The organism is Streptomyces sp. NPDC046712, from assembly GCF_040645695.1.
GTDB lineage: Bacteria > Actinomycetota > Actinomycetes > Streptomycetales > Streptomycetaceae > Streptomyces.
This window is the reverse complement of sequence record NZ_JBEYYW010000010.1, coordinates 108,350-223,281: the sequence shown is the minus strand read 5'-3', so window position 1 is coordinate 223,281 and position 114,932 is coordinate 108,350. Positions and strand designations below refer to the sequence as shown.

General features: G+C 72.4%; 96 protein-coding genes and 1 pseudogene (2 of these 97 running past the window's edge). 48 read left to right on the top strand and 49 right to left on the bottom strand.

The features are described 5' to 3' along the window. The 7 genes from ABZ939_RS16275 to ABZ939_RS16245 all read left to right on the top strand — a co-directional run. Positions 1-1,075: the 3' portion of an NADH-ubiquinone oxidoreductase-F iron-sulfur binding region domain-containing protein gene (locus ABZ939_RS16275; protein WP_361854501.1), read on the top strand. Its footprint begins 398 nt before the window's first position; only the last 1,075 of its 1,473 coding nucleotides appear in the window; its start codon lies off the left edge, out of view; the stop codon is at positions 1,073-1,075. Then, positions 1,072-1,263: a ferredoxin gene (locus ABZ939_RS16270; RefSeq protein WP_361854498.1), complete on the top strand. Its 192-nt coding sequence runs from the start codon at positions 1,072-1,074 to the stop codon at positions 1,261-1,263. The genes ABZ939_RS16275 and ABZ939_RS16270 overlap by 4 nt, the downstream gene beginning before the upstream one ends. A gap of 1 nt (position 1,264) precedes the next feature. Then, positions 1,265-3,385: an acetate--CoA ligase family protein gene (locus tag ABZ939_RS16265; protein ID WP_361854495.1), complete on the top strand. Its 2,121-nt coding sequence runs from the start codon at positions 1,265-1,267 to the stop codon at positions 3,383-3,385. Between the two features lie 33 nt (positions 3,386-3,418). Then, complete coding sequence (locus tag ABZ939_RS16260; RefSeq protein ID WP_361854492.1) at positions 3,419-4,594, top strand: acyl-CoA dehydrogenase family protein; 1,176 nt, start codon at positions 3,419-3,421, stop codon at positions 4,592-4,594. A 130-nt stretch (positions 4,595-4,724) separates the two neighbouring features. Continuing rightward, a complete protein-coding gene (locus ABZ939_RS16255; RefSeq protein WP_361854489.1) occupies positions 4,725-5,915 on the top strand; it encodes an acyl-CoA dehydrogenase family protein in 1,191 nt (396 codons plus the stop codon). Beyond that, positions 5,912-6,772 carry a 3-hydroxybutyryl-CoA dehydrogenase gene (locus ABZ939_RS16250; RefSeq protein WP_361854486.1) on the top strand — a complete coding sequence of 287 codons (861 nt, stop codon included), beginning with the start codon at positions 5,912-5,914 and terminating at the stop codon, positions 6,770-6,772. Before ABZ939_RS16255 ends, ABZ939_RS16250 begins: the two co-directional genes overlap by 4 nt. Before the next feature lie 118 nt (positions 6,773-6,890). Beyond that, the gene (locus ABZ939_RS16245) at positions 6,891-7,502 is read left to right on the top strand and encodes a TetR/AcrR family transcriptional regulator (protein WP_361854483.1); all 612 of its coding nucleotides are present in this window, start codon (positions 6,891-6,893) and stop codon (positions 7,500-7,502) included. 144 nt (positions 7,503-7,646) lie between these two features. On the opposite strand, the gene ABZ939_RS16240 is transcribed toward ABZ939_RS16245, so the two are convergent. Continuing rightward, on the bottom strand, positions 7,647-10,559 hold the full coding sequence (locus tag ABZ939_RS16240) for a BTAD domain-containing putative transcriptional regulator (RefSeq protein ID WP_361854480.1): 2,913 nt from the start codon (positions 10,557-10,559) through the stop codon (positions 7,647-7,649). 156 nt (positions 10,560-10,715) lie between these two features. On the opposite strand from ABZ939_RS16240, the gene ABZ939_RS16235 reads away from it, so the two are divergent. Then, positions 10,716-11,966, top strand: a complete 1,251-nt coding sequence (locus ABZ939_RS16235) for a serine hydrolase domain-containing protein (protein ID WP_361854477.1) — start codon at positions 10,716-10,718, stop codon at positions 11,964-11,966. Between the two features lie 17 nt (positions 11,967-11,983). On the opposite strand, the gene ABZ939_RS16230 is transcribed toward ABZ939_RS16235, so the two are convergent. Then, complete coding sequence (locus tag ABZ939_RS16230; RefSeq protein WP_361854474.1) at positions 11,984-13,216, bottom strand: glycosyltransferase; 1,233 nt, start codon at positions 13,214-13,216, stop codon at positions 11,984-11,986. 140 nt (positions 13,217-13,356) lie between these two features. On the opposite strand from ABZ939_RS16230, the gene ABZ939_RS16225 reads away from it, so the two are divergent. Both ABZ939_RS16225 and ABZ939_RS16220 read left to right on the top strand, forming a co-directional pair. After that, positions 13,357-14,454 carry a hypothetical protein gene (locus ABZ939_RS16225; RefSeq protein WP_361854472.1) on the top strand — a complete coding sequence of 366 codons (1,098 nt, stop codon included), beginning with the start codon at positions 13,357-13,359 and terminating at the stop codon, positions 14,452-14,454. Between the two features lie 85 nt (positions 14,455-14,539). Then, a complete protein-coding gene (locus ABZ939_RS16220) occupies positions 14,540-15,196 on the top strand; it encodes a protein-L-isoaspartate(D-aspartate) O-methyltransferase (RefSeq protein ID WP_361854469.1) in 657 nt (218 codons plus the stop codon). A 5-nt stretch (positions 15,197-15,201) separates the two neighbouring features. Here ABZ939_RS16220 and ABZ939_RS16215 read toward each other — a convergent pair whose 3' ends face one another. After that, positions 15,202-15,654: a YbhB/YbcL family Raf kinase inhibitor-like protein gene (locus ABZ939_RS16215; protein WP_361854466.1), complete on the bottom strand. Its 453-nt coding sequence runs from the start codon at positions 15,652-15,654 to the stop codon at positions 15,202-15,204. Positions 15,655-15,763: 109 nt separating this feature from the next. Between ABZ939_RS16215 and ABZ939_RS16210 the strand changes: the two genes are divergently transcribed. After that, complete coding sequence (locus ABZ939_RS16210) at positions 15,764-16,303, top strand: nucleoside-triphosphatase (RefSeq protein ID WP_361854463.1); 540 nt, start codon at positions 15,764-15,766, stop codon at positions 16,301-16,303. Between the two features lie 125 nt (positions 16,304-16,428). On the opposite strand, the gene ABZ939_RS16205 is transcribed toward ABZ939_RS16210, so the two are convergent. From ABZ939_RS16205 to ABZ939_RS16170, 8 genes are all read right to left on the bottom strand, one after another. Beyond that, entirely contained in the window at positions 16,429-16,746 is a 318-nt protein-coding gene (locus ABZ939_RS16205) for a hypothetical protein (protein ID WP_361854460.1), read from the bottom strand. Positions 16,747-17,128: 382 nt separating this feature from the next. Then, positions 17,129-18,145: an SDR family oxidoreductase gene (locus tag ABZ939_RS16200; RefSeq protein ID WP_361854607.1), complete on the bottom strand. Its 1,017-nt coding sequence runs from the start codon at positions 18,143-18,145 to the stop codon at positions 17,129-17,131. Positions 18,146-18,590: 445 nt separating this feature from the next. Next, positions 18,591-19,193 (bottom strand): DUF998 domain-containing protein, encoded by a 603-nt coding sequence (locus ABZ939_RS16195; RefSeq protein ID WP_361854457.1) that lies wholly within the window; start codon positions 19,191-19,193, stop codon positions 18,591-18,593. 126 nt (positions 19,194-19,319) lie between these two features. Further along, complete coding sequence (locus tag ABZ939_RS16190) at positions 19,320-20,744, bottom strand: NAD(P)/FAD-dependent oxidoreductase (protein WP_361854454.1); 1,425 nt, start codon at positions 20,742-20,744, stop codon at positions 19,320-19,322. Between the two features lie 87 nt (positions 20,745-20,831). Next, positions 20,832-21,647, bottom strand: coding sequence for a family 1 encapsulin nanocompartment shell protein (locus ABZ939_RS16185; RefSeq protein WP_361854451.1), 816 nt, complete (start codon positions 21,645-21,647; stop codon positions 20,832-20,834). Next, positions 21,644-22,636 carry a Dyp-type peroxidase gene (locus tag ABZ939_RS16180; RefSeq protein WP_361854448.1) on the bottom strand — a complete coding sequence of 331 codons (993 nt, stop codon included), beginning with the start codon at positions 22,634-22,636 and terminating at the stop codon, positions 21,644-21,646. The genes ABZ939_RS16185 and ABZ939_RS16180 overlap by 4 nt, the downstream gene beginning before the upstream one ends. Positions 22,637-22,803: 167 nt before the next feature. Then, a complete protein-coding gene (locus ABZ939_RS16175) occupies positions 22,804-25,239 on the bottom strand; it encodes a polysaccharide lyase 8 family protein (protein ID WP_361854445.1) in 2,436 nt (811 codons plus the stop codon). Between the two features lie 149 nt (positions 25,240-25,388). Continuing rightward, positions 25,389-26,315, bottom strand: coding sequence for an LLM class F420-dependent oxidoreductase (locus ABZ939_RS16170; RefSeq protein ID WP_361854442.1), 927 nt, complete (start codon positions 26,313-26,315; stop codon positions 25,389-25,391). A 350-nt stretch (positions 26,316-26,665) separates the two neighbouring features. Between ABZ939_RS16170 and ABZ939_RS16165 the strand changes: the two genes are divergently transcribed. Beyond that, positions 26,666-27,880: a S8 family peptidase gene (locus ABZ939_RS16165; protein WP_361854439.1), complete on the top strand. Its 1,215-nt coding sequence runs from the start codon at positions 26,666-26,668 to the stop codon at positions 27,878-27,880. Positions 27,881-28,003: 123 nt separating this feature from the next. Here ABZ939_RS16165 and ABZ939_RS16160 read toward each other — a convergent pair whose 3' ends face one another. The 3 genes from ABZ939_RS16160 to ABZ939_RS16150 form a co-directional block, all read right to left on the bottom strand. Then, positions 28,004-28,711 carry a pyridoxamine 5'-phosphate oxidase family protein gene (locus ABZ939_RS16160; protein WP_361854604.1) on the bottom strand — a complete coding sequence of 236 codons (708 nt, stop codon included), beginning with the start codon at positions 28,709-28,711 and terminating at the stop codon, positions 28,004-28,006. Between the two features lie 95 nt (positions 28,712-28,806). After that, on the bottom strand, positions 28,807-30,267 hold the full coding sequence (locus tag ABZ939_RS16155) for a globin domain-containing protein (protein WP_361854436.1): 1,461 nt from the start codon (positions 30,265-30,267) through the stop codon (positions 28,807-28,809). 378 nt (positions 30,268-30,645) lie between these two features. After that, a complete protein-coding gene (locus tag ABZ939_RS16150) occupies positions 30,646-32,697 on the bottom strand; it encodes a prolyl oligopeptidase family serine peptidase (RefSeq protein ID WP_361854433.1) in 2,052 nt (683 codons plus the stop codon). A gap of 128 nt (positions 32,698-32,825) precedes the next feature. On the opposite strand from ABZ939_RS16150, the gene ABZ939_RS16145 reads away from it, so the two are divergent. From ABZ939_RS16145 to ABZ939_RS16115, 7 genes are all read left to right on the top strand, one after another. Beyond that, entirely contained in the window at positions 32,826-34,235 is a 1,410-nt protein-coding gene (locus ABZ939_RS16145; RefSeq protein ID WP_361854430.1) for a hypothetical protein, read from the top strand. An 88-nt stretch (positions 34,236-34,323) separates the two neighbouring features. Continuing rightward, positions 34,324-35,547 (top strand): MoxR family ATPase, encoded by a 1,224-nt coding sequence (locus ABZ939_RS16140; protein WP_361854428.1) that lies wholly within the window; start codon positions 34,324-34,326, stop codon positions 35,545-35,547. Continuing rightward, entirely contained in the window at positions 35,544-36,797 is a 1,254-nt protein-coding gene (locus ABZ939_RS16135) for a VWA-like domain-containing protein (RefSeq protein ID WP_361854425.1), read from the top strand. Before ABZ939_RS16140 ends, ABZ939_RS16135 begins: the two co-directional genes overlap by 4 nt. Before the next feature lie 407 nt (positions 36,798-37,204). Beyond that, the gene (locus ABZ939_RS16130; protein WP_361854422.1) at positions 37,205-37,456 is read left to right on the top strand and encodes a hypothetical protein; all 252 of its coding nucleotides are present in this window, start codon (positions 37,205-37,207) and stop codon (positions 37,454-37,456) included. A 94-nt stretch (positions 37,457-37,550) separates the two neighbouring features. Then, complete coding sequence (locus tag ABZ939_RS16125; protein WP_361854420.1) at positions 37,551-38,357, top strand: HlyD family efflux transporter periplasmic adaptor subunit; 807 nt, start codon at positions 37,551-37,553, stop codon at positions 38,355-38,357. 146 nt (positions 38,358-38,503) lie between these two features. Beyond that, positions 38,504-40,621, top strand: a complete 2,118-nt coding sequence (locus ABZ939_RS16120; protein ID WP_361854601.1) for an NHLP family bacteriocin export ABC transporter peptidase/permease/ATPase subunit — start codon at positions 38,504-38,506, stop codon at positions 40,619-40,621. A 151-nt stretch (positions 40,622-40,772) separates the two neighbouring features. Further along, complete coding sequence (locus tag ABZ939_RS16115; RefSeq protein WP_361854598.1) at positions 40,773-43,604, top strand: NHLP bacteriocin export ABC transporter permease/ATPase subunit; 2,832 nt, start codon at positions 40,773-40,775, stop codon at positions 43,602-43,604. 1 nt (position 43,605) lies between these two features. Here the strand turns inward: ABZ939_RS16115 and ABZ939_RS16110 are convergent, their stop codons facing one another. Next, the gene (locus tag ABZ939_RS16110; RefSeq protein WP_361854417.1) at positions 43,606-44,724 is read right to left on the bottom strand and encodes a hypothetical protein; all 1,119 of its coding nucleotides are present in this window, start codon (positions 44,722-44,724) and stop codon (positions 43,606-43,608) included. 220 nt (positions 44,725-44,944) lie between these two features. Between ABZ939_RS16110 and ABZ939_RS16105 the strand changes: the two are divergent. Both ABZ939_RS16105 and ABZ939_RS16100 read left to right on the top strand, forming a co-directional pair. Further along, a pseudogene (locus tag ABZ939_RS16105) lies at positions 44,945-45,346 on the top strand (molybdopterin cofactor-binding domain-containing protein); the annotation flags it as partial. Positions 45,347-45,493: 147 nt separating this feature from the next. Continuing rightward, positions 45,494-46,003 (top strand): molybdopterin-dependent oxidoreductase, encoded by a 510-nt coding sequence (locus ABZ939_RS16100; protein ID WP_361854414.1) that lies wholly within the window; start codon positions 45,494-45,496, stop codon positions 46,001-46,003. On the opposite strand, the gene ABZ939_RS16095 is transcribed toward ABZ939_RS16100, so the two are convergent. Further along, a complete protein-coding gene (locus tag ABZ939_RS16095) occupies positions 45,958-47,154 on the bottom strand; it encodes an MFS transporter (protein WP_361854411.1) in 1,197 nt (398 codons plus the stop codon). The genes ABZ939_RS16100 and ABZ939_RS16095 overlap by 46 nt on opposite strands. Continuing rightward, positions 47,151-48,005: a DMT family transporter gene (locus ABZ939_RS16090; RefSeq protein ID WP_361854408.1), complete on the bottom strand. Its 855-nt coding sequence runs from the start codon at positions 48,003-48,005 to the stop codon at positions 47,151-47,153. The genes ABZ939_RS16095 and ABZ939_RS16090 overlap by 4 nt, the downstream gene beginning before the upstream one ends. Before the next feature lie 163 nt (positions 48,006-48,168). Here ABZ939_RS16090 and ABZ939_RS16085 point away from each other — a divergent pair, with 163 nt between their 5' ends. Together ABZ939_RS16085 and ABZ939_RS16080 are read left to right on the top strand one after the other, a co-directional pair. Continuing rightward, positions 48,169-49,233, top strand: coding sequence for an AI-2E family transporter (locus tag ABZ939_RS16085; RefSeq protein ID WP_361854405.1), 1,065 nt, complete (start codon positions 48,169-48,171; stop codon positions 49,231-49,233). 93 nt (positions 49,234-49,326) lie between these two features. Next, positions 49,327-51,159, top strand: coding sequence for a serine/threonine-protein kinase (locus tag ABZ939_RS16080; protein WP_361854402.1), 1,833 nt, complete (start codon positions 49,327-49,329; stop codon positions 51,157-51,159). Positions 51,160-51,163: 4 nt separating this feature from the next. Here ABZ939_RS16080 and ABZ939_RS16075 read toward each other — a convergent pair whose 3' ends face one another. Beyond that, positions 51,164-51,967 carry an N-formylglutamate amidohydrolase gene (locus ABZ939_RS16075; RefSeq protein ID WP_361854399.1) on the bottom strand — a complete coding sequence of 268 codons (804 nt, stop codon included), beginning with the start codon at positions 51,965-51,967 and terminating at the stop codon, positions 51,164-51,166. 339 nt (positions 51,968-52,306) lie between these two features. Here ABZ939_RS16075 and ABZ939_RS16070 point away from each other — a divergent pair, with 339 nt between their 5' ends. The 4 genes from ABZ939_RS16070 to ABZ939_RS16055 all read left to right on the top strand — a co-directional run bounded on the left by ABZ939_RS16070 (position 52,307) and on the right by ABZ939_RS16055 (position 59,051). Beyond that, positions 52,307-53,173 (top strand): alpha/beta hydrolase, encoded by an 867-nt coding sequence (locus ABZ939_RS16070; protein WP_361854396.1) that lies wholly within the window; start codon positions 52,307-52,309, stop codon positions 53,171-53,173. Positions 53,174-53,330: 157 nt separating this feature from the next. Further along, positions 53,331-56,237, top strand: coding sequence for a LuxR C-terminal-related transcriptional regulator (locus ABZ939_RS16065; protein ID WP_361854393.1), 2,907 nt, complete (start codon positions 53,331-53,333; stop codon positions 56,235-56,237). A 193-nt stretch (positions 56,238-56,430) separates the two neighbouring features. Next, complete coding sequence (locus ABZ939_RS16060) at positions 56,431-57,345, top strand: diiron oxygenase (RefSeq protein WP_361854390.1); 915 nt, start codon at positions 56,431-56,433, stop codon at positions 57,343-57,345. A 53-nt stretch (positions 57,346-57,398) separates the two neighbouring features. Next, the gene (locus ABZ939_RS16055; protein WP_361854387.1) at positions 57,399-59,051 is read left to right on the top strand and encodes an FAD-dependent oxidoreductase; all 1,653 of its coding nucleotides are present in this window, start codon (positions 57,399-57,401) and stop codon (positions 59,049-59,051) included. Between the two features lie 67 nt (positions 59,052-59,118). On the opposite strand, the gene ABZ939_RS16050 is transcribed toward ABZ939_RS16055, so the two are convergent. The 3 genes from ABZ939_RS16050 to ABZ939_RS16040 all read right to left on the bottom strand — a co-directional run bounded on the left by ABZ939_RS16050 (position 59,119) and on the right by ABZ939_RS16040 (position 61,053). Then, positions 59,119-59,748, bottom strand: coding sequence for a DUF4232 domain-containing protein (locus tag ABZ939_RS16050; protein ID WP_361854384.1), 630 nt, complete (start codon positions 59,746-59,748; stop codon positions 59,119-59,121). Between the two features lie 29 nt (positions 59,749-59,777). Further along, positions 59,778-60,398, bottom strand: coding sequence for an L-threonylcarbamoyladenylate synthase (locus tag ABZ939_RS16045; protein ID WP_361854381.1), 621 nt, complete (start codon positions 60,396-60,398; stop codon positions 59,778-59,780). A 76-nt stretch (positions 60,399-60,474) separates the two neighbouring features. Continuing rightward, on the bottom strand, positions 60,475-61,053 hold the full coding sequence (locus ABZ939_RS16040) for a Type-2Aa cytolytic delta-endotoxin (protein ID WP_361854378.1): 579 nt from the start codon (positions 61,051-61,053) through the stop codon (positions 60,475-60,477). Between the two features lie 120 nt (positions 61,054-61,173). Here ABZ939_RS16040 and ABZ939_RS16035 point away from each other — a divergent pair, with 120 nt between their 5' ends. After that, positions 61,174-62,409 (top strand): Tm-1-like ATP-binding domain-containing protein, encoded by a 1,236-nt coding sequence (locus tag ABZ939_RS16035; protein ID WP_361854376.1) that lies wholly within the window; start codon positions 61,174-61,176, stop codon positions 62,407-62,409. A 192-nt stretch (positions 62,410-62,601) separates the two neighbouring features. Here the strand turns inward: ABZ939_RS16035 and ABZ939_RS16030 are convergent, their stop codons facing one another. Further along, on the bottom strand, positions 62,602-65,271 hold the full coding sequence (locus ABZ939_RS16030; RefSeq protein WP_361854595.1) for an FAD/NAD(P)-binding protein: 2,670 nt from the start codon (positions 65,269-65,271) through the stop codon (positions 62,602-62,604). A 202-nt stretch (positions 65,272-65,473) separates the two neighbouring features. On the opposite strand from ABZ939_RS16030, the gene ABZ939_RS16025 reads away from it, so the two are divergent. Further along, complete coding sequence (locus tag ABZ939_RS16025) at positions 65,474-65,935, top strand: Rrf2 family transcriptional regulator (protein ID WP_361854374.1); 462 nt, start codon at positions 65,474-65,476, stop codon at positions 65,933-65,935. A gap of 26 nt (positions 65,936-65,961) precedes the next feature. On the opposite strand, the gene ABZ939_RS16020 is transcribed toward ABZ939_RS16025, so the two are convergent. Continuing rightward, on the bottom strand, positions 65,962-66,258 hold the full coding sequence (locus ABZ939_RS16020; RefSeq protein WP_361854371.1) for an antibiotic biosynthesis monooxygenase: 297 nt from the start codon (positions 66,256-66,258) through the stop codon (positions 65,962-65,964). An 83-nt stretch (positions 66,259-66,341) separates the two neighbouring features. Further along, complete coding sequence (locus tag ABZ939_RS16015; protein ID WP_361854368.1) at positions 66,342-67,367, bottom strand: M28 family peptidase; 1,026 nt, start codon at positions 67,365-67,367, stop codon at positions 66,342-66,344. Between the two features lie 177 nt (positions 67,368-67,544). Between ABZ939_RS16015 and ABZ939_RS16010 the strand changes: the two genes are divergently transcribed. Beyond that, a complete protein-coding gene (locus tag ABZ939_RS16010; RefSeq protein WP_361854365.1) occupies positions 67,545-68,090 on the top strand; it encodes an EF-hand domain-containing protein in 546 nt (181 codons plus the stop codon). A gap of 49 nt (positions 68,091-68,139) precedes the next feature. After that, positions 68,140-68,370: a hypothetical protein gene (locus ABZ939_RS16005; protein ID WP_361854362.1), complete on the top strand. Its 231-nt coding sequence runs from the start codon at positions 68,140-68,142 to the stop codon at positions 68,368-68,370. Here ABZ939_RS16005 and ABZ939_RS16000 read toward each other — a convergent pair. After that, positions 68,295-69,518, bottom strand: coding sequence for an FAD-dependent oxidoreductase (locus ABZ939_RS16000; RefSeq protein WP_361854359.1), 1,224 nt, complete (start codon positions 69,516-69,518; stop codon positions 68,295-68,297). The two genes, ABZ939_RS16005 and ABZ939_RS16000, sit on opposite strands and share 76 nt — an antisense overlap. Then, on the bottom strand, positions 69,515-69,835 hold the full coding sequence (locus tag ABZ939_RS15995; protein ID WP_361854356.1) for a bifunctional 3-phenylpropionate/cinnamic acid dioxygenase ferredoxin subunit: 321 nt from the start codon (positions 69,833-69,835) through the stop codon (positions 69,515-69,517). The genes ABZ939_RS16000 and ABZ939_RS15995 overlap by 4 nt, the downstream gene beginning before the upstream one ends. A gap of 169 nt (positions 69,836-70,004) precedes the next feature. Between ABZ939_RS15995 and ABZ939_RS15990 the strand changes: the two genes are divergently transcribed. From ABZ939_RS15990 to ABZ939_RS15955, 8 genes are all read left to right on the top strand, one after another. Next, positions 70,005-70,823: an IclR family transcriptional regulator gene (locus ABZ939_RS15990; protein WP_361854353.1), complete on the top strand. Its 819-nt coding sequence runs from the start codon at positions 70,005-70,007 to the stop codon at positions 70,821-70,823. Positions 70,824-71,023: 200 nt separating this feature from the next. Next, positions 71,024-72,106: an S-(hydroxymethyl)mycothiol dehydrogenase gene (locus ABZ939_RS15985; RefSeq protein WP_361854350.1), complete on the top strand. Its 1,083-nt coding sequence runs from the start codon at positions 71,024-71,026 to the stop codon at positions 72,104-72,106. After that, complete coding sequence (locus ABZ939_RS15980; protein WP_361854347.1) at positions 72,103-74,547, top strand: FAD-dependent oxidoreductase; 2,445 nt, start codon at positions 72,103-72,105, stop codon at positions 74,545-74,547. The genes ABZ939_RS15985 and ABZ939_RS15980 overlap by 4 nt, the downstream gene beginning before the upstream one ends. Positions 74,548-74,560: 13 nt before the next feature. Continuing rightward, positions 74,561-75,715 (top strand): N-methyl-L-tryptophan oxidase, encoded by a 1,155-nt coding sequence (gene solA, locus ABZ939_RS15975; RefSeq protein WP_361854344.1) that lies wholly within the window; start codon positions 74,561-74,563, stop codon positions 75,713-75,715. 10 nt (positions 75,716-75,725) lie between these two features. Further along, positions 75,726-76,865: an aromatic ring-hydroxylating dioxygenase subunit alpha gene (locus ABZ939_RS15970; RefSeq protein WP_361854341.1), complete on the top strand. Its 1,140-nt coding sequence runs from the start codon at positions 75,726-75,728 to the stop codon at positions 76,863-76,865. A gap of 94 nt (positions 76,866-76,959) precedes the next feature. Beyond that, on the top strand, positions 76,960-78,432 hold the full coding sequence (locus ABZ939_RS15965) for an aldehyde dehydrogenase family protein (protein ID WP_361854338.1): 1,473 nt from the start codon (positions 76,960-76,962) through the stop codon (positions 78,430-78,432). Between the two features lie 29 nt (positions 78,433-78,461). Next, positions 78,462-80,015: an amino acid permease gene (locus ABZ939_RS15960; RefSeq protein WP_361854336.1), complete on the top strand. Its 1,554-nt coding sequence runs from the start codon at positions 78,462-78,464 to the stop codon at positions 80,013-80,015. Further along, positions 80,012-81,574 carry a GMC family oxidoreductase N-terminal domain-containing protein gene (locus tag ABZ939_RS15955; RefSeq protein WP_361854333.1) on the top strand — a complete coding sequence of 521 codons (1,563 nt, stop codon included), beginning with the start codon at positions 80,012-80,014 and terminating at the stop codon, positions 81,572-81,574. The genes ABZ939_RS15960 and ABZ939_RS15955 overlap by 4 nt, the downstream gene beginning before the upstream one ends. Before the next feature lie 52 nt (positions 81,575-81,626). Here ABZ939_RS15955 and ABZ939_RS15950 read toward each other — a convergent pair whose 3' ends face one another. Continuing rightward, a complete protein-coding gene (locus ABZ939_RS15950; protein ID WP_361854330.1) occupies positions 81,627-83,426 on the bottom strand; it encodes a S8 family serine peptidase in 1,800 nt (599 codons plus the stop codon). A 360-nt stretch (positions 83,427-83,786) separates the two neighbouring features. Here ABZ939_RS15950 and ABZ939_RS15945 point away from each other — a divergent pair, with 360 nt between their 5' ends. Continuing rightward, positions 83,787-85,079, top strand: a complete 1,293-nt coding sequence (locus tag ABZ939_RS15945) for a HAMP domain-containing sensor histidine kinase (protein ID WP_361854327.1) — start codon at positions 83,787-83,789, stop codon at positions 85,077-85,079. Here the strand turns inward: ABZ939_RS15945 and ABZ939_RS15940 are convergent. Further along, on the bottom strand, positions 85,073-85,351 hold the full coding sequence (locus tag ABZ939_RS15940; RefSeq protein WP_361854324.1) for a hypothetical protein: 279 nt from the start codon (positions 85,349-85,351) through the stop codon (positions 85,073-85,075). The genes ABZ939_RS15945 and ABZ939_RS15940 overlap by 7 nt on opposite strands. Before the next feature lie 208 nt (positions 85,352-85,559). On the opposite strand from ABZ939_RS15940, the gene ABZ939_RS15935 reads away from it, so the two are divergent. Beyond that, entirely contained in the window at positions 85,560-85,751 is a 192-nt protein-coding gene (locus ABZ939_RS15935) for a hypothetical protein (RefSeq protein ID WP_355109417.1), read from the top strand. Between the two features lie 48 nt (positions 85,752-85,799). Here ABZ939_RS15935 and ABZ939_RS15930 read toward each other — a convergent pair whose 3' ends face one another. Then, positions 85,800-87,002 (bottom strand): aromatic acid exporter family protein, encoded by a 1,203-nt coding sequence (locus ABZ939_RS15930; RefSeq protein WP_361854321.1) that lies wholly within the window; start codon positions 87,000-87,002, stop codon positions 85,800-85,802. A 199-nt stretch (positions 87,003-87,201) separates the two neighbouring features. Between ABZ939_RS15930 and ABZ939_RS15925 the strand changes: the two genes are divergently transcribed. After that, positions 87,202-87,930: a VOC family protein gene (locus tag ABZ939_RS15925; protein WP_361854318.1), complete on the top strand. Its 729-nt coding sequence runs from the start codon at positions 87,202-87,204 to the stop codon at positions 87,928-87,930. Between the two features lie 24 nt (positions 87,931-87,954). On the opposite strand, the gene ABZ939_RS15920 is transcribed toward ABZ939_RS15925, so the two are convergent. Then, positions 87,955-88,662 (bottom strand): hypothetical protein, encoded by a 708-nt coding sequence (locus tag ABZ939_RS15920; RefSeq protein WP_361854315.1) that lies wholly within the window; start codon positions 88,660-88,662, stop codon positions 87,955-87,957. 160 nt (positions 88,663-88,822) lie between these two features. Between ABZ939_RS15920 and ABZ939_RS15915 the strand changes: the two genes are divergently transcribed. Beyond that, positions 88,823-90,400 (top strand): GMC oxidoreductase, encoded by a 1,578-nt coding sequence (locus tag ABZ939_RS15915; RefSeq protein ID WP_361854313.1) that lies wholly within the window; start codon positions 88,823-88,825, stop codon positions 90,398-90,400. A 2-nt stretch (positions 90,401-90,402) separates the two neighbouring features. Here ABZ939_RS15915 and ABZ939_RS15910 read toward each other — a convergent pair whose 3' ends face one another. Next, positions 90,403-90,882, bottom strand: coding sequence for a carboxymuconolactone decarboxylase family protein (locus ABZ939_RS15910; RefSeq protein ID WP_361854310.1), 480 nt, complete (start codon positions 90,880-90,882; stop codon positions 90,403-90,405). Then, positions 90,879-91,958 carry a dihydrodipicolinate reductase gene (locus ABZ939_RS15905; RefSeq protein WP_361854307.1) on the bottom strand — a complete coding sequence of 360 codons (1,080 nt, stop codon included), beginning with the start codon at positions 91,956-91,958 and terminating at the stop codon, positions 90,879-90,881. Before ABZ939_RS15905 ends, ABZ939_RS15910 begins: the two co-directional genes overlap by 4 nt. A 114-nt stretch (positions 91,959-92,072) precedes the next feature. Here ABZ939_RS15905 and ABZ939_RS15900 point away from each other — a divergent pair, with 114 nt between their 5' ends. After that, entirely contained in the window at positions 92,073-92,432 is a 360-nt protein-coding gene (locus tag ABZ939_RS15900; protein ID WP_361854304.1) for a DUF779 domain-containing protein, read from the top strand. 116 nt (positions 92,433-92,548) lie between these two features. After that, a complete protein-coding gene (locus tag ABZ939_RS15895) occupies positions 92,549-93,349 on the top strand; it encodes a VOC family protein (protein WP_361854301.1) in 801 nt (266 codons plus the stop codon). 546 nt (positions 93,350-93,895) lie between these two features. Here ABZ939_RS15895 and ABZ939_RS15890 read toward each other — a convergent pair. From ABZ939_RS15890 to ABZ939_RS15810, 17 genes are all read right to left on the bottom strand, one after another. Further along, positions 93,896-94,261, bottom strand: coding sequence for a hypothetical protein (locus ABZ939_RS15890; protein WP_361854298.1), 366 nt, complete (start codon positions 94,259-94,261; stop codon positions 93,896-93,898). A gap of 485 nt (positions 94,262-94,746) precedes the next feature. Next, entirely contained in the window at positions 94,747-95,640 is an 894-nt protein-coding gene (locus ABZ939_RS15885; RefSeq protein ID WP_361854592.1) for an RNA polymerase sigma-70 factor, read from the bottom strand. 71 nt (positions 95,641-95,711) lie between these two features. Then, positions 95,712-96,887, bottom strand: coding sequence for an FAD-dependent oxidoreductase (locus ABZ939_RS15880; RefSeq protein ID WP_361854295.1), 1,176 nt, complete (start codon positions 96,885-96,887; stop codon positions 95,712-95,714). A 173-nt stretch (positions 96,888-97,060) separates the two neighbouring features. Further along, entirely contained in the window at positions 97,061-98,644 is a 1,584-nt protein-coding gene (locus ABZ939_RS15875) for a hypothetical protein (protein ID WP_361854292.1), read from the bottom strand. Positions 98,645-98,773: 129 nt separating this feature from the next. Further along, positions 98,774-98,968 (bottom strand): hypothetical protein, encoded by a 195-nt coding sequence (locus ABZ939_RS15870; RefSeq protein WP_352190023.1) that lies wholly within the window; start codon positions 98,966-98,968, stop codon positions 98,774-98,776. Between the two features lie 141 nt (positions 98,969-99,109). Further along, the gene (locus ABZ939_RS15865; RefSeq protein WP_361854289.1) at positions 99,110-100,492 is read right to left on the bottom strand and encodes an extracellular solute-binding protein; all 1,383 of its coding nucleotides are present in this window, start codon (positions 100,490-100,492) and stop codon (positions 99,110-99,112) included. Further along, on the bottom strand, positions 100,489-102,990 hold the full coding sequence (locus tag ABZ939_RS15860; RefSeq protein ID WP_361854286.1) for a substrate-binding domain-containing protein: 2,502 nt from the start codon (positions 102,988-102,990) through the stop codon (positions 100,489-100,491). The genes ABZ939_RS15865 and ABZ939_RS15860 overlap by 4 nt, the downstream gene beginning before the upstream one ends. 31 nt (positions 102,991-103,021) lie before the next feature. Beyond that, on the bottom strand, positions 103,022-103,363 hold the full coding sequence (locus ABZ939_RS15855) for a hypothetical protein (RefSeq protein WP_361854283.1): 342 nt from the start codon (positions 103,361-103,363) through the stop codon (positions 103,022-103,024). A gap of 79 nt (positions 103,364-103,442) precedes the next feature. Continuing rightward, positions 103,443-104,102 (bottom strand): ATP-binding cassette domain-containing protein, encoded by a 660-nt coding sequence (locus ABZ939_RS15850; RefSeq protein ID WP_361854280.1) that lies wholly within the window; start codon positions 104,100-104,102, stop codon positions 103,443-103,445. Between the two features lie 161 nt (positions 104,103-104,263). After that, the gene (locus ABZ939_RS15845; protein ID WP_361854589.1) at positions 104,264-105,166 is read right to left on the bottom strand and encodes an ABC transporter ATP-binding protein; all 903 of its coding nucleotides are present in this window, start codon (positions 105,164-105,166) and stop codon (positions 104,264-104,266) included. Between the two features lie 92 nt (positions 105,167-105,258). Then, on the bottom strand, positions 105,259-106,104 hold the full coding sequence (locus ABZ939_RS15840) for an ABC transporter permease (protein WP_361854277.1): 846 nt from the start codon (positions 106,102-106,104) through the stop codon (positions 105,259-105,261). Then, on the bottom strand, positions 106,097-107,062 hold the full coding sequence (locus ABZ939_RS15835) for an ABC transporter permease (protein WP_361854274.1): 966 nt from the start codon (positions 107,060-107,062) through the stop codon (positions 106,097-106,099). The genes ABZ939_RS15840 and ABZ939_RS15835 overlap by 8 nt, the downstream gene beginning before the upstream one ends. Positions 107,063-107,085: 23 nt before the next feature. Then, positions 107,086-108,693 (bottom strand): ABC transporter substrate-binding protein, encoded by a 1,608-nt coding sequence (locus tag ABZ939_RS15830; protein WP_361854271.1) that lies wholly within the window; start codon positions 108,691-108,693, stop codon positions 107,086-107,088. Positions 108,694-108,792: 99 nt separating this feature from the next. After that, positions 108,793-109,872, bottom strand: coding sequence for an acyl-CoA dehydrogenase family protein (locus ABZ939_RS15825; RefSeq protein ID WP_361854268.1), 1,080 nt, complete (start codon positions 109,870-109,872; stop codon positions 108,793-108,795). Further along, the gene (locus ABZ939_RS15820) at positions 109,869-111,059 is read right to left on the bottom strand and encodes an acyl-CoA dehydrogenase family protein (protein WP_361854265.1); all 1,191 of its coding nucleotides are present in this window, start codon (positions 111,057-111,059) and stop codon (positions 109,869-109,871) included. The genes ABZ939_RS15825 and ABZ939_RS15820 overlap by 4 nt, the downstream gene beginning before the upstream one ends. Next, complete coding sequence (locus ABZ939_RS15815) at positions 111,056-112,024, bottom strand: NADPH:quinone oxidoreductase family protein (RefSeq protein ID WP_361854262.1); 969 nt, start codon at positions 112,022-112,024, stop codon at positions 111,056-111,058. Before ABZ939_RS15815 ends, ABZ939_RS15820 begins: the two co-directional genes overlap by 4 nt. A 98-nt stretch (positions 112,025-112,122) precedes the next feature. Continuing rightward, entirely contained in the window at positions 112,123-112,707 is a 585-nt protein-coding gene (locus tag ABZ939_RS15810) for an XRE family transcriptional regulator (RefSeq protein ID WP_361854259.1), read from the bottom strand. A 65-nt stretch (positions 112,708-112,772) separates the two neighbouring features. Between ABZ939_RS15810 and ABZ939_RS15805 the strand changes: the two genes are divergently transcribed. From ABZ939_RS15805 to ABZ939_RS15795, 3 genes are all read left to right on the top strand, one after another. Then, on the top strand, positions 112,773-113,765 hold the full coding sequence (locus ABZ939_RS15805; protein WP_361854256.1) for an NAD(P)/FAD-dependent oxidoreductase: 993 nt from the start codon (positions 112,773-112,775) through the stop codon (positions 113,763-113,765). A gap of 41 nt (positions 113,766-113,806) precedes the next feature. Then, positions 113,807-114,706, top strand: coding sequence for an SDR family oxidoreductase (locus ABZ939_RS15800; protein WP_361854253.1), 900 nt, complete (start codon positions 113,807-113,809; stop codon positions 114,704-114,706). Positions 114,707-114,825: 119 nt separating this feature from the next. Beyond that, positions 114,826-114,932 carry the beginning of a VOC family protein gene (locus ABZ939_RS15795; RefSeq protein ID WP_361854250.1) on the top strand. The gene runs 673 nt beyond the window's last position, so only the first 107 of its 780 coding nucleotides appear in the window; its start codon is at positions 114,826-114,828; the stop codon falls past the right edge of the window.

The window sequence follows — 114,932 nt, the reverse complement described above, 5'->3', positions numbered from 1 at the left end:
CGTCGTGGCCAACGGCGAGGAGGGCGAGCCGGGTTCGGTCAAGGACCGCTGGCTGCTGCGGGCCCGCCCCCACCTGGTCCTCGACGGCCTCGCCCTGGCCGCCGAGGTCACCGGGGCCGTACGCGGCTACGTCTACCTCTCGGACCCGGAGGCCGCTGCCCGCGTCCGCCGGGCCCTCGCCGAACACGAACCGCCCCTGCCCGTCGAGGTGGTCGAGACCGACCACACCTATGTGGCAGGCGAGGAGAGCGCGGTGGTCCGCAGGATCGACGGCGGCCCCGCCCTCCCCGTCGCCAAGCCGCCACGCCCCTTCGAACGGGGGGTGGGCGGCGCGCCGACCCTGGTCGCCAACGTCGAGACCTTGGCCCGCATCGCCCTCACCGCGGCCCGTCCCGACCTGCGCCGGCGCATCGCCCGCACCACCCTCGTCACGCTCTCCGGCGGGCCCGGGGCACCGGTGCTCACCGAGGTCCCGTACGGCACCCCGCTGCGTGCCCTCGCGGCCGCCCACGGGACGCCGGACGCGGCCGGGGCCCTCATGGGCGGGCTGTTCGGCGGACTCGTCGACGCCTCCGCCCTGGACCTCCCCCTCGAACCGGACACGCTGACCGCCGCGGGCACCGCGCTCGGCTGTGGAGCCGTCCGCTTCCTCAGCGGCGGAACCTGCCCGGTCACCGTCGCCGCCGACGCCGTCGGCCACCTCGCGGCCGAGAGCTCCCGTCAGTGCGGCGTCTGTGTCTCGGGTACGACGGCCATCCACGGCGCACTGACCGCCCTCGCCACGGGCTGCGCAGGCCCCGACACCGTGGCGCACCTGGAGCGATGGTCGGCGGGCCTGCCCGGACGCGGCGCCTGCGGCCTGCTCGACGCCGCCGCGGGAAACGCCGGGAGCCTCCTGCGCGCCTTCCCCGCACTCACCCGTTCCCACCTCGCCACCCCGTGCCCCGCCTGCGCTCCCGGGAGCGACCCGCACCGCCTCGCCGTGCCCGTGCCCCGGATCGCGGACGCGCCCGCCACCCGTACCCCGCTGCCGGGTTCCATCCCGCTGCCCGCGCTGAAAGGAACGACCCCGTGAAACTCCTGCTGGACTCCACCCGCTGCCAGGGCTACGGGCTGTGCCAGGAACATGCCCCGGAGCTGATCGAACTCGACGAATGGGGGTACGCGAAGGTCCTCGTCCTCGACGTGCCGCCCGCCGCCGAGGAAGCCGCGCGCGCCTGTGCCGAGAGCTGCCCCAACTCCGCGCTCCGAGTGGAGCGCTGACATGCGACGTGATCTGACCGCGCTCTTCGACCCGGCCTCCGTCGCCGTCGTCGGCGCCAGCGACGACCCCGCCAAGTACGGCCACGCGGTGGCCTCCCAGGCCCTGCGGGCCCCCGGCCGACGCCCCGTGCACCTGGTGAACCGGCGCGGCGGCACCGTGCTCGGCCGGACCGCCGCCACGTCGCTCGCCGAGATCGGCGAGCCCGTCGAGCTGGTGGTGATCTCCGTGCCCGGCGCCGGCTTCGAGGCCGCCGTGGACGACGCCCTGGCGTGCGGCGCGAAGGCCGTCGTCGCGATCACCGCCGGCTTCGCGGAGGCCGGTGCCGCGGGACTGGCACGGCAGCGGGCGGTCGCCGAGCGCGTCCGGGCCGCCGGGGCCGTCCTCGTCGGGCCCAACTGCCTGGGCATCGCCGACAACACCACCGAGCTGTACCTCGCCTCGGACCGGTTCGCGCCCGGCGGTGTCGCCCTGCTGAGCCAGAGCGGCAACCTCGCCCTCGAACTCCAGCTCCGCGGGACTCCGCACGGCCTGGGCTTCTCCCGCTTCGTCTCGCTCGGCAACCAGGCCGACGTCACCCTCGTCGACCTCGTCGAGGACTGCGCCTGGCACGAGGGCACCTCGGCCATCGCCGTGTACGCCGAGGACTTCGGCGACGGCCGGGCGTTCGCGCGGGCCGCCGCCACCGCGGGCAAGCCCGTGGTCCTGCTGACCGCCGGCCGGGGCAGCGCCTCCGCCCGCAGCGCCCAGTCGCACACCGGGGCGCTCACCTCCTCCGCCGACGTCGTGGCCGCCGCCTGCCGCGACGCGGGCGTGGAACTGGTCCGTACGCCACGCGAGATGACGGTCGTCCTGGCCGCCCTGAGCGCCGGGCCGGGTCGGCGGACGCAGGAACCGCGGACGCACGAACCGCGGACGCACGAACCGCGGACGCAGGGACGGCGGACCGCGGTCTTCACCGATGGCGGCGGCCACGGTGCCGTCGCCGCCGACGCGGCCGAGGAGGCGGGGCTCGTCGTGCCGGAACTCGGCGCCCCGACCCAGGAGCGGCTGCGGACCGTGCTCTGGGAGCAGTCCGCGGTCGGCAACCCGGTCGACCTCGCCGGCATGGGCGAGCAGCGCCCCCTCTCGTACGCCGACGCGGTCGGTGGGCTCCTCGGCGCCGACGAGGTGGATGCCGTGCTGATGACGGGCTACTTCGGGGGCTATGCCGCCTCCGAAGGCGGCCTCGGCGGCGGCCCGGCCGGTGGCTCCGTGCTCGCGGAGGGCGAGACGCGGGCCGCGAAGGAGATCGTCGGGCATCTGGCCTCGGCGCCGAAGCCGCTGGTCGTGCAGTCGATGTATCCGCAGTCACCGAGCTGTCGGGTGCTGGCGGAGGCGGGCGTGCCGGTGTTCTCGGCCACCGAGGACGCCGCCCGCGCGCTGGTGGCGATGACCGGCCGGGGCGCCGCCGGGCCCACCGGTGTACCCCCGCTGCCGCCCGCCGCCGTCCCGCTGCGGGACCCGGGCTACCACGGAATACGGGCGCTGCTCGCGGCGGCCGGGGTGCCGTTCCCGCCCGCGCGCGAGGTCACCGACGAGGCCGGACTGCTCGCCGCGGCCGGGGAGTTCGACGGCCCCTACGTATTGAAGGCACTCCACCTCCTGCACAAGTCCGACGCGGGCGGCGTGGCGCTGCGCCTGGCCGACCGGGACGCCCTGCTCGCCGCGTACCGGGACATGCACGCCCGGCTCGGCGCGCCGGCCTACTCGGTCGAGGCGATGGCCGACCTCACGGACGGCATCGAGCTGATCGTGGGCGTGAACCACGACCCCCGGTTCGGGCCGGTGGCCATGGTCGGGCTCGGCGGAGTCCTCACCGAGACGCTGCGGGACGTCGCCTTCTCGCTGGCGCCCGTGCCGGCCGAGCGGGCCGAGGCCCTGCTGCGCGGCCTGCGAACCGCCCCGCTCCTCGCGGGCGTACGCGGCCGGCCGGCCGTCGACGTGACCGCCGCGGCCGCCGTGATCGAGCGCATCACCACCGTGGCCGCCGCGCATCCGGAGATCGCCGAGATCGAGGTCAATCCGCTGCTGGTCCGTCCGGACGGCGCCCTGGCCCTGGACGCCCGGGCCGTCCTGCACTGATCCGCCCCGCCCCCACCATCCGGAGGAGACACCATGGACTTCCGTTACACCCCCGAGCAGGCCGAACTGAAGGCCCGCGCCGCCGCCTACGCACAGCTCCTGATGAGGTACGAGGACCAGTCCGAGGAGGCGGGCGGCCCGCTGCCCGCCGACACCGTACGGGAACTGACCCGGGCCGCCGTCGACGCCGGCGTCTACGCCATCAACATGCCCGCCGAGTGGGGCGGTGCCGGTCTGTCCCTGCTGGACCAGGTCATCGTCGAGGAGGAGTTCGGCAAGGTCACCAACTGCCTCTGGGACATCCCCTGGCGGCCCGCGAACGTCCTCGCGTACGGCACCGAGGCCCAGCGCGAGAAGTACCTGATCCCCGTCATCCGGGGCGAGCGCTTCGACGCGTTCGCGGTGACCGAGCCCGGGGCCGGGTCGGACCCCGGCTCGGGTACGAGCACCGCGACCCGCACCGAGGGCGGCTGGCTGCTGAACGGCGAGAAGTGGTTCGTCACCTGCGGCGACATCGCCGACTTCCTGCTGGTGCAGGCCGATGCGGGCCCGGAGCGGGCCGCGACCCTGTTCTTCGTCGACAAGCAGGCGCCCGGGGTCGAGATGACGCGCGTCCCGCGGTTCATGCACTCCGCGGTGAACGGGCACCCCGAGTTCACCTTCGCCGACGTCTTCGTCCCCGACGAGGACGTGCTCGGCGGGGTCGGCAACGGCTACGAGCTGACCAAGGAGTGGTTCACCGACGAGCGGCTGATGATCGCCGCCCGGACGGTCGGCGCCGCCGAACGGGCTCTGGAACTCGCCCGTGGCTGGGCGGTCGAACGCCGTCAGTTCGGCTCCCCCATCGCCGACTTCCAGCTGATCCAGGGCATGCTCGCCGACTGCGCGGTCGACATCGCCGTGAACCGCGCGTACACCCACCAGGTCGCCTGGGAGGCGGACCAGCCGGGCACCGACCGCAAGACGCTGCACGCCAAGGCGTCGACGGCGAAGCTCGCGGCGAGTGAGGCCGCCGGGCGGGTGATCGACCGGTGCGTGCAGATCTTCGGCGGGCGCGGCTACGACCGCTCGTACCCCGTGGAGCGCATGTACCGCGAGCTGCGGGTCGACCGCATCTGGGAGGGAACCTCCGAGATCCAGCGCCTGATCATCGCCAACGAGCTCATCAAGCGCGGCACCCGGGCGCTCGCCCTGCCCACCACCGTCTGAAGCCCCTTCCCCACTCCCGTCTGAAGCCCCTTCCCCACTCCCGTCTGAAGCCCCTCCCCCCGTCTGAAGCCCCTCCCCCACCCCCCGTCTGAAGCCACCTTCCCCACCCCGATCCGGAGGAGTCACCCGCATGGACTTCCGTCTCACCGCCCGTCAGGAAGAGCTCAGGAGCGCGGCCCGCGAGCTGACCGGGTTCATCATGAAGTACGAGCTCGACTGCGAGGAGAACAACGGCCTGCCGCCGCAGGCCCACACCGAGATCCGCGACGCCGTGCTCGACAGCGGCCTGCAGGCCGTCAACATGCCGGTGGAGTGGGGCGGCGCCGGCCTCACCATCCTGGAGCAGGTCACCGTCCAGGCGGAGCTCGGGCGGCTCACCGGCGCGCTGTGGGACATGGTGTGGCGCCCGGCCAACGCCCTGTCGTTCTGCACCCCCGAGCAGCGCGAGCGGTACCTCGTCCCCGTGATCCACGGGCGGCGCCGCGACTGCTACGCGGTGAGCGAGCCGGAGGCCGGCTCGGACCCGCAGAGCCTGAGGACCACGGCGACCCGGACCAGCGGCGGCTGGGTGCTGAACGGCGAGAAGTGGTTCGTCACGGTCGGCGACCACGCCGACTTCATGATCGTGCTCGCGGCGGCCGGCGAGGAGCGGGCACCCACCCTGTTCCTCGTGGACAAGGACACACCGGGTGTGGAGATGACCCGGGTGCCCCGCTGGATGCACACCTTCGTCTACGAGCACCCCGAGTTCACCTTCACCGATGTGCACGTGGGCGACGACGCGGTCCTCGGCGAGGTCGGCAACGGCTACGACATCACGCGCTCCTGGTTCACCGAGGAGCGTCTGATGATCGCCGCCCGCACCATCGGCGCGGCCGAACGCACCCTCGAACTCGCCCGTGACTGGGCGGTCGAACGCCGCCAGTTCGGCTCCCCCATCGCCGACTTCCAGCTGATCCAGGGCATGCTCGCCGACAGCGCGGTCGACATCGCCGTCAACCGCGCCTACACCCACCAGGTCGCCTGGGAGGTCGACGAGGGTCTGGTCGACCGGAAGACCCTGCACGCCAAGGCGGCGATCGCCAAGCTCGCGGCGAGCGAGGCCTCCGGCCGTGTCGTCGACCGCTGCCTGCAGATCTTCGGCGGGCGCGGCTACGACCGCTCGTACCCCGTCGAGCGGCTCTACCGCGAGCTGCGGGTCGACCGCATCTGGGAAGGCACCTCCGAGATCCAGCGCCTGATCGTCGCGGGCGAACTCGTCAAGCGCGGTACGGGCGTCCTGCAGATGCCGGCCGCCGTCCGGGGCGCGGAGGACCGGTGAGCGACGTCGAGCGGGTCGGGGTGGTGGGCTGCGGCCTGATGGGCTCCGGCATCGCCGAGGTCTGCGCCCGCGCGGGCCGGGACGTCGTGGTGGTGGAGGCGAGCGGGGCGGCGGCGGAGGCCGGCCGGGAACGGATCACCCGCTCCCTGGCACGGGCCGCGGCCGCCGGGAAGCTCACCGCCGCCGAGCGGGAGGCCGGGGCCGGCCGGATCACGGTGACCACCGACATCGGACGGATGGCGGACCGGGACCTCGTCGTGGAGGCGGTGGCGGAGGACGAGCGGGCGAAACTTGAGGTCTTCGCCCGGCTCGACGCGGCCGTGGAGCGCCGGGACGCCGTCCTGGCGACGAACACCTCCTCCATCCCGGTCGTCCGGCTGGCGGCCGCCACCTCGCGGCCGGCCCAGGTGATCGGTCTCCACTTCTTCAACCCCGTCCCGGTGCTCCCCCTCGTCGAGCTGGTGCCGTCCCTGCTCACCGGCGACGAAACGGTCCGGCGCGCGCAGGAGTTCGCCTCCGGCGTCCTGGGCAAGCGGGTCGTCCGCGCCCAGGACCGGGCGGGGTTCGTGGTGAACGCGCTGCTGGTGCCGTACCTGCTGGCCGCGGTGCGGATGGCCGAGTCCGGCACCGCGTCGGCCGAGGACATCGACCGGGGCATGACCCTGGGCTGCGCCCATCCGCTCGGGCCGCTCGCCCTGGCCGACCTCATCGGTCTCGACACGGTCCGGGCCATCGCGCAGTCGATGTACGCGGAGTACCACGAGCCGTTGTACGCCCCGCCGCCGCTGCTCGCGCGGATGGTGGACGCGGGCCTGCTCGGCCGCAAGACGGGACGGGGGTTCCACACGTATCCCTGATCGCCGCCCCCGGACGGAGGGAGTCCGGGGGCGGAATACGCAAGGATGATGGACAGGTGGGCCCGGCAGCCAGGCCCACCCGCCCGCGCCGCGGGCGCCGAAACGGGGAGTAGCCAACGTGACCAAGGCCGAGCGCGCACTCGAGACGCGGGAGCGGATCCTGAAGGCCGCGTGCGAAGTGATCGCCGAGATCGGCTTCGAGAACATCAGCATGCGTAAGGTCGCCGAGCACGCGGGCGTCTCGAAGGCCTTGCTGCACTACCACTTCGACACCCGTGAAAAGCTCTTCGCCGAGGCGATGACGCACTCCTTCGCCCAGACCGGTGCGGACACCGAGGCCGATGCCGACTCGGTCCCGGCCGCCGTGCTGCTGGCCCGCATCCTGCGCAGCATGCTGCCGACGGACGAGGAACTCCGCCAGGACTGGAAGCTCTGGCAGGAGCTGTGGGTACGCGCGCAGCGCGACCGGGCGGCGCGTCACCTCGCCGTCGACCTGTACGACCAGCTGCACACCTGGGTCGCCGGCGCCGTCGAACGAGGCATCGCCTCGGGTGAGTTCAAGGAGTGCGACGTCACCGCGCTCAGCACCTTGGTGCTGGCGCTCTGCGACGGGCTCGGCATTCGCGTGATGCTGGACGACCCCAGGGTCGACCTGGCGACGGCCCGCTCGACGATCTGGGCGACCATCGCCCCCGCCCTCGGGATCGACCCGGAGTTCCCGGAGATCTGAGCAGGGGCGTCGGGTGCGTCGGCCCGCCCGGTCCGCGCAGACCGGCGCCGCCTGCGCCGGGGCTGGTGCCCGTACGCCTGCCGCAGTGAGCACGGCCGTCGCCGTCACGGCACCACAGCCGGGCGGCGATCGGGGCGACGGCCGTCAGCAGTCGGTGGCGACCGTGGGGGCCGCCGTCTTCGTCAGGGCGCGCAGGTCGGTGAGTATCTGGGCGTCCGTTCCTTCCAGGGCGGACAGCGCGCTGTTCCAGCGGACCAGAGCCGCCTGTTCGTCGCCCAGCGCCGTCAGCACGTGCCCGGACTCGTACGCGGCGAGGCCCAGTCCGTAGGAGTCGCCGCGCGCGGTGGCTTCCTGGAGCAGTGCGGTGCAGGCTTCCTCGGCCTGTGCGAGGCGGCCAAGCCCCCGCAGGGCCTGGGCCCGGCCCAGTCGCGTCTCCCGCTCCGCGTTCCAGTGCGCCCCGTTGGACGCCATGACGCGCAGCGCCTCCTCGAAGCTCCGCAGGGCCCGGGCGGGCTCGCCGAGGAACAGGTGGGCGCGGCCCGTGTTGCACAGGGCGACCTGCTCGATCACGGCGCTCCCGGCCTGCCGGGCGAGTTCCCTGCTGCGCAGATGGTACGAGAGGGCCGAGCGCAGGTCGGTGAGTTCGGCCACGTACCCCTGGTGCCCGAGGAGCATCGCTTCCTCGGCGGGTGTGAGGTGGTCGGGGCGCAGTGCGAGACACCGCGCCAGCGTCGCCCGGGCCTCGGCGCCCCGGCCGAGTTCCCGCAGCAGCGCGGCCCGGTTGCCGAGGTGACGCATCCGGGCCAGGTCGTCGGCGACGTGCTCACTGAGTTCCACGGCTTCGTCCAGAAGCAGCAGCGCCTGTCGGACGCGACCGGCCGAGTAGTGCGCGGAGGCGAGTTGGCCCAGCGCCCGTCCCTCGGCCGCGGTGTTGCCGCTGGACCTGGCGAGGGTGATGGCGTGGCGTGTCAGCCGTTCGAGGTCCCGCACCCGGCCACGGTCGTGCAGGTAGGGGAACAAGGCGTTGATCAGGTCCAGGGTGCGGGTCGGGCCCAGCCGTCCGTACGCGCCGGAGCCGGCCAGGAAGAGCAGGTTCGGCGCTTCCGTGTCACCCCAGGCGAGCGCCGCGGCCGCATCGGGGGGCTCAGGAAGCCAGGGGTCCGGCCGCAGGGCCGCGGCGCATCGGGCGAGCCGCTCCTGGTACCAGCGCAGCGACCGTTCGGCGGCTTCGGCACTCGCCGCCTGCTCCGCCGGCCGGCCGGCCAGTTCCCGGGCGAAGTCGCGGACCAGGTCGTGCGGGGCGTAGCGGCCCCAGCTCACCTCCTGGAGCAGCGCCACCTCCGCCAGGCGGTCCAGGACCTCCTCCGCGCGCCGCTCGGTGGAGTCCAGGGCGGTCGCCATCAGCGGTGCCCCGTACTCGGGCAGGTCCAGCGCACCGATGAGGACCAGGGCCGCGGCGGCGTCACCGTCACGTGGTTCGCCCGAGCCCAGGAGCGCCTCATGGGCCGCCATCAGGGAGCGGCGGACGCTGAGGTCTTCCAGTTCGAGGTGGTCCAGGCGTTCCTCCTGCCGGGCGAGGCGTTCCACCAGCTTCTCCACCGGAAGGGTCCGCCGGCTCCTGAGACGGGCCGCGGAGACCCGTAGCGCAAGGGGCAGGTGGCCGCACAGGTCGACGAGCCTGGCGACCGGTCCGGCGTCGGCCGCGGCCCAGGACCGGCCCGAGGCCCGCTCCAGCAGGAGCGCGCCCTCCTGCGGTGAGAGCGGTTCGAGGCGGATGTGCGTGGCGGCTTCCAGGGTGGCCAGCGGCTGTCTGCCGGTCAGCAGGACGGCGCAGCCGGCGCCGGCCGGCAGCAGGGGACGTACCTGGCTCACCGAGGCCGCGTCGTCCAGGACGAGCAGCGTGCGGGTGGGGGCGAGGATGGAGCGCAGCAGGGCGGAGGCGGCGGCCGTGTCGCACGGGATCCGCCGTGCGTCGACCCCGAGGCCGCGCAGGAGAACGGCGAGGGCGTCCGCGGGTTCGAGGGGGGCCACGCCGGGTGTGGCCCGGTGCAGGTTGAGGTAGAGCTGGCCGTCGGGGAACGCGTGCCGGAGCTGTTCCGCGACGTGCAGGGCGAGGCCCGTCTTGCCCACGCCCGGCATTCCGCTGATCACGGCGAGTGCGGTGCGGCTGCGCTCGGACTCCAGCTCCGCTCGGATCTCGGCGACGTGTTCGGCACGGCCGACGAACCCGGTGGGCGGTGCGGGCAGTTGCGCCGGGCGCGGGGGCGATCCCGCCGAGGGGGTCCGCGGGGTGGCGGAGGGCTTGCCGTGCGGTACGGCGGCGGCGGTGCGGAGCACCTCCTGGTGGGCGTCCTGGACGGCCGGACCGGGCTCCACCCCGAGTTCCTCGACCAGGGTCCTGCGCAGGGACCGGAAGAGTGCGAGCGCTTCGGCCTGGCGGTCCGTGCGGCCGAGGACGAGTATCAGCTGGCGGTGGAGCGTCTCCCGGAACGGATGTTCCTTGACCAGCACGCCCAGTTCGGCGGCGAGCCCGTCGAGGCGGTCGAGGTGCAGAAGGGCCTCGAAGCGGCATTCGAGCGCCTGCAGCCGCTGCTCCCGCAGGAAGGTCACGACGGGATGGTCGGCGAGCGCGGGCACGTCGGCGAAGGGAGCGCCGCGCCACAGCTCCAGGGCGGCACCGGCGTCCCGTTCGGCCGCCTCCCAGTCCTCCCGGTTGCGGGCCTCCTGCGCCCGGCGTACCCGGTCCTCGAACACGTCGCGGTCCAACTCGCCCTCACCGACCCGGATCTGGAGCCCGTGAGTCATGGTGCGCAGGCGTGTGCCGCCGGCGTCGCGGAGTCTGCGCCGCAGCCGGGCGACGTGGTTGTGCAGCGAGGAGGTGGCCGTCGGCGGCGGGTCCTCGCCCCACAGCGCCGCCATGACCGTGTCCAGCGGCACCGTGCGGTTCGGCTCCAGCAGCAGTACGGCGAGCAGCGCGCGGGGCTTCGATCCTCCGACGGCGACGGACACGCCGTCGTCGTCGACGGTCGTCAGTGACCCCAGTACCGCGAACCTCACTGACACTCCCCCGCGTCGGACGCCGGACCTCATCTTCGTTCAGTGGCGGGCCGGGATCAAAGCGCGTCACATCATCGCCGTTGGCGGCGTGTTGGCGTGCTGTTGGGGGCGGTCGCCACCATGCGTGTCCCGCAGGCCGAGAGAGGGTTGGTGCACATGTCGACACGCCTGATACGGACGACGCTGGTGGGCGTCACAGCGATCGCAGCGGCGAGCACGGCCATGCTGACGACGCCCGCGGCCGCGGCCGAGCCCACGGTGGCCGCCGCGGAGACGCGGGAGTCGGGGCACGCTGCCACCCGGGCCGCCATGGACGCGGCGGTCGCCGCGGGCGTCCCCGGCATCGTCGCGGAGGTACGCGACACCCGCGGGGTGTGGAAGAGCACCGCGGGCGTCGCCGACCTGGCCACGCAGCAGCCCCGAGGCAACGGCGACCGGTTCCGCGCGGGAAGCGTCACCAAGACGCTGGTGGCGACCGTCATGCTCCAGCTCCAGGCGGAAGGGAAGGTCGACCTCGATGCCACGGTCGACCACTATCTGCCCGGCATGGTGCGGGGGAACGGCCACGACGGCACGAAGATCACGGTCCGTCAGCTGATGAACCACACGAGCGGCATCTTCAACTTCACCGAGGACGCGGCGTTCTCCAAGAAGGTGCTGGGCATCGACTTCCTCGAGTCCCGTTACGACGACTGGACTCCGCAGCAGGTCATCGCGCTCGCCCTGCAGAACCCGCCCCAGTTCGAGCCCGGCACGTCCTGGAAGTACTCCAACACCAATTACCTCCTGGTGGGGCTGATCATCGAGAAGGTGACCGGCAGGCCCTACGCCGTGGAGCTCGAGCGGCGCATCATCAGGCCGCTCGCGATGCGCGCCACGTACTTCCCCGGCAGCGACCCGCACGTCGCCGCGCCCACCAGGCACTACTCCACCTTCACGGAGGACCCGGGGAAGATCTACGACGTGACCGAGCTCAACCCGTCCTGGGCCTGGGCGGCGGGCGAGATGGTGACCAACTCCTCCGACCTCAACCGCTTCTACACGGCCCTCTTCGGCGGCAGGCTGCTGCGCCCCGCCCAGCTCGGGCAGATGACGACCACGGTGGCGACCGAGGGCAACCTGCCGCGCCAGCGCTACGGCCTGGGCCTCATCGAGTACGAGACGAGCTGCGGGATCAAGGTCTGGGGCCACTCCGGCGGTATCCACGGCTCGTCGACGCAGGCCTTCGGCACCAAGGACGGCCGGCACATGATCGCCCTGAACTTCAACGGCGACTGGGTCGGGGGCGGCAAGAACGTCGTCTCGGCCGAGTTCTGCCCGCCCGGGACGGCGCCCGCGTCCGGGACCGTGCCGGCGTCGCCACCGCCGTCGGCGACCGCGGCCCCGCACCGACCGGGCGCCCGGTAGCCGGGATCGGTCGATCGTCAGGTCCGGCCGAGTCGGTCCAGAGCGGAGACGACCGGCGCGACTCCGTCTTCGCTCCGGATGCGCTCGGACAGCGCCTGCGCGCGCCGGCGGTGGAGTGGCTCGCCGGTCGCCTCCCGCAGAGCGGCGGTCAGGGTCGCCGACGTGAGGGTGCGGAGGGGGATCGATCGGGGAGCGACGCCGACCGCGACCAGCCGCGAGGCCCAGAACGAGGCGTCGAACTGAACCGGCACGGGCACGGCGGGGACCCCGGCACGCAGGCCCGCGGCGGTGGTGCCGGCACCGGCGTGGTGGACGATGGCGGCCATCTCGGGAAAGAGCAGGGAGTGGGGCACGTCGTCGATGGTGATGACGTCGTCGCCGTCGGCGTGCAGTCCGCCCCAGCCGCGCTGGATCACGCCACGGAGCCCGGCTGCGCGAAGGGCGCGCACCACGGCGCGGCTGAGACGCTCGGGTTCGGGCACGGTGGCGCTGCCGAGGCCGACGAAGACCGGCGGCGGTCCGGAGTCCAGGAAGTCCCGCAGCCGGGCCGGCAGCTCGGCCTGCGGCGGGTCGTGCGGCCACCAGTAGCCCGTGATGTCCAGTCCGGGACGCCAGTCGCGCGGTCGGGGCACGACCAGCGGGCTGAAGCCGTGGAGGACCGGCCACCCCCGTTCTCGTGCCCTGCGGGCGGTGTACGAGCCTGTCGGGGGCAGGCCGAGTCGGCTCCGCAGCTCACGAGCGGCGCCGGCGAAGATGTGGTCGATGGCGGCGTTGACCGCATGCCCGGCCAGCCGGTTCCCGGTCGCTCCCCACGAACGGGTTCCGGTCAGGGGCGGCGCGAACTCCCTTGTCGGGGCGAGAGGTTGGAGGAAGACGCCCATGCTGGGCAGCCCCAGGCCCTGTGCGATGGTGTGCCCCAGCGGCCCCAACGAGCTGGAGACCAGCACGACATCGCTCGTCTGCGCGGCCTGCAGCAGATCGTCGGACATCCGGCCGACCACCGCTCTGGCCATGCCGACGAGATGAGCCAGTTTCCCCACGTCGGTGACGCTGCGCTGCATGGTCCGGCCCCGCGCGGAGGCCAACTCCGCTCGCGGATCGACGGGGAGCGGGTGGAATCCGAGGCCGGCGGAGGCCGCGAGCGGGGCGAAGCACGCGTGGCTGACCAGCGTCACCTCGTGCCCCGCCCGCATCAGCCCGTACCCGAGCCCGGTGTACGGCGCCACGTCCCCACGTGACCCGGCTGTCATCACCGCTACCCTCATGGCCGCAGTATCCCGCCCGTCGGCGACCGACCGTGTCCGGCGCACCGTTTTTCGCTCGTCGGGGTCCCATCGCCCTCCAGGGCGGGCATCATCGAAGGTGGGGAGACCGCCGACGAGGAGTGGCGATGAGGCTGTCGTTCCTTGAGCCCCTCTACGCAGAGCCGGGCCCGTACGCCTCCGTGTATCTGGACACCTCCCGGGACGTCGAGCATCCCGAGCGGGCGATCGCGCTGCGCTGGGGGCGGCTGCGCGAGAGCCTGTCCCGTCAGGGCGCCGACCGGGAGCTGCTGACCGCGCTGGAGGAGGTGGTCGGCACCGACACGGAGGTTCCGGGGGTGCACGGGCAGGCCGTGTTCGCCGCCCACGGCACGCTCGTCCTGGACGGGGAGCTGCCCAGGCCGCCCGAGCACGACTCCGCGCGGTACAGCACCCTGCCGGACGCGATGCCCCTGGTCACCCAGCATGTGCCGGAGATCCCGTACATGGCCGTGGTCGTCCACTACGGCGGCCTGCCGACCGCCGAGACCCACGGCTGGGTGACGCTCGAGGCGGAGACCGGCACCTGGCCCACGTCCACCGTCACCCCGGGTGAGCGGCTGCACCGCAGGGTGGCGGTGGCGACCTGGCACCGCACCTGCCTCCGGCTCGGCCACCGGCTGGACGAACGCGCGCGGCGCGCCCATGCCGACGCCGTCGTCGTGGGCGGGGACGACTGGGCGTGCAACGTACTGGTCCGCCGTCTGCCGCACACGCTGCGCGACAAGGTCGTACGGGTGGGCGGCCCGACCCCCACGGACACGAGACGCGCCCTGTTGGAGTCGCAGCTCGACGCTGTCTTCCGCGGCCACATGGCCGCGCACGACCGGGAACTCGTGGACATCTTCATCGGTCGGCGTGCCCTGGGCGGGCCCGTGGCGGAGGGTCCGGCCGCCACCGTCGCCGCCCTCCAGCGCGGCCAGGTCGCGGCGCTGCTGCTGAACCGGCCGCCCGGGTCCGACCTGCGGCTCTGGGTCGGCTCGCAGCCCACCCAGCTCGCCCTGACCGAGGCGGAGCTGACGTCCTTCGGCGTGCGGGCCCCGCGTGAGGAACGCGCCGACGAGGCCCTCGTCCGGGCCCTCGTCGGCACCGGTGCCGAGCTGGTGGTCGTACCGGAGAGCGAACTGAGACTGGACGAGGGCGTGGGTGCCCTGCTGCGGTACGCCGACCCCGGGACCCCGTCCTAGCGACGGATGAGGCACATGGACAGGAACGGGCGCGGGGAACGGAACCGCGCCACGACCGGGACCGCCGCCACGGCCCAGTGGTCCGATGGCACGTGAAGGGACCCCCGAGGACCTGGTCCGCGCGGCCCGCGTCGTGGGCGTGACGGACGAGCGTCTCCTCGATGCCGTACGGAGCATCCCCCGGGCGGACTTCGTCCCGGAGCACGAGATGGCGTCCGCGTACTGGGACACGCCCGTTCCGCTCCCCCACGGGCAGGTGACCACCCAGCCCTCGCTGATCGCCATGATGATCTCCGCGCTCGGCCTGACCGGAGACGAACAGGTCCTGGAGGTGGGGACCGGGTACGGCTGGCAGACCGCGCTGCTGGCCCGCCTGGCCGCGTACGTCGTCAGTGTCGAGCTCCGTCCCGACCTGGTCGACGAGGCCCGCCTGCGGCTGGCCGGGCACGGCGTCGGCAACACCGAGGTCGTCGTCGGCGACGGGACTCTCGGGGTGCCGAGCCGTGCCCCGTACGACGCCGTCATCGTCTGCGCGGCGTTTCCGCAGGTGCCGGAGCCGCTGGTGGAGCAGCTCCGCACCGGCGGCCGGCTCGTCCAGCCGATCGGGCCGGGCGGGCGGGAGCGCGTCGAACTGTACGAGCGGCGGGCCGGCGGCCTGGTGCACCGCAGGACGGTCACCGCGGCCCGGTTCGTGCGGCTGTACGGCGCCCACGGTTACGACGACCCGCCCGGCCGGTGGTGACGCGCTCAGCGCTGGTAGGTCCCGACCAGGGTGCCGGAGGCCAGCTCCCTCCCCTTCAGGGCACGGTGCACGTCCTCGACGCCCGGGCGGTCGTGCAGGGGCAGCGGCTCGGACAGGGCGTACAGGCGGAAGAAGTAGCGGTGCTGCCCGTGCCCGGGGGGAGGCATCGGTCCTCCCCAGCCGGCGCGCCCGAAGTCGTTGGGCCAGGGCAGGCCGCCATGGGGCTTCTGGCCCTCCGCCACCTCGGTGGTCGCCGGATCGATGCCGGTGACCAGCCAGTGCAGGAAGGTCGTTCCCGGCGCGTCCGGGTCCTCGCACAGGAGCACCAGCTCCGTGGCCTCGTCGGGCACTCCGGACCAGGTCAGGGGCGGTGAGATGTTCTCTCCCTCCCCGCTGTACCGGCGGGGGATCACCGTTCCGTCGTCGAACGCGGTGCTGCTGAGTTCAATTCCGCTCATGCGCGCCGCCCTACCCGCATCGGAGGCACCGGCACCGGTCCGCGCCACGAAACCCCCGTTCGGCCGAGCCCGCCCGCCCCGCGCCGGAGGCCGGGGGGAAGATGGCGGTGTGCCGACAAGGATCCTGATCGAGGGCCGCCCCGGCGCGGGCAAGACGACCGCCCTCCGCCGGCTGGCCGCGCTGCTTCCCACCGGCGCGGCCACCGGCTTCACCACGGAGGAGATCCGGCGATCCGGCGCCCGAACCGGTTTCGCCCTGGAGACCCTGGCGGGCCTGCGTGAGGTGCTCGCCCATGTCGACCTGCCCGGCCCGCCGCGGGTGGGGAAGTACGGCGTCGACCTGGGCGTCATGGAACGACTGGCGCTGCCGTCGCTCGGGCCGGCGGCCAACGGGGAGGCGACGGGGCGGCTGGTGCTCATCGACGAGCTGGGGCGGATGGAACTGGCGTCCACGGCGTTCCGTGACGCGGTCGACGCGCTGTTCGTCGCGGAGGTCGATGTCGTCGCCACGGTCCACGCACACCGCGATCCGTTCACCGACGCCCTCAAGCAGCGCGCCGACATCGAGGTCGTCCACCTCACCCCGGCCAACCGGGACACGCTGCCCGAAGAGCTCGCGACCCGCCTGGACCGACCCCGGCCGGCCTGAACTGCAGGCGTGGTTCAGTGACGCCGTCCGGCCCGAGGGCGCAGCACACCGACGTGAGCGGATCGGGCGCACACCATCACTGAGAGGGTCTGTCCCGCCCGACGGCACAGCGGCTTGTCGCGGCCTCATTCGAAGTTGTCCCGCGCCAGGCGGAGTGCCAGCTCCTGGAGGATCAGTTCGGTGTGGGGCCCGGAGCCCGCTCGGTCGTACGCGTCGGCGACCGCCTCGAAGGCGAGGATGAAGCCGTTGACCAGCGCGCTCAGGGGTTCGGCGAGCTGGGAGAGCACCGCCAGGCTGACGTCTTCCGCGCTCGCCTCCGCCGGCACGGCGAAGTGCCCTGGGATCACCTCGCCGAGCAGGTCCGATGCGACGCTCTCGTCGACCCCGCCCCGCAGGGCCGTGAGCGCCGCGATGGCCTTGAGTTTGATCTCGTTCTCCGTCACGCCGAAAGCCTAGGAGGCGGCGGGGGCGCGACGGCGTCGACGCCGCGCTCCACACCCGGAGCCTGCCCCACTCGCCGCGCATGAGGCCCGGGGAGCGGGGCATGCGCACGTGTGCGGGGCACTGATCACGTACGAGAACGGAGAGACGCCATGACCGAGCCGACGCCCGGACCTGGTCCGGAGACCCCTGATCCCGTCCCTTCCGAACCTGACGCCGTGCCCCGCGACCCGGATCACGAGGCCCCGGATCCCCGACACCCCCACGATCCGGTCGAGAGCCCGCCGGACGCCCCATCCGACCGCCCGCTTCCGGAGCCGCCGGACTGACCCCGCCCACTCTGCGGAGGCCGCTACGAGGTACTGGCACCCGAGCCGGGGAGGGCTACCCTCGCCCCCTGGCCGTGCGGCCGCGCAGCACGCCGAACGCGAGTCCCGTGGCCCCCGCAGCCGCCCCCACCACGGTGCGATGCCGTGCCAGAGCGGCGTAGGGAGAATGCTCCGCCGCCTCGGTGTCGAAGACGCCGTGCGCCCCGTAGTCGCGACCGCCCGGGCCGTCCAGGGGCTCCCAGAGGTTGTACGGCGCCGCCGGGTTCGTGGGTTCGTCGGTCTGCTGGTCCCGGTATCCGGTCCGTGCGAGACGGTGGTCGACGAGCACGGAGGCGACCCGATGCGCGAGGACCGCGGCGGCGGTCGACGCCCCCACGCGGTACTCCCTGCGGCGGGGATGCCGTGCGGCGTGCACAACGGCCCGGGCGGCCACCTCGGGTTGGTAGACCGGGGCCACCGGCCGGGGCCGGTGCGGCAGGCGGGAAAGCGCCCATGAGTACTGGGGGGTGTTCACGGCGGGCAGCTGGACCACCGTGACGGCCACGTCGCTGCGTTGGTGCAGCAGTTCCAGCCGCACGGAGGCGCTGAATCCGTTGATCGCGTGCTTGGCCCCGCAGTAGGCGGCCTGGAGCGGCACCGACACCTCGCCGAGCGCCGAGCCGACCTGGACGATGGCCCCGGCATTGCGCGGCAGCATGTACCGCAGGGCGGCGCGTGTTCCGTTGACGCAGCCGAGGTACGTCACGTCCGTCACCCGGGCGTACTCGTCCGCGCTCACATGGGAGAACGGGGCGTACACCGAGGCGAACGCGTTGTTCACCCACACGTCGATGGGGCCGAGGGTGTGCTCCACCAGTTCGGCGGCCTCTTCCACACGGGCGGACCGCGCCATGTCGACCGGTACCGCGAGGGCCCGACCGCCCGCCCGCTCGACATCCTCGGCCGCGGCGTCGAGACCGACCCGGCCGCGAGCGAGCAGCGCCACGCTCGCGCCTTCACCGGCGAAGGCCCGGGCCACGGCGCGGCCCACCCCGGCACTCGCGCCGGTGACCACGACCGTGCGGCCCGCCATCGACGCGCTGTGCCGCCGCCTGCACCGGGCCAGCAGCAGCCCCTCCAGGAAGGAGACGACGTCGGATGGCTTCATCATGGCAACGCTCCCGCTCCGTCTGCTTCCCGCGGCCGGGCGCCTACCCCTCCGCCGCGCCGGCAACCGCGCCGAGGGCTGCATCGCGGCGTATCAGGCGGCAAGGGCCTTGATCAGCTCGTCCCTCGTCATGGTGGAGCGCCCCCGTACGTGCGCGGCGGCAGCCTTCTCGTGGAGCTCGGACTCGGTGAGGTCCCGAAGGCCGTGGTCCTTGCGGGTGCTGTGGTCCTTGCGGGTTCTGCGGGACGGGCCGTCTGACCAGCCCGAACGACAGGGTTCCCGACCACACCGGTCGTGCTATGACCACCACCGCCTCACGGAGCGGTCTCGCTCCCGAGCGCGTACCCCCGCCCCCGGGGGACAACCGTTCTCACTCCTCAGGTCGGCCGCCGTTGTCCGGATGGCGGAGGCAGGAGGCGACGACCACGAAGGGCCACGCGGACTGAACACATGTCACGAAGCGTTCGGCCACACCGGCGGGCCCGTGACGGTTGATCTCGATCAGGAACCAGACCGCGCCGAGGCCCATCAGAGCGGTCGCCGCCAACGACGGCAGGGGTCGGAGTCCCCATGGTGCGGATCCGTCGCGGTCGGCGGCCAGAACCGGCCACACAGCAAGGAGGGCGAAGCCGATCGCGGCGACGGAACCGTGGCGCAGGGAACCTCCACTGCTCGGCACCGGCAGGAACGCCACCACCAACGCCGCCACACCGCCGGCGGCCAGCGCCACGCGTCCGGCGAGCGCGGCCGGGCGCAGCCCCCAGGCGGTCAGCAGGTGGCAGGCGCCCAGCGCGAGCAGTGCTCCCGTCATCACCCAGAATCCCGCGGCTCCGTAGGCCGCCAGGACGCTGATCGTCTGATTGATGGGATCGTAGGCGGGCCCCTCCAGATATTGCGCGGTCGCCCAGCCCGCGGCGAGCAGGACCGGGGCGCACCCTGACGAGAGAAGTGCCCATCTGGGAACGGGTCGCATCAGGCCACGGTAGAGCGTGGGTCGGGCGCCTCCCGGCAGCGGCGGTTCTCCGGGGCGTCGCCCGCCCGGAAGCGGCGCCCGCCCGGAAGCGGCGATACCCCGATACGCCACGCCGCGCGCATCGCGTCATGCGGCTCGGATGCCGAGGTGGCGCAGGGCGGATGCCGCCGCTCCGGCGCCGCACATGCCGTGGGCCCCGGGGCCCGGCGGGGCGGCGGCCGAGCAAAGGAACACGCCGGGCAGGCCGGTGGAGTACGGGTCGAGCGCCGGCCGGGCGCCGAGGAGGAGTTGGGGGACGGTCTTGGCTCCCGTGAGGATGTCGCCGCCCGCGAAGTTGGCGTTGGCGCCCGCGAAGTCGGCCGGTCGGGTGACCCGTAGGCCCAGGACGCGTTCGCGCACGCCGGGGGCCCATCGTTCCAGCTGCCGCAGGATCGCTTCGGTGGCGTCGCCGTCGTAGCCGTACGGAACATGGGCGTACGTCCAGACGGGGTGGACATCGCCGGCGGACCGCGAGGGGTCCGCCAGGTACTGCTGGCCGACCAGCACGAAGGGACGCTCCGGCATCCGGCCGGCCGCCACGTCCTTCTCCGCCCGCACCACGTCCGCGAGCGGCCCGCCGAGGTGCACGGTGCCGGCGCGCCGTGCGGGCTCGTTCGTCCAGGGCACGCCGCCCTCGACGGCCAGGTCGACCTTGAAGGCGCCCGGGCCGCGGCGGAAGCGCCGGTAGGCGGTACGCACGCGGGGTGGCAGCCGGTCGCCGTAGACGGCGGCGATCTGGCCGGGGTCGAGATCGAGAAGGGTCACGTCTGCGGGCGGGATCTGCGCGGCGTCGGTGATGCGCACGCCGGTGTGGATCACGCCGCCGTGCTCGCGCAGCGCGCTCTCCAGACCGCGGACGATGGACTGCGAGCCGCCTTCGGCGACGGCCCATCCCGCGGCGTGGCCGGCGGCGAGGATGCCGAGTCCGATCGCCGAGCTGAACGGGTGGGACAGCGGACGGAAGGCGTGGGCCGCGACGCCGGCCCACAGGGCCCGTGCCCGGGGGGTGGTGAAGAGGCGGGCCAGGACGGCGGCGGGCAGGGGGGTCGGCAGGCCGAAGCGCGCGAGGAGCAGCGGGTGGGACGGGATCCGCAGCAGGGGTCCCATCACGTCCTCGGCGAGTGCGTCCCAGTGGCGCGCCGACGGTTCGACGAGCGCGCGGTAGCGCCTGCCGTCCGCGCCGAGGCCGCGGGCGGTCTCCTCGACGGAGCGCAGCAGCACTCCGGCGCTCCCGTCGTCGAGCGGGTGCACGCAGTCGATGTCCGGAAGCCGCCAGCGCAGCCCGTGGCGTTCGAGGTCGAGCGACCGCAGCGCGGGCGAGGTGACGGCCATGGGATGGACGGCCGAGCAGTGGTCGTGCAGCAGTCCGGGCAGGATGGCCTCGTGACTGCGGATGCCCCCGCCGACCTCGTCCGCGGCTTCGAGGAGGGTGACCCGCAGCCCCGCTATCGCGAGCAGCGCCGCGCCGGCGAGCCCGTTGGGCCCGCCGCCCACGACGACGGCGGACGTCACGACGCCGTGCCCGGGGGAGACAGGACCCGCAGCTCACGCCTCACTGGCAGCTCACGCCTCACTGGCAGCTCACGCCTCACGCCCGGCTCAGGTCTGCAGGACGACGACGGCCTCGTCCGTGTACGTCAGGAAGGTCAGGGTCTCCTGGAAGTACAGGTCGATGCCGTTCGCGTCGTGTGCGGTGTAGCCGATCGCCAGGTCCTGACCGAGGAGGAGCTCGAAGTCGCCCCCTCGCGTGGACAGGACGAACGCGCCGCTCAGCGCGGGTGCCCAGATCGGGTCGCCGCCGAGGATCCGGCCCAGGTGCGCCGCGATGGGGTAGCCGTGGTCGGAGGTCTCGCTGACCGCGGTGTACGCGTCGGCGCCGAGCAGAAGCGCGTACGGCCCGTCGACACCGGCCAGGCGCAGCGACGTCAGGGCCCTGCTGATCGCGTCGGGGTAGTCGCGCGGCTCAGCGGGCAGGCGCACCTCCGGGTTGGACGCCCGCGTCCGCAGCCCCTCGATGCCCGCCGCCGCGTACCCGTCGAAGACGGCCCGGTCCTCCGCGAAGGCCATGGCGCGTGCCGCGTCCTTCACGGGCTGCCAGTCGGAGTCCTGCGAGCCGCGTTCGACGTCGTCCACGGCGGCCCTGCTCACGGTGAACGGGACGCGGAGCTCGACCAGTGGCCGCGCCTCGCGCAGCCGCGCGGTGACACCGGGGGCGGGCGACTGGATCTCGGACAGGTGTCCGGTACCGGCGGCGGCGAGCCCCGGGCCCGCCGGGTCGGGTACGTCGACGACGCGGCGCCCCGCGACATGGCGCCGGAAGGTGCGGCGGGCCTCCTCCTCGATCTCGGCCCAGGCCGCGGGGGTGATCGGGGCGAGTTCCCGGTGCAGGTTGTCGGGGACGGCGGGGTTCGTCATGACGCTCGGGCTCCTTTCAGACTGCCGATGCCCAGCGAGTCGCCGTGGTGGTCCGCCGCGGAGGACGGGGCGGGGAGGTCGCCGAGGAGGTCGGCACTGGGCACGAAGAAGAGGCCGCCGGTCACGGCCGTGGAGAAGTCGAGGATGCGGTCGGTCACGCCCGGCGGGTCGCCCAGGAACATGTTGCGCAGCATCCGCTCGGTCACCGCGGGGGTCCGCGCGTACCCGATGAAGTACGTGCCGAACTCTCCACGGCCGACCTGGCCGAACGGCATGTTCTCGCGCACGATCTTCTGTTCGGTGCCGTCGTCGTCGACGATCGTGTTGAGCGTGACATGGGAGTCGGCCGGCTGAACGTCGTCGGAGAGTTCCACGTTCGTCGACTTGGTGCGGCCGATGACGTGTTCCTGTTGTTCGACGGTGAGTGCCTGCCAGGCGGCCATGTCGTGGAGGTACTTCTGCACGACGACGTAACTGCCGCCGTTGAACGGCGGATCGTCGTCGGTCACGAACACGGCCTCGGCCGCCGCGCCGCCTTCCGGGTTCTCTGTGCCGTCGACGAAGCCGAGGAGGTCGCGCTCGTCGAAGTACTTGAAGCCGTGCACCTCGTCGACGACGGTCACGGCGGGGCCGAGTGTGTCGACGATGAGCCGGGCCAGTTCGAAGCAGAGGTCCATGCTGCGGGCGCGCAGGTGGAAGAGGAGATCGCCCGGTGTGGCAGGCGCCTGGTGACGGGGGCCGCGCAGCGGGGTGAAGGGGTGGAGCTCGCGCGGGCGAGGCCCGCCGACGAGGCGGTCCCATCCATCGGACCCGATGCCCGCGACACAGGTGAGCGCGTCGTCGGGCGACCGGAAGGCCACCGAGCGGGTCAGTCCGGCCAGATCGGCGAGTGTGTCCCGTACCTCGGCCTCTCGGCCGGGGGTCAGGACGGCCACCAGAAATACCGCTGCTCGCGGGGGCGGCACGACGACGGGCTGCGTGGTGACCATGCGACTCCCGGCAGACAATCTGTCACGAATGGCGGCACAGTGGACGGCGTCAGCGTATCCGCCCAGGGATCCGAACGCAGTCCGGCCCGGGGCGACCGTTCCCCTCTACCCCGATTCGTCGCGGACATTTCACCGAGGTCGGCCGGGCCGCTGCACGGCGGCGGCCGTCACGCGAGAGCGACGACCGCCTCGTGCGTGGCCGCGAGGGTTCCCGGGGTGATCCGCAGGTGGAGCGTGGAGCCCGTGGCGACCACCTGGACCGTCGGGTCCTTGGACTGCACGGACGAGACGGGGCGGTTCCAGGTGAGGTCGATCGTCGCACCGTCGCGCAGGGGGCCGGAGACGCAGACCGTCGCGGTGGTGCCGGACTCACGGATCAGTACGGACGCGGGGGCGCCGGCCGTGACGTCGCCGACCGTGCCGGCGAGCCAGAAATTGATTCCGGTGAAGCCCAGCGCGGGGACCCGGACGGCCTGCTGCTCATTGGTGTTGGTGAGGACGGTGAGCCAGTTCGGGTCGGCCGCGCGGGCGGCCGTCTGCGCCTGGCTCGCACCGGGCATCAGCACGTAGGAGTACGCGGCCCAGGTCGGGTCGGTGCCGTGGTCGAACCAGAGCGTCAGGTACCGGCGGGTGACCGGATCGGTCACGGCACCCTTGTTGATGTCCGACCAGGCTCCCGTGCGGGCCTCGCGCAGGGCCTTCAGTCCCGTGGCGCCGCCGGGGAAGACGTACCCCGCGTGTCCGGCGAGGTGTGCCCATCGGGCGCCGGTGAGGGTGGCGCTCCAGCCGAGCGCGGTGGGCTGGGCCGCGCCGTCGACGGTGAAGGCGTGGACACCGGTCTCACCGAGGTTGCGGTTCTCCACGACCGATTCGACGCCGGTGCCGTCGCGCCCGTGGATCCCGGAGCCCAGGCAGACGACCGCGTCGTCCAGGAAGAACCAGGACTTCTTGGCCAGGAGCGTGGAGGACAGCCCCTTGAGGTACTGCCCGACGGCCGCGTACGTGCCGTCGGTGGTCCCGCCGACCCAGCGCACGTCGGGCCTCGCCGCGCCCCAGACGCCGCCTTCGCCGTCGGCGAGCGGCTTGCGGGAGGCGGTGGTGCCGGGCAGCCGGTACGGATCGACGGTGGGCCAGAAGTGGTCGCTGTACTGCCCGTTGGCGAAGTCGTCGCCCCACCAGTAGAGCATTCCGGATCCGCTGTGCCAGGCGCGCAGGTTCTCGCCGTTGCCGTTCTCGTAGTACGTGATCCGTTTCGATGCCATGGAGAGCGCGGCCGCCCAGCCCGCGCGCCGGTGCACGGACCGGTCCATGCCGGGGAAGAGGCGGTGACCGGTCGGCTCTGGGCTCGCCGCGGTCGTCCCGTCCTCGACGGTCTTGAGGCGGGCGAGCGCGGAGACGCCGAGCGCGGGGCTGGCGAGCAGCGGGCTGTAGTAGTCGCGGGCGATCCAGCCCTTGACCATGGCGTCCCAGCGGGTCTTCTCCGCCGCCGACGCGCTCTGCGCGAGCAGGGCGACGCAGGCGATGATCGAGTGGCCCCGTAGGTGGTCGTCCTGGCGGACGCCCCTGGTGTCCGACTTCTGAATGCCACGGCTGATCGCCCGCCCGGAGACGGCGTCCATGGCGAGGCCGTTGAAGAGGAAGGGCGCGTACGCCTTCTCGACGGAGTCGAACACCACCTGGCGGGCGCTGTCGGTGACCTCCCAGGCCGAGCCCTTGAGCAGGGCGAACAGCATCGAGAGGCCGCCCAGCATGACGGCGCCGTACGAACCCGCGTAGGGAACGTAGGTGTGCTGGATGAAGCTCCCGTCGGCGTAGAGCCCGTCGCCGGACGTGACGTACGGGTAGACCGGCGAGAGCGCGTCACGGGCCAGCGACAGCTTCGCGGAGGACCTGCCGATGACGCCGCGCAGGGCGAGGACGCGGCACAGGTCGACCCGGTTGGCGCCGGTGGAGGTGCCGGTGTAGCTCGCGACGGCGCTGTCGGGGACGAAGTGGTCGACGGCGGCGCAGTGTTCGGCGATCCGGGCCGCGCCGAGGAACTCGTACAGGAGGACGTCGATGTCGAGCAGCGCCTGCGGGATGCCGATCTGCCAGCTGTACCAGTTGCCGTAGCGGGCCTGGGTCGCGTTGTAGGCCTGGTCGTGGAGATGGTCGAGTCCGGCGAGGATGTCGGACCGCAGCGCCGTGTCGCCGGTGAGGCCCGTGCCGGGCTGGGCGTACGCCTCGGCGAGGGTGCGCAGCCGGTTGTAACTGGTGTTGAGGTTCCCGGAGTACGTGTACGACTCGGCGTCGGTGTCCGGTTCCGGGTCCGCGTAGGGCAGGTCCGGCCAGAGCGAGCCGTTCGCCGGGGTCATGGCGGAGCGCAGGTCGCGGGCGGTGGCGCCGAGCTCGGCGAGCTTCGAGGCGAAGGGCTCGGCGGTCGGGACGACGTTCGTGCCGAGGAGCAGCTCCCGCCACGTCAGGCGCAGCGCGTCGTACGCGTCGGCGGCGTGCGCGGGTGTCGCGGCGAGGGGTGTCGCGAGCGGGGCGACAGCGGCGGCGGCCAGGGCAGCGCGCAGCAGACCGCGGCGGGACAGCAGGGAGGCGGGGACGGAGGAATGCATGGCGGAGCGGAACCTCCTGGCGGGGGGAGCGCCCGGCGGGGTCGGCGCTGTGGCCGACAGCATGCCCGGGACAGAAAGCGATTGCTACCCCCTGGAAGCCGAGACTCCAGGGGCCCGCGAGCGGAATCGGAGCGGGGCGCTCCGCGACCTCAGCCGTCAGCCAGTTCGCCGAGCAGCCGCCAGGTGCGACGCCGGTCCGCCTCACCGCCCAGATCCGTCGCCGTGAACACCACCTCCGTAGCCCCCGCCTCGCGGTAGCGCCGCACCTCCGCGGCGACGGTCTCCTCGTCACCGATCACCGCCAGATCGGCGGCCCGCGTGCCGCCGGAGAGTCCGATGACACGCTGATAGGAAGGTATCCGCTCGTACAGCGCCAGGGCCTCGCCGGCGGTCTGCCGTACGGCGTCGGCGTCGGCCGTGACCACGCCGGGCACGAGGGCCACGATGCGCGGGGCCGGCCGCCCCGCGGCCGCCGCCGCGGCGGTGAGGGTCGGGACGATGTGCTCCGCGAGAGCACGCGGACCGGCGAGGAACGGCAGGGCGCCGTCGGCGAGTTCACCGGTGACGCGGAGCGCCTGCGGGCCCATCGCGGCGACCAGGAGTGGTACCGGCGGTTGGGCGCCCGGCACCGCGGCGGGCAGCGGGGTCGTCGCGGTCAGCAGCTCTCCGTGGAAGTCGGCGTGGCCCGTTTCCAGCAACGGGCGCAGCGCGGTGAGGAACTCCCTCAGCAGGGCGATGGGGCGCTCGTACGGGATGCCGAACCCCTCCTCCGTCAGATGCCTGGTGCCGAGCGCCAGCCCGAGGTGGTACCGGCCGCCGGTGGCGGCCTGGGCGGTCTGCGCCTGGCTGGAGACGACGAGCGGATGGCGGCCGAAGACAGGGATCGCGGAGGTCCCGACCTCCAGTCCGGGCACCTCGCGCCCGACGATCGCGGCCAGCAGAGGAGAGTCGTACGCGAAGCTCTGCCCGAACCAGGCCGAGCGCAGGCCGGCGTCGCGGGCCTCACGCGCGAGCCGCACCGTGCTGTCGATCGAAAGCTGATGAGAGGTCGAGCTCAGTGTCACTCCGATGGTCATGCTCGGGGCAACCATCCGGTTCGCGAGCGACATTCCCCCGGCGCGTGAAGAACGTGTGACGCGCGCGCAACAGAGCTCCGGGCCGGTCGAGTTGACGTGGATCGGTGCGTGGTCGGCAGGTTTCCCTCACCACTCCCCCTGAATTCACCGGGAGTTCGATTGCAGACTCATGTCGAATACATGACACGTCCTCAACTCCCTTGATCTACGCCCGTAGAGCGGCCAGTCTTCTGATCACTCCGGGAGCGGAACACACCGCTCCCGACCGTGTGTGTGGCCACACTCACCCCCCACCGCCGCCGCGCCGCCCCACCCAGGGCGCCGCCGCCCATGAGGAGGACTCCCTCGTAATGGCACTGTTGAAGAACACCACGGCCCGCCTCGCGGTGACGGTCTCCACCGCGACCGCCGCAGCCCTCCTGGGGACGTTCGCCGCCGTCCCCGCCCAGGCCGCTCCCGCCGAGGGCGTCGTACTCGCGGCCGGGTCGGCCGACGCCGTACCCGGCAGCTACATCGTCACCCTGAAGCAGGGCGCGGGCTTCAAGGCAGCCTCCGCCCAGGGCCGGAGCCTCATATCCGGTTACGGCGGCACGGTGCGCAAGACCTTCGGTTCCGCGCTCAACGGATACACGGCCACGCTCGACGCGACGGAGGCCAGGCGACTGGCCGCCGACCCGGCCGTCGCCTCCGTCGAGCAGAACCAGGTCGTCCGCTCCGACGCGACGCAGTCCAACGCCCCCTGGGGCCTCGACCGCATCGACCAGGCCAACCTGCCGCTCTCCGGCACGTACACCTACCCCGACACCGCCGGCAGCGGTGTGACGGCGTATGTGATCGACACCGGCGTCCGCATCACGCACTCCCAGATCGCCGGCCGCGCCTCGAACGGCTACGACGCGGTCGACGGCGACTCGGTCGCCCAGGACGGCAACGGGCACGGCACACATGTCGCCACCACGATCGCGGGGTCCACCTACGGCGTGGCCAAGGCCGCGAAGATCGTGGCCGTCCGCGTCCTGGACGACGACGGCTCCGGCACCACCGCCGGTGTCATCGCGGGCATCGACTGGGTCACCGCGCACCACGCCGCCGGCGCCCCGGCCGTCGCCAACCTGTCCCTCGGAGGCGGTGCTTCCACCGCACTCGACAACGCGGTGAAGAACTCCATCGCCGACGGCGTCACCTACGCGGTCGCCGCCGGCAACGAAGGCGTCAACGCCTCCTCCACGTCACCCGCCCGGGTTCCCGCCGCGATCACGGTCGGCGCCACCAGCAGCACGGACGCCAAGGCCAGTTGGTCGAACTACGGCTCGGTGCTCGACCTCTTCGCCCCCGGCGTCTCCATCACCGCGGGCTGGAACACCAGCGACACCGCCACCAGCACCATCTCGGGCACCTCCATGGCCACCCCGCACGTCGCGGGCGCCGCCGCCGTCTACCTGGCGGGCCACACGTCCGCCACCCCGACGCAGGTCGCCTCCGCCCTGGTGAACGGCGCCACGCCGAACAAGGTGACCAGCCCGGGCGGCGGTTCGCCGAACCGGCTCCTGAAGATCGTCCCGTAACACTGCTCCTCCACACCGGGTCCACGCACGCACGCCCCGGAGGCAACCCGCGCCTCCGGGGCGATCCGTGTCGAATCCGGTGCACTCTCCGGTGTGACGCGGGTGGATCCGTGTCACACCGGATCAGGCTGTCACGTCTCTGTTGAACCAGCCGCTGAACGCCTGCTCCTCCGCCTCGGCCGAGCGCTGCTCGGCCCGCTCCAGAGCCCTCTCGGCCTCCGCCCGCCAGGTCGCCGCGTCCGCGCGGGGCGGGGGCAGGAACGGGCCGCGCTCCGGGGCTTCGGCGCCGGCTCCGAAGAAGTCGCCGCCCTTGCGCCTGAAGTCGTCCGTCCCCCACGCGCGGCCGGAGCCGTGCAGGGGCATCTTCTGCAGATGCGGGATGTGCTTGGAACAGTGGATGTACGCCTCCTCGACGGCGACCTCCACCCACACCTGGGCGCGGCGGCCGGGTACGGGGTCGACGGCGAGCCCGAGGTGGGCGCGGCGCATCTCGTCGTCGGCCACGATCCGCGCCCTGCCGTTGACATGGAGTCCGATGCGGTCCTGGAGGAAGTCCATCATCAGGAGGCCGACGTGCGGGTTCTCCTCGATGTTGCCGAGGCTGGCCTGGACTCCGTTGCCCCGGTACTCGGGGTAGGCGAGGGTCCGGTCGTCCAGGACGTGGAGGAAGCCGGGCGGGCCGGCGCGGAAGGTGTTGTCGCACTCGCCGTGTCTGTCGGCGGTCGCGAGGAAGAACATCTCCTGTCGCGCCGCGAACTCCCGCATCCGGGTGTTGAGCCGGTCGAGAACCTGCTCGGCGTAGAACTTGTCGGCGCGCTCGGTGGTGCCCATGCGCTGCTGGACCAGGTGTTCGCCGTCGCTCCCCGGGCGAGTGGTGCGCAGCGGCGGCGTCGCCTGCCGGTGCTGCCCGGTCTGTTCGAATGTGCTCAATTCCTTGCCCCGACCAGTTCCTCGATGGAGTCGTGCCGTATGCGGTGGGAGGGGATGCCGATGCCCACCAGGGTGTCGACGCCGCGGCGGATCATGCCGGGCGGGCCGGACAGGTACGCGTCGTAGGTGTGCCAGGGGCCGTACTCGCACACGGCCTCGGGGAGGCGGCCGCTCAGGGTGCCGCCGGGGCCGTCGTCGACCACCGGACGGACCGAGAGCCAGGGGTGCGACTGCTGCATGCGGAGCATGGTCTCGATGTCGTACAGGTCGTGGTCGCGGCGGGCGCCGTAGAACACCTGGACGGAACGGCGGCGGCCGTGCTGGGCCACGTCCTCGACCAGGGCCTTGATGGGCGCGATGCCGGTGCCGCCGCCGAGGCACAGCAGCCCGTTGTCGGTGCTGTGGTCCACGGTCATGGATCCGGCGGGGGAACCGAGGCGGATCACGTGTCCCGGACGGGCGCGGTGCACGAGGGCGTTGGAGACCCAGCCCGCCGGAACGGCCTTGACGTGGAAGGAGAGCAGCCCGTCGGAGCGGGGTGCGGAGGCGAAGGAGTAGTGCCGCCAGACACGCGGCCACCAGGGGGTCTCCAGGGAGGCGTACTGGCCGGCGAGGAAGGGATACGGCTGGTCGGGACGGACCGTCACGACCGCGATGTCCGGTGTACGCATCTCATGGGCCACCACCTCCGCCTGCCACCACGCGGGCGCGCGCAGCTCGTCCTCCGCCGCCGCGTCGATCATGATCTGGGAGATCGCGGTGTAGGCCCCCACCCAGGCGGCCTCGGTCCGCGGATCCCAGCTCTGCGGGGCGTAGCGGGAGAGGGCTCCGATGAGGCACTCGCCGACGGCCGGGTAGTGCTCGGGAAGGGTGCCGTACTTCCGGTGGCCGCGGCCGAGGTGGGACAGGTACGTGGTCAGGGTGGGGGTGTCGTCCGCGTGGGTCGCGGCGGTGAGCAGCGCCCTGAAGAGGCGGTCGCGCTGGGTGTCCATCGCCGCGGGGAAGAGGGCTCGCAGGTCGGGGTGCTTCAGGAAGAGCAGGGCGTAGAAGTGCGAGGTGACCTTGTCGGCGATCGGCTCGATCTCGCCCATGGTGCGGCGCAGGAGAGCGGCGTCGGATGTGTCCTCGGGCGCCGGGGCCGGGACCGGCTCGGGCGCCGGGGCCGGTCTTGATGCCTGCGCGGGTGCCGGGGCCGGCTCGGGTGTCGGGGCCGGCTCGGGTGCCGGGGCCGGTCTTGATGCCTGTGCGGGTGCCGAGGCTGGGGTTGGGGCCGATGACGGAGGTGCCGTGCGGGTCCGGTCCGCACCGCTGCCCACCGGACGTATCGGTGTGACGGGACGGCTCGGTATGCGGTCCTCGGCGTCCCTGTCCCCGCCCCCGGGTCCGTCCTGGTGGTGCCGCGGGCTTCGACCGAACCAGCCCGCGTTCCGACTGTTGCCGCCGGTGCTGTCATCCATCGGTCTGCCTCGCCTCGAACATCTTTCGGTCGGTCTTCGTACGCGGGGTCCGAGTCTGCCCCGATTTACCTCTCCCTATCGGAATTCCCGGCCATTCACCCCCCATCTCTTCAAATCCGGTGGTATACACCGCCCTTGGCATGGCAAGGGAGCCCTGGTGTTCGAACGGGCTCGACCATACCCCGACCCCATGAATCCATGAACGGGATCTTCGGCCACCTCCACTGCGCAGGGTTTCAGCAGGTCAGCGGGGTACCCAGGGCCACGAACTCGGGCTTTGTCACGAGTTACCGACGAGTTCGAGTGATACGACAAGCCGTACGCCACGCGATTATGAGGAATTCGCTGACGGAAAACGTGCGAGGGGTCCTGAACCCCTCACAGGGTGCACGCGGGTTCTTCACTTTCCCCGCATGTGAGGTGCCGCCACAGGAAGGTGTGCAGCAGTGCCTCGTTGTGGGCGGTCTGTTCGTTGTCACCCGCGCCCGCATGGCCACCGCCCACGTTCTCGTGGAGCAGGACCCGGTGGCCGAGCTCCCGCAGCCGCGCGGCCGTCTTGCGGGCATGGCCGGGGTGGACGCGGTCGTCACGGGTGGAGGTCATCAGGAGGACCGGCGGATAGACGCGGTCCGCGGCGAGCCGGTGGTACGGCGAGAGCTCACGGAGGTGGGGGCGGTCGGCTTCGTCGTCCGGATCGCCGTACTCGGCGATCCAGGAGGCTCCGGCGAGGAGCTTGTGGAAGCGGCACATGTCGAGCAGCGGCACCTGGGCGACGACGGCGCCGAAGAGATCCGGGTGGCGGGTGAGCATCGCGCCCATGAGCAGTCCGCCGTTGCTGGCCCCGGCCGCGCCGAGCATGGCGGGGGTGGTGATGCCCCGTGCGACGAGGTCCGCGGCGACGGCCGCGAAGTCCTCGAAGGCACGCGGCCGGTGTGCGCCGAGCGCGGCCTGGTGCCACTCCGGTCCGTACTCGCCGCCGCCCCGGATGTTCGCGATCACGTACGTGCCGCCGCGCTCCAGCCACGCCCGGCCCGTCACCGCGTCGTAGGAGGGGGTGAGGGAGACCTCGAAGCCCCCGTAGCCGTAGAGCAGGGTGGGACCGGGCCCGGTGGAGGCGCGGTCGGGGCCCATGACGAAGTAGGGCACGCGTGTGCCGTCCGGGGAGGTCGCGAAGAACTGCTCCACCGCCAGACCGGTGGTGTCGAATCGGGCGGGTGCCTGCTTGAGGATCTCCGTCTCGGCGCCGATCCGTCCGCGGTGCAGGGTGGAGGGTTGCAGGAACCCCGACACGTCCAGGAAGTACTCGTCGGAGACGTCGGAGTCCGTGTCGACCACGCCGACCGCGGACAGGGCCGGAACGTCGGCGAGCGGCGTGCGCTCCCACGCACCGCCGGAGGCGGGGGTGAGGACCTCGATCCGGGTGCTGACGTCGCGCATCGTCTCCAGGATCAGATGGTGACGGGTCCACGAGTGCCCGGCCAGCGCGGTCCGCTCGTCCGGGGTGAACAGCACCGTCGCGGTGCGGTCGCCCGCCAGGAAGGCGTCGAAGTCGAACGCCAGCAGGGAGCCCGACGGCTGTCCGAGCCAGTCGGACCTCAGGGTGACGATCAGATGCCGGCGGTGGACGTAGGCGTCGGCGTCGTCGGGGACGTCGATCCGTACGAGGGTGGAGTCCGGGGTCAGGAGGTACGTCTCGGCACGGAAGAAGTCCAGGGACCGGGCGACGAAGTCCCGCTCGAAACCAGGTGTGGTGTCGCGCCATCCCGAGGCGGACACATCTCCCGGCTCTGCCTCGAAGACCGGCTCGGCCTCCTCCAGGGGCGTGCCGCGCCGCCACCGGCGCACCGTGCGCGGATAGCCGGCGTCGGTCAGTGAGCCAGGCCCGAGGTCCGTGCCGACGAAGACGGTGTCGGCGTCGATCCACCCGATCCGGGTCTTCGCCTCCGCCACGCGGAAACCGCCCTCGACGAAGGCCCGGGAGGCGAGGTCGAACTCGCGGACCACGACGGCGTCACCGCCGTCGCGCGACAGACATACCAGTGCCCGGTCGTGGTCGGGGTGGCGCACCCGCGCGCCTGCCCACAGCCACTTCTCGCCCTCCGCGGCGGCGAGCGCGTCGACGTCGAGGAGGACCTCCCACTCGGGAGCGTCCTTGCGGTACTGCTCCAGCGTCGTGCGCCGCCAGATGCCGCGCACGTGCGCGGCATCCCGCCAGAAGTTGTAGAGGAACGCTCCGCGACGGGTGGTGTAGGGGATCCGGTCCGAGGCGTCCAGCACCTCGCGCAGACGCTCCTTCAGGGCGGCGAAGCCCGCGTCGGCGACCAGTTCGGCCTCGGTCTCGGCGTTCCGCGCGGCCACCCATTCGAGCGCGGCCTCGCCTTCGACCTCTTCCAGCCACAGGTACGGATCGGCGTCATCGTGCGGCGTCATTCGCCCCACCCTACGGCCCGGCGAGCGGAAACATCTGGCAGTTCGCGAGGGCGGGGCTCTATGCTCTCGGCGATGACTACTCACTCTCTTCAGAGATTGGGGGACCCGTCCGCGCAAGGTGAGTGCTGATGCTCACTCATACCGCGTACGGTGATTCCCCCCTTTCCTTGTGGCAGCGCGTGCGAGAGTTCGCCGTGCCGCCGTCCATGATCGAGACTGCGACCGCCCGCCGTTGTGCCGGGGACTGGGCAGGAGCCTGTGCCGCCGCGCGCGTGGACGTCGACCTCGACCTGAAGTCCGTGTCACGCGCCCATGGCCGGGAACTGGCCGCCCACGTACGGGCCGATCTCCGCCATCTCGCTCCCGACCTGCTGCGCTGGCATCTCCCGAGGGTCGCTCCCGACGGGTTGCTGCGCCCCGGTCTGACGATCTCCCTGGCCCGGTACGAAGCCGCCGGTGGGGACGGCGGCGCGGTCCCGCTACACCTCGTGGTCCGGACTCCACCGGCATGGGCGGACGGCGGTCAGCGCGTCAGCCTCGCACTGTGGGACGGATCCCACGCCGAGGCGAGCGCTCACCGTCATCCGCACGCGCGCCCGAGCCGGCGGTTCCGTCTCGACCTGCACCGCCACCTGTGGGACGCGCGCAGGTCCGACGAGCTGCGGACCCGGTCCGGTGCCGACCGGCCGCCGGACTCCATGAGCTCGGATGAACGGCTCCCGGATGTACGGGAATCGGTACCGGAGGCGCACCTCTGCGCCGTCGACCGGTGGGCGGCCGAGGCTGAGCTACTACTCCACGCCGAGGGGCGGCCCGAGGGCACCGTCAGCGTGCGCCTCGGGGCCCGGCGGCGGCTGCTCCTGGACCTGGTCGCCGACCGGGACGGCCTCGGGCCGCCCTCGGTGCGCATCACGGCGGCGCCGGGCCACGGTCGCGTCTCCGAGCTGCCGGTCCTGCCCGACGCGGCGACCTGGGTGCTGCCCGACCTGGAACTGATCCGTGCCGGGCTGATCGAGGTCGACCGGCTGCACCCGCTGGTCGCCTCCGCACTCGTCCCCGGCGCGCCGTCGGGGCGTTCGCGACCGCTGCCGGACCGAACGGGGCAGCCGCACGTCGTGGAGTGCCGGGGAGCTCGGCACCGGATCGCCCTGGTCGACGGGGTGCTGTCCCCGCTGGACCACGATCCGGCGGAGATCCGCCGGGAGGAGCTGCTGGCCGCGCTGACCGGCACGCCACTCCCCTGTCTGCGGGCCATCGACCGGGCGCACCGCCGTCCGGACTGCCTCGACGGCGTCCGTGAACGTCTGCGGCACGGCGACATCGCCGGTGCGCTGGCCGTCGTCGAGGGCCTGCTGGGCCCCGACGCTCTGCTGCGCGGCGGCGCGCTCCGGGACGAACTGGAGGCGGCGGCCCAACGGCGCATCACCTACGGCCTGTTCCGGGCGGGCCTGACCGGGCCCGCACCCGGCCGTACGCACCCCGGGCCCCGCCGTCCCCGCGACCGACGCTCCCACCCACGGCACACCGTCCGCCGCTGACTCCAGGCCCTCCGTTCCCGGGGCCTCCCTCCCGCGCACTCCCTACGCACTCCGTTGTTCACACCCCGAGACCCTCAGGTGATCACCCATGCCCTCATACGCCCCGTCCCAACTCGACGTCGCCGGCGACCTGCTGGCCCTGCTGCGCGACACCACCACCGAACCTCGGCCCGACCCACAGCTGGAGGCCCTGACGCTGGCCGTGGCCGCCGACCTGCCCGTACTGCTGTGGGGTGAGCCGGGGATCGGCAAGACCGCGGCCCTCACCCAGCTCGCCGAGACCCTGGACCTGCCCCTGACCACCGTCATCGCCAGCGTGCACGAGCCCTCCGACTTCTCGGGACTGCCGATCATCGGCGACGACCCGGCCGAACACGGTGTCCCGATGGCCCCGCCGGACTGGGCCGTACGACTCGTACGCGCCGGCCGGGGGCTGCTGTTCCTGGACGAACTGTCCACCGCCCCGCCCGCCGTTCAGGCCGCCCTGCTCCGTCTCGTCCTCGAACGGCGGATCGGCGCCCTTCAACTGCCGCCCGGGGTACGCATCGTGGCCGCCGCCAATCCCCGGTCCTCGGCGGCCGACGGCTGGGAGCTGAGCCCGCCCTTGGCCAACCGGTTCGTCCATCTTCAGTGGATCCACGACCACGAGGTCGTCGTCCGCGGTCTCGGGGGGACGTGGCCGCGGGCGACGCTGCCCCTGCTCGACCCGGGGAGGGTGCCGGAGGCCGTGGCCCACGCCCGCCGCGCGGTGTGCGGGCTGCTCGCCGCGCGCCCGAAACTCGTGCACCAGCTGCCCGGCAACGAAGCGCGCCGGGGCGGTCCGTGGCCGTCGCCCCGCAGCTGGGAGATGACCCTGCACCTGATCGCCTTCGCGACCGCCGCCGGCTCCTCCCATGACGTGCTGTCCATGCTGGTCAGGGGAACCGTCGGCGACGGTCCGGGGCTCGAACTGCTGGCGAGCCTGGACCGGATGGACCTCCCGGACCCCGAGACACTGCTCGCCGACCCCGCCGGTGCCGACCTGCCCGAGCGCGGGGATCTCCGCCAGGCCGTGCTCGACGGCGTGGTGGCGGCGGTCCGCACACGCCCGGACAAGTCCCGCTGGGACGCCGCGTGGGCGCTCCTGGTGCGGGCGATGGAGACCGGCGCCCCCGACCTGGTGGTCGTACCCGCGACCACCCTCGCCTCGCTGCGCCGGGAGGAGTGGGACGTACCTGCGGCGATCGAGCGGCTGGCCGGAGCGGTGTCCCTGTCCCGGCGGGCCGACCGGGCGGCGGCCCGGGCCGCGTTCGCCACGCAGGCCGGCCGGTGAGCGCGGGCACACCGGGGACGGCGCCGAAGGCCCTGGATCGCGACAAGCTGTTCGCCGCCCGGCTCCAGGCCGCGCGGGTCCGGCCCTATCTGGCGACGGCGCTGTTCGCCCTGCACACCGTGGAGTCGACGCGGGTACCGACGATGGCCGTGGACCGGCACTGGCGGTGCTACGTCTCACCGACGTTCGTCGACCGGACCCCGGTGGAGGAACTGGCCGGGGTCTGGGTGCACGAGGTGTCGCACCTGCTGCGCGACCATCACGGGCGCGGTGACCGGGTAGCGCGGGAGCGGGGGCTGACGGGTCCGGGGGAACGCCTGCGGATGAACATCGCCGCGGACTGCGAGATCAACGACGACGTGTTCGGCGACGGTCTCGTCCGCCCTGAGGGCGCTGTCGATCCGGAGGCCCTGGGGCTCTCGGCGGGGGAGCTCATGGAGGACTATCTGCGGCAGTTCAGCCTCGGGCCGCTCACCCAGGAACACGCCTGGCTGGACTGCGGCAGTGGCGCCGACGGGCTGGAGAGGGAGTGGGACCTCGGACCGGACGGCGCGCACGGCCTCAGCGAGCAGGAACGGGACGCGGTGCGGTTCCGGGTGGCGCAGGGCATCGTCGGCCGTCCGGGCAGGGCCTCGAAGGCGTGGCAGCGGTGGGCAGAGGAGGCGTTCCATCCTCCGCAGCCGTGGCGGGCGTTGCTGGGGGCGGCGGTCCGCTCGGCGGCGTCCGGGGCCGGCGCGGGCGACGACTACACCTACGGCCGGCCCGCCCGGCGGTCGGCCGGGGTGCCGGGCGTCGTGCTGCCGAGCCTGCGGCGCAAGCCGCCCCGGGTCTCCGTGGTCATCGACACGTCCGGCTCGGTCAGTGACGCCGAACTGGGCAGCGCGCTCCTCGAGGTCGCCGCGATCTCCCGTGCCGTGGGCGGTCGTCGGGATCTGGTCACCGTGGTGCCGTGCGACGCCGCCGCCCGGATCGCGCACCCGCTGTGCCGCGCCGAGGGGATCCCACTGCTGGGCGGCGGGGGTACGGATCTGCGCACCGGCTTCGCCAAGGCGCTCGGAGCACGGCCCCGGCCGGATGTCGTCGTGGTCCTGACCGACGGTCAGACGCCCTGGCCGGACAGCCGACCTCCGTGCCGGACGGTGGTGGGGCTGTTCCCGAGGCGGTACGAGACCGGTTCGTGGGACGAGGACGATCCCGACTACGTCCCGCGTTCGCCGCCCGACTGGGCACGCGTCGTCGACATCGGGTAGGGGCGCGCGGCCGGGTGGGCGCACCCTCTCCATCGGGTCATGGCACCTGCCGAATATCTGCACATCGTGCGCGTGACCAGGACGTGCCCCCTTCAATGCTCCTCGATCCGCCGGGCGGATCCCGTCCGTCTGTTGTGGCTCTGTCCGTTTGGTGCCCCGAGTGCGAAGGGTCGCCCGGATCTGTTACTCGATCCTGCGGAGAAGGTGTCACCGTTCGGTGAAATTAGCTGCACGGCTGCTGTCCGAGGTACACAACCACACACGTGGGAGCGTCAACAGAATTGGCCGGGTAGCCCGTTCGCGTGCTTGGATCACCGCGCTGCGGCAGTCGTGAGAAGTAAGGCCGAGTTCGGCCTGCTGAATCGCCGCAGGAATGGAATCCCCCCAACAAATGAAGGGTGCGCAACATGCGTAACGACCTGGAGACCCGCGAGATCGCCGACACCGAGCTGGACGCCGTTTCCGGCGGTCTCGTCAGCGTCTCCGGCGGCCTCGCCGGCGCTGCCACCAGCGACGTCACCAACATCCTGGGCGCCGTCGGCTCCCTCCAGACCGTTCAGGGTGTCGAGGGCCTCGTCGCCGGCGTCCCCGGCCTGGCCACCGGCGTCACCGGCGTTTCGGTCAACGCCTCCGCCGTCACCGGTCTCGCCGGTCTCTGAGTGGAATACCCATGAACCCCGGAACCGTCCCGGTTCCGGGGTTCATGGCCTCTCCCGTGCCGAACCGAAACGAATGCAGTTGAAGGAATAGTCCGTGCAGTTCCGCCAAAAGGCACTTTCCAAGCTGCAATCGCCCGAAGAACTCGATGTGCCCGTACGCTTCGCGCGCCCGCAGGGCCGCCTCGTACTGGCCGTCACGGTCGTCGTCATGGCCGCCGCGAGTGTCTGGGCGCTCACCGGCACGGTGTCGTCCAAGCTGAGCGCGCCCGGCATCCTCACCCGTGCCGAGGGCAGTTATCTGCTGCAGAGTCCGGTCGCCGGACAGGTGACCGACGTCCTCGTCGAGGAAGGCCGTTCGGTCTCAGCCGGAACGCCCCTCCTCACCGTCCGTACGGACCAGGGCGACCGGCCCGTGCGCGCGGTCGCCGACGGTCGCGTGACCACGCTGTTCGCCAGGATGGGTTCGGTCGTCACGACCGGTGCCGACGTGGCGACGGTGGAGCGCGTGACGCATCCCGACGATCCGCTGGTGGCCATGCTCTACCTGCCCGGCGACAGTGCGTCGACGATCCGGGTGGGCGCCCCGGTCGACCTGAGCGTCCAGTCCGTGCCCCGGGACCGCTTCGGAGTACTGCGCGGCCGTGTGAAGGCGGTGGGCCGCGCGCCCCAGACGCAGGCGCAGATCGGCAACTTCCTCGGCGACAGCGGACTCGCCGCCCAGTTCTCCCGGCAGGGCAACCCGGTCGCGGTGCTTGTGACCCTGGAGCGCTCCTCCGCCACCAAGTCCGGCTACACCTGGTCCTCCACGGACGGGCCCCCGAACGCCGTCGACTCCGGTACGCCGGTCACCGGCGCCGTCCACCTCAGCGCGCAGCGCCCCGTCGACTGGCTGCTGCCGTGAGCGCGCGCAGGGAGGCCCAGGAGTCCGCCGGGACCCGCGCCCGCTCGCGCTCGTCGGCCCGCCGGCTCCCGCCCGCCGGGCGCCGTCACCGCCCCGCTCCCAAGGGCAGGAAGCCCAGGACCGTCCGCACCCCCACCGTGCTGCAGATGGAGGCGGTGGAGTGCGGCGCCGCCGCCCTGGCCATGGTGCTCGGCCACTACGACCGCTTCGTCCCCCTGGAGGAGCTGCGGATCGCCTGCGGCGTCTCCCGCGACGGGTCACGGGCGAGCAACCTCCTCAAGGCAGCGCGCAGTTACGGGCTCCAGGCCAAGGGCATGCAGATGGACCTGGCCGCCCTGGCCGAGGTCAGCGCCCCGGCCATCCTGTTCTGGGAGTTCAACCACTACGTCGTCTACGACGGCATGGGCCGGCGCTTCGGCCGCAGGGGCGTGTACGTCAACGACCCGGGCAAGGGCCGCCGGTTCGTGCCCATGGAGGAGTTCGACACCAGTTTCACCGGCATCGTGCTCACCTTCGAGCCCGGTGCGGGTTTCCGCCGCGGCGGGCGCAAGCCGGGTGTCATGAGCGCCATGCCGGCCCGCCTGCGCGGCACGTCGGGCACGATGGCGGCCGCCGTGATCTCCAGCCTCCTGCTGGTGGCCGTCGGCGCGTGGGTGCCCGCGCTGAGCCGTACGTACATCGACATGTTCCTCATCGGGAGCCAGACCTCCCTGCTGGGCGTCCTCTTCGCGGCGATGGCGACCACCCTCGTTCTCACCGCGACGCTCACCGCGGTGCAGCAGGCCAATCTGCTGCGCGGGCGGATCATCTCCTCCACCCTGGGCAGCGCCCGCTTCCTGCGGCACCTGCTCAGACTTCCCATCACCTTCTACGCCCAGCGCAACCCGGCCGACCTGGTCCAGCGCCTTCAGTCCAACGACGCGGTCGCCGAGACCCTCGCCCGCGACCTGGCCGCAGCGGGCGTGGACGCCGTGGTCGTCCTGCTCTACGCGGTGCTGCTGTGGACGTACGACCCGCAGCTCACGGTCGTCGGCGTGCTGATCGCGCTGCTCAACGTGGTGGCCATGCGGATCGTGATCCATCTGCGGGCCACCAACACCCAGAAGCTGCGCGCCGAGAGCGCCCGGCTCACCAACACCTCGTACAGCGGTCTTCAGCTCATCGAGACGATGAAGGCCACCGGCGGCGAGAACGGCTTCTTCCGGCGCTGGGCCGGGCAGCACGCGACCACCCTCGACGTCCAGCAGCGGCTGGGTGTGCCCAGCGCGTGGCTGGCGGTCGTCGCGCCCACCCTGGCCGCGCTCAACAGCGCGCTGATCCTGATGATCGGCGGTCTGCGCGCGGTGGAGGGACATCTCACCGTCGGTCTGCTCGTGGCCTTCCAGGCGCTGGTGACCAGCTTCACCGCGCCGATCACCCGTCTCAACGGAGTGGCGGGGCGGATCCAGGACTTCGCCGCCGACGTCGCCCGTCTCAAGGACGTGGAGAACTTCCCCGTCGACCCGCTCTACACCCGGCGCGAGCCCGCCGCCCGCACCCGCCGTCTCAAGGGCCATGTGGAGCTGGACGACATCACCTTCGGCTACAGCCCCCTGGACGCCCCGCTGTTGACGAACTTCTCGCTCTCGGTCGGCCCCGGGCAGCAGGTCGCGCTGGTCGGCGGCTCCGGCAGCGGGAAGTCCACCGTCTCCCGGCTGATATCCGGCCTGTACGCCCCTTGGGAGGGCGCCATCCGCATCGACGGAATGCGACTCGAGGACATCCCGCGCAGCGCGCTGGCCGCCTCCGTCTCCTTCGTCGACCAGGACGTCTTCCTGTTCGAGGGCACGGTCCGCGACAACGTCGCGCTGTGGGACCCCTCGATTCCGGACGAGGCCGTGGTCGCCGCCCTGGAGGACGCCGCCGTGTACGACGTGGTCGCCCGGCGCCCCGGCGGCATCCACAGCCGCGTGGAGCAGGACGGCCGCAACTTCTCCGGCGGCCAGCGCCAGCGCCTGGAGATCGCCAGGGCTCTGGTGCGCCGGCCCAGTGTCATGGTCCTCGACGAGGTGACCAGCGCCCTGGACGCGGCGACGGAACAGATCATCATCGACAACCTGCGGCGCCGTGGCTGCGCCTGCGTGGTCATCGCCCACCGGCTGAGCACGGTCCGCGACAGCGACGAGATCGTCGTGCTCGACCGGGGCACGGTCGTGGAGCGCGGGCGACACGAGTACCTGGTCGCGGCGCAGGGGCCGTACGCCGAACTGGTCAAGGAGCACTGAGGTGACGTTCCCTCACCACCCCACGGTCCAGGGCCACCACCCGGCGGTCCCCGGGCAGGACACGACGGCCGCCGGCCACGGCGCGACGGTCGTCACCGGCGGACAGCACTGCGCAGGCGCCCACGACCCGGTCGTCGCGGCGCTCGGCGGACTGGGCTCGGCGGTCGACTGCACCGGCGTACGCAGCATCTCGCTCGAAGGCCCGCACGTGCTGTGGCTCGTCGTCGACGGCGCCCTGGACCTGTTCGCCGTCGACAGCGCACAGCTCGGCCCCTGGCACTTCCTCGGCCGGCTGGAGGCGGGCACGCTGCTGCTCGGCCCGGTCGAGGGCCCCGAGCACACCCTCATCGGCCGCCCGCTGCAGGGCTGTCTGCTGCGCCGCGTCGAGCTGCGCGAGCTGTACCGGCAGGAGTACGGCGACCAGTGGGACACGAACCAGTGGGCGGCGAGCCAGTGGTACGGCGAGCAGGGGCAGTACGGCGCCGTCCCGCCCCAGCTGAGCCCCTTGGAGAACGCCTTCGCGCTCGGCATCGGCCGCGGTCTGCGCGTGCTGTACCAGGCACCGCTTGACGGCCGCGCCACCACCGGCGGGGGCGGGGCCGACGACGACATCCTCTGGATGCAGATCACCCCCGGCAGCGTGCAGTACGGCGCGGCGTACGAGGGGTACGGCGGGTACGAGGACGACACCGTCGGCACCCTGCTCGTCGACCAGACGATGTGGCACGGCATGGTCGACCAGCAGTACCGGCTGCTGTACGCACTGGACGCCTGGATCGAGCAGCTCGAGCGCGCCCACGAGGACCGGACGGCGGCCGGGATCGAGGCCGGCGAGGCCGCCCGTACGCAGGCGGACCAGGCACTGCTCGACTCCATCGGCCGCTCCCGCTCCTCCGGCGGCGGTCCAAGGCGTCGCGCGAGCGACGACGCGACGTACGCCGTGTGCCGTCTGGTCGCCGACGAGGCCCGCATCACGCTCTCCGAACCGACCGAGGCGGGCACCGCGTCCGCCCGTCTCGACCCGGTCGAGCGCATCGCGCTCGCCTCGCGGATCCGCACCCGTGTCGTCAAGCTCGGCGGCACGTGGTGGCGGGAGTACGGCGGGCCCCTCGTCGGCCACCGCGAGGAGGACGCGGCCCCGGTCGCCCTGCTCTGGCGGCGCGGCCGGTACGAGGCCGTAGACCCCGCCACGGGCGAGCGGGAGCGCATCGGCAGGGCCAACGAGGCGTCCTTCGAACCGCGCGCCGTGATGCTCTACCGGCCGCTGCCCGACCGGCCGCTGGGCCTGGCGGCGCTTCTGCGGTTCAGTGTGCGGGGCACCCGCGCGGAGCTGCGGAGTCTGCTGCTGGGCGGGCTGGTCGCGGTCGGCCTGGGTTCGCTGGTGCCCATCGCCACCGGCAAGGTGCTCGGCGAGTACGTACCCAACGCCGAGAACGGCCTCATCGTGCAGACCGCGGTCGCGATCGTCGCGACCAGCGTGGTGTCCGCCGCCTTCATGCTGTTGCAGAACATCTCCATCCTGCGCATGGAGGGCCGGATCGAGGCCACGTTGCAGCCCGCGGTGTGGGACCGGTTGCTCCGGCTGCCGACGAGGTTCTTCGCGGGCCGCTCCACCGGTGAACTGGCCAGTGCGGCCATGGGCATCAGCGCCATCCGCCGGGTACTGTCCGGCATCGGCCCGGTCGTCGTCCAGGCGGGCACCGTCGGCACGATGAACCTGGTCCTGCTGCTCGTCTACAGCGTGCCGCTCGCGCTGGTCGCACTCGCCATGCTGCTCGTCATCGCGGCGGTCTTCCTGGGGCTCGGGCTGTGGCAGCTGCGCTACCAGCGACAGCTGATCAAACTCGGCAACAAGCTCAACAACCAGGCGTTCCAGACCCTGCGGGGCCTGCCCAAGCTGCGCGTCGCCGCGGCCGAGAGCTTCGCCTACGCCGCGTGGGCCGGCGAGTTCGCCCGCACCCGTGAGCTGCAACAGAGGGTCGGCCGGCTCAAGAACGTCGTCACCGTGCTCAACGCGGTCTGTCTGCCGCTGTGCACCCTCGTGATGTTCATGCTGCTGGCAGGACCTGCCCGGGGCTCCATGTCCGCGAGTGAGTTCCTCACCTTCAGCACCGCGGTGACGATGATGCTGTCCTCGGTCACACAGCTGACCGGTGCGCTCCTGTCGGCCGCCGCCGTGCAGCCGATGTTCGAGCAGGTCAAGCCGGTCTTCCGGGAGACCCCCGAGGTACGCGGATCCAGCACCCCTCCGGGCGAGCTGAGCGGCGCCGTCGAGGCCCAGAACCTCTCCTACCGGTACAGCGACGACGGTCCGCTGGTCCTCGACGACGTCAGTTTCCAGGTTCGGCAGGGCGAGTTCGTCGCGATCGTGGGTGCCAGCGGCTGCGGCAAGTCGACGCTCCTGAGACTGCTCATCGGTTTCGACAAGCCGGTGTCCGGCAGCGTGCGGTACGACGGTCAGGACCTGGCGGCGCTCGACCAGGCGGCCGTGCGGCGCCAGTGCGGTGTCGTCCTGCAGAACGCCCAGCCGTTCTCGGGCTCCATCCTGGACTGCATCTGCGGCACCGAGACGTTTCCGCTCGAGGACGTGTGGGCGGCCGCCGCGATGGCAGGCCTGGCCGAGGACATCAAGGCGATGCCGATGGGGTTGCACACCATGCTGTCGGACGGCGGTGGCACCATCTCGGGCGGTCAGCGTCAGCGGCTGATGATCGCCCAGGCCCTGATCCGCAGGCCCCGCGTCCTCTTCTTCGACGAGGCCACCAGCGCGCTGGACAACGAGGCCCAGCGCGTGGTGATCGAATCCACCCGCGCCCTGAACGCGACCCGCGTCGTGATCGCCCACCGCCTGTCCACGATCATGGACGCCGACCGTGTGATCGCCATGGCGGACGGCCGGATCGTCCAGCAGGGCCCGCCCGCCGAGCTGCTCGCCGACACGGGCGGTCTGTTCCACGAACTGGTCCGCCGCCAACTGCGCTGAGTCACCCGCCGGCCCCGGTGCCGCTCGCGAGATCCCAGTCGAGTTCCCACAGGCGCAGGGTCCCGTCCGTGCTCCCGGACAGCAGACAGCGGTCGCCCGGGGTCAGCGCGATGCCCTGGACCTCGTCCGCATGGGCGTCGAGGGTCCGAAGGAGGCGACCTGTGGCCGTCTCCCAGAAGCGAACCGCTCCGTCCTGTTCGGCGGAGACCGCGAACCGGCCGTCGGAGGTCAGCCGGGCCATCAGGACCTGACCGGACCTGTCCTCGTCGGCCGAGGTGCCGTTCGGCGAGATGTCGTCCACGTCGTCGAAGGACCGGACGAACGCGCCGGTGGCGGCGTCCAACAGCCAGAGCGTGCGGCCCCGGTGGTCCCCGGCGCACAGCACGTGGCGGCCGTCCGCACCGAGGCAGACCGAGTCGATCCACGCTCCCTCGTGCGGGATGCTGAGAGACGTACCGGCGTCGACGTCCCACACCCGCACCTCCCCGTCGGCTCCGCCCCAGACCGCGCGCCGTGCGTCGGGGCTCAGCCACACCTCGTTGCACCAGGTCCCGTGCCCCGTCAGGGTCCGCACGCAGTGCCCGCTGGTCAGGTCCCATATCCGCAGGCTGTTGTCGCCGCAGATGCCCAGGGCGAGCATCCCGTCGGCGCCGAAGGACACCGCGGCGCGGTCCCCTCGCGCTCCGATGCCCGGCGGACCCCACCGGCCGTCGGGCTTCCGGGTCTCCAGGCGGACCGGCCAATGGCCGTGCGGCTCGGACCACATGACGATCCTGCCGCCCCCGCTCGCCATCACCCGCCGCCCGTCGGCACTGAGCGCGACAGCCGCGCCCGACGCGGCCTCCCACTCCTTGAGTCGCGTCCCGTTCGTGGCGTCCCACAGACGGACCTCCTCTCCCCCGCCGGCGACGCGCCGTCCGTCCGCGGAGATCGCCACCGACACTCCGGACAGGGCGCCGGGGAAAGTGCGTACGGGTGTGACGGAGCGCAGCCCCGCACGGACCGTCGCCGCCCCCAGGGCTCGCCACGCGTCCATCACCTCCGGGGTGCGCTCGTGGCCGGGCACGGCCCGGGCCCGTTCGAGGAGTTCGAGTGCCTCGGGGTGGCGGCCGGCTGCCATCGCTTCCCGGGCCGCGGCGAGGAGCGTCTTCGCCCGTCGCCCGTGCCGGTCGAGGTCGCCGTGCCGGCGGCGGACGCTCAGCAGGGGTGTCGCTGTGAACGTCCCAGACAGATCCCAGGTCCATCACCGCGCCTCGTCCCCGTCGACGGACACCGCGGAGCGGGCGTCGGCGCCGAAGCGGACACGCAGCACCCCGTCGCGGTGCCCCCGGAAGGTGCGCGCCGCCGACGCGGGCAAGGTGATGAACCCGATGGAGTGCCGTGGCCAGGTCGAGGGCGGAGTCGCCCAGGCGCTCGGCGCGACACTCTTCGAGAACGTACGGGTGGACGAGCGCGGCCAGGTGACGACTGCCGCCTTCCGCCGCTACCGGCTGCCGCAGTACGCAGATGTCCCGCGCACCGAGGTCCACTTCACGGAGACCACGGACGCGATCGGCCCGCTCGGCGCCAAGTCGATGAGCGAGAGCCCCTTCAACCCGGTCGCCCCCGCCCTCGCGAACGCCCTGCGCGACGCCACGGGCATCCGCTTCACCGAGCTGCCGGTGACGCGCGACCGCGTATGGCTCGCCCTCGACCGGCACACCCGCCGCCCCGTCGCGGAGCCCCCCGCTCTTGGTGCATGAAACTGGAAGATGCGTACGGATCTCTCGTGGCAAGCTCACAATCGCACAGGAGGAGGCCGCATTTGCCTCGCAAGCACGATTCCCCGGGGCGGAGGTCGGGTAGCACTGGGCGCAGTCGCCGCACACTCCGTCCTTGAGGGGGACCCGATGAGCCGACTCAGCACGCCGCACCGCCCGGGCACCGCGCGCACCGGAGCCTTCGAGGTGTACGGGGACGTGGCCCGGCCCGCCACGCTGACCGTGGCGGACCTGCGCCGCGACTGGCAGCAGCACCGTGCGGACGTCGTCTTCGACTGCGCCACCGCAGGCCCGCAGCATCACACCTTCGAAGGCCCCCTGTTGCGCGAGGTGGTCGGTGGCACCCTCCCCGGCTTCGACCCCGCGCGGCGCAAGGAACGCTCCCGCTTCCTGCTGGCGGTGAGCGGCGGGGACGGCCACCACGCCGTGCTGTCGTGGGCGGAGATCGACGCCGACTTCGGCGACACGCCCATGCTCCCCGCGACGCGCATGGACGACGTCGACCTCGACGCGACCGGCGCCCAGCTCGTCGTTCCCTCCGACCGCTGCGGCGCGCGGTACATCAGCGCCGTCACCAGGATCTGGATCGGCGCCTACCTGCCCACGGGCTCCCGGCCGGCGGGGCGGCGGGCCAGGTAGAGGCCGGTGGTCGCGGCGAGCACCGTGACGCAGGCGGTGAAGATCAGCCCGGCCGCGTCCAGACCCACCCACATCGTCAACGCGCCCACGCCCACGACCGGCAGGGAGATGCCCGTGTAGGCGACGACGAAGAACGAGGAGACCGTCGCCGCCCGGTGCGCGGGCGGGGCCGCGGCGCCGACGGCGGTCAGCCCGGCACGGAAGGAGAGCCCCTGGCCGAGCCCGCCGCAGACCGCGCCGGCCACCAGAAGGGGCAGGGTCTCCACCCAGAGGGAGGCGCCGACGAGCAGGAGGCCGAGGACCAGGACCAGGCAGCCGAGCGGCAGCGCGGCGCTCACCGGCAGCTTCCCCGTCAGCGACTGGCCCACGGTCGAGGCGAGGAACACCGAGAAGACGACGAGGCCCGAGACGGCCAGGTTGGTGATGTCGAGGGTCTGGGCGACGAAGCTCGGCGCGACCGCCGTGAAGAGGCCGAGGAGCGCGAACCCGGCGAAGGCGGCGAGCGCCGAGGGGGTGAAGACGGCGCGTACCTCGGGCGGTACGTACAGGCCCTGGGGCCTGGGCCGGCTCCCGAAACGGGCATGGGCGACCGTCTCCGGCAGGAGCAGGACGATGACGCAGGCCACGCACACCAGCCCGAGGTGGGTCAGGAACGGCAGGGACAGCGGCATCGGGGCGTACTCGGCCAGCAGTCCGGACAGCAGGGGTCCGCAGCCGAGGCCGCCCATGTTCGCGGCGGTCGCGGCGAAGCCCGCGCGTGACTTCCGCTCCGGTCTCGCCAGCTCGAGGACGGTGACCGTGCCCGCCCCGCTCAGTAGCCCGGCCGAGAAACCCGACAGCAGCCGTCCTGCGAAGAGGAGCGGCAGACCGCCCTCCAGGAGGAAGCACACCGCGCTCGCGGCGGCCAGGCCCAGCGCGATCAGGAGCACGGGACGGCGCCCCGCCTCGTCCGAGTAGTTGCCGACCAGCAGCAGGGTGGCGATCACGCCCACGGCGTAGCTGGCGAAGATCACCGTCACCATCAGCTCGGAGAAGCCGAGTTCTTCGCGGTACAGCCCGTACAGCGGTGTCGGCAGCGTCGTGCCGGCCATGCCGATGGCGAAGACCGCTGCCGCCGCCCCGTAGCCGAGGCGGCGGTGAGGGGCCGTCACGCCGTGCTCACCCCGCCCCGTGCCAGCGCGAACACGCCGAAGACGATCAGGCCGACGCCCACCACCTCCGGCACGAGCCACCACCCGCCTCGTACGTGCTCCTCGTACAGCAGGACGCCCAGCATGAGGCTCACCGTGGCGTCCCCCAGGGTCAGCGCAGGTTGCGAGGCGACGAGCGGCCCGCCCTGCATGGCGTGTTCGAGCAGCAGAAGCGCCCCGATCCCGGTCACGCCGAAGGCGTACGTCTGCCAGGACGTCAGGAACGCGCTCAGGCCGCCCTCGTCGAGGATGTGCATGGAGGCCTTCATCAGGGACGCGGTGAGCGCGTAACAGATCGCCGTGGCGCCGCCGAGGCATCCGGCGCGGGCGCGGCCGGGTGGCTTCCGCAGTCCGGCCGCCGCGAGCACCACCACCGCGGCGGCGCTCACCACGAGCGCCGGGATCCATCGGTCCAGCTCCACATGCGTACGGTTCCCGGTCGGCGAAGCCGCCACGAGCGCGACCCCGAGCCCCAGCACCACCCCGGCCACGGCCAACCACAGCCCCCCGGGCAAGCGCTCCCGTGTCATGAGCGACGCGATCAGCAGCGCGAGCGGCAGTTCGAGCACGAACAGCGGCTGTACGAGCGACAGCGCACCGGTCGCCAGGGCCGCCGCCTGCCCGACCCCGGCGGCGATCACCGCGAGGATGCCCGCCAGCCAGAGCGGGCGCCGCAGCAGATCGAGGATCAGGCCGGGCCGGAACGAGTCGGACTGGGGAACGGTGAGCGCGGCGCGGCGTTGCAGCACCGTGGCGAGCGCATTGCTGAACGCGGCGAACACCGCGAACAGGACCGGCAGGACGATGCCCATCCCCCGATACTCACCGGCGCGGGGCGAAGGCCGCCGCGACGACACCGGCCGGGGGCCGTGGTTCCCCGGGTATTCGCCCGTCCGGACCCCCGGCACACCGATCTCGGGCGAATGTGGGGACGCGGGCGTGGTCCGCCGAGTCCGTGGTGGTACGTCGTTGGCCATGCAGCCAGGCAGACCTCCGCAGGTGGTCCCGTTCCTCCGTACCGCCGCCGCCTACGCATGGCGGCTGCTCGTCGTCGGAGCCGCGGTGTACAGCGTGTTCGCGCTGCTCGGGCGCTTCCACGAGATCGGGGTGGCGCTGTTCCTCGGCCTGGTGGTCACCGCGCTGCTGCGCCCGGTCGCCGATGTGGTCGCCCGGGGGCTGCCCCGGCCGCTGGCGGTCGCCCTCACCCTCCTCGGCAGCATCGCGCTCCTCCTCGGGGTGCTGGCGCTGGTCGGGGAGGCGGTGGACGGTGAGCGGACGACGCTGGTACGCGAGTTCCGGGAGGGCATCGACCGGATCGAGGACTGGCTGGAGCGGCCGCCGTTCCGGGTGAACCCGGACGCGCTGTCCGACGTCCAGGGCAAGATCGGCCAGTACCTGTCGAGCCACCGGTCCACGCTGGTCAGCGAGGCGCTGAGCGGGGCGCACCGTCTGGTGGCGGTGCTCACCACGCTGGCCCTGGCCCTGTTCTGCTCGGTGTTCTTCATCCACTCCGGCGACCGGCAGTGGGACTGGCTCCAGGAACAGTTGCCGCCGAGCGTGCGGGGCCGGGTGGCGCTCGGCGGACGTGCGGCCTGGCGGACCTTCACGGGCTACACCCACGGCATCGTGCTGGTGGCGGCGGTGAACGCGATCCTCGTCGGTCTCGCGCTGTGGCTGCTCGGGGTGCCGCTGGCGGTCCCGCTGGCGCTGCTGGAGTTCCTGGCCGCCTTCGTCCCGCTGATCGGCTCACCGATCGCACTCGCGGTGGCCGCCGTCGTCGCGCTCGCGTCGCAGGGTCCGCTGGTGGCGGCGATCGTGGTCGCCCTGATCGTGGTCATCGGCCAGATCGAGGGACATCTGCTGCATCCGCTCGTCATGAGCTGGGCCGTACGGCTGCACCCCCTGGTGGTCGCGATCTCGGTGATCGCGGGGACGATCGCGGCGGGCATCGTGGGTGCCGTGGTCGCCGTGCCGCTGGTGTCGGTGATCTGGTCGGTCCGCACGGCGCTGCGCGCCTCCCGGGAGGAGACCGCGGGGTGAGACCTCTTCGTGCCTCGGACGAGGGGCGGCGACGGCCCCGGTTTGGGTAGGGTGCCGGTCGACAACGGGGTTCTGTGTGGGAGACATGAGTTGATGAGTGGTCAGCAGCCCGGCCGTGGCGGTTCTTCCCAGATTTTCCAGCCGCTGGCCGGGGACGACCCGACCACCGTCGCCGGCTACCGGCTGGCCGCGAGACTGGGCGCCGGCGGCATGGGCAAGGTGTACCTGTCGTACACGCCCGGCGGGCGCCCCGTCGCCATCAAGGTGATCCGGTCCGAGTTCGGTGACGATCCCGAGTTCCGGCGCCGGTTCGCGCAGGAGGTGAAGTCGGCGCAGCGCGTGCAGGGGCTGTTCACCGCACCCGTCATCGATGCCGACACCGACGGCCCGCGGCCCTGGCTCGCGACCGCGTACGTGCCCGGGCCGTCGCTGGCCGACGCCGTCGTCGCCCATGGCGCGTTGCCCGCGGAGACGGTCCTCCTGCTCGTCGCCGGCATGGCCGAGGCCCTGCACGTCATCCACGGCGCGGGCATCGTGCACCGCGACCTCAAACCGTCCAACGTGCTGCTCGCAGCCGACGGGCCCCGCGTCATCGACTTCGGCATCGCCTACGCCGCCGACGCGACCTCTCTCACGGGCAGCGGCGTCACCATCGGCACCCCGACGTTCATGGCTCCGGAGCAGGCGGAGGGCGGCCGGATCACCCCGGCCACCGACATCTTCGCGCTCGGCCAGGTCGCGGCGTACGCGGCCACGGGGGTGCCGGCGTTCGGCGAGGGGACCGGGCACGGCGTCCTGTACCGGATCGTCCACCAGGACCCCGATCTCAGCCAGGTCCCCGAGCGGTTGAGGGAGCTGGTCGGCCGCGCGCTCGCCAAGGACCCGGGCGCGAGGCCCTCGGTCGCCGAGATCATCAGCCTGTGCCAGTCCGCGAACGCCGAGACGGTGCTGCGGCGCCCCGAGGACTGGTTGCCGGGCACGGTGGCCGCCGACATCACCGTACGTACGGCGGCTCCCGCTCCCGCCGCCGACCGGACTCCGCCGCCTCCGGGCTACACGCCCACGGCCCCGGCGACCCCGCCGCCCACCGGCTACACCCCCACCGCGCACGCCGCTCCGGCCCCCGCCCACCACCCCACGGCGCCCGCCACCCCGCCTCCGGGCTACCCCCCGACCGCGTACGCCACCCCGGCTCCCGGCGCCCCGGGACCGGCGCCGACCCCGGCTCCCGGTTACGCCTACGCCCCGACGCACGCCGCCGCGCAGGCCCCGCGGTTCCCCGGCGGGCCCGTGCCGCCCGGCTTCCGGCCGCCGGCGGCCCCGCGCAAGCGGGGTCCGATCGTCGCCCTCGCCGCCGCGCTGGTCTTCGGCATCGCCGCGGGTGGCACGGCGTACATGCTGCTCAAGACCAAGGATCAGCAGACGCAGGGCAGCGGTTCGACGCAGGGCGGTAGCTCCTCGCAGGGCGGGCAGGGCGGCGGGAGCACGGACGCCGGGGCCAAGCCGAGTACCACCCCCAGCACCAAGCCGCAGCCGAAGCCCGCCGAGTTCAAGGGCATCAACCTCACCGCCGGGTACCACCTGACGCTCGGGGACGACTCAGTCCGGCCTCAGGACGGTGAGGACGGTGGGTACGAACTCTCCTACGACACCGGCGGCTATCTCGACGCGGAGAGCTCGGGCGGGAGCCTCGTCCTGCTCGACGCGGGGCAGGAGGGGTCGCTCGCCGCCTGCCGCGCGGACACCCGCTACACCGAGAACGTCGACGTGAAGATGCTGTCGCCCGGGCGTCAGGTCTGCGTCACGACCGGCACGGGGCACATGGGCCTCGTCACGGTCCGGGGCTTCTCGGCCGAGGACTCCCCCAGCAAGTACATGACCCTGGACCTGACGGTCTGGCGCAACGCCGTGGCCTCCTCGGGCTGAGGTCTCAGTCGGTGTTCCCCGCCGCGTCGACCAGCTCCGCCAGAGCCGCGGCGAGTGCGTCGAGACCCGGCCCGGCGGGGCCGCCGGGCTCCTTCATGTAGACGTCGCGGCGGATCTCGACCATCAGGGCCCTGACGCGTGTGTCCCGGCCGTAGTGCTCCAGCGGCACGTACGTACCCGCGAAGGGGCTGTCCGTGCCGACTCCGCCGAAGCCTGCGAACGCCGCACGCGCCGCCTCCAGCAGTGCGGGCGGCGTGTGGTGGCTGTCGGTGCCCAGGCAGATCGGCGGGCGCGGACCGTCGCCGTGCAGCTCGTACGGCAGGGGCTCGGTCGGGTACGAGTGCACGTCGATGATCACGGCGCTGCCCACGGCCGCCAGGCGATCGGCGACGGCGGCGGTCATGGCCCGCGCGTACGGCGCGAAGTACCGCTCCAGGAGCGGCCGGGCGTCGAAACCGTCCGGCCGCAGCTCGGCGCGGTGCGTGGTCCGTGTGTACACCGCGCCCATGCCGACGGCGGTCATCTCCTCCCGTTCGTCCGGGAAGCGCTCCGGGTCGACGACCAGCCGCGAGAGCTTGTTGACGAACCGCCAGGGGGTCACGCCCGCCGCTCTCGTGGCCAGGTCGGCGATCCGCTCCGTGTGGGAGTCGGTGATGTGGTCCAGTTCGCGTTCGAGTTCCTCGTCGCCGAGCACGATGCCGTCGCGCACGCCCGGGGGCAACGCGCGGGAGGAGTGCGGCACATGGAGGAGCACCGGGGAGTCGGGGTCCCCGGGGAGGAGGTGGAAGGAAGGTGATGCGTCGGTCATCCGTCTGTCCCAGCGGTGCGGTTCGCCCCCGAGGTTTCTCGGGCGCAGGTACGAGCATGCAGGCGCCGCCGCGCGCCCGTCGCAGCGGGCCTGCCCGGGGTCGACGCGCCGACCCCGGGGCAGGCCCGCGTCATGTCAGGCGCCGGCCGAGATCTCGACCCTGTCCCAGACGCCCCGGGCCGACGGCCGAGTGGGATGTCAACCACCCGTGCGTGACCGGTGGTTCTGCCGATGCCTCGGTCCCGCGGCGCCCGGACAGTGGCCGAACCAGTCACTCCACGGCTCCGCGACGGCCCCGGCCGGCCGGATCCGTACACGACACGAGAGGACGACTCCGTCGTGAAACGACACTTCACCGCAGCCGCAGCGGCCGCCGTCTGCTGTCTCACCGTACTCGTCGCGCCCGGTGCCCAGGCCGCCGACAACCCCTACGAGAGGGGCCCCGCCCCGACCACCGCGAGCATCGAGGCGCTGCGCGGCCCGTACTCCGTCGCCGAGACCAGCGTCTCCTCCCTGGCCGTCACCGGCTTCGGCGGCGGCACCATCTACTACCCGACGTCGACCGCCGACGGCACGTTCGGGGCGGTGGCGATCTCGCCCGGCTTCACCGCCACCCAGTCGTCCATCGCCTGGCTCGGGCCGCGCCTGGCCTCGCAGGGCTTCGTGGTCTTCACCATCGACACCATCACGACGGCGGACCAGCCCGCGAGCCGGGGCCGGCAACTCGTCGCCGCGCTCGACCACCTGACCGAGCGCAGCGCGGTCCGGGGCCGCATCGACAGCACCCGACTCGGGGTGATGGGTCACTCGATGGGCGGCGGCGGCAGCCTGGAGGCGGCGAAGAGCCGGCCTTCTCTCCGGGCCGCCATCCCGCTGACCGGCTGGAACACGGACAAGACCTGGCCCGAGATCGCGACACCGACGCTCGTCATCGGTGCGGACGGTGACACGGTCGCGCCCGTCGCCACCCACTCGGAGCCGTTCTACGAGAGCCTGCCGAGCTCTCTCGACAAGGCGTACCTGGAGCTCAACAACGCCAGCCACTTCACGCCGAACAGCTCCAACACGACGATCGCGAAGTACAGCGTCTCCTGGCTCAAGCGCTTCATCGACGACGACACCCGCTACGAGCAGTTCCTCTGCCCGGTCCCGCGGCCGAGCCTGACGATCGAGGAGTACCGCGGTACCTGCCCGCACGGCTCCTGAGGCTCCCGGGGGCCACGCCCTTGTGCTCGCCCACAGGGCGTGGCCCCCCTGCCTGGGCCACGCCCCAACACCGGGGCCCGCGCCCGACTCCGTAGCCCGTGGGGCGTCGGCGCGCGGGCTCTTCCCGGCAAATCTACGGAGCAGTAACGTGGCGCCCGTGAGTGGAGGGACGGGCGCGGCCGCTTCGTCGCGGCTGCACGACCGAACGACCGAACTCGCCGCCGTGGCCGCTCTGTCGGCCCGTGTGTACGCGGGTTCCGGCGGCGTACTCCTGGTCACCGGCAGCCCGGGCATGGGGCGCACGGCGCTCCTCACCCAGGCCGTCCGGGACTTCGACGGGGCGGCGCACCTGGTGCCCGCACCGGCCGGGAACCGCGTCCCATGGAGCGGAGTTCGGGCGTTGCTGTCCGCCTTCGGGAGCACGCCCGCGGAGGTGCGGCACTCACTGCGGACCGCGCGCGGCCCGGGCGGTCTCGCGAAGGCGCTCTCCCGGCTCTCGCCCGGAGGGCGCCTGCTGCTGTGCGTCGACGACCACCACCTGTGGGACGCCCACTCCCGTGCCGCACTCGCCTCGGCGTGGGGCCCCGACGGCGGGCTGCCGGGCAGGGGCGTGGGCTGGATCGTCTCGTACGCCCGTCACCACCGCCCACCGGCCGTGCGGGGGGCGACCGTCCTGCGCCTGGAACGCCTCGACCGGTCCGCGTCGAGCGCGCTGCTGGACGACCTGTGCCCGCTACCGGCGGCGGCGCCCGTGCGGGAGCGTCTGCTCCGGGAGGCGGAGGGCCACCCCGGCATCCTGGCCGCGGCGACCCGGCGCCTGTCCCGGGCTCAACTCGCGGGCGCGGAACCCCTGCCGTACTCGTTGACCGACGGGGGCGTGCTCAGCGACGTCTACGGCAAGCTCCTGGACTCCCTGCCCGTGGAGTGCAGGCGGCTGCTCGCCCTGGTGGCGGTCGCGGGCGACGGCCCGCCGGAGGCCCCGGACGCCTCGGGCGCCTCGGGCGAGGGCGTGGTGTGGGTGGACGGGCCGGAGCAGGACGCTTCCGAATGGGGCGGGTCCGACGCGGACCGGTGGCGGGCGGATCCTCGCGGACGAGCGGTCGAGACCTCCGCCGTCCTCGCCGCCGCCCGCGCCGCCCGCACGTCGCCCGAGGCGCTCGACAGCCTGATCGCGGACGGACTGCTCAAGACGACCCGCACAGCCGTCCGCTTCGCGGACCCGTTCCTCCGACGCGCCGTGCTCGCCACGACACCCGGCGCGTGGCGGCGTTCGACACGTGCCCTGTTCACCGTGCCGCAGGACGACGGCCCGCCGCCCCTCCCCGCACCCCGTCGGAAGAACGACCCGCCCGGCCGCGCCCTGCGACCGGCCGAGTCCTCCCGCCCGAAGCGTGGCGCGCACCCCGACAGCCCTCCTGTCGGGAGATCGACGGCGCCCACCCCCCGTACCGCGAGCGTGAGCGACGGCCGCACCGGCAGGGGGCGGGCGCCGGCCGCGCAGGCGTTCCCGCCGCTTCCCGGACTGCGGCACCGGGCGAACCGCTTCCGCGCCCCCGAGGACGTCCACGCCCGGACCGATGTGGTGCGGGGACGGGCGGAGCTCGCACGCGGACTCACCGCGCTCGCCGACGGGCCGGTCGCCGACGCCCACCAGGCTCTGCTCCTGGCCGCCGCGCTGCTCCAGGCCGACGCCCCGGCCGAGGCCGCGGACGCGCGCCTCCTGGCCATGGAGGCCGCCTGGGCGGCCGGCGACCCGGTGGCCTGCCTGATCGCCCTGGGGGACGGAGACGACCCGGGCGACAGCGCCGAGGCCGGCGAGCGCCACCATGGCGACTCGGCGGGAGCGGAGCGGGACTTCCTCGACGGCATGCGCGCGGCGCTCGCCGCCCGACTGCCCGAGGCACGTGCTCCGCTGGCGCGCGTGGTCGCGCGCGACGGAGTGGCCGACGACCCCAGGATCCTGCTCCGGGCCGGCTCGGCGGCGCTGGTGCTCGGGGACCTGGCCTCGGCGGCGCGCGTCCATGGCCGCGCCCTGGCGGTGGTGAGGGCGGAGCGCCGTACGGCCCTCGTGCCACGCGTGCTGGAGTACCTGGCCTATGCCGAACTCCGGGCCGGTCGCCACGCTCGCGCGGGGGCGCACGCCAGGGAGGCCCTCCAGGCGTCCCGGCTGACCGGGCAGCGCAACATGGAGGCCCACCAGCACGCCGTACTCGCCCTCGTCGCGTCGGTCACCGGCCGCCCGGACGCGGTCGAGGAGCATGCGGAGAAGGCCCTCGAACGCGCCCGGCCGCACGGGCTCGCGCAGGCGATCACCCTCGCCGAATGGGCGCTGGCCCGCGCGGATCTGGCCCGGGGCCTCGCCGCCCAGGCTTCGGCCCGTCTCGCCCAACTCGTGGGCCCGGGGCCCCGGAGCGGGCATTTCGCCCTGCGTATGCTCGCCGTGCCCTGCTACGTCGAGGCGGCCGAAGCGGCGGGCCGGACGGGTGACGCACGGGCCGCGGCGGAGGAGTTCGCCGCCTGGGCGGCGGGAGGGGTGGACCCGCACGCGGCCGCCCAACTGGCCCGCTGCCGGGCGGTGCTGGCGGGGCCGGAGGAGGCCGCGCACTGGTACGGGGAGGCGATGCGGCACCACGACGAGTCCGGCAGCGACTTCGAGCGCGCCCGGACCCTGCTGTCGTACGGCAAATGGCTTCGGCGGCGCAGACGTCCGCTGGAGGCCCGTGCCCAGCTGAGCGACGCCCTGGTCACCTTCGAGCGGGCGGCCGCCGAGATCTGGGCCGACCAGGCCAGGGCGGAGCTCAGAGCCACCGGCGGAGCGATCGGCGCTCCCCGTTCGCCGGTGACGGCGGACGGCCTGACCCCGCAGCAGCTGCGCATCGCGCGGTTCGCCGCGGAGGGTGCGACCAACCGGGAGATCGCGGACCGGCTCTCCATCAGCCCGCGGACGGTCGACCACCATCTGCGGAACGTCTTCGCCCGGCTGGGCGTCCGGTCCCGGGTCGAACTCTCGCGTGCGCTCAGCCGGGTGGACGACGACAACGCATGGCCCCGCGTCGCCCCATGAGGCGCGCGCGAACGGGCGGGCGAGGGCGAAGGGGCGCACGGGGGCGGGTGGGCGTGGAGAGTTCGCGTGGATTTCCCGCACGGGGGTAGGCCCGCACGAGGCTCTTGTTATACGTTCCGTCTAACAGCTTGCTAGACGCTGCGTCTAACAAGCGTGGGTGGCGTCGATCTCTCTCGATTCAAGGAGCCGCACCATGGCAAGCAGCACCGTTCGGCCGGAGAGCCAGGACCGGCGCGCCGGGCAGGACGTCGCCCGGCGCCTGCTCGACTCGGCCGCGAAGCTGTCGTACGACCCGGTCGTGGAGGTGGACTGGGAGACCCCTCTGGACAAGGACTTCCACGGTGCGAGCCCCGAGTGGAGCACGCTGTACGGTACGGCGTACTGGAACGAACTGACCGACGCCCAGCGCAAGGAGCTGACGCGCCAGGAGGCCGCGTCGGTGGCCAGTACGGGCATCTGGTTCGAGATGATCCTGCAGCAGATGGTGCTGCGGGACATCTACGCCAAGGACCCGACGTCCCCGCGGTTCCAGTGGGCGCTCACCGAGATCGCCGACGAGTGCCGGCACTCGATCATGTTCGCCCGCGGCGCCGCGAAGCTCGGCGCCCCGGCCTACCGCCCCCGCCGGGCGGTCGTCGAACTGGGCCGCGCCTTCAAGACGCTCGCCTTCGGCGAGGCGGCCTACGCGGCGATCCTGGTCGCCGAGGAGGTCCTGGACGTCATGCAGCGGGACTGGATGCGGGACGAGCGGGTCGTGCCCTTCGTCCGCACCATCAACAACATCCATGTCGTCGAGGAGTCGCGGCACATGAAGTTCGCCCGCGACGAGACCCGCAAGCGACTGCGGCACGCGGGCCCGCTGCGCCGGCAGCTCAACGCGTTCGTGATCGCCATCGCCTCGTACTTCATCGTCACCAGCATGGTGAACCGCGACGTCTACGCGAACGCCGGCCTCGACACGCGGCGGGCCCTCACCGAGGCGCGGGCGAACGAGCACCACCGGTCGCTGATGCGGTCCAGCTGCGCGGGCCTCATGGAGTTCCTGGCCTCCGCCCGCCTCCTCACCGGGCCGGCGCTCTTCTTCTACAAGCGCGCCCACCTCATCTGACCCGCGCCGAACCGCAGACCCGCCGCCCCGCCGAGCCGAGCTGAGCCGACGACATGACCTACGCCATCACCCAGACGTGCTGCAGCGACGCCACCTGCGTTGCCGTCTGCCCCGTCAACTGCATCCACCCGACGCCCGAGGAGCGGGCGTTCGGCAGTACGGAGATGCTTCACATCGACCCGAAGGCCTGCATCGACTGCGGCGCCTGCGCCGACGCCTGCCCCGTCGACGCGATCTTCCCGGTGGACAGCCTCTCCCCGGCGCAGCGGGAGTACGAGGCCGTCAACGCCGCCTACTTCGCCGACCGGGAGCCCGAACCGGCCGCCACGGGGCCGAACTTCCACGCCTGGGGCGCGCCGACGTTCGAGCGCAGCCTGCCGTCCGACTTCGCGCCGATCCGGGTCGCGGTCGTCGGCACGGGACCGGCGGGGATGTACGCCGCCGAGGATCTGCTCCTCAACACCAACGCCGAGGTGACCCTGGTCGACCGGCTGCCGGTGGCCGGCGGTCTCGTCCGGTACGGCGTGGCGCCGGACCACCCATCGACCAAGAAGGTCGGCGAGACCTTCGCCCGCTTCCACAGCCACCCCCGGGTCCGGATGCACCTGGGGGTCGAGGTCGGCAAGGACGTCACCGCCGAGGAGCTCGCCGCGCACCACGACGCGGTGGTCTACGCGGTGGGCGCCTCCACCGACCGGCGGCTCGGCATCCCCGGCGAGGACCTCGCGGGCAGCCTCTCGGCGACGGCGTTCGTGTCCTGGTACAACGCCCACCCCGAGGCCGCACCGGACGCGATCGACCTGTCGGCCGAGCGGGTCGTCGTGGTCGGCAACGGCAACGTCGCCCTCGATGTCGCCCGCATCCTCGTCATGGATCCGGAGGCGCTGGCCGGCACCGACATCGCCGACCACGCCCTCGCGGCCCTGCGCGCGTCGAAGGTGCGCGAGGTGGTGCTGCTCGGGCGGCGCGGCCCGGAGGACGCCGCGTACACCGCGTCCGAACTGCTCGCGCTCACCCATCTGCCCGGTGTGCGGCTGGTCGTCGACGACCACGATCCGCGGACCGGTGCGGCGATCGACGGCGCGGAGCCGCGGGAGAAGGCCGCACTGCTCCGGGCGGTGGCCCGGGAGAGCGTGGACTGGTCGCGTCCGCCGGGGCCGGAGCGGCGCATCGTGCTCCGGTTCCACTCCGCGCCGGTGGCCGTGCTCGGCGACGACGCCGTGCGGGGCTCGCGGGTGACGGAGGGTTCGGAGGAGCGGGAGATCCCTGCGGGTCTGGTGCTGCGGGCGGTCGGCTACCGCGGTGTGGCGGTGCCGGGTCTGCCCTTCGACGAGGCGACCGGCACCGTGCCGCACGAGGGCGGGCGGGTGGCCGGTATGCCCGGCGCGTACGTCGTCGGCTGGATCAAGCGCGGCCCCTCGGGTGGCATCGGCGCGAACCGCACGTGCGCCGCCGAGACGATCGGCACGCTCCTGGCCGACGCCGTCGCGGGCTCCCTGCCCGCGCCGTCGGGTACGGGCAAGGCGTTCGAGCGTCTCGTACGCCGTCGCGGCCGCCATGTCGTCGACGCCCGGGGGCTCGCCGCCATCGACCGGGCCGAGCTGGCACGGGGCCGCGACGCCGGCCGCCCGCGGGTCAAACTCGGCACCGTGCCGGAGCTGGTCGCCGCGGCAAGGGGAGCCCGCCGCCTACGACTCGGCCGGTGACCGCACGGGCAGGGCGCGGTCGGTGACCGCACGGGCGGGGCACGGTCGGTGACCGCACGGGCGACGCTCAGTCCGTGACCTTCTGCCATGCCGTCGTGCCGAGGAGGCCCGTGTCGCCGATGTCCAGGCCGCCCTCCGGCTCCACCGTCTGCCGGTCCGCGCCGGCGTCCGGGCCGATCTCCACGTACACGCCGCTCCCCGACCGGCTCGCCGCGTCGACGGCCGAGTAGCGCCAGACGAACACGCTGCGCGCGGACTCGCCCGGCTTCAGCGTCACCGGATGCGGGCCCGGGTCGTCGAGCGTGGTGATCGGTTCCGGGCCCTTGAGGACCGTGACGTCCATGCGCGCGCGGTTCACGTCCCGCACCCGTACGTCCGGATAACCGTTCAACCGCTGCTCGCGCGCTCCGCAGTTGGTGAGCGTCACGGGCATGGCGCGCAGCCCCATGGCGGCGTTCACCATACCGGTCGACACCGTGACGCCGGTGGCCGGGCAGCCCTGCGGGGTCGTGGGAGCCGGCGTCGCCGCCACGGCCGGCGGCGGCGCGCCGGTGGCCGAGGCCTTCGGCTTCGGGTGCGCCCCGGTCCGCTCGGGGTCGGCCTCCCGTTCGAGTTCGGCCGCGAGGCCGCACCCGGTGGTCAGGACGGCCAGCGCCGCCACGGTCAGCCCGTACCGGACAGCAGGTATGACGGTCATGCCGTGATCATCACACGCCGGTCCGCGGGCTATTCGAACCGCATGGTGTCGCCCGCCCCGCGCCGGACGATCTCGGGCTCGCCGCTGGAGAAGTCGACGACGGTCGTCGGGTCCGTACCGCAGTCCCCCGAGTCGACCACGGCGTCCACCAGGTGGTCGAGCCGTTCCTTGATCTCCCAGCCCTGGGTCAACGGCTCGTCCTCGCCCGGCAGCAGCAGCGTGCTGGACAGGAGCGGTTCGCCGAGTTCGGCGAGGAGGGCCTGGGTGACGGCGTGGTCGGGGATGCGGACACCGACCGTCTTCTTCTTGGGGTGCTGCATCTGCCGGGGCACCTCCTTCGTCGCGGGGAGGATGAAGGTGTAACTGCCGGGCGTGGCCGCCTTGATCGCGCGGAACACATCGTTGTCGATGTGGACGAACTGGCCGAGCTGCGCGAAGTTCTGGCACACCAGGGTGAAGTGGTGACGGTCGTCGAGCTCGCGGATCGAGCGGATCCGGCTGATGCCGTCGCGGCTGCCGAGCCGGCATCCCAGGGCGTAGCAGGAGTCCGTGGGGTATGCGACGAGCGCGTCGGAGCGGATGCTGTCCGCCACGCTGCTGATGGTGCGCCGCTGGGGGTTCTCGGGGTGTACGTCGAAGTACTTCGCCATGCGGGCAGTCTAGGTTCCCGGCGGGGTCGGCCCGGGACGGCGGGCCGGTGCGGGTCGGCGCACGTTCGGGCGACGGTCAGGCCGCGAGCCGCAGCTCCTGGCGCAGGACGATCGCGTTGAGTCGGATCGTGTAGGGCGCGACGTCCATGATCTCCAGGGCGGCGGCCTTCTCCTTCTCCAGACCGACGGTCACGTCGATGCAGAAGGCGATCGCGTACATGTGGTCGCCGGTCTCCTCGTCCTGCAGGGCGAAGAACAGGTCACGGTAGTAGCTGGTGCGGTCAGGCGCCTCCTCGTAGTACGAGAGCCCCGGCTCGCCCTCCTGTGCGGCGAGGCCGGTGAACGCCTGGGCGAGTTCCTGCTCGACGGTGTCCCAGAAGGAGGCGTCGGCGAACTCGCCGGGCAGGGCCTGGCGCACGGCCTCCTTGAGGGAGAGCACCATGACCATGACCGGGGCGTGTTCCTGGAGTCCCCAGCCGCGGACCATCTTCACGACGGCGCTGTCGGGGATCGCGGCGGCGGCCTGGTGGATGTTCTCGAAGTCGAAGTTGACGGTCGCCGGAGCGATCGCCTCCTGGAACAACCGGTCGATGGCCCGGGCCTGGTCGAGATGGTCCGGACCCACCTCGATGACGGTCTTGAAACTGGCGGCCATGACTCCTCCTGGTGCGTTGTGGTGATCGAGCGGGGGTCAGTATGCCGTCCGGCGTTCCGCGCGCTGGCGTCGGGCAGCCACACTCTTGTCGCTCAGCCGACTTGGCCGGACAGTACGGGGATGGCGATCGTTGTGCTGGTGGGGACGCTGGACACCAAGGGTCTCGAGTACGGATGGCTGCGTGAGCGGCTGCTGAGCCAGGGGGTCGAGGTCATCGTGGTCGACGCCGGGGTGATCGGGTCGGCGCGGATACCCGCCGACGTCCCGCGCGCCGAGGTGGCCCGGGCGGCGGGTACGGAACTGGAGCGGTTACTGAGCGAGGGGGACCGTGGCGCGGCCGTCACGGCGATGGCGCGCGGTGCGGCGGAGGTCGTGCGGCGGCTGTACGCGCGGGGCAGACTCCACGGGGTGCTCGCCCTCGGCGGCAGCGGGGGCACGTCGATCGCGACGCGGGCGATGCGGGAACTGCCGCTCGGGGTGCCGAAGGTGATGGTCTCCTCGATGGCCTCGGGCGATGTGGCGCCCTACGTCGGCTCCGCGGACATCACGATGATGTACAGCGTGGTCGACATCGCCGGGGTCAACAGGGTGTCGGCTCCGATACTGGCGAACGCGGTCGACGCCGTCGCCGGGATGGCGCGGAGTTTCGCGGCCGCCGCGCCGCCGGCGGCTTCCGACGACGGCCGACCGCTGATCGCGGCGAGCATGGCGGGAGTGACGACCCCGGGCGTCGACGCGGCGCGCGAGCGGCTGACCGAACTCGGCTACGAGGTGCTGGTGTTCCATGCCAGCGGGGCCGGCGGACGGACACTCGAATCGCTGGCGGGGCAGCGGCTGTTCGCGGGCGTGCTCGATCTGACGCTCTGTGAGATCGCCGACGATCTCTGCGGCGGCATCCTGACGGCGGGCCCTGACCGGTTGCTCGCCGCGGGGCGACGGGGTGTTCCGCAGGTGGTGGGTCCGGGCGCGCTGGACATGGTGAAGTTCGGCCCGATCGAAACGGTTCCCGCTCGGGTGCGCGACCGTGATGTGCGGGTGCACAACCCGTCGATCTCGGTCGTGCGGACGACGGCCGGGGAGTGCGCCGAGCTCGGTACGCGGGTCGCGGCGAAACTGCGGGCGGCGACGGGCCCCACGGCGCTGTGTCTGCCGCTGCGGGGCCTGTCCACGCTCGGCGCACCGGGCGGGCCGTACCACGATCCGGCCGTGGACGAGGCCCTGTTCGCCGCGCTCCGGCACGGTCTCGCGGGCAGCGCCGTGGACGTGGTCGAGTTCGACACGCACCTGAACGACCCGTCGTTCGGCCGCGCCGCGGCGGACCTGCTGCACCGTCTGATCGAGGGGGACGGAGGCTAAGACACCCCCGAGACGCCCCCGAGACGCCCCCTAGGGGGTGTCTCGTCGATCAGGCCGGATCAGGGAGCGGCGTCTGGTGCCGTGGATCGCAAGGCGGAGGAGGGAGCCATGGCGGAGCCCTGGCGACCGACGACAACGCGGCGAGGCGCGGTGCCAGGCGTCGCGAGCCCGGCCTGATCGGCGAGACGCCCCCTAAGCCCGCAGGTCGGCGAGGCGGCGGCGGTCGAGGGGGGAGGCGCGGCGGTCGAGGCGCTGTTCCAGGAGGTGGCGGGCGGCGTCGCTGTGGCCCGCCTCCATCAGCGCGTACAGCAGGGTCTCCTCGACGACCTCCCGCTGCGCGGCGCTGCCGCCGACGCGGCGCAGGGTGGGCAGCAGGCCGCGCAGTCCCTCCACCGCGGTGGTCCACTGCTCCTCCAGGACGGCCTCCAGCGCCTGGCACAGGGGGGCGATGACCTCCCGCTGCACGGCGTCCGCCCCCGCGGCGTGGGTGCGCAGCCGCCGGAGCGCGGGCAGATCGCCCGCGGCGGTCAGGGCGACGGCGCTGTGCAGGGCGGTGAACGCGGTCGCGGGCCGCTCGACCAGGTCGCGGGCGACCGCGTCGAGCACCCCGTCGACGGGGACGCGGCCCGTCCAGTTCCGGGCCATCCGGGCCCGCCACAGGAGCGAGCCGGAGTCGACGAGCGCCCGCACGCCGTTCACCTGGCGGGGCGCGAGCTGGGCGAACCAGCGGCGGCGTACCGCCTCGGCGTCGTCCAGGGCGAGTTCGTGCAGGGCCACGTGCCAGGAGAAGTGGGCCCGGTGCACGGCGCCCCGGCCCTGGCCGCAGATCCAGCCGTCGAGCCAGTCGCGGCCGGCCCGGTGGTCGCCGGACTCGTAGTGGACATGGGCGAGGGCGTGCACGGCGTGTCCGGAGGCGGGCTCGGCGGCCAGGGCCACCCGGGCGAGGGCGCCCGCTTCGTCGATGCGTCCCTGTTCCTGGCGGAGGAAGGCGAGGAGCGAGGTGTGGAACCAGTGGCCGTCGTAGGCGGGCGCAGTGCGTTCCACGAGCCGCTGGGCCAGCGTGCCGTCGAGGTCCCCGACACCGGCGAAGGCGATGGTGGGGACGGCGATGGAGAGGGCGAAGGCGTCGCCGGGGAAGCGGTCGAGGTGGTCGACGAGCGCCCGGTCGCCGTCCTCCGCACCGTGCCCGTCGTGCGCCCGGACCCGGCGGGTGACGACGTCGACGAAGGAGCGTTCCCGCTCGTCGCCGCGTTCGGCCGCGCTGCGCTGGGCGTCGGCGAGTTCCCGGGCCACGTCGACGTCCGCGCCGCTCTCGTGCCCGAGCAGGGCGAGCGCGGCGTGGCCGAGGGCGAAGCCGGGGTCGAGCTCGGTGGCCCGGGTGAACGCCTCGGCCGCCTTCGCCCGTACGGTGACGACGCGGGCGAGTCCGGTCCGGAAGGAGGCCGCCGCGGCGGCGTGGGTCGACAGCGGCAGCCCGAACTGGTCGGTGGGCCGGCGGCGGGTGGCCTGCGGCGTGCGGGCGAGCGGGGCGAGCACGGCCTCGGCGATGTCCTTGGCCTGCGCCCTGATCTCGGGGATCGCGGTGGTCTCCCACAGTTCGCCGCGCCGGGGCGCTCCGAGGGTGAACAGCGGCCGTTCGGTGCGTCCGTGGGTGTCGCGCAGCCGGCCGGCTTCGGTGGTGACACCGATGCCGAGCGGTCCGGGCGTCGCGAGGCCGTCGGCGAGCAGCCCGCCCCACAGGGGGTCGCCCGCGGCGTCCATCCGGAGCCCGGGCCCGGTGCAGTCCACCACCCACGCCACCGTCAGTTCCCGTCCGTCGGCGAGCGCGACGGCGAGCCGGCCGTCCTCCCGTGGTGCGGCCGTGGCGATCCGGCCCGCGTGGATCCGCAGGCGGCGGCAGGCGCGGGCGCGGGAGATGCTCTCGGCGGTGGTCGGGGCCATCCGGTGGCGGTGGACGTTCCACCGGGTGGCGTCGCGGTCGAGGAACTCGGCCCGCTCCTCGTCGGTGAGGCCCTGCCAGAGGGCCACGATGCCGGGGCGCAGTCCGTCGAGGGCGGGCCGCCAGTCGCCGTGGTCGCGCATCGAGGCGGCGAGATGGCTCCGCAGTTCGGTGCGGAGCCGGTGGAGCGGCAGGGCCGCGAGTCCCGGCGGGGGCGGTACGGGCGGGAGCGGGGCGACGGCGTGGGGCTGGGGCAACAGGCCGCTGCGGGACAGGGCGTGCACGGTGCGGCCGGGCCGGTCGAGGACGAGCGCGAGGTCGATGGCGGTCAGGCCGGTGCCGACGAGCAGCACGTCGTCGCTCGCGCCCACCGCGTCGAGAGCTCCGGGCGCCCAGGGGCGGGCGACGAAGCGCTCGGACCGCCGCAGCTCTTCCGTGGCCCAGCCGGCGGTGCCCGCGGCGGGTCCGGTGGCCAGGACGACGGTGTCGGCGGTCACGGTCGCGCCGTCGGCGAGCAGGAGCTCCAGGCGCCCGTCGGCCGTGTCCGTGCAGCGGGTCGCCCTCGCGCGCAGGCGGCGCACGGCGACCGTGCCGTGAGCGGTGATGATGGCCCGGCCGAGGGTGTCGGCGAGGTACGAGCCGAAGCGGTAGCGGGACGCGAAGTCGGTGGCGGAGACGGCGGATTCGCCGTGCCGGCAGAACCAGCGCAGGAAGTGGCCGGGGTCGTCGGGGTAGCAGCTCATGCCGCCGACGGGCACGTTGAGCCGGTGCTCGGCGACCTCGGTGGCGTACGCCGTTCCGCGTCCGGCCTCCGCCGCCGGGTCGATCAGGACCAGGTCGAGCGAGGTGCGCCGGCGCGCCGCCGCTTCGCACAGCTGGACGGCGACGAGCGCCCCCGCCGCGCCCGCGCCGACGACTGCCACGGTGGGGCGCGAACGACCGGACCTGGCCGACTTCAGGGACACCACGGACACGACGGGAACCTCCGAGCCAGGCGGTTGCTGCGCCGGCGGGTGCCGCACAGTGAAGTGCACTATGTCGATGAACAATGTGCAATGACAAGGCCGCCACGACCTCGCGACCCGCGCCGGATCGCTTTCGCGCCAACCGTGAGACATTGAGGCGGTGAGGATCTCAGCAAGAACGGACTACGCGGTCCGGGCCATGGCGGAGCTGGCCTGCTCCCCCGACCGGCCCCTGAAGGCGGAGGACATCGCGGGCCGTCAGGACATCCCCGTCCGCTTCCTCTTCGTCGTCCTCAGCGAGTTGCGCCAGGCGCGGCTGGTACGGAGCGTGCGCGGCCCGGACGGCGGGTACACCCTCGCCAGACCCGCCGCGGAGATCACCCTCGCCGACGTCGTCCGAGCGATGGACGGACCGCTCGTCAGTGTGCGGGACCTGAAGCTGACCGGTCTGGAGTACCAGGGCGCCGCCGCGCCCATGCCGGACGTGTGGCGGGCCGTACGCACGAGTCTGCGCCAGGTCCTGGAGGGCACGACCCTCGCGGACCTGGCGTCGGGAACGCTGCCCGCGCTCGTACGGGAGCGGGCGCGGGAGTACAACGACGACGTACGGACGTATCCGTAGGGACCGTCGTCACCCCCGCACGGTCGTCACCTCGAGGGCAGGGTGAGTTCGCCGCCCCGGTAGAAGCCCTCGCTCTCCTGGACGACGTACGGGGCCATGGCATCGCGCCGTTCCCGCTCCGCGTCGGAGGACCGCCACGCGTCGCACGCCTCCTGCGAGTCCCAGATCGAGACTCCGGTGATCTCCTGCCCGTCCTCGGACCAGTAGGCCAGGGCCCGGCGCATTCCGTCGGGAGTGAAGCCCGGGCGCCAGGCCCGCTCGAACTCCTCCAGGGTGCCCGGCTTGACGCGGCGCGTGGTCACCCAGACAAAGTGCCGCTCCATCGCAGCCTCCTCGGAAACGGGGATCGGCTTGATCACGCTCTTCACCACGGTAGGTCCGTGGTGCCGATTCCGCCTCCGAGGGGCTACGGGGTCCAGGTCACGGCCGTGGCGGCGGTGGCGACGGCGACGGTCGTCAGGCGCCCGTAGTCGAGGGTGTCCGGGGTGTCCGTGGGCCGGTGGTAGTGGGGGTTCCGGAAGTTCGCCGTAGAGGTGAGCATGACGGCCGGAATCCGCGCGTTCCAGAACGCGGCGTGGTCGCTGCGGCCGAGATGGTTCAGTGGGGGCGCGGCGAGGCCCGCGAGGGCTCCCGGTACGCCGTCCGGACGCGGGTCGCGCAGCGTGACGACGGGCAGCGGGGGCTCGGCGGCCCGTGCCGCCCGGTGCCAGAGGGCGGCGGCCGCGTCCGAGGAGCGGCGGTGGACCACGAGGGTGAAGTCGCCCCGCCGCCCGGCCGCGCGCACCGAGGCGGCCTCGCGGGGGAAGACGGTGCCGAACCCCGCCGGCAGCGCTTGCGTTCCGGGGCCGGTGGCGAAGCAGCCGACCGACTCCAGGCAGATCATGCCGGTGACACGACCGCCGCGGCGCAGTGCCCGGGCCGCGACCCGGGCGCCGACGAACCCCAGCTCCTCCATGTCGAAACAGGCGAGGGTGACGTCCGGCGGCCGCGGCAGATCGCCGAGCAGCCGGGCGATCTCCAGGAGCGCGGCGACTCCGGAGGCGTTGTCGTCGGCGCCCGGGCTGCCCTCGACGGTGTCCAGGTGCGCTCCGACGAGGACGCCTGGGCGGTCGTCGCCGCCCGGCAGCCGGGCCAGGAGATTCGCGCCGCTGAGCCGCCGGTGCAGGCGGAACCGGAGCGGTGACAGCGCGCCGCCGGGCTGGTCGGTGCAGCCCGGGCGCCACCGTACGTCGAAGGGCTGCCGCTCGGTCCGCCAGCCGGCCCTGGCGAGCTCGTCCGCCACATGGGTCTCCGCGCGGAGCATGGCCTCGGGCGCGTGGATCCGGCCGCGCGGGCGGTCGGCGAGGAACTCCACGTCGCGCCGCAGGCGTCGCGGGTCGGCCCGCCGGGTCAGTTCCCTGACGAGCGCGGGCACGTCGGGGCCGGGATCCATGACTCGATGGTGAAGCACGCCACGGCGGCGCGCGCCCTTTCGCACGCCGTGGGTGGGTGTTGCGCCGCGCTCCGATGCGTACGAGCGACGACACTGGGACGTCCACGCGCACGTCTCCGGGCGTCCACGCGCACGGCCGTGGGCGTCCACACGTCTCTGCCGGAAGGACACGGAAGAATGGCGACGTTCGATCCGATCACCCGTAGACTTCTGCGACTCTTCGCGGTCCTGGACACCGACGGGGACGGATTCGTCACCTGGTCCGACCACCGGCGCATCGTGGAGGCGTACGCCGCCGCATACGGGCTGGCGGAGGACGACCCCCGGATCCAGGCCCTGAACAGGGCGTACTGGGCCCAGTGGCTGGGGCTGCTCACCCAGTCGGTGCCGGGGCAGGAGCGGCTGGACCAGGACGAGTTCGTCGCCGCGCACCGCGCGGTGGGTTACGACTCCGACCGGCCCGAGCTGCTCGAGAACCTGGCGGCGGCGATCTTCCGCATCATGGACACGAAGGGTGACAAGCGGGTCAGCAGGGAGGAGTTCGCTGTCTACCTCTCGGTGTGGGGGGTGTCGGGCGAGGAGGGCCCGGCGGTCTTCGACCGTCTTGACCTGGACCGCGACGCCTATGTCTCCCAGCGGGAGATCGCCCGTTCGCTGCGCGCGTTCCACCTCCACAACGACGACCTGAACACGCCGGGGGGCATCTTCCTCGGTATCCACTGAGCGAGGGCGGGTGATGCGGGGCGGGCCGTGGTGTGGTCGGATCGGCGTCATGGAGCTCTCTGAGGAGAACGACGGTTCGGTGGGGCGGGATCCCGTCGAGCGCCGCCGTGCCGCCCGGCGGGTCGTCGCGAGCCGTACGACGGACCGGGCCGAGCTCGCGGAGTTCCTCGACATACTCGATCTCCGACCCGAGCGCGATCACCTCTACCCGGGCTCGGAGACCGGGGCCAAGGGCTCCGCCCGCTCCGGACGGAAGGGCAGGCCCCGCCCGGCCGGCTGAGCGCCCGCACGGGCCAGCTCGCGGCGGGCCCGCATGAAGGAGCGCGGGCGGTCGACGGCCAGGACGCCGGTCGTGCGGCCCTCGCGCTCGTACAGGCAGAGGAAACCGCCCTCGGTCGTGGACCCTTCGACCACCCGGACGCCGTCGCCCTCGCGGTGGCGTCCCGCGAACTGGATGCGCGCGCCGTACTGGTCCGACCAGAAGTAGGGCAGCGGGCGCGTGCTGTCCACGGTCCGGCCGGCCAGCAGGTTGCGTACGGCGACGGCGGGTTGCTCGGTGGCGCTGGTCCAGTGCTCGGCGCGCAGCCCGCCGACGCGGGCGACGTCGCCGACGGCCACGACCTGGGGCAGGGCGGTGACGCAGCCGTCGTCGCAGAGGACGCCGTCGCTCAGCGGCAGGGTGGAGCCGGCGAGCCAGCCGGTGTTGGGTACCGCTCCGATGCCGACGACGACCAGGTCGGCGGGGAGCGTCCGGCCGTCGGCCAGTTCCACGCCGGTGACGGTGCCTTGGCCGTGCAGCCGGGCCACGCCCGTGCCGGTGATCAGCTCCGCGCCGCCGCGCCGGTGCAGCGCGGCGCACACGGCGGCCATCTCGGGGCCGAGTTGCGGCAGCAGGGGAAGCGGGGCGGCCTCCACCACTGTGACGTCGTGGCCGAGTGAGGCGCAGGAGGAGGCGGTCTCGGCGCCGATGAATCCGCCACCGATGACGACGACCCGCCGGCCGGCGCCGCTCAGGGCCTCGCGCAGGGCGCGTGCGTCGTCGAGGGTGCGCAGCGTGTGGACTCCGGCGAGACCGTCGGTCCCCAGCAGCCTCCGGGCCGAGGCTCCGGTGGCGATGACGAGTCCGTCGGTGACGACAGTGCCGCCGTCGTCGAGCAGGAGGGTGCGGGCCCGCGGGTCGAGCCCGCGGGCCCGCGTCCCGAGGAGCCACTCCGCGGCGAGTTCGGCCTCCTCCTCCGTATCGGTGAGGGCGAGTTGGTCCTCGTCCGCCCGGCCGGTGAGGAAGTCCTTGGACAGGGGCGGCCGGTCGTAGGGTCGGTGGCGCTCCTCGCCCACGATCACCAGCCGCCCGTCGAACCCCTGGGCGCGCAGTTCGCGGGCCGCGTACAGGCCCGCGAGCGAGGCGCCGACGACGGTGACGGTTCTCATGCTGCGGTGTCCTCCTGCGCGGCGGGCCGGACATGGATGACGCCGCCTTCGACGACCACCTGGTGGGTGCGGACGGGGTGCCGGGCGGGCAGGCAGGTCGGCTGCCCGGTACGAAGGTCGAATGCGGCGGCGTGGAGCGGGCATTCGACCAGACAGCCTTCGAGCCAACCCTCGGAGAGGGAGGCGTCCTGGTGGCTGCAGGTGTCGTCGATGGCGTACAGCTCGCCGTCGGCGTTGAACACCGCGATCGGCGGGGTGGTGTCGATTCGGACGGATTCGCCCACGGGGAGGTCTTCAAGGCGGCAGACGGGAATCACGGGCCCCCCTCGGTCCAGGAGTGAACGGCAGGACGCTTCGGTAACATCAGGTTGCGTATGGCGCGTGAGGGAGCGCTATGCGCAACAGAATCCGGTCGGGGTGCCCGCCGCGTCAAGGGCTTCCCGAAGATGCGTGCCCAAGGGGCCGCAAGATGGCGAGAGTTGAGCTATGACCCGCGACCGCACAGAGGCCGAACCGACCGAGGAGTCATCGGAGCGCACCCCCAGAGGAGGGGCGGGGGCGATCCAGTCGGTGGACCGCGCCGTCAGCGTCCTCGAGATCCTGGCCCGGCACGGCGAGGTCGGAGTCACCGAGATCGCCGACGAGTTGGACGTGCACAAGTCCACCGCGTTCCGGCTCCTGGGTGTGCTGGAGAACCGGGGCCTGGTCGCCCAGGCGCAGGACCGCGGCAAGTACTTCCTGGGCGCCGGCATCCTGCGGCTCGCGGGAGCGGCGGCCGTGCGCCTGGACATCTCGCAGGAGGCGGCGCCCGTCTGCCGCGAACTCGCCGACGAGCTGGGCGAGACGGTCAACATCGCGGTCCTCGACGACGACGCCGCCGTCAACATCATGCAGGCCCGCGGACCCGCCTCGGTGACGGCGCAGAACTGGCTGGGCCGGCGCACTCCCCTGCACGCCACCTCCAGCGGCAAGGTGCTGCTGGCCCATCTGCCGGTGACGCTCCGCGAGGGTCTGTTGGCCCGGGCGCTGCCGCGGTTCACGGAGCACACGGTGACGAGCGCGGGGATACTCCGCGCCGAGCTGGACGCGGCGTACGCACAGGGCTTCGCCATCGCGGCGGAGGAACTGGAGATGGGACTTCACGCCGTCGCCGCGCCGGTGCGGGCGCACGACGGCCGGGTGATCGGCGCGATCAGCGTGTCGGGTCCGGCCTACCGGCTCGAGCGCGACCGGCTGCCCGAGCTCGCCGCGCGGACCGTCGTCGCGGCGAACGAGCTGTCCCGGCGCATGGGTTACGCCATCTGACGGGCCGTCGAGCGATGCCCCTCGCGACGCGGGGCCGGGGAGACCCGGCCCCGCGTCGTCGTGTGTCCGGAGCGTTTCGGTACGCCGACGGGTTTTGCGCGCTGTTAACTCCGGCCTCTTGACGGCCCGTTGTCGGCGTTCCCACTATGTTCCCCATCGTGCAACCCATCGTGCACTGCGCAACAAACGAGGAGCCCATAGTGCCGCATGAGGTCCGTGCCGTCGTTGCCGTCAAGAAGGGCGCACCCGTGGAGGTGCGGACGATCCTCGTCCCCGATCCCGGGCCCGGTGAGGTTCTCGTCTCCGTGCAGGCCTGCGGGGTCTGCCACACCGATCTGCACTACCGGGAGGGGGCGATCAACGACGACTTCCCCTTCCTGCTCGGCCACGAGGCGGCCGGCACCGTCGAGTCGGTGGGCGAGGGCGTCACCGACCTGACGCCGGGCGACTACGTCGTCCTCGCCTGGCGCGCCCCGTGCGGCGCCTGCCGCTCCTGTCGCCGCGGCCGCCCCTGGTACTGCTTCGACTCCCGCAACGCCACCCGACCGATGACCCTCGACGGGAAACCTCTGTCGCCCGCGCTGGGCATCGGCGCCTTCGCCGAGAAGACCCTCGTCGCCGCAGGGCAGGCGGTGAAGGTCGACCCGGCCGCCCGGCCCGAGGCCGCCGGACTCATCGGCTGTGGGGTGATGGCCGGTTACGGCGCCGCCGTGAACACCGGGCAGGTCGGCAACGGTGACACGGTCGCCGTGATCGGCTGCGGCGGCGTCGGCAACGCGGCCATCGCGGGCGCCTGTCTCAACGGCGCCCGCAAGGTCATCGCCGTCGACGTCGACGACCGGAAGCTGAACCTGGCCGAGAAGTTCGGGGCCACGCACACGGTCAACTCCCGTGGGACGGACCCCGTCGAGGCCGTTCGCGCGCTCACCGACGGATTCGGGGTGGACATCGCCATCGACGCCGTCGGCCGCCCGGAGACGTACCGGCAGGCGTTCTACATGCGTGACCACGCCGGTGTGCTCGTCCAGGTCGGGGTCCCCGACCCCGAGATGAGGATCGACCTCCCGCTGATCGACCTGTTCTCGCGCGGCGGCGCGCTGAAGTCCTCCTGGTACGGGGACTGCCTCCCGAGCCGCGACTTCCCGATCCTGATCGACCAGTACCTCTACGGCCTCCTCGACCTCAACTCCTTCGTCACCGAGACGATCGGGCTCGACGGGGTCGAGGACGCCTTCGCCAAGATGCACCGCGGCGAGGTCCTGCGCTCGGTGGTGGTCCTGTGACGGACCTCGCGCCCGCGTCTCCCCGTGTCGTGGTCATCGGCGCCGGCATCGTGGGCTGCTCGCTCGCCGACGAGCTGACCGCCCGCGGCTGGACCGATGTCACGGTCCTCGAGCAGGGCCCCCTGCCCGCCCCCGGCGGCTCCACCTCGCACGCCCCGGGCCTCGTCTTCCAGACCAGCCCGTCCAGGACGCTCAGCGCCTTCGCCGCGTACACCGTGGAGAAGTTCCGCTCGCTGGAGGTCGAAGGGCTGCCCTGCTTCAACCCGGTGGGCGGCCTGGAACTGGCGACCACCGAGGAGCGCTGGGCCGAGCTGCACCGCAGGGCCGGATACGCCGCCGCCTGGGGGATCCGCGGTGAGCTGCTCACGGCCCGGCGCTGCAAGGAGCTGTGGCCGCTGCTCGACGAGAGCAAGATCCTCGGCGGGTTCCACACCCCGGACGACGGTCTGGCCCGCGCCGTGCTCGCCTGCCGCGCCCAGCAGGCCCGCGCCGAGTCGCGCGGCGCGCGCTTCCTGGAGCGGCACACCGTCACCGGCATCGAGCGGGCGGACGGGCGTGTCACCGCGGTCGTCACCGACCGGGGTGTCTTCCCGGCCGACCACGTCGTGTCGGCGGCCGGATTCTGGGGCCCGGTCGTCGGGCGGATGGCGGGCGTGGACGTCCCGCTGCTGCCGCTGGCCCACCAGTACGCGAAGACCGCGCCCCTGCCGGAGCTCGCCGGTGTCAACGACCCGCGTAAGGAGGCGTCCCGTCCGATCCTGCGGTTCCAGGACCGTGACCTGTACTTCCGCGAGCACACCGACCGGATCGGCATCGGCAGCTACGCCCACCGGCCGCTGCCCGTCAACCCGTTCACCGTCCCGTCCTACGACGAGGCCCCGGTCATGCCCTCCTCGCTCGCCTTCACCCCGGAGGACTTCGCGCCGAGCTGGGAGGACTGCCTGGAACTCCTGCCCGCGCTCGCCGGCAGCGCGATCGAGGAGGGCTTCAACGGCGTCTTCTCCTTCACCCCGGACGGGATGCCGCTGCTCGGCGAGGCCCGCTCCCTGCGCGGTTTCTGGCTCGCCGAGGCCGTGTGGGTCACGCACTCGGCCGGGGTGGCGAAGGCCGTGGCCGAGTGGATGGTCGACGGGCGCCCAGCCGTGGACGTCCACGAGTGCGACCACACCCGCTTCGAGGACGCCCAGCGCTCCCCCGCTTACGTCCGTGACCGCGGCGCCCGCCAGTTCGTCGAGGTCTACGACGTGCTGCACCCGCTGCAGCCCATGGAGGAGCCGCGCCCGCTGCGCGTGAGCCCCTTTCACGCCCGCCAGCGGGAGCTCGGCGCACAGTTCCTGGAGGGCGGCGGCTGGGAGCGTCCGCACTGGTACGAGGCGAACTCCCCGCTCGCCGAGGGCATCGCCCTGCCGGAGCGGGACGCCTGGTCGGCCCGATACTGGTCGCCGATCGCCGCCGCCGAGGCCCGGGCGACTCGCGAGAAGGTCGCGCTGTACGACATGACCCCGCTGCGGAGGCTGGAGGTCTCCGGCCCCGGCGCACTCGCCTTCCTCCAGCGCATGACCACGAACAACCTGGCCAAGAAGCCGGGAGCCGTGACCTACACGCTGCTGCTCGACGAGAGCGGCGGCATCCGATCGGACCTGACCGTCGCGCGGCTGGCCACCGACCGCTTCCAGATCGGCGCCAACAGCCGGGCGGACGAGGACTGGCTGCTCCGGCACGCCCCCGCCGACATACACATCAGGGACATCACCTCCGGCACCTGCTGCATCGGGGTGTGGGGTCCGCTCGCCCGTGCCCTGGTGCAGCCGCTGACCCGGGACGACTTCTCGCACCAAGGCTTCGGCTACTTCCGGGCCAGGGAGACGTACCTCGGCCATGTGCCGGTGACGGCGATGCGGCTGAGCTACGTCGGCGAGCTCGGCTGGGAGCTGTACACCGGCGCCGACCTGGGACTGCGGCTCTGGGACACCCTCTGGGAGGCGGGGCAGGAGCACGGAGTGATCGCCGCCGGCCGCTCCGCCTTCAACAGCCTGCGCCTGGAGAAGGGCTACCGCTCCTGGGGCCACGACATGACCGCAGAGCACACCCCGTACGAGGCCGGCCTCGGCTTCGCCGTCCGGATGGACAAGGGCGACTTCCTCGGACGGGCCGCGCTGGAACGGGCCGGCGAGCCGCGCCGCAGGCTGACCCCGCTCCTTCTCGACGACCCCGCCGCCGTCGTCCTCGGCAAGGAGCCGGTGTACGTCGACGGCCGGCCCGCCGGGTACGTCACGAGCGCGTCCTACGGCTACACGCTGGGCCGCTGCGTCGCGTACGCCTGGCTGCCGCCGCTCGCCCCCGGCAGCGCGGTCCACATCGAGTACATCGGCGAGAAGGTCCCGGCCACCGTCGCCGAAGAGCCGCTGTTCGACCCCGAGATGAGCCGAATCCGCCGCTAGGAAGGTTCCAGGGATGTCACCCACGTTTGACGTGATCGTCGTCGGCCTCGGCGGGATGGGCAGCGCCGCCGCCCACCATCTGTCCGCGCGCGGTGCGCGCGTGCTCGGCCTGGAGAAGTTCGGCCCGGTGCACAACCGCGGTTCCAGCCACGGAGGTTCGCGCATCACCCGGCAGTCCTACTTCGAGGACCCCGCCTACGTCCCGCTGCTGCTGCGCGCGTACGAGTTGTACGAGGCGCTCGAGCGCGACACCGGCCGGGACATCGCGACGCTCTGCGGCGGCGTGATGGTCGGCCGGCCCGAGTCCCGCACGGTGTCCGGCTCCCTGCTCTCGGCACGGCGGTGGGACCTGCCGCACGAGATGCTCGACGCGAAGGAGATCCGCCGCCGCTTCCCCACCCTCACGCCCACCGACGACGAGGTGGCGCTGTACGAGGCACGGGCCGGGTTGCTGCGCCCGGAGAACACGGTGGCGGCCCATCTCCAGCTCGCCACCCAGGCCGGCGCGGACCTGCACTTCGAGGAGCCGATGCTGCGCTGGGAGCCGTACCGCGACGGGGTCCGCGTCCACACGGCGGAGGACACCTACACCGCCGGCCAGTTGGTGATCTGCCCGGGGGCATGGGCGCCGAAGCTGCTCGACGACCTGGGCGTGCCGTTCACGATCGAGCGGCAGGTCATGTACTGGTTCCAGCCCGACGGCGGCACGCTGCCGTTCCTCCCGGAGAACCACCCGATCTACATCTGGGAGGACGCGGACGACGTCCAGATCTACGGCTTCCCCTCGATCGACGGACCCGAGCTGGGCGCGAAGGTCGCGTTCTTCCGCAGGGGCACCGTCTGCACGCCGGAGACCATCGACAGGACCGTGCGCGACGAGGAGGTCGCGGCCATGGCGGACCAGGTCGCCCGGCACATCCCCTCGCTGCCCGGCCGCTTCCTGAAGGCCGCCACCTGCATGTACTCCAACACCCCCGACGAACACTTCGTGATCGCGCGCCACCCGGAGCACCCGGAGTCCGTCACCGTCGCCTGCGGGTTCTCCGGTCACGGCTTCAAGTTCGTGCCCGTCGTCGGCGAGATCCTCGCCGACCTGGCGCTGACGGGCACCACCGCGCACCCCATCGAGCTGTTCGACCCTCGCCGGCTCACCGCCGCGCCCGCCTGAGGAGTCCGCCATGACGACCACACCGCTGCCCCCGAGTCTGATCGCCACACTCCCCGGCCACTACTACACCGACCCGGAGATCTTCCGGCAGGAGCAGGAGCGGCTCTTCGAATCGATGTGGTTCTGCGCCGTGCGCGGCTCCGACCTCGACAGGCCAGGTGCGTTCCGTACCGTGCAGATCGGCCGCGAGAGCGTGATCGTCACCCGTAACCGGGGTGGTGAGCTGCGCGCCTTCCTCAACATCTGCCGGCATCGCGGCGCCCGGCTGTGCACCGAGGAGTCCGGCGAGGTGCGGCGTTCGCTGCAGTGCCCGTACCACGCCTGGACGTACGACCTCGATGGCAGGCTGATCGCCGCGCCCAACCTGGTGAAGATGCCCGACGTCGACCGTACGGCCTACGGCCTGGTGGCGGTGCACCTGCGGGAATGGCTGGGCTACGCGTGGGTGTGCCTGGCCGACGAACCGCCGTCCTTCGAGGAGACCGTGATCGGCGCGGCCGTGGAACGGCTCGGCGACGCCGCCTCCATCGAGCGCTACGGCACCGAGAACCTCGCACTCGGCAGGCGCATCACGTACGACGTGAAGGCGAACTGGAAGCTGATCGTCGAGAACTTCATGGAGTGCTACCACTGCGCCACCATTCATCCCGAACTCACCGATGTGCTGCCCGAGTTCGCGGAGGGGTACGCGGCCCAGTACTACGTGGGGCACGGCGCCGAGTTCGCCGAGGAGGTAAAGGGGTTCACCGTCGACGGCAGCGAGGGGTTCGCCCGGCTGCCCGAGGTGGCCGAGGAGCAGGACCGGCGCTACTACGCCATCACGGTCAAGCCGACCGTGTTCATCAACCTCGTCCCCGACCATGTGATCCTGCACCGGATGTTCCCGGTCGCCGAGGACCGCACGGTCGTCGAGTGCGACTGGCTGTACGCACCCGAGGTCGTGGAGGCCGGCGCCGACGTCTCCAAGTCGGTGGAGCTGTTCCACCGGGTCAATGTGCAGGACTTCGACGCCTGCGAGCGCACCCAGCCCGCGATGGCCTCCCGCGCCTACCGGGCCGGCGGGGTTCTGGTGCCCACCGAGCATCACATCGAGATCTTCCATGCGTGGCTGCTCGGAAAACTGCGGCCCCACCCCTCCGACCAGACGTGATCACGGTCACATTCGGCATGGAACGCGGTCGTCCGGTGAGACACCAAGCTGCCAGACGCCTTCGGTAAGGCGCTGACCAGGAGGAACGAGAATCATGCCCGAACTCTTCATCGGCGGAGCGTGGCGGTCCGCGCTCGACGAGCGGACCCGTGAGATCCGCTGCCCGGCCGACGGCAGCCTGGTGGCGGTGGTCGACGAGGCCGGCGGGAAGGACACGGTCGAGGCCATCGCGGCCGCGCGCCGCGCCTTCGACGAGGGCCCCTGGCCGTCGACCCCGGCCGCGGACCGCGGTGACCTGCTGCTGCGCGTCGCCGACCTGCTCGTACGCGACAAGGACGCGCTCGCCCGCGCCGAGTCCCTCGACACCGGCAAGCGGCTGGTGGAGAGCGCGTACGACATGGACGACATCGCGAACTGCTTCCGCTATTTCGGGCGGGTGGCCTCCGCCGAGACGGGCCGGGTCGTCGAGACCGGCTCGCCGACGGTCGACAGTCGGGTCGTGTACGAGCCGGTCGGGGTGTGCGGGCTGATCACGCCCTGGAACTACCCCCTGCTCCAGACGGCCTGGAAGGTCGCCCCCGCGCTCGCGGCGGGCAACACCTTCGTCCTCAAGCCGAGCGAGCTGACCCCGCACACCGCGATCCACCTCATGCGCCTGTTGCAGGAGGCCGGGCTGCCGGACGGCGTGGCGAACCTGGTGCTCGGCGCCGGGCCCGAGGCGGGCGCGCCGCTCGCCGACCATCCCGACGTCGACCTGCTCTCCTTCACCGGCGGCGTGCAGACCGGCCGCCGGCTGATGGCCGCGGCCGCGGGGACGGTCAAGAAGGTCGCGCTCGAACTGGGCGGCAAGAATCCGAACATCGTCTTCGCGGACGCAGATTTCGAGGCCGCCGTGGACATGGCCCTGACCGCGGTGTTCCTGCACTCCGGGCAGGTCTGTTCGGCGGGGGCGCGGCTCCTCGTCGAGGACTCGCTGCACGACCGGTTCGTCGACGAGCTCGTGCGCCGGGCCGGGGAGATCCGGCTCGGCGGGCCCTTCGACGAGCGGGCGCAGACCGGGCCGCTGGTCTCGGCCGCCCATCGCGCCAAGGTGGAGGCGTATGTGGAGCGGGGTCTCGCGGAGGGCGCGGTGCTGCGCTGCGGCGGCGCCCGGCCCGAAGGGCCCGCGCACGACCAGGGCTTCTACTATCTGCCGACGGTCCTCGACGCGTGCGAGGCCGGGATGTCGGTGGTACGCGAGGAGTCCTTCGGGCCCGTCCTGACGGTGGAGCGATTCCGCGACGGCGACGAGGACCAGGCGGTCCGGCTCGCCAACGACACGATCTACGGTCTCGCGGGCGCGGTCTGGACGAGCGACGAGGCACGGGCCCACCGGATGGCGGCGCGGCTGCGCCTGGGCACCGTGTGGATCAACGACTACCACCCCTATGTGCCGCAGGCCGAGTGGGGCGGGTTCAAGCAGTCCGGCACAGGGCGGGAACTCGGGCCCGCCGGCCTCGCCGAGTACCGCGAGGCGAAGCACATCTGGCGCAACACCTCACCGGAGCCGCAGGGCTGGTTCGCCTGACGCGACCTCTACCGTTCAGGAGTCACACCATGGCAATCGCTCCACCCTCCCAGGCGGCCGACGACGCCGAGCTCGCCGAGTTCGGCTACCGCCCGGAACTCAAGCGGACGCTCGGCAACTTCCACACCTTCGCGGCCGGCATCTCGTACATCTCGATCCTCACCGGAACCTTCCAGCTCTTCTACTTCGGCTACGCCAGCGGCGGTCCCGCCTACTGGTGGTCCTGGCCGATGGTCTTCGCCGGGCAGTTCATGGTCGCGCTCTGCTTCGCGGAGCTGGCGGCCCGCTATCCGGTCGCGGGCTCCATCTACAACTGGGCGAAGAAGGTGGGCAATCCACACGTCGGCTGGCTGGCGGGCTGGATGATGCTCATCGCCTCGGTCGTGTCGATCGCGGCCGTGGCCCTCGCCTATCAGCTGACGCTTCCTCAGATATCCTCGTTCTTCCAGTTCGTCGGGGACGGCACGGGGACGTACGACGTGGCGACCAACGCGGTGCTCCTCGCCGCCGGTCTGATCCTCTTCACCACTGTCGTCAACGCCTTCGGCGTGAAGCTGATGGCGCGGATCAACACCGCCGGGGTCTTCCTCGAACTCATCGCCACCGTCGTGCTGATCGTGCTGCTCGCGGTGAACGTCGTCCGCGGCCCCGAGGTCGTCACGGAGACGGCCGGCACGGGCGACGGTCAGCCCTTCGGCTACCTCGGGGCGTTCCTGATCGCCTCGCTCGCCTCGGCCTATGTGATGTACGGCTTCGACACCGCGGCCTCGCTCGGCGAGGAGTCCCTGGACCCGTCGCGCAACGCGCCGCGCGCGATCATCCGGGCCATCGTGGCCTCGTTCGTCCTGGGCGGTCTCGTCCTGATCCTCGCGCTGATGAGCGTGTCGAGCCTGCGGGGCGAGAAGCTGTCGACCGACGGTCTGCAGTACGTCGTCCTGGACGTCCTCGGCCCCACGGCCGGCAAGGCGATGCTGTGGTGCGTGCTGATCGCGGTCACCGTCTGCGCGCTCGCGGTGCACACGGCGGCGGTACGGCTCGCCTTCGCCATGGCCCGGGACAACAACCTCCCCGGGTCCGCACGGCTCGCGAAGGTCAGCCCGCGGTTCGGCACACCGATCCTGCCGACCGTCATCATCGGCGTCCTCGCCCTGGCCATCCTGCTGGTCAACATCCGACAGCCGCAGATCTTCACCGTGGTCACCAGCATCGGCATCGTGATGATCTACGTCGCCTATCTCCTGGTCACCGTGCCGATGCTGGTCGCCCGGCTGCGCGGCCGGTGGCAGCCCGCCCAGGGGAAGTTCTCGCTCGGCCGCTGGGGACTGCCCGTCAACATCCTGGCCGTGCTGTGGGGCGGGGCGATGACACTCAACCTCATCTGGCCGCGGGCGGCCGTCTACAACGCCGCCGCCCCGTACCACTGGTACCTGCGCTGGGGCGCCGTCCTCTTCGTCGGCGCGATCGCGCTGGGCGGCTTCGCCTACTACTGGTTCGTCCAGCGGCACCGTACGGGCGTACTGGCGGATCACGCCGCCGCCACGCCCCCCGAGTCCGCCGCACTGAAGGAGGTCACCCCCTCATGACCGAAGCGTTCGACAGCGCGGAGTTCGACTATGTCGTCGTCGGCGGCGGAACCGCGGGCAACGTCGTAGCCGCCCGGCTCAGCGAGGACCCGTCCGTGACGGTCTGCGTCCTGGAGGCGGGGCCGAGCGACGTCGGGGACGACGACGTCCTGAAGCTGGAACGGTGGATGGGGCTGCTGGAGTCCGGCTACGACTGGGACTACCCGGTCGAACCGCAGGACAGCGGCAACAGCTTCATGCGGCACGCCCGCGCCAAGGTGCTCGGCGGCTGTTCCTCGCACAACTCCTGTATCGCCTTCTGGGCTCCGGCGGAGGACCTGGACGACTGGGCGCGGTCCGGCTGTTCGGGCTGGAGCGCGGCGGACCTGTTCCCGCTGTACCGCCGTCTGGAGAACAACGACGCCCCCGGTGACCACCACGGCCGGACCGGACCCGTCAAACTCCGCACGCTCAAGGGCGGGGACCCGTGCGGTGAGGCGCTGCTCAAGGCGTGCGCGCAGGCCGGCATACCGACGACCCCCTTCAACAGCGGCTCGACGGTCGTGCGGGGCGCGAACTGGTTCCAGATCAACTCGGACGAGAACAACATCCGCCAGTCCTCCTCGGTCGCCTATCTGCATCCGATCATGGGCAAGCGCCCCAACCTGCAGATACGTACCGGGGTGCGGGCGAAGAAGCTCGTCTTCGACGGGCGGCGCTGTGTCGGCGCCGAGTACCTGGACCCGGACCTGATCCACACCCGGACGGTCCGTGCCCGGCGCGAGGTGATCGTCTCGTGCGGTTCCATCGACACGCCGAAGCTGCTGATGCTGTCCGGCATCGGCCCGGCGGAGCATCTTCGGGAGACGGGTGTCGAGGTCCTCGTGGACTCTGCGGGCGTCGGCGAGAACCTGCAGGACCACCCGGAGGGCGTGATCATGTGGGAGGCGAGGCAGCCGATGACCACCACGTCCAGCCAGTGGTGGGAGGCGGGCATCTTCTACGACACGGAGCCGGGTCTGGACCGGCCGGACCTGATGTTCCACTACGGGTCGGTGCCCTTCGACATGAACACCGCCCGGCACGGCTATCCGACGTCCGAGAACGCCTTCTGTCTGACGCCCAACGTCACCCGTGCCAAGTCCCGTGGAACGGTACGGCTGCGGACCCGTGACTACCGCGACAAGCCGAGGGTCGACCCCCGGTACTTCACGCACGAGCACGACGTACGCGTGATGACGTACGGCCTCAAGCTCGCGCGCCGCATCGCCGAGCAGCCCGCTCTGTCGGGGTGGGCGGGCGCAGAACTCGCGCCGGGACCCGCCGTCCGTACCGACGACGAGCTGCTGGACTACATCCGGAAGACGCACAACACCGTCTACCACCCGGCGTGCACGGTGAAGATGGGCGCGGACGACGACCCGCTGGCGCCGCTCGACGCCCGGCTGCGGGTGAAGGGGGTCGAAGGGCTGCGGGTCGCCGACGGGTCGGTGATGCCGGATCTCGTCACCGTCAATCCGTGCATCACGACGATGATGATCGGTGAGAAGTGCGCCGATCTGATCCGCGAGGACGCATGAAAGAGCGCCCGGCCCGGCGGATGCCGGGCCGGGCGCCTTCGGCGCCAAGGACCTAGAAGGTCAGGTTCCAGGCGTCGATCCTGCCGGTGTCCTGGTTGGCGTTGTCGTTCACGCGGAGCTTCCAGACGCCGTTCGCGACCTCGGAGGAGGCGTTGACGGTGAAGGTCTGGACGATGTTGTCCGTGCCGCTGCCGGTCCGGTTGTGCACCGTGTACACGGTGCCGTCCGGGGCGACCAGGTCGACCTTCAGGTCACCGATGTACGTGTGCTTGATGTCCACACCGACCTTGAGCGTGGCCGGCGCGTTGCCCGTCACACCGCTGACCGTGATCGGGCTCTCGACCGTGGTGTTGTCGGCGATCGCGACGTCGGTGAGGTTCTCGAAGTACGCGCCGGGCGGCGGGGTGGAGCCGCCGACCGCCTTCAGCGCGTCGACCGCGCCCTCACCGAAGAAGCCGTTCTTGGTCGTGGTGCCCGTGCACCGGGTGTCCGAGGGGCACGCCCGGTCCGTGGCCTGGACGCCCAGCTGGTCCCGGATCTGCGCCGGGGTGAACGCCGGGTTCACGCTCGCGATCAGGGCCGCGACGCCCGCCACGTGCGGGGAGGCCATCGACGTGCCGTTCATGTTGCCGTACTTGCCGCCCGGAAGCGTCGAGTAGACGCCGGAGGCGCCGTCGCCGCCGGGGGCGGCGATGTCGATGACGCCGTTGCCGAAGTTCGAGTACGAGGCCTTGGCACCCCCGTTGCCCTGCGCGGCGACCGTCACGACACCCGGGAGCTCGGTCGGGATGTCGATGCAGGCGTTGGTGATGGTGCGGGTGACCGGCGTGGAGTCGTTGGGGCTCTCGCTGTCGGTCGTCTTGTTGGCCAGGTCGTAGTTGGAGTTGCCGGCCGCGGCGACCTGGAGGGAGCCCTTGCCCTCGGCGTACGCCTGGGCGCGCTTGACGCCCTCGATGATGGCGGCCTGGTCCACGTTGTTCGGGCAGTTGAACTGCCACGGGTCCGTGTAATAGCTGTTGTTGGTGACCTTGAAGCCGTGGTCACCGGCCCACATGAAGCCGCAGACGGTGTTCTCGGCGAAGAAGAGGCTGCTCGTCGGCTCGGCGATGCGGACCGAGGAGATCTTCACGCCCGGCGCGACACCGATGACGCCCTTGCCGTTCTTGGCCGCGGCGACGGTGCCGGCGACGTGCGTGCCGTGGGTGCCGACGTCTCGCCAGGCGCCGGCGCGGGTGTCCGCCTTGCCGTAGGCGCAGGAGACCGAGTCGGCCGCGTTGAAGTTGGGCGCGATGTCCTGGTGCTGGTCGTCGACGCCCGTGTCGAGGATGCCGACCTTGACGGAGGCCGAACCGGTGGTGACGGCCCAGGCCTGCTCGGCCTTGATCTGGGTCATGTCCCAGCGGTTGGACTCGGTCAGCGTCGTCGGCGTCTGCGACGGGTTCGCGGGGAGCGCCGGGTTGTACGCGTCGGCGGGGACGTCGGAGGTACGGGTGGCGCCGACCTGCTGGACGCCGGCGACCGTACGCATCGTCGAGGCGAAGCCCGTCGACGTCGAGTGGGCGACGACGACGCCGATGGCGTCGTAGGAGGCGAAGACCGAACCGCCGTTGTTCGCGACCGCGGTGCGCACGGCCGTGGTGTCACCGGGAGCGGTGATGACCAGGTAGGAGCGGGTGCCGGCGGCCCAGGCGGCCGGGGCCGCGACGGTCGCCCGCGCCGACGCCGAGGCGCCGGCGGGCTCCGGGGTGGTCGACTCGACGGCCTGGGCGGGCGCGGCGAGCGCGACGGCCGCGCCGAGAGCGGCGGCGGCCGCGACCGAGAGTCTCAGCCGGCTGGATATGTGGGAAAACAATGCGTCCTCCGATGGCCCGGTGGCGCTGGTGGCGCCGGCCGGGCCGTGTGATGTGTGGGGTGGACGCAAGATCCCAGACGAAGTGGTGCGGAAGGAAGCCTTCTGTCCGACAAGCCTGTTGGCGTTACAGAGTGTTGACCTGACGGGACGTCGGTCGGGGTGGGTTTACGCCGCGATGGACCGCTTCGTTCCGGGGCCGGTCGTGCCAGGCGTCGCGGACCCGGCCGTGATCCGCCGGACAGGCCCTGGCTCGGCGGGAATCCCCGGCCAGGCGGCTATCGTGGGCGCCGTGCGAGTGCAGCCGGGCGGGGACGACGCAGTGCGTGGAGTCGGTCACCGGCCGGCCGTCGGGGACGCCGCGTGAGAGTGCTGACGCCCACCGGGCGGGTCCGCCGTCTCCGCCGGCGGATCACCGCCCTGTTCGCCCTCACCAGCGCCCTGGGGCTCGTCACGATGACCGTCCTCGCCGTCCGCAGCGACGACGCTCGGTGGCGCGAGCAGCTCGACCGGTCGATGAACCTCGACACCACGCAGGCGATCAGCCTGCTCTCGTACGACGCGGACGACCGGCTCGACACCCGCGACCTCGTCGATACCGTCGACGCGGGCTGCCCGCCGCTGACGGTGCTCTCCGTGCCGCGCGACGGGTCCTCGGCGCCGGTCGTCGACTTCGCCCCGGACGACCCCTGTCTGGCCGCCCGCCCCGCCGATGTCCGGGCGGCCGCGGAGGACGCCGTACGCCTGCAGGACGTCGTCGCCGTCGACCGGCGCGCGGTCGACGGACGGCCCGTTCGGCTCCTCGCCGAGCCGTTCTTCGCGCCCGACGCCGAGGGCACCGACGCGCGGGACGGTGTCGTGGTCACCGTGTACGAGACCACGGTCCCGCTGACCGAGCACCGAAGGACGGCCTGGCTCCTGACGGGCGGCTGCGCGGTTCTGGTCTTGCTGTCGGCGGCCGTCGGCCATGTGCTCTCCGGGCGGGCGATCCGTCCGGCGCTGACCGTGCTGGGGCAGCAGGAGTCGTTCCTCGCCGACGCGGCCCACGATCTGCGAACCCCGGTCGCCTCACTACGGATGCTCGCCGAGACCGCCCTGCGCGGTGACACCGACAGCACCGACGTGCTGCGCCGCACGATGCGGCTCGCGGACGGCATGGGCGGACTCGTCGACGGGCTGCTGACCCGCGCCCGGCTGATGAGCGGGGCGCAGAGTCTCGCGCCGGAGCCGCTGCGCCTGGACCAGCTGGTGGAGGCGGTGGTCGCGGACACACCGGCCGAGGGGCACCGGGTGACGGTACGGGCCGCGGAGACGGTGGTGGTGGCCGATCCCGAGCTCGTGCGGCGCGCCGTGGCGAACCTCCTGGGCAACGCGCTCGCGCACGGCCACGAGCCCGGTGTGCCCGCCGACGTCCTGATCGAGGTGACACGGGACGGCACGGTGACGGTCGAGGACGCCGGTCCCGGGCTGCCCCCGGGCGTGGCGGACGCGCTGTTCGAGCGGTTCCGCAGCGGGTCGGGGTCGACCGGGCTCGGTCTCTCCATCGCGTCGTGGGTCGCCCACGCCCACGGCGGAAGCCTCTCCGCCGGCCGGGGAGAGCGCGCCGGCGGCGCCCGCTTCGTTCTGCGCCTGCCCTCCGCTCCCGCCCGTCAGTAGAGGCGCGGGGACATGACCTGCGGCTCGACGCCGGGCACTTCGAGGACGCAGCGGGGTACGCCGGGACCCGGTGCCGCCCGGACCGTCGCCGCTGTCGGGGGCTCGGTCGGCAGCTCGATGTGCACGGTCACCGGACGGTCGGCGCCAGTCGTGGCGTACCCCGTCTCCTTGCCGTCGACCAGGACCTCCACCACGGCCTTGTGGCCGGTCTGAACGGTGACGCTGACCGAGTGCCCCGCGTGGTCGATGTGGAAATGGTGGCGTCGTCTCATGGGGTCGCCTCCGACCGGGTCGCCGTCCACGCCCCCAGAACCAGCGTAGCCATCCGGCACGGGCCCGGCCTGGCCTGGCCGGTGCCCCGTGCGGCGGTACGGGCCGCGCTCCGGGCGGCGTCACCCGAACAGCCGTCTTCCAGGCGTGCAACCACCCCTCCGTCCGGTGCACTGGAGAGGCAATCGTCCGCCGAGCATGGAGACGACCATGTACGAAATGCACGTCGGCATAGCGCCCCGTGACGGGGTCTTCGTCTGGCACGTGGCCGCCATGGGCACTGCGACCGCCCTCTGTGGGCAGTCCCTCCACGAGGAGCCCCTCGAGGAGCGTGAGAGGACCGACCGTCACTGCACCCCCTGCATGAGCTCGTTCCAGGAGCTGATGAACGACCGGAACTGACGACGTCGACAGGCCGTCGCGGACCCGGCCACGATCCGCCGGACAGGCCTAGACCCCGAGGCGCTCACGTACCGCCGTCAGCGTCGGGCGCTTCCCGGCGCGTTCGCGGGAGTGGCGGTCCAGTTCCTCCATGAGGCGGCGGCCGCGGTGGTCGAGATCCAGTTCGTCGAGGATCCGGTCGATCTCGGCGAGCAGCGCCCCATGGAGCTGCCACTGCCGGGCGTCCTCCAGGACGCCCCGGAGCAGCAGGTCCGCCGCGTGGTCACGGACCGCACGGGCCGCGACGAGCTCGCCGGCGAGGCGCTCCTCGGCGGCGTCGGCGTCGGCGCTGGCCTGCGTGGTCACGAGGACGGCGTAGCTCACGAGGGTGTCCGCGACGCGTGCCAGGAGGTCTTCCAGCGCCAGCGCCACTTCTCTCGGGAAGAGTTCCTCCTCCCTGCGGTGCTTGGCGAGGTCCGCGAGCGTGCGGGCCAGGACGCGCAGGACGACGGCGCAGATCTCCAGGGTGTCGAGCCCGGTGCGCAGGACGACACGGTGCAGGAGCCCCTCCTTGACCCGCGGATTGAGGCGGAGGCTGTCCTCGGCCTGGCGCAGCGCCGCGTCGACGTCGGCCACGTCGTTGTCGAGCCGGCGCGCTTCGTGCAGCCGCGCCACGTGCCGGCGGGCGGCGATGTGGGCGGCCTGGGCGGGGGTGGTGAGCCCCTCGCCCATGAGGAGCAGTAGCTGTCGCATCCGCCGCGCCAGGTCCTCGATGGACTCACCCGCCGGGGCGACCCAGACCGGCGGGACGAGCAGCACGTTGAACAGCAGGCCGACGACCGCCCCGATGAGCGTTTCGAGAACCCGGTCCCAGGCCGTGTTGGTGACCTGGGTGACGCCGAGGACGAGCATCGCGCTGATCGCGACCTCGGGTACGAACTCGTCGACGCGCGCGAACCGGCCCACCACCAGCGAGGCCAGGATGACCAGCCCGAGACTCCACCAGGTCAGCCCGACCAGGGCGCTGAACGCGATCGCGATGATCACGCCGACGACCACGGAGTTGACCCGGCGGATACCGGTGGTGAGCGTGGAGTAGAGGGTCACCTGGACGACGAGCAGGGCGGTGAGCGGCGCGGTCAGCGGGGCCGGCTCGCTGCTCAGCTGGAGCGCGACGACGTAGGAGATCGTCGCCGCGGCGGTGGACCGCAGGGTCTGCACGACGGCCGGGTCCCTGCGCCGCGCCAGCAGGTCGGCCACTGGTTGTCGCATCGCACCGCGCACGAACGTCACCCTGCCAGGCTTTCGCACCCGCGGCGGCTTCGCACGCCGTACCGGGACGGCCCGCCGGAATGGCGATCTCGTCGGGGGTACGGTGGGATGAGAACGATCACGCGTCCACGACGGATGGATGAAGGTTGTGTCGACCTCGAGCCATGCGGTGTCCGGCGCCCCCTGTTGGGTCAGTCTCATGGCCCGCGACCTCCGCGCCGCCGAGAGCTTCTACGGTGCCGTCTTCGGCTGGGACTTCCGGCCCACCCGATTGGGCGAGGAGTTCTCCGTCGCGCTGAGCGACGGGGCGCCCGTCGCCGGGATCGGGGCGCTGGCGCCACGCCTGGCGGTGGCGGTCGCCTGGACCCCGTACTTCGCCGTCGACGACGCCGATCTGACCGCGTCCCGCATCCGGGAGCGGAGCGCCACCGTGGCCGTCGGACCCCTGCGGTTCGGTACCGGGCGCGCGGCGCTCGCGTCCGACCGCGAGGGCGCCGTCTTCGGCATCTGGGAGGGCGAGGTGATCCCCGACTGGAGTGTCGGCAAGGGCGGTGCGCCGGCCTGGCTGGAGCTGCGGACGAGGAACGCCTTCGACGCGGCGATCTTCTACGCCGAGGTGCTGGACTGGGCCGGCGAGCGGCCCGGCTGCTGCCAGGTCGCCTACGAGGACGACCACGTCGTGCTGAGCCACGGGGGCATCACCGTCGCACGGCTGTACGGCGGCGCGGTGGAAGCGGCACCCGACCCTCAGGTCAGGCCGCGCTGGCACGTGCACTTCCGGGTGCCCGACGTCGACCTCGCCCTCGAGGCGGCCGGACGGGCGGGCGGGACCACCGCTTCGGCCGTCATGCCCTCGGGGAACGGCCGGTGCGTCACGCTGCGCGACCCGGACGGCGGACTCTTCACGGTGTCCGACAGCGTGGAGTGACCGCCGGGTGCCCGGCGCGGGCGGTCAGTCGCCGGCGTGCGCGGCCCGTCGGATCGTCGCGTCGAGGAGTGCCAGGGCCTGGTCCGCGGTGCGTCCCGGCGCACGGTTCCAGGGGCCGATCAGGCCGGTCCAGCCCTGGGAGCGCAGTTCGGTGACGATCCAGGCGGCGGAGCGGTTCATGGTGTCGGCGCTGCCGTAGCCGAGGCGGTGCGCGGTGAGCAGGGCGCCGCAGAGGCAGCGGGCGCCACGGGCGTCGCGCAGGCGGTACGGGCGGTTCTGCCAGCCCCACTCGACGAGGACGCGGCGGGCGTGGGCGAGGTGGGTGGAGGGGCGCAGGTCGGCCTGGCCGATACGGCGCCAGGCGTGCAGCCGGTCGGGCAGTACCGCGCCGAGCCGGCCGGGGAGCGGCCGTTCGGTGGGCGGGGGTGCGGTGAGACCGGCGAGGGCGGTGGCGACGAGCTGGTCGACGGGGGCGGAGAGCAGCCGGCGCCACTCCTCGGGGGCGGGTGTCACCTGGTCGGGTGCGGGTGCCGGTGCCCGTTCCGGTGTCAGGGCCGGTGCCGGGGCCGGAGCGGGTGCCGGGGCCGGAGCGGGTGCCGATGCCGGGGCCGGAGCGGGTGCCGCTTCGTCGGTGGTGCCCCAGTGCCGGACGATCTCCTGCCAGGCAGCGGTGTCGTACAGCTGGGCCGCGGCGCGGTCGACGGTGTCAGGGGCGAGGGTCGGCAGGGGCATGGGTGCTCCGGGCTCGGTGGATCTCTGACTCATCTGAATGTCGGCTTTGTCCCGTTCATTCTTGAGCGATCCACTCAAAAGTTACCAATCGGTATGCCGTGACTTCCCATGCGGGCGGCAGTAGAACTCGTTCCCATTCCACCGACAGTGAGGGACTCACATGGCTGTTTCACGCCGTGGATTCATCACGGGAACAGGTTCTATTCTCGGCGCCCTGACTCTCCCCGGACACGCCTTCGGATCGACCACGCAGGCCCGCATCCCCGCCCTGGTGATCGGCACCGGCTACGGCGGTTCCGTCGCCGCGCTGCGCCTCGCCCAGGCGGGCGTGGACGTGCAGATGGTCGAGATGGGCATGGCCTGGGACACCCCCGGCCCCGACGGAAAGATCTTCGCCAACACGACGACCCCCGACTACCGCTCCTTCTGGCTCCGCACCCGGACCAAGCAGCCGCTGAGCCAGTTCCTCGGCTTCCCGCTCGACAAGGACGTTCCCCGGCACACCGGCATCCTGGACGCCGAGGAGTTCGGCGGCATCACGGTCTACCAGGGCCGGGGCGTCGGCGGCGGTTCACTCGTGAACGGCGGCATGGCGGTCACCCCGCGCCGGGAGAACTTCGGGGCCATCCTGCCGTCCGTGAACGCCGACGAGATGTACGACGTCTACTACCCGCGCGCCAACGCCGGCCTCGGGGTGAACCACGTCGATCCCGCCTGGTGGGAGAGCGCCGCCTGCTACCAGTACGCCCGGGTGGGCCGTAAGCACGCCCAGCGCTCCGGCTTCCCGTTCGTCTTCGTGCCCAACGTGTACGACTGGGAGTACATGAAGCAGGAGGCGGCCGGGGCCGTCCCCAGATCCGCGCTCGCCGGGGAGGTGCTCTATGGCAACAACCACGGCAAGAAGACCCTTCAGAAGACCTATCTCGCGCAGGCCAGGGCGACCGGCCGGGTCACCGTCTCACCACTGCACAGGGTGACGTCGGTGACCCCGGCGTCCGGCGGCGGCTACACGGTCGTCATGGACCGGCTCGACACCGCGGGCAACACCACGGCCACCACGTCCGTCGTCGCGGACCGGGTGTTCTTCGCGGCCGGCAGCGTCGGCACCAGCAAGCTGCTGACCAAGCTGAAGGCGACCGGCGCGCTGCCCCTCCTCAACGGCGAGATCGGCCAGGGCTGGGGCGACAACGGCAACGTCATGTGCGGCCGCGCGAACCACATGTGGGACGCGACCGGAAAGCTCCAGGCGTCCATGCCGACGGCCGGCATCGACAACTGGGCCGCGGGCGGGGCGTTCGCCGAGGTGGCGCCGCTGCCCACCGGCATCGAGACGTACGCCTCGTTCTACCTCTCGATCACCAAGAACCCGCACCGCGCCGCCTTCTCGTGGAACGCCGCCGCCGGCCGCGTCGAACTGAACTGGCAGACCGCCTGGAAGCAGCCGTCCATCGACGCCGCCAAGACCATCTTCGACAAGATCAACGCGAAGGAGGGGACGATCTACCGCACCGATCTCTTCGGCGCGTACAAGATCTGGGGCGACCACCTCACGTACCACCCGCTCGGCGGCGCGGTGCTGAACCGGGCCACCGACAACTACGGCCGCCTCCACGGCCATCCGGGTCTCTACGTGATCGACGGCGCTCTGATCCCCGGCAACACCAGCGTCAACCCGTTCGTCACCATCACCGCGCTCGCCGAGCGGAACATCGAGAAGATCATCGCCACCGACCTCTGAGGTCACTGTGTGGGAAGCACACACACCGCATCGAGGCCAAGCACCCGGTTGAGCCGCCCGAACGCCAGCCAGGAGCCGATGCTCATCGTCAGCTCCACGATCTCCGCCTGGCTGTAGTGCGCGGCCATACGAGCCCAGAACTCCTCGTCGAGACCATGATGATCCAGGGCGTACCGCTCGGCGTACTCCGCGGCCAGTCGCGTGCGGTCGTCGAAGGCATCGGTGGTGCGCCACTGGGTCACCGCGTCCGCGAACGGCTCCTCGACCTTCTCGCCGTCGCGTTCGGTGCGCCAGTCGAGGCAGAACAGACAGCCGTTGATCTGCGCGATGCGCAGCCGCGCGGCCTCGAACTCGCGCAGCCCCAGGGTGGTGTGGGCGTAGACGGACAGGGAGAAGTTCGAGGCGGCCGTCCCGATCTCGGGGACGATCTCACCCCACACGTACTCGATCGGGTGCCTGCCCTCGGGGACGTCGATCCTCATCTCTGCTTCCTTCCGAGTGTGCCGACTGCGGGCCGCAGCGGGACGTCCAGCGCGTCGTACAGGCCGGGCTTCGCGTCCACGAGCCAGTCGACGGCGTTCACCAGCCGCCCGACGGCGGTGGCGTTCCCGCCCGCGGAGCGGTTCTCGCCCTCGTCGCTCGCCTCCACCGTGACCTCGATGCGCGGGCGTCCCTCGACGATCACCCGGTGCGCGCCCGTGCCGTCGGGCGGCGTCGGCCAGTCGGGGGCGCAGGAGGGGTGGATCCGAGTGACGTGCTCGATGACGATGCGGGGTTCGCCTTCGACGATGCCCTGCACCTCGAAGCGCACGGCGCCCTGGGTGCCGGCCTCGAACACGCCCATCGTCCGGGTGGTGACGGTGGTGTCGAGGGCGCGCCGCTCGAGGGTCTCGCGGATCTCGTCGAGTTCGACGCCGAGGGCCCGGGCCATGAGCCGGATCTGACCGCCCCACACCATGGTCGGGATCGAGGGGGCGAGCATCAGCGGCTCGTACTCCATCGGGTGGCCCATGCCGACGAGGTGGCGGACCGAGTCCTCCTGCTCGTACGTGGAGTAGTCGAAGATCTCCTGGCAGCGGATCGCGTCCACGGTGGTGCCGAGTCCGCTGATCAGCAGAGGCAGCACATCGTTGCCCCACCCGGGGTCGACGCCGGAGACGAACAGCGAGCCGCCGCCCTCCGCGACGGCGGCGAGCACCGGATCGCGGAACTCCGGCGGGGCGCTGCGCGGGTCGTAGAGCGGGTAGAGCGCGGGGGTCACGACCACCGCTCCCCCGCGGACGGCCCTGACGACGTCGGCGAGCGCCTCGTCGGGCCGGATGTCTCCGGACGCCGCGTACACGACGGCCCGGGGGCGGGCGGCGAGCACGGCGTCGATGTCGTCGGTCGCCGCGACACCCAGGGCGCGGTCGAGTCCGGCCAGTTCGCCCGCGTCACGGCCGACCTTGGCGGGGTCGTGGACGAGGACGGCGGCGAGTTCGAGCGCGGGGTGGGCGTCGACGGCCCGCAGGGCCGCGCGGCCGACGTTTCCGGTACCCCAGACGACGGTCGGAATCATGCGCGGAGACTAACCTGACGGGCCGTCAGTTTCTAGGGGTAGGGCGGCCGCAACCCATTCGCAACCCCGGGCCGTGTTGGCTGGGTACGCCGACCGACCGGGAAGGGGCCGCAGATGGATCGATCCGAGGCACGTGTGGAGCTGACCCCCGCCGCCGCCGAGCTGGTGCGGCGGCTGCGGGAGCTCCACGGACCGCTGATGTTCCACCAGTCGGGCGGCTGCTGCGACGGCAGCGCCCCCATGTGCTATCCGCACGGGGAATTCCGCACCGGCGGCTCCGACGTGCTGCTCGCCTCCCTGGACGTCGCCGGCGTCGCGGAGCCGGTCCCCTTCTGGATGTCGACGTCCCAGTTCGAGGTGTGGAGCCACACCCGACTCATCGTGGACGTGGTCCCGGGGCGGGGCAGCGGCTTCTCCCTGGAGGCCCCCGAGGGGGTCCGTTTCCTGATCCGTTCCCGCCTGATCGGTTCCTAGCCCAGGGGAGCGACGGCGGTCACGCTCCGTCACCGAGCGCGGCGCGCCCGTGCTGGCTAGCGTGGGTCACGGCAACCCCATCGAGAACCGTCATCGATCGGAAGAGAGTCACCGTCATGGCCGCACGACCTGAAGGCACGCCGCTCTGGCTCGACGCGATGTTCACCGACGTCGAGGGCGCCAAGAGCTTCTACGGCGAGGTGCTCGGCTGGACCTTCGGCGAAGCCTCCTCTGAATTCGGCAACTACACCCAGGCCTACAAGAACGACAAGGCGGTCGCGGCCGTCGTCCCGCCCATGCCGGGCCAGGACGCCCCGCCGCAGTCGGCCTGGTGTCTGTACTTCTCCTCGCCCAATGTCGCCGCCACGGCCGAGAAGATCAAGAGCAGCGGCGGCAACGTGGTCATGGAGCCGATGCCCGTCGGCGACTTCGGCTCGATGTGCCTGGCGCAGGACCCCGCGGGCGTCGTCTTCGGCGTCTGGCAGCCCGGCACGCACACGGGCTTCGAGCTGGAGGGCGAGACCGGCAGCTTCGCGTGGGCCGAGATCTTCACCCGGGAGCCCGCGAAGTCGGACGCCTTCTTCACCTCGGTCTTCGGCTACAACTCGAAGAAGATGCAGGACGAGCAGGTCGACTACAAGGTCTTCGACCTGGGCAGCGAGAGGCCGGTCCTCGGCCGGATGACGATGACGCCGGAGGACTTCCCGGCCGAGATCCCGTCGTACATCCAGGTCTACTTCGCCGTCGACAACTGCGACCAGGCCGTCGAGAAGGCGGAGAAGCTCGGCGGGCAGAAGGTCTTCGGGCCGATGGGCAGCCCCTTCGGACGGTTCGCGGCCGTCGTCGACCCGCAGGGCGCGGCCTTCGCCGTGATCGACCTCAAGACCACCGAGGGCGAGATGCCCGAGATGGTCTGAGCACACGCCCGACGGCGCCCGGGCCCTGCGCGGCCTCGGGCACCGTCGCGTCTCAGGCGCCGTCGCGGACGGCCACGTTGAACACGCCGATGCACGCGGCGCCGTCGGGCACGAGGCGAACGGGGCCCAGTCGCTGTCCGAGGCCACGCGGTACCGGTGAATCGCTTCCGGGCTCGCATGCCTTGGGCGTTACAGCAGCAAGGCTTTCCGCTGAGACGTGGCCCCGCCCCCGCTGCATCACGGCGGGGGCGGGTTCGAGTGCGCTGCAGCCAGCAAGCGCGGATAGATGCTCATCACTGTAGGAGCGGGCACTGACAACGCCGGAAGGGTTCAGGCGGGTGAGGTGCCGCCGTGGCTCACCGAGCAGCCCTTCGTCGCCGAGATCCTTGGCAGATGACCTCCTCATTCCCAAGTAGAGGCACGAGGCGGTCGAGGGTGATGTCGTGGCCGCCCAGCCAGCCGGGTAGCCGAACGCTTTCTGTGCGGCGGCGAGGCGGCGGTAGGGGCGCCCGCTGCGAGGTTCGCTGTCACGGGCGCCACCTCCAGCTAGTTGGTGGGCACAGCCCATTCCTCGGGGATGTCGAGGCCCTGCGGGGCGTAGACGACAGTCTGCGGCCGGCTGTTGCCGGGGACGGCGAAGACCAGGTTGCCGCGGACGCACTTGCCGGGGGCCAGTTTCGTCTCGTAGGGGAACTCGGGCTTGGGGAAGTCGTCGTAGGTGGTCGAGGAGGGCTCAACGCGGGCCCCGTCGGCGTAGGAGAGCGTCCAGGGCTCGGTACTGCCGAGGAACGTTCCCTTGGTGCTACAGACCTTCAGCTCCACGGCGGCCCAGACGTAGCCGGGGGTGCCGAAATCCTCAGCGGCGGAGCCAGCGGAGCGGATGCCCTGCTTGTAGCCGAGCACCGTGGTCATGCCGCTGATGTCGTCGCCCTCGGTGTCTTCCCATTCGAAGACACTACCGAAAGCCCTTGGCGTGGCTGTGGTGGGCTCGGGCGTGGGTGTGGGAGACGGCGAGGCGGAGGTGGCCGGTGGGGTCGTCGAAGCGCTGCGAGCGGCAGGCGGTTCGCCACAGGCGGTGAGGGTGAGGAGCAAGCCGGCGGCGAGCGTGGCCGTAGTGGTGCGGGTGCGCATGGTCCCCCCAGGACGTTGCGTGATGAGAGATGCTCATCATGCGCCCCAAGTCGGGAGGAGCGGAGCCGCAGTCTCCGTTCTGTGATCTATGCGGCCTTGGGGCGCCGCTGCGGCATCTGCCGGTAGTGGACAAGCTTGGTTTCAGCTGCTCTGCCTGGCGTTCCAGTACACGGGACGCGGTCGCGCTGGGTGTGCACCGGCCGCCGCCGACTCACCCCTTGGGGAGCCGGGCGAGGAGCGAATGGGAATGCATCGGGATCGAACCTTCAGGGGGCGCGCAGGACGTTGTCGGGGGTCAGTCCGGCGAGCTTGTCGGGGTTGACCTGGAAGCGCAGGTTGTGGATGCGGCCGTCGCCGATGTCGAAGGAGAGGGCGCCAACCGTGTGCCCGTCCAGGGTGGCCAGGATGCCGAGTTCGCCGTTGATGACGGCCGTCTCCATGGTCAGGGCGGCCAGTTCGGGCTTGGCCAGGAAGCCCAGGAGCCAGCGCGCGACATGGTCGATGCCGTGGAGCGGGCGACGGGCCGCGGTGACCTTGCCGCCGCCGTCGGACCAGGCGGTCACGTCCGGGGCGAGCAGTTCCATCACGGCGTTCAGGTCGCCGCCCGCGCAGGCATCCATGAACTGGGCCGTGATCTGCCGGCGACGGTCGGGGTTCGTGTCGAAGCGTGGGCGGCGGGCCTGCACATGGGCGCGGGCGCGGTGGGCGATCTGACGGACCGTCGGCTCGGGGCGTTCGAGGGTCTCGGCGATCTCGCTGTGCGAGTAGCCGAAGACCTCGCGGAGCAGGAAGACGGCGCGCTCCACGGGGCTCAGGGTCTCCAGCACGACCAGCATGGCCGTGGAGACGGAGTCGGCCAGTTCGGCCTCCGAGGCGATGTCCGGGGACGTCAGGAGGGGTTCGGGGAGCCATGGACCGACGTATGTCTCGCGGGTGGCCCGCGCGGAGGTGAGGCGGTTCAGGGAGAGGTTCGTGACCGTGCGCACCAGGTAGGCCTTGGGGTGGCTGATCGCGTCGCGGTCCGTGGTGCTCCACTTCAGCCAGGCGTCCTGCAGCACATCCTCCGCGTCGGTGACGCTGCCCAGCATCCGGTAGGCGGTGGCGAACAGCAGCCTGCGGTGTTCGAGATACGGGTCCTGCCCGGCGTCGGCGTCGATCACCGGCTCATGCTGCCGGCGCCGCGATCCGGACGGCAAGGCGCGGATCACGGCGCCGGCGGTCGCCGTACCGGTCATGCCGCGGGCCTCCGGGTGGCACGACCGCCCCTGGAGACGATGGTGGTGACGTTCATGCGCCTGCTGAACCGGTACGTCTTGAGCGGGCTTCCGCTGACCATCTCCTTGTACACGACGGCGCTGCGGCCGGTGAGGCACTGGCTGCGCGGGGTGAAGTCGGTCCTGGTGAACTGGATGACGGCGTCGCGGCGGCCGAGGCTGACCGGCTGGTGGTAGTAGCCGAAGCGGAACGGCTTGACGGCCTTGCCGCGGACCAGCCGCGCGATGGTGTCGGCGGTGTACTGGGCGGTGGGCAGACCGCTCTGGCAGGAGCCGTGGAGCTGCCCCCAGGCAAGGCGGACGGCCGCGGCGTCACCGATGGCGTGGATCTCCGGGTGCGACACCGACCGCAGCGTGGCGTCGACCAGGATCAGGCCGCGGTCGTCCGTGGCGATCCCTGCGTCGGCGGCGAGGGGCGACACCTTGACGCCGGCGGTCCACAGGCAGGCATCGGAAGGGACGATCCGACCGTCGGCCAGCTCGACGGCGTCGGGCAGCACCTTGGTGACGCGGGCGCCGGTCTCCAGGGTGACGCCGAGGCGGTCCAGCGCACGGTGAAGGTGGGCGCGGGCCTTGGGGCCCATCATGCCGCCGGGCTCGTCCGGGCTGATCAGCGTGACACGCAGACCGGGGTGGCTCTCCGCGATCTCGGTGGCCGCCTCGATGCCGGTCAGGCCGCCGCCACAGACGGTGACCGTGCCGCCGGTCTCGCCGAGCTCGACGAGCCGCGCGGCGAACCGGTCGGCGATCTCGGGGGTGTTGAGGGTGTACGCGTGGGTGTCGGCGCTGGGGGCCTTCCCGGTGTCGGTCGAGCTGCCCAGCGCGTAGACGAGCGTGTCGTACTCGAGGGACATGGCGCCGTCGACGGTGATGCGCCGGGCCTCCGGGGCGACGGCGGTGGCGCCCTGGACGAACCGGACGCCGGTACCGGTGAGCAGGTCGGGGATCCGGTGGTCGGCCAGCTCCTGCCCGGCGGCGATCTGGTGCATCCGCAGCCGCTCGACGAACCGGCTCGAAGGGTTGACCAGGGTGATCTTCACGCCGGTCCGGCGGGTGCGGTGGGCCAGCCGGATCGCGCTGGACATACCCGTGTATCCGGCGCCGAGAACGACGACGTGGTGGCCGTTGGTCATAGCGATCTCCCAAGGTCGGGCACCGGCTTCGGTACCGGTGACGCCCATGGGACAAGCGACCCGCACAGGACGTGACAGCCCTTCTATGTGACCCACGTCACACGCGATCGACTCCGGCGGGAGTGGGAAGCAGGGTCTTGATCATCTCCCGGGCGCTTCCCACTCCCCCTGTCTCATCCGCCGTCGCGGACGGCGATGATCCCGTTGAACACGCCGACGTACGCGGTGCCGTCGGGTCCGAGGGTGATCGGGGCCCAGTTGTTGTCCCAGGCCGCGCCTGTGCCGGTGAACCGCTTCCAGGCACGCTTACCGGTGCGGAAGTCGACCGCCGTGAGGTACCAGGCGTCGATGCCGAAGGCGTTGGGTTCCTTCTCGTAGAAGTACAGCAGGCCGTTGGCGGTGGACAGCTTGGGCACGGTGGAGGGCGAGCGGACGTCGCTCTCCCAGACGGTGTCGCAGCCGCTGCCGTCGGACCGGACGTCGACGCGGGTCGCCCCGCCGACGACGCTGCGGCCGAAGGTCAGCGTGGTGGGGTTCTCGTAGCCGTAGTTGTTCTCGACCACGAGGCTGTTGCCCCAGCTGATCAGGGAGTTGTCGGTGGTGGAGGCGCCGGAGCCGAAGACCGGGACCTTGCAGACCAGGCGCTCGGCCTCCGGGACGTCGGCGCCGCGCCGGTAGACGAGGACGTTCATCCGGTCATCGGCGTTGTCGGTGATGGCGACGTACTCGGCGCCGGCGCCGAAGAGATCGGGGGTGGTGCCCGAACCCTGGTTCACGGAGCCGGGTTTGGTTCCGGTCCCCCGGTCGTACGTCTGGCGCCACTGGATCCGCGGGGTGCCGTCGGCATCGGCGCGGAAGCTGTAGAGCGCGTGGTCGGAGACGATGGAGACGCCGTCCTCGGCGACCGAGAACGAGTTCTGGATCTCCTCCCCCTCCAGCCGGACCGAGCGCAGCGCGCCGGTGGCGGGATCGACCGTGCCGACCCGGCCGAGCCGGGTCACCCACCAGATGCGGCCGTCCCAGTCGGGCATGACGGAGGTGACGGGGTCACAGACGCCGCTCGGGAAGAGGTTGGTCCAGCTGACGCAGTCGTGCGGGACGAGCGAGGTGAGGTCCCAGTCGTCCTCGACGGTGAACTGCCAGCCGCCGTCCGCCTTCTGGCTGTGTGCGATACGGAGGATGTGCTGGCGGGAGTCGGCGAGCACCACCCGGTCGCGGTTGTCGAGGTAGAAGTAGGCGCCGCCGGAGGTGTCCTTGAAGATCTTCTCGAAGTCGAGGCGGGTGATGGCCTCGACGGTCGAGGAGCGCTGCGGCAGTCGGTACTCGGCGAGTGTGTCCAGGGTGCGGGGGTCGAGCAGCTTGAGCAGGAAGCCGGAGAAGGTGCCGCAGACGGTGAGGACGCGGCCGGCCGAGTCGAAAGTGACGGTGGCGCACTCGCCGCCGAGGGCGGCGATCTTCTCGCTGGAGACCTGTGGGTCGCGCCCGAGCGGCCCGGAGAAGGGATGGGTTCCGCTGCCCGCACCGTCCGCGTGCATCCCGCTGCGCCCGTTGGGGGCGAGGTACGGGTGCTGGGCGGGCGGCTCGCCCGGTACGGGTCGAGCGGTGGCGGGAGCGCCGTCGTAGTGGTCGACGAGCCGGTGGCCCGGGGCCAGCGGTATGTCGTCGGCGAGGGCGACGGGTGTGGCGAACGCGAGGGCGGTCGCGCTCACCGCGGCGATCAGGGCGAGCGCGCGGGCTCGTCTTCGGGGGGTGGTCAATGCGGCTCCTCGGGTGCGTACGTCGGTCGCGCCGGCGGCCGACGTTAGGCCCGAGTCCATGAGATGTACATGCAACTGCCCCTGGTTTCATGGGCACTTCATGATCGTGAAACGTTGCGGCGAACCGCGTCAGGGCTTGAGGCTGCTGACCACGTTGGCGGTGGCGGCGACCCCGTTCTGGATGGTCGGCGCCATGCTCGTGCCGGCGAGGAAGAAGCCGAGCAGGGCGCAGACCAGCGCGTGGGAGAACTTGAGACCGCCGTTGCGGAGGAAGATCACCGCCAGGACGAGCAGCAGAAGTACGACAGAAACGGACACGGCCATCGCCCACACCCTCCTTGCGCCGCGCCGGAATCGCGGCGTTCGGCGGCCAGTGTGGCGCAGCGGGGGCGCCGTCCGGCCGTACGGCATGCCTGCCGAACGGGTGACATTCCCACCGCGGCGGGTCATCCGCGGTGGACGAGCTCACGAAGAGGGCTCGGGCAGGGCGTCTCGCAACGCCCTGTCCAGATCCCCGGCGAGTTGCTTGGGGTCGGGGGGACTGTCGCCGAACAGCCGGCTCAGATGCGTGGTGAAGGTCTGGGTGAAGGCCCCGTAGTGCGGGGTGCGGGGGCGGGCGACGGCCTCGCCCTTCAGGGCGGTGAGCAGGGTGGTCCGCGCGTACAGCGGGCGCCCGTCCGCACGCGGCATCCGGTCCGCGCTCTCCGCCGACGGCGAGGTCGCGGAGGCGGCGGGGAGCCGGCAGGAGACCTTGTCCTCCGTGTAAGCGGACTCCCGTGTGGCGGCGAAGCCCGCGTCGAGCAGGCAGCGTTCGCTCTGTGGGTCGGTGAGGAACCTGATCAGATCTCGCGCCGCTTCGGCGCGCTTGCCGGTGGCGGACGTGGTGACGGCGAGGTTCTGGCCTCCGAGGACCGCCTTGCCGGGCAGCGGGGCGACTCCGAGCCGGTCCGGGGTGAGCGACTGGTGCAACGTGCGGTAGGCGTAGGGCCAGTGGCGCAGGAAGGTCGTTCTGCCGTCGATGAAGGCGGTGAGGGACGCCGCCTCGTCGGAACCGGTGGCGTCGGGGAGGAGGTAGGAGCTCTCGGTACGGGCGCGCAGCTCCTCGAGACCGTCCTCCAGGGCGCCCACGGTGGCCGTGTAGCGGCCGCGTTCGTCGGTGAGGCCGTCTTCGAGGACCGATGCGAACGCCTCGATACCGTTGACCGTCAGCCCTTCATACGGGGCGAGTTGGGTGGTCCAGCCCGCCGCGACGCCGGGAAGGTCGGCCTGTTCGACGGTCCTGATGAGGTCGCGTACCTGGTTCCAGGTGGTGTTCTCGTCGAGGCGGGTGTTCTTGTTCTGTACCCCGGCCCGCTCCAGATGGTCGCGGCGGTAGTAGAGCAGCCCGACGTCGGTGTTGAAGGGGACGGAGTAGGTCTTGTCGTCCCAACGGGCCGTACGGGCCACGGAGTCGATGACGTCGTCGTCGACGAGGCCCGCGTCCAGCTCCTGGACGAGCTTCGCCTCGGCGAACTCGGGGACCCAGGTGACGTCCAGGTTGACCACGTCGTACCGGGCGCTTCCGGACTGGAGGGCGCCGAGCAGCTGGCTGCGCTGCTGGTCGGCGGAGCCCGGAAGTTCGACCAGGCGTGCCTGGTGGGTGTTGCCCGGCCTGGCGTTCCACTCCTTGATCAGCCTCTCGCGGATGCCGCCCTTGCCGGTGACGTCCCGGCCGCTGGCGATCACGAGCGGCGCACCGGAGTCGGTCGCGTTCTCGGGCGGATCGCCGCCCTCGCCCGTGCACGCGCCGAGCGCGAGGAGACAGGCGAGGAGAAAGGTCGTGGTGCGGCGGGATGCGCGGGCGGTCATGTCCCCTCCCCTGTACCGGTTCTGCCGACCTCGTCCCGCAGCCCGGCGATGAGGTCCCCTGAGCCGTCCAGGCACCGCCCACCGCTCGCGGTCGCGATCCGCTCGTCGGGCCGGCCCTTGGCGCAGCCGCCGACGTCCAGTGACGCCATGACGACCGGCACCCCGGCCTGCCGCAGCGTCGTGAGCACCCCCTCCAGCCGGCCGCCGGTGACGTTGTCCTCGTCGTCCGTGACGACGACGATCAGCCGGGGCCGGTCGTCGCCGCCCGCCTTCACGGCGGTCACCGCGTCGCTCAACGCCCGGTACAGATCGGCCTCGTTGTCCTCGATCCGGGCCCCGCCGACGATCCTCTTCGCCTCGTCGCGGTTCTTGTGCGTGCCGAGGGCCAGCAGAGGCGTGTACGGGCGGGCGGCTCCGGGCTTCGAGGACACCGTCCACAGGCCGTACTCGTCCTGGCCGCCCAGACCGCCGAGGGACTGCTGGATGATCCCCGGACCGCCGCCGGGACCGTCCCACGAGGTCCTCATCGAACCGGAGTTGTCGAGCAGGAACAGCACCCGCCCGGGGCCGTTGGCCTTGCGGTACCCCTCCAGGGCGGCGTCCATCGTCTTGGCGTCGCCCGCGTCCGGAAGACGCCCGGGGTCGGCGAGCGCGCCGGCGGCGGGTGGCGAGGCGGGCGGGGAGGCCGGGGTCTGCGCGTCGCCCGGCCCGGCGCGGTAGCCGTCGCCCGTGAACACCGCCACTCCCTCCGGGCCGGTCAGCCAGACACGGAAGCGCTCGGCGGCATCGTCCCGGGCCGCCTTGTCCTGGTCACCGCCGTCCCAGTGGACCCGCACGAAAGGCAGCGTGAGCCGGGGCACGTCGGCCGGGTACTCCGCCACGCGGGGAGTCCGGGTCTGACGCCCGCAGCTCACGCCCGTCCTCAGCAGGTGCTCCGGCACGAGCGCGGCGGTCCTCGTGTCGACGGCGGCCACCTTGGGCAGTTCGCACAGCAGCGCGCGGCCGTCGGGCAGCGGCCGTCCGGGCGCCAGGCCCCGCTCCACACCCGCCGCGGCGCCGGGACGGTTCCCGTACAGGCCCACGGTGGCGAGCAGTCCGGAGTCGGTGTGTTCCGGGTCGCTCCGCGCCACGACGGCGCCTTCGGCGCGCTGGGTCAGCGCCTCGACGAACTGGGCGAGCGGGCGGCCGAACCGGTCCTTCTCCCAGCCCTCGGCCAGCTGGGCGGGGACTGCCAGCACCATCGGCGAGTGGACGAACGGCTTGTGCGCCGTCAGCTCCACCGACGATCCGCCGCCGCCGTAGGAGCGGGCACGGTCGACGGCTGCCGCCGAGCCGGGAATCCAGATGTCCGGCTGGGGGCCGATGTCCCGCTGGGGGTTGGTCTCGGTGTCGGGGTCCTGCCAGAAGCGCGAGGAGTCCCGGAAGGCGGCGATGACGTCGGCGGCCTTGGCGCCGTAGACGGTGATGCCGCTGCGCCGGCAACCGCCTTCCTGGTTGGCGGGCGACTCGAGAAAGGCGTTGACCGCCTTGCGTACGGTCGGCTCGGAGTCCGGGTCGGTGAGCAGTCTCAGTTCCAGGGGGGACGTGCACGTGCTCGTCGGCAGGGCGCGGTAGACGGCGAAGCCCACCACGACGGCCAGGGACAGGGCCAGGGCCGCCCAGGCCAGGAGGGGGACACGGCGCCATCGCCCGCGCGGCCGCGGCGGGATGGGCGGAGGGGGCGGCGGCGGAGGGGGCGGAGGCTCGTCGTCGGCGGCGGCAGCGAGGACGACGTCGGCGCCGTCGGCCGGACAGCTCTGGGGCACCCACGGGGTCGGCTTCTTGCGCAGGGTGGTGTGGTTCTTGGACATGTAGGCCCTGAGCGCGTCGGAGAGCGCGCTGAAGCTCACCTCGCCGCCGGCGCCGTCGACACCCTCCTCGAGCACGCGGACCAACCGGGCGGTGAAGGGTGTGGGCGTGTCCGCGTCCCCCGCGTCGATCCTGTCGTTCGCCTGCACGCAGGCGAGCAGCGAGATCCGCTCGCGATGGTCGGCGGGCAACCGGTTCCAGGCCGCCGAGGCGTTGCCCGCGTAGCAGCAGTCGAGGACGACCACCACCTGCTCGGCCCTTGACTGGCACAGGGCCGGGAGCACCTCACTCCAGCGGACGGCCTGCAGGAACGCCGGCGGATCTCCCGGCACGATCGTCGTACGGGGCATGGCGAGCCACAGTTCGTCCGGCTCGTTGTAGCTGGACACCAGGCCGTGGCCGGCGAAGTACAGCAGGAGCAGGCCGTCCGCACGTTCCCGGGCGCGCATGAGGTCCCGGAAGAACGGGTCGGAACCGGCCGGGCTGCTGGTGGTGATGTCCTCCTCGCGGAACACCCCACCCGTGCGTAGCGCCCGCTCCAGCTCCGTGCTGTTGTGCCGGACGGCAGCGATGTCGCCCAGCACGCCGGAGGGATCCGGCGGCAGATCGGAGGTGTACTCGGGCACCGTGACGAGCAGAGCGTGGTTCACCCTTCCGCGCGGGTCGAAGCGCGCCACCGGGCTATCTCGGATCGCCGTCCGAGGTGACGTCGAAGTCGGGGGGATCGTCCTCGCCGACCGACCGACGGTTCTCCTGCCACTCCCGCACCGCGGACTTCGCCTGTTCCAGGAGCTCGGTGAGGACGACGCCGGTCACGCCCTGGAGGACGACGAGGACGATCTCGGTCCCCAGACCCATCGGGGTGCCGTGCTCGTCCGGTGTGGCCCGCTGCTCGACCCGTAACTCCCCCTTCTCGAGCTTCTCCTTCACGATCCGCTCGCGCGTGAGCCAGGTCAGCAGGGCATCGACGTCACTGCGTGATGTCTCCTGGACCGGCCTGATGCGGATCTCGTGCTTTGTCACACCCTCCCCTGGCGTCATAACTCACCATCATGGCACGGTAGTTGCCCTCAGCACGATCCACTTGCACAGGAATTCGAGGTCAGACCGCCACACAGTCGGACCACTCGACCGTGCGGTCGCACCAGCGGTTCAGGAGGACGCGGTCGTGGCCGACCGCGAGGAGGCCCGCGCCCGATTCGGTGCGGTACGCCTCCACCGCCGCGACCAGGGCCGCTGTCGTCGAGGCGTCGAGCATGGCCGTCATCTCGTCGCAGACCAGCCAGCGTGGGCGCAGCACCAACGCCCGGGCCAGGCAGGCGCGTTGGAGCTGGCCGTCGCTGACCTCGTGCGGGCGGCGCGCCAGCAGGTCGTCGGTGAGGCCGACGACGGGGGCGAGTTCGGCGAGCCGTTCGGGGACCTCCGCGCGGCGGCCGCCCGCCCGCAGTGGTTCGGCGATCAGATCACGGAGGCGCAGCCGCGGGTCGGCGGACATCCGGGGCTGCTGGAACACCACGCCGACGGCGGTCCGCAGGCTGCGCGGCGCGCTGTGACGCCAGCCCCGCACCTCCTCCCCGTCGATCGCGACGCGGCCGGCCTCCGGTCGGTGGAGCAGCGCGGCGACCCGGGCGAGCGTGGACTTGCCGCACCCGCTGGGCCCGAGGAGGCCGACGGACGCACCGGGAGCGATCGTGAGCGAGGCGCCGCGGAAGACCGGCGCGCGGCGGTCGTAGCCGGCGGTGATGGCGTCGAGTTCAAGCACGGGGCACTCCGGGTGCGAGGGGAGCGAGGAGGTGACCGCGGGCCACCGTCGGACGGCGGGTGCGCGCACGCCACGGCGCGGGGACACGGCACGCCTCACGGCCGAGGCGGACGGGGTTCGGACGGGCGCCGAGGTGCCGTGACGGGCGCGCGGACGGCCCGCTACACATCGGGGCCCTGCCCCAGGGTGTGGTGGCAGGCCACTCCGGCGAGCGGCTCCGGAAGCGTGTCGCACGCCTCGGTCGCCCGTGCGCACCGCGGGGCGAACGCGCAGCCGGGCGGCAGGGCGGTCAGCTCGGGCGGCATGCCGGGGATGGGGGTGAACGCGCGGTCGGGCAGGGCGTTCAGCAGGCCGCGGGCGTACGGGTGGCGCGGGCCCGGCTCGCCGAAGAACCGGTGGGCGGCCGTCGTCTCGACGATCCGGCCCGCGTACATCACCGCCACCCGGTCGGCGATGCGTTCCGCGGCGGCCAGGTCGTGGGTGATCAGCAGCAGCGCCCTGCCCTCGTCGGCGTGGCGGCGCAGTTCGTCCACGGTCCGCTCGACGAGGTCGCGGTCGAGGCCGGTCGTCGGCTCGTCCGCGAGGAGGAGCGGGGCGTCGCCGATGAGCGCGAGGGCGGTCGCCGCGCGCTGGGCGAGGCCGCCGGAGAGTTCGTGCGGGTGGCGGTCGAGATGTCCGGCGGGGAACGCGGCCCGTTCGGCGGCGGCCTCGGCGGCGGCGCGCCGCTTCCGCCGCGGGGCGCCGGTCAGCTCGCGGACGGTCTCCTCCAGTTGGGCGCGCACGGTCCGCACGGGGGTGAGGTGGGCGGCCGGGCTCTGCGGTACGAGGCCGATGCGCCGTCCTCGTACCGTACGGGCCAGCGTCCGCTCGTCGGCCGCGAGCAGGTCGACGCCGTCCAGCAGGGCCGTGCCGGACGTCTCCGCGTTGCCCGGCAGAAGTCCGAGGAGCGCGGAGGCGAGCACGGACTTGCCGCAGCCGCTCTCACCGACGAGGGCGAGGCACTCCCCCGCCGCCAGGTCGAAGTCCGCGTCGGTGACGGCGGCGACGTGCCGTCCGCCGTGCATCCGGAAACGGACGGAGAGCCCGCGCACGCTGAGGACGGCCTCGCCGGCGCGTTCGGCGGTGACGGCCTCCAGGGCTCGTACGACGCGCGGGTTCACAGCATCAGCTCCGATCGGCGGCGCGGATTGAGCCGGTCCCGCCACACTCCGGCGAGCCCGGCGATCGCGAGGGTCGGCACGATGAGCAGCAGGCCGGGGAAGAGCGTCGGCCACCAGTCGCCGGCGAGCAGCGAGGAGCGGGCGGACTGGACGAGGTTGCCGAGGCTGGCCTGGTGGCTGGGCAGGCCGAGGCCGAGGAAGGAGAGCGCGGACTCGTGCCACATGGCGTGCGGCACCATCAGGACGGCGGCGAGACCGGCCTGTGGCAGGACGGCGGGCAGCAGATGGCGGGCGGTCACCCGCCACCGCGAGGCGCCGCCGGAGATCGCCGCGTCGATGTAGGGGCGTGCGCGCAGCGAGAGCACCTCGGAGCGGACGATCCGGGCGGTCGAGAGCCAGTGGGTGAGGGCGACGGACACGATGACCGGCCATACGCCGGGCCGGAACATCGCCACGATGAAGATGCCGAGCAGCAGGTGCGGTACGGAGGAGAAGGCGTCGACGATCCGCATCACGACCCGGTCGGTCCAGCCGCCCAGGGAGGCCGCAGCCGCGCCGACGGCGGTGCCGATGACGGTGGCGACGAGCGCGGCGACCAGTCCGACGAGAAGCGAGATCCGCAGCCCGTAGACGCAGCGCAGCAACAGGTCGCGGCCGACGTCGTCGGTGCCGAAGGGGTGCTCCCAGGACGGCGGGAGGAGTTTCAGCGACAGGTCGACGGCCTGTTCGTCGAGCTGGACGAGCGGCGGTACGAGCAGGACGGCGAGGCCGACCGCGCCGACGATCCCGGCGGAGGACCACAGCCGTACGCGTCGTGCGCGGCGCCCGCTGTGGTCAGCCATCGAAGCCCACCCTCGGGTCGGCGAGCCCGTACAGCAGGTCGGAGAGGAGGTTGCCGAGTAGTACGGCGGCGGTGGCGAGCACGGTGAGCGCGGCGAGCAGCGGGAAGTCCACGGAGGTGGCGGCCTGGACGGTCGCGGCGGCGATGCCGGGCCAGCTGAAGACGGTCTCCACGAGGAGGGCTCCGGTGATGAGTTCGGGGACCCGGGAGCCGACCAGCGTGAGCATGGGCAGCATGCCGGAGCGCAGGGCGTGGCCGAGCAGGACGGTCCGGCCCCGCAGGCCACGCGCGCGTGCCCCGCGGACGGGGTCCTCCTCCAGGGCGTCGCCGACGCCCTGTCGGACGTACAGGAAGAACCAGGGCAGTTGCGAGACGCCGAGGACGAGGGCGGGCAGCACGAGGTGGCTGATCACCTGGTCGGCGGTGACGGTGTCGCTGGCGGTGTCGGTGAGTCCACCGGCCGGCAGCGCGCCGAGCTTCAGCGCGAAGAACCAGATGGCGAGCAGGCCGAGCCAGAAGGCGGGGGCGGCTTCCAGGGTGTACGCGGCGGAGCTGACGGTCCGGTCGAGCGGGCCGCCCCGGCGGCGGCCGGCGAGGACGCCGAGTCCGGTGCCGAGCACGATGGCGACGAGGAAGGCGGTGACGGCGAGGAGGGCGGACCAGCCGATCCGTTCGGCGATGACGTCGGCGACGGGTTGGCGCATGACGCTGGAGTCGCCGAGGTCGCCGTGGAGGGCGGCGGTGAGCCAGTCCCACCAGCGGGTGACGAGGGGCTGGTCGACGCCGAGGTTGGCGCGGAGCTGGTCGAGGTTCTCCTGCGAGGCGGTGAGTCCGGCGGTGCCGGCGTAGGCCTTGACGGGGTCGAAGGGGGAGGCCGCGGCGACGGCAAAGACCGCGAAGGTGACGGCGAGGAGGACGGGGACGGCGAACAGGGCCCGCCGTCCCGTCATCCGTGCCATGGCCCCCCAGGGGAGGCGTCGGCTCACTTCTTCGCGTCCTTGGGGATCCACGCCTCGACGTTCCACCAGGGGCCGGAGGCCAGGCCGTGGTCGTGCGGCTCGGTCTGGGTGGTAAGTCCGTCCCAGCTGTCGTTCACCACGTACAGGTGGTCGATGTGGGTGAGGAAGGTGTAGCCGGGGTTCTGCTCGAGCTCACGCTGGACGGTGTCGTAGGCGGCGCGGCGCTTGACGGTGTCGTTCGTCCGGCGGCCGTCCTCCAGGGCCTTGTCGACGGCCTTGTTGTCGTACCAGGCCATGTTGTTGAAGCCGTCGCCGCCGAGGCTGGACTTCAGGAGCAGGTACTGGTCGAAGTCGGGGTCGCCGGGCGAGCCGCCGCCGGCGAGGACCGCGTCGGTCTTCATCCGGGGCTCGATGACCTCCCAGGTGCCGCCCTGCGTCTTGATCTCGATGCCGGCCTTCTTGGCGTCGGAGGCGTAGGCGAGGGCGTGGTCCTGGCGGAGCTTGTCGCCGGAGAGGTACCAGAGGGGGAACGCGGCCCGTACGCCGTTCTTCACGCGGATGCCGTCGGGACCGGGCTTCCAGCCGGCCTCGTCGAGGATCTTCCGGGCGCCGGCGAGGTCGTGGCGGCGCTCGGTGCCCTTGGCGAACCAGGCGCTGTCGGTGGGAACGGGCCCGTAGGCGGGCTTTCCGGCGCCTTCGAGGATCTTTTCGACCATGGCCCGCCGGTCGACGGCGATGTCGAGAGCGCGGCGGACGGCGGTGTCTCCGGTGACCTTGTGGTGGGTCGGGAGCGTCACGGTCCGGTAGTCGTACGTCTTCGCGGCGTAGGTCTTCTTCGCCTTGTCGTTCTCGAAGCCGGCGGCGAGATTGGGCGGCAGGATGGCGCCGTCGAGGTCGCCGGCGCGCAGCCGGGTGGCGCGGACGTCGTCGTCCTTGATGATCGCCATGGTGAACTTCTTCACCTGCGGCGCGCCGCCCCAGTAGGTGGGGTTGGCCTTGAAGCTGAGCTTCTCGCCCTTGGACCAGTCGGTGAGGACGTACGGTCCGGTGCCGACGGGCCGGGTGGTGAAGGCCCCCGAGTTGACGTCCTGCTTCGCCGCGATGTGTTCGGGGGCGATGGCGAGGACGGTCCGCTCGGCGAAGGGCGCGTAGGGGTACTTCAGGGTGAAGACGACGGTGTCCTCGCCGACGGCCTTGACGTCCTTGAGGGCGTCGAGCTCGGTCTTGGAGGGGTTGTTGGTCTTCGGGTCGAGCACGGTCCTGTAGGTGAAGACGACGTCCTTGGCGGAGAAGGGCTTGCCGTCGCTGAACGTCACGCCCTTGCGCAGCTTGTACGTGTACGTCAGTCCGTCCGGGCTCACCTGCGGCAGCTCCGCCGCGAGGGCGGGCCGCAGCGTCATCTCGGCGTCGAAGGCGAGCAGCCCGTCGAAGATCTTGGAGTTGCCGTCCTTGCCGTAGCCGAGGAGGGGGCTGAGGGTCTCGGGCTCGTAGGCGATGCCGACGACCGCGGAATCCTTCGGGCCGCCGGAGCCCGCGGCGGTGCCGCCCGGGTTCGAACAGGCCGCCGCGGTGAGGGCCAGGGCCCCGGCCAGCGTCGCGGCGGCCGCGCCGCGTATGGATCGGGCGGTCATCGTGTCCACACCCCTCTTGAAGATCAACTGTTGTTGCGAACGATACGCAATTAAACAGTATGTAAAGGGGTGCGGACACGAGGGCCCCTTACTTCGGCCCTAGGCGGGAGCCGGGAGACCGACCAGGGCGGCGATGGCGTCCTGGTGCCGGCCCACCGAACCCAGCGCGATCTGGTCGGACTTGGCCCGCTTCAGCGCGAGGTGCGCGGGGTGCTCCCAGGTCATGCCGATACCGCCGTGCAGTTGCACACACTCCTCCGCCGCGTGGACGGCGACCTTCGAGCAGTACGCCTGGGCCACGGCCACCGTCAGCGGCGCCTCGGGGCTGCCCGTGGCCAGCGCGTCGGCGGCGGCGCGGGCCGCCGCCCGGGCGTTCACGATCTCCAGCCAGAGCTGCGCCATCCGGTGCTTGAGCGCCTGGAAGGAGCCGACGGGCCGGTTGAACTGGTAGCGCTCGCGGGTGTGGCGGACGGTCTCCTCCAGGCACCACTCGGCGAGCCCGAGCTGCTCGGAGGCGAGCAGTCCGGCTCCCGCGAGCAGTCCGCGCCGGATCGCCGACGTGGCCTCCGCCGCGTCGGCGAGGCGGGTGCCGCTCGTCCCGTCCGTGGTCACGGCCGCGAGCGGCCGGGTCAGATCGAGCGGGGTCTGCGGCGCGACCGTGGCATCGGCGGCCGGGACCGCGTGGAGACCGTCCTCGCGCGGCACGAGGAAGACGTCCGCGGCGACGGCGTCGGCGACACCGGTGACGGTGCCGCTGATGGGCGGCTCCGCGTCGGGAGCCGCCGAGAGGGGCACGGCGAGCACCGCCACGGTGCGGCCGCTCGCGAGACCGGCGAGCAGCTCGACGACGGGCCCGCTCTCCGTGTCGAGCGCGAGCAGGGTCTCGGTCGCCACCACCGCGCTGGTGAGGTACGGCGCCGGGGTCACCGCGCGGCCCAGCTCCTCCAGGACCACGGCCGCCTCCCGGTGGCTCGCACCCTGTCCGCCGAGCTTCTCGGGGACGAGGAGTCCGGCCGCGCCCATGTCGCCGGCGAGTGACTTCCAGAGGCCGGGGACGTACGGGTCGTCGCTCTCGATCCGGCCGAGCAGCACGCTCGGGTCGGCGCGGTCGGTGAGCAGGGAGCGGACGGCCGCGCGCAGGTCGTCCTCGGTCTCGGTGTAGAGCAGCTGACTTGTCATCGCGCGAGGTCCTTCCAGGCGACGTCCTTGTCGTTGCGGGGCTCGGCGGGCAGACCGAGGACGCGTTCGGCGACGATGTTGAGCAGCACCTCGGTCGTACCGCCCTCGATCGAGTTGCCCTTGGAGCGCAGATAGCGGTAGCCGGCGTCGCGGCCGGTGAAGTCGACGAGCTCGGGCCGGCGCATGGTCCAGTCCTCGTACAGCAGCCCTTCCTCGCCGAGGAGTTCGACCTCCAGGCCGCTGATGGCCTGGTTGAGACGGGCGAATCCCAGCTTCATCGCGCTGCCCTCGGGGCCGGGCTGTCCGGCGACGAGCTGCTGGCGCAGCCGCTCGCCGGTGAGCCGGGCCACCTCGGAGTCGACCCACAGGTCCAGCAGGCGCCGGTGCAGATCGTGGGTGCGCAGCTCGGGGCGTTCGCGCCAGGTGGTGGAGACCGGGCCGATCATCCCGCCCTCGCGGGGGATGCGGGCGCCGCCGATGGAGACCCGCTCGTTCATGAGCGTGGTCTGGGCGACCCGCCAGCCGTCGCCGATCTCGCCGAGCCGGTGGGCGTCGGGGATACGGACGTCGGTCAGGAAGACCTCGTTGAACTCGGCCTCTCCGGTGATCTGGCGCAGCGGCCGGACCTCGACACCGGGGTCGGTCATGTCGCAGATGAAGTACGTGATGCCCCGGTGCTTGGGCAGGTCCGGGTCGGTGCGGGCGATGAGGATGGCCCAGCGGGCCAGGTGCGCGCTGGATGTCCACACCTTCTGGCCGTTCACCACCCAACTGTCGCCGTCCCGTACGGCGCGGGTGCCGAGCGCGGCGAGGTCGGAGCCGGCTCCCGGCTCGCTGAAGAGCTGGCACCACACCTCCTCGCCGACCCACAGCGGCTTGAGGAAGCGCTGCTTGACCTCGTCGGAGCCGTAGGCGAGGAGGGTCGGCGCGGCCATGCCCAGGCCGATGCCGATCCGGCGGGGGTCGTTGTCGGGGGCGCCGGCCGCGGCCAGTTCGGCGTCGACGACGGCCTGCAGGGAGCGCGGGGCGTCGAGGCCGCCGAGGCCGACGGGGTAGTGCACCCAGGCGAGTCCGGCGTCGAAGCGGGCCCGGAGGAAGTCGGTGCGGTCGGTGGTGGCGGGCGGGTGCTCGGCGAGCAACTGCCCGGTCCGCGCGCGGAGTTCGTCGGCGTCGATCACACGGGTCATCGGGCGGCTCCTGCCGGGAGGACGACCAGACGGCCGGTGGTCACGCCCTCGGAGACGCGCTGCACGGCGTCCGCCGCGCCGTCGAACGGCACCCGCTCGCTCACCAGCGGCTTGATGAGCCCCTTGGCGGCGTACTCGGTGAGGGTCTCGTGGCAGCGCAGGATCGCCGCCGGGTCCTTCAGGTTGTAGAGGCCCCAGTGCAGCCCCACGATCGAGTAGTTCTTGACGAGGGCGTGGTTGAGGACGGGCGAGGGGATGGACCCGCTCGCGAAGCCGACGACGAGGATCCGGCCCTCGAAGGCGACCACCTTGGCGGACTGCGCGTAGGCCGCACCGCCGACGGGGTCGTAGATCACGTCGGCGCCCCGGCCGCCGGTGGCCTCCTTGACGGCGGCGATGACGTCCTCGGAGTGCCGGTCGACAACGACGTCGCAGCCGAGCGTGCGGGCGACCTCGGCCTTCTCCGGTCCGCCGACGACACCGATGACGGTGGCGCCGGCCGCCTTGCCGAGCTGGACGGCGGCGCTGCCGACGCCGCCCGCGGCGGCGTGGACGAGGAGAGTCTCGCCCTCCTTCAGCGCGGCGCGGCGGTGCAGGCCGAACCAGCCGGTCTGGTAGCCGATGTGGAGCGCGGCCGCCTCCGCGTCGTCGAGGGCCTCGGGTGCGGGGAGCACGGCCGCCGCGTCCGCCACCGCGTACTCGGCGAGTCCGCCGTACGGGAGGGCGGGGGTGGCGATGACCCGGCGGCCGTCCTCGGTCTCGCCGCAGATCTCCACGCCGGGGGTGAAGGGCAGCGGGGGCCGCACCTGGTACTGGCCCCGGCAGAGGAGGGCGTCGGGGAAGTTGACGTTGGCGGCGCGCACCTTGAGGAGGAGCTGCCCTTCGCCGGGTGTCGGCGTGTCCACCTCGTCGAGCTGCATCACCTCGCCCGGTTCGCCGTTCTCGTGCACTCGCCATGCCTGCATCGCGGTCCTCCACCAGCCGTCGTCCGTACTGCGCGGTCGGTCGCATACTAAGCGGTCGCTTGCGCCTGGTGGAACCATGCGCGGCGGACTTCTTCCGCTCAGGACTTCTTCGGACGCGCTCTCACATGCATCCGCTCGCCCTGCGGCCCGAACAGGCTCAGGAACTCCACCGGCCCGTCCGACGTCGGACCGAACCAGTGCGGCACCCGCGTGTCGAACTCGGCGGCCTCACCCGAGCCCAGGACGACATCGTGATCGCCGAGCACGAGCCGCAGCTTCCCGGAGAGCACATAGAGCCACTCGTACCCTTCGTGGACACGCTGCTCCATCCGCTCCTCGGCCTTCTCCTGCACGATCTTGTACGCCTGGAGGCCGCCCGGCTGGCGGGTGAGCGGGAACATGGTCCGGCCGTGTCGCACGATCGGCTTCGAGCGCACCCGGGGATCGCCGACCGGCGGTGCGCCGACCAGCTCGTCCAGCGGCACCTGATGGGCGCGGGCGATGGGGAGCAACAGCTCCAGGCTCGGCTTGCGCTGCCCCGACTCCAGGCGGGAGAGGGTGCTCACGGAGATGCCGGTGGAGGCCGACAGGTCCCCGAGGGTGGCCCCGCGCTCGCGCCGGATGCGGCGCAGCCGCGGGCCGACCTCGTTCAGGACGGCGTCGATACGTTCGTCTTCGGTCATGGATCCATTTTGCGGAACCGGCAAGAACATTTGTCAAGCAAGCGAGCCGGAGCGATGGTCGCGGCATGAACGCGAATGAGCAGCACGACAATGAGCAGCCCGGCGATGTCCGGCACCACAGCGGGCCGTACGACGTGGTGGTCGTCGGGGGCGGCGCGGCCGGCCTGAGCGCGGCCCTCGTCCTCGGCCGGTCACGGCGCCGGACGCTGGTGATCGACGCCGGCGAGCCGCGCAACGCCCCGGCCGCCCATATGCAGGGCTTCCTCTCCCGGGACGGGATGAGCCCGGCGGACTTCCTGGAGGTGGGACGCCGGGAGATCGCCGCGTACGGGGTGGAGTGGACGGCCGGGCGCGTGACGGCGGCGGTCCCGCGCTCCGACGGCCCCGACGGCTTCGTGGTGACCGTGGACGACGGCCGCCGGGTCGAGGCGCGCCGGCTCGTCGTCACCACCGGTCTGGTCGACGAGCTCCCGGAGATCGACGGCCTCGCCGAGCGGTGGGGTCGCGAGGTGCTGCACTGCCCGTACTGCCACGGCTGGGAGGTCCGCGACCGGGCCTTCGGGGTGATCGCCCATCCGGTGATGAGCGTCCATCAGGCGGTGGTCGTCTCGCAGTGGTCCGACGACGTGACCCTCTTCCTGCACACCGCCGACGAGCTCTCCGCGGAGGACCGGGCCCGGGTGGCGACGGCCGGCGTCGAAGTGGTGACGGGCGAGGTGGCCGGCCTGGTCGTCGAGGACGACCGGTTCACGGGCGTACGCATGGCGGACGGACGCGTCGTCGAGCGTGAGGTGCTCTTCGTGGGGCCGCGTATGACGCCCCGGGACGATCTGCTCACCGCGCTGGGCGCCGCGACGCGCGAGACTCCGCTCGGCACGTTCGTGGCGGTGGACGAGACGGGGCGGACCAGTGTGCCCGGCGTATGGGCGGCGGGGAACGCGATCGGCGCGCAGGAGCAGGTGATCAACGCGGCGAGCGGTGGCTACCGGGCCGGCGTGGCGATCAACATGGAGCTGATCATGAGCGATCTGGACCGCAAGGTCTCGGCCGCGGGCTGACGGGGCTTCAGTTCTCGCCCTTCGCGCGCTATCGATGCGGCATGACGGACGAAGCAAGGGACCTGCCGGGACTGCCTACCCCTCCCCCGCTCGGCGCGAGCGCGCTGCCACCGGGGACGTACGAGGGGAGGGTGGTCCTGGTCACCGGGGGCGGCTCGGGTCTGGGGAAGGCGATCGCGGCCGAGTTCGCCCGGCTCGGGGCGGAGCTGCTGATCGTCGGGCGGACGGCCGCCCGTCTGGAGGCGGCGCGGGAGGAGCTGCGGGGGATCGCCGGGACCCGTGTGGCGGCCGCGGTCTGCGACATCCGCGAGCCGGAGGCCGTCGCCGCGGCCTTCGACGCCTGCGAGACGGCCCTCGGCTCCCACCCGGACGTCCTGGTCAACAACGCGGCGGCCAACTTCCCCGTGCCGGCGGAGGAGTTGTCGCCGAACGGCTGGCGGGCGGTCGTCGACATCACGCTGACGGGCACCTGGTTCACGACCCGGGAGTTCGCCCGTCGCCACCTGGCGGCGGGGGCTCCGGGGTCCGTCGTCAACGTGGGGGCCTCGTACGCCTGGACCGGCGGCCCCGGCTTCGCCCACTCGTCGGCGGCGAAGGCCGGGGTGAAGAACCTGGTGGAGACGCTGGCGGTGGAGTGGGGGCCGTACGGGATCCAGGTCAACGGTCTTGTGCCGGGCCTGATGCCGCACGAGGACATGACGTCGGACATCCGGGGCGCCCTCGACCGGGCGCCCCGCCAGGACGCCCGGCAGCCTGCCCTCCGCGTGGGGTACCCGCGCGAGCTGGGCTGGGCGGCGACGTTCCTCGCCTCCCCGTACGCCCGCTTCGTCTCCGGGCACACGCTGGTCGTGGACGGCGCGAACTGGCAGCGTCGGGCCCTCGTCAACGACCCCGTGGTGCCGGTGCGCGAGCAGCTGGGGCGGGGGCGGTTCGGGGAGTGACGCGCGCTGGTCCACGCGGATGAACCCGGGCGTCTGCGGCTGCGGGGGCAGGGCCGAGCGGCGAGGATCGGCGAGGGTTGCCGGACGACCTCCAGACGCGGAAAGGCAGGGCACACCACATGCTCGGTACGGACTTCACCAAGGGCTCCCCCAGCTGGATCGACCTGGGCAGTCCCGACACGGCGGTCGCCGCCGGGTTCTACACGGCCGTCTTCGGCTGGGAGTT

Coding starts and splice junctions, on each gene's coding strand:
- ABZ939_RS16180 (WP_361854448.1), bottom strand. CDS start 22,636: ATGGTCACCACGCAGCCCGTCGTCGTGCCGCCCCCGCGAGCAGCGGTA.
- ABZ939_RS15940 (WP_361854324.1), bottom strand. CDS start 85,351: ATGAGACGACGCCACCATTTCCACATCGACCACGCGGGGCACTCGGTC.
- ABZ939_RS16090 (WP_361854408.1), bottom strand. CDS start 48,005: ATGGGCATCGTCCTGCCGGTCCTGTTCGCGGTGTTCGCCGCGTTCAGC.
- ABZ939_RS15840 (WP_361854277.1), bottom strand. CDS start 106,104: ATGGCTGACCACAGCGGGCGCCGCGCACGACGCGTACGGCTGTGGTCC.
- ABZ939_RS15820 (WP_361854265.1), bottom strand. CDS start 111,059: ATGACCCGTGTGATCGACGCCGACGAACTCCGCGCGCGGACCGGGCAG.
- ABZ939_RS16265 (WP_361854495.1), top strand. CDS start 1,265: ATGCGACGTGATCTGACCGCGCTCTTCGACCCGGCCTCCGTCGCCGTC.
- ABZ939_RS15935 (WP_355109417.1), top strand. CDS start 85,560: ATGTACGAAATGCACGTCGGCATAGCGCCCCGTGACGGGGTCTTCGTC.
- ABZ939_RS15830 (WP_361854271.1), bottom strand. CDS start 108,693: ATGACCGCCCGATCCATACGCGGCGCGGCCGCCGCGACGCTGGCCGGG.
- ABZ939_RS15815 (WP_361854262.1), bottom strand. CDS start 112,024: ATGCAGGCATGGCGAGTGCACGAGAACGGCGAACCGGGCGAGGTGATG.
- ABZ939_RS15810 (WP_361854259.1), bottom strand. CDS start 112,707: ATGACCGAAGACGAACGTATCGACGCCGTCCTGAACGAGGTCGGCCCG.
- ABZ939_RS16155 (WP_361854436.1), bottom strand. CDS start 30,267: ATGGATGACAGCACCGGCGGCAACAGTCGGAACGCGGGCTGGTTCGGT.
- ABZ939_RS15835 (WP_361854274.1), bottom strand. CDS start 107,062: ATGGCACGGATGACGGGACGGCGGGCCCTGTTCGCCGTCCCCGTCCTC.
- ABZ939_RS15970 (WP_361854341.1), top strand. CDS start 75,726: ATGACGACCACACCGCTGCCCCCGAGTCTGATCGCCACACTCCCCGGC.
- ABZ939_RS15990 (WP_361854353.1), top strand. CDS start 70,005: ATGACCCGCGACCGCACAGAGGCCGAACCGACCGAGGAGTCATCGGAG.
- ABZ939_RS16085 (WP_361854405.1), top strand. CDS start 48,169: ATGCAGCCAGGCAGACCTCCGCAGGTGGTCCCGTTCCTCCGTACCGCC.
- ABZ939_RS15895 (WP_361854301.1), top strand. CDS start 92,549: ATGGCCGCACGACCTGAAGGCACGCCGCTCTGGCTCGACGCGATGTTC.
- ABZ939_RS16235 (WP_361854477.1), top strand. CDS start 10,716: ATGTCGACACGCCTGATACGGACGACGCTGGTGGGCGTCACAGCGATC.
- solA (WP_361854344.1), top strand. CDS start 74,561: ATGTCACCCACGTTTGACGTGATCGTCGTCGGCCTCGGCGGGATGGGC.
- ABZ939_RS16185 (WP_361854451.1), bottom strand. CDS start 21,647: ATGACGAACCCCGCCGTCCCCGACAACCTGCACCGGGAACTCGCCCCG.
- ABZ939_RS16230 (WP_361854474.1), bottom strand. CDS start 13,216: ATGACAGCCGGGTCACGTGGGGACGTGGCGCCGTACACCGGGCTCGGG.
- ABZ939_RS16100 (WP_361854414.1), top strand. CDS start 45,494: ATGAGCCGACTCAGCACGCCGCACCGCCCGGGCACCGCGCGCACCGGA.
- ABZ939_RS15865 (WP_361854289.1), bottom strand. CDS start 100,492: ATGACCGCCCGCGCATCCCGCCGCACCACGACCTTTCTCCTCGCCTGT.
- ABZ939_RS16175 (WP_361854445.1), bottom strand. CDS start 25,239: ATGCATTCCTCCGTCCCCGCCTCCCTGCTGTCCCGCCGCGGTCTGCTG.
- ABZ939_RS16005 (WP_361854362.1), top strand. CDS start 68,140: ATGGAGCTCTCTGAGGAGAACGACGGTTCGGTGGGGCGGGATCCCGTC.
- ABZ939_RS15880 (WP_361854295.1), bottom strand. CDS start 96,887: ATGACCAACGGCCACCACGTCGTCGTTCTCGGCGCCGGATACACGGGT.
- ABZ939_RS16165 (WP_361854439.1), top strand. CDS start 26,666: ATGGCACTGTTGAAGAACACCACGGCCCGCCTCGCGGTGACGGTCTCC.
- ABZ939_RS16120 (WP_361854601.1), top strand. CDS start 38,504: ATGGAGGCGGTGGAGTGCGGCGCCGCCGCCCTGGCCATGGTGCTCGGC.
- ABZ939_RS15870 (WP_352190023.1), bottom strand. CDS start 98,968: ATGGCCGTGTCCGTTTCTGTCGTACTTCTGCTGCTCGTCCTGGCGGTG.
- ABZ939_RS15920 (WP_361854315.1), bottom strand. CDS start 88,662: ATGCCCCTGCCGACCCTCGCCCCTGACACCGTCGACCGCGCCGCGGCC.
- ABZ939_RS16035 (WP_361854376.1), top strand. CDS start 61,174: ATGGCGATCGTTGTGCTGGTGGGGACGCTGGACACCAAGGGTCTCGAG.
- ABZ939_RS16160 (WP_361854604.1), bottom strand. CDS start 28,711: ATGGGCACCACCGAGCGCGCCGACAAGTTCTACGCCGAGCAGGTTCTC.
- ABZ939_RS16050 (WP_361854384.1), bottom strand. CDS start 59,748: ATGACCGTCATACCTGCTGTCCGGTACGGGCTGACCGTGGCGGCGCTG.
- ABZ939_RS16195 (WP_361854457.1), bottom strand. CDS start 19,193: ATGCGACCCGTTCCCAGATGGGCACTTCTCTCGTCAGGGTGCGCCCCG.
- ABZ939_RS15900 (WP_361854304.1), top strand. CDS start 92,073: ATGGATCGATCCGAGGCACGTGTGGAGCTGACCCCCGCCGCCGCCGAG.
- ABZ939_RS15915 (WP_361854313.1), top strand. CDS start 88,823: ATGGCTGTTTCACGCCGTGGATTCATCACGGGAACAGGTTCTATTCTC.
- ABZ939_RS16060 (WP_361854390.1), top strand. CDS start 56,431: ATGGCAAGCAGCACCGTTCGGCCGGAGAGCCAGGACCGGCGCGCCGGG.
- ABZ939_RS16225 (WP_361854472.1), top strand. CDS start 13,357: ATGAGGCTGTCGTTCCTTGAGCCCCTCTACGCAGAGCCGGGCCCGTAC.
- ABZ939_RS15930 (WP_361854321.1), bottom strand. CDS start 87,002: ATGCGACAACCAGTGGCCGACCTGCTGGCGCGGCGCAGGGACCCGGCC.
- ABZ939_RS15805 (WP_361854256.1), top strand. CDS start 112,773: ATGAACGCGAATGAGCAGCACGACAATGAGCAGCCCGGCGATGTCCGG.
- ABZ939_RS15800 (WP_361854253.1), top strand. CDS start 113,807: ATGACGGACGAAGCAAGGGACCTGCCGGGACTGCCTACCCCTCCCCCG.
- ABZ939_RS16055 (WP_361854387.1), top strand. CDS start 57,399: ATGACCTACGCCATCACCCAGACGTGCTGCAGCGACGCCACCTGCGTT.
- ABZ939_RS16255 (WP_361854489.1), top strand. CDS start 4,725: ATGGACTTCCGTCTCACCGCCCGTCAGGAAGAGCTCAGGAGCGCGGCC.
- ABZ939_RS15845 (WP_361854589.1), bottom strand. CDS start 105,166: ATGCACGGCGGACGGCACGTCGCCGCCGTCACCGACGCGGACTTCGAC.
- ABZ939_RS16015 (WP_361854368.1), bottom strand. CDS start 67,367: ATGGATCCCGGCCCCGACGTGCCCGCGCTCGTCAGGGAACTGACCCGG.
- ABZ939_RS15925 (WP_361854318.1), top strand. CDS start 87,202: ATGGCCCGCGACCTCCGCGCCGCCGAGAGCTTCTACGGTGCCGTCTTC.
- ABZ939_RS16040 (WP_361854378.1), bottom strand. CDS start 61,053: ATGGCCGCCAGTTTCAAGACCGTCATCGAGGTGGGTCCGGACCATCTC.
- ABZ939_RS15825 (WP_361854268.1), bottom strand. CDS start 109,872: ATGACAAGTCAGCTGCTCTACACCGAGACCGAGGACGACCTGCGCGCG.
- ABZ939_RS15905 (WP_361854307.1), bottom strand. CDS start 91,958: ATGATTCCGACCGTCGTCTGGGGTACCGGAAACGTCGGCCGCGCGGCC.
- ABZ939_RS15910 (WP_361854310.1), bottom strand. CDS start 90,882: ATGAGGATCGACGTCCCCGAGGGCAGGCACCCGATCGAGTACGTGTGG.
- ABZ939_RS16215 (WP_361854466.1), bottom strand. CDS start 15,654: ATGAGCGGAATTGAACTCAGCAGCACCGCGTTCGACGACGGAACGGTG.
- ABZ939_RS15965 (WP_361854338.1), top strand. CDS start 76,960: ATGCCCGAACTCTTCATCGGCGGAGCGTGGCGGTCCGCGCTCGACGAG.
- ABZ939_RS16020 (WP_361854371.1), bottom strand. CDS start 66,258: ATGGAGCGGCACTTTGTCTGGGTGACCACGCGCCGCGTCAAGCCGGGC.
- ABZ939_RS16140 (WP_361854428.1), top strand. CDS start 34,324: ATGCCCTCATACGCCCCGTCCCAACTCGACGTCGCCGGCGACCTGCTG.
- ABZ939_RS16150 (WP_361854433.1), bottom strand. CDS start 32,697: ATGACGCCGCACGATGACGCCGATCCGTACCTGTGGCTGGAAGAGGTC.
- ABZ939_RS16075 (WP_361854399.1), bottom strand. CDS start 51,967: ATGACCGACGCATCACCTTCCTTCCACCTCCTCCCCGGGGACCCCGAC.
- ABZ939_RS16220 (WP_361854469.1), top strand. CDS start 14,540: ATGGCACGTGAAGGGACCCCCGAGGACCTGGTCCGCGCGGCCCGCGTC.
- ABZ939_RS16200 (WP_361854607.1), bottom strand. CDS start 18,145: ATGGCGGGCCGCACGGTCGTGGTCACCGGCGCGAGTGCCGGGGTGGGC.
- ABZ939_RS15890 (WP_361854298.1), bottom strand. CDS start 94,261: ATGACCACGGTGCTCGGCTACAAGCAGGGCATCCGCTCCGCTGGCTCC.
- ABZ939_RS16145 (WP_361854430.1), top strand. CDS start 32,826: ATGCTCACTCATACCGCGTACGGTGATTCCCCCCTTTCCTTGTGGCAG.
- ABZ939_RS15960 (WP_361854336.1), top strand. CDS start 78,462: ATGGCAATCGCTCCACCCTCCCAGGCGGCCGACGACGCCGAGCTCGCC.
- ABZ939_RS16110 (WP_361854417.1), bottom strand. CDS start 44,724: ATGGCAGCCGGCCGCCACCCCGAGGCACTCGAACTCCTCGAACGGGCC.
- ABZ939_RS16130 (WP_361854422.1), top strand. CDS start 37,205: ATGCGTAACGACCTGGAGACCCGCGAGATCGCCGACACCGAGCTGGAC.
- ABZ939_RS16010 (WP_361854365.1), top strand. CDS start 67,545: ATGGCGACGTTCGATCCGATCACCCGTAGACTTCTGCGACTCTTCGCG.
- ABZ939_RS16080 (WP_361854402.1), top strand. CDS start 49,327: ATGAGTGGTCAGCAGCCCGGCCGTGGCGGTTCTTCCCAGATTTTCCAG.
- ABZ939_RS16260 (WP_361854492.1), top strand. CDS start 3,419: ATGGACTTCCGTTACACCCCCGAGCAGGCCGAACTGAAGGCCCGCGCC.
- ABZ939_RS16045 (WP_361854381.1), bottom strand. CDS start 60,398: ATGGCGAAGTACTTCGACGTACACCCCGAGAACCCCCAGCGGCGCACC.
- ABZ939_RS16000 (WP_361854359.1), bottom strand. CDS start 69,518: ATGAGAACCGTCACCGTCGTCGGCGCCTCGCTCGCGGGCCTGTACGCG.
- ABZ939_RS15955 (WP_361854333.1), top strand. CDS start 80,012: ATGACCGAAGCGTTCGACAGCGCGGAGTTCGACTATGTCGTCGTCGGC.
- ABZ939_RS16170 (WP_361854442.1), bottom strand. CDS start 26,315: ATGACCATCGGAGTGACACTGAGCTCGACCTCTCATCAGCTTTCGATC.